General features: G+C 39.4%; 117 protein-coding genes (2 of these 117 cut by a window edge). 40 read left to right on the top strand and 77 right to left on the bottom strand.

Features of this window, described 5'->3' with window-relative positions:
• A protein-coding gene (locus tag FPL17_RS05450; RefSeq protein WP_159883811.1) for a TonB-dependent receptor crosses the window boundary here: on the top strand, positions 1 to 427 show its 3' end. It extends 2,264 nt beyond the left edge of the window; 427 of the gene's 2,691 nt are visible here — the last part of the coding sequence; its start codon lies beyond the left edge, outside the window; it ends in the stop codon at positions 425 to 427.
• A gap of 47 nt (positions 428 to 474) precedes the next feature.
• On the opposite strand, the gene FPL17_RS05445 is transcribed toward FPL17_RS05450, so the two are convergent.
• On the bottom strand, positions 475 to 1,173 hold the full coding sequence (locus tag FPL17_RS05445; protein ID WP_159883809.1) for an NAD(P)H-dependent oxidoreductase: 699 nt from the start codon (positions 1,171 to 1,173) through the stop codon (positions 475 to 477).
• Positions 1,174 to 1,302: 129 nt separating this feature from the next.
• Between FPL17_RS05445 and FPL17_RS05440 the strand changes: the two genes are divergently transcribed.
• Positions 1,303 to 2,328: a helix-turn-helix domain-containing protein gene (locus FPL17_RS05440; protein ID WP_004807183.1), complete on the top strand. Its 1,026-nt coding sequence runs from the start codon at positions 1,303 to 1,305 to the stop codon at positions 2,326 to 2,328.
• 3 nt (positions 2,329 to 2,331) lie between these two features.
• Here the strand turns inward: FPL17_RS05440 and FPL17_RS05435 are convergent, their stop codons facing one another.
• The 6 genes from FPL17_RS05435 to FPL17_RS05410 are packed head-to-tail and all read right to left on the bottom strand — an operon-like array spanning position 2,332 to position 8,125.
• The gene (locus FPL17_RS05435; RefSeq protein WP_159883807.1) at positions 2,332 to 3,276 is read right to left on the bottom strand and encodes a phosphatidate cytidylyltransferase; all 945 of its coding nucleotides are present in this window, start codon (positions 3,274 to 3,276) and stop codon (positions 2,332 to 2,334) included.
• Positions 3,273 to 3,923: a lysophospholipid acyltransferase family protein gene (locus tag FPL17_RS05430; RefSeq protein WP_004807180.1), complete on the bottom strand. Its 651-nt coding sequence runs from the start codon at positions 3,921 to 3,923 to the stop codon at positions 3,273 to 3,275. The genes FPL17_RS05435 and FPL17_RS05430 overlap by 4 nt, the downstream gene beginning before the upstream one ends.
• A 7-nt stretch (positions 3,924 to 3,930) precedes the next feature.
• Positions 3,931 to 4,353 carry a hypothetical protein gene (locus tag FPL17_RS05425; protein WP_159883805.1) on the bottom strand — a complete coding sequence of 141 codons (423 nt, stop codon included), beginning with the start codon at positions 4,351 to 4,353 and terminating at the stop codon, positions 3,931 to 3,933.
• Positions 4,350 to 5,717 carry a phosphatase PAP2/dual specificity phosphatase family protein gene (locus FPL17_RS05420; RefSeq protein WP_159883803.1) on the bottom strand — a complete coding sequence of 456 codons (1,368 nt, stop codon included), beginning with the start codon at positions 5,715 to 5,717 and terminating at the stop codon, positions 4,350 to 4,352. The genes FPL17_RS05425 and FPL17_RS05420 overlap by 4 nt, the downstream gene beginning before the upstream one ends.
• A 13-nt stretch (positions 5,718 to 5,730) precedes the next feature.
• Entirely contained in the window at positions 5,731 to 7,479 is a 1,749-nt protein-coding gene (locus tag FPL17_RS05415) for a bifunctional alpha/beta hydrolase/class I SAM-dependent methyltransferase (RefSeq protein ID WP_159883801.1), read from the bottom strand.
• Between the two features lie 10 nt (positions 7,480 to 7,489).
• Entirely contained in the window at positions 7,490 to 8,125 is a 636-nt protein-coding gene (locus tag FPL17_RS05410; RefSeq protein ID WP_159883799.1) for a CDP-alcohol phosphatidyltransferase family protein, read from the bottom strand.
• 451 nt (positions 8,126 to 8,576) lie between these two features.
• Here FPL17_RS05410 and FPL17_RS05405 point away from each other — a divergent pair, with 451 nt between their 5' ends.
• The gene (locus FPL17_RS05405) at positions 8,577 to 8,813 is read left to right on the top strand and encodes a VF530 family protein (RefSeq protein WP_003651786.1); all 237 of its coding nucleotides are present in this window, start codon (positions 8,577 to 8,579) and stop codon (positions 8,811 to 8,813) included.
• Between the two features lie 280 nt (positions 8,814 to 9,093).
• Here the strand turns inward: FPL17_RS05405 and FPL17_RS05400 are convergent, their stop codons facing one another.
• The 9 genes from FPL17_RS05400 to FPL17_RS05360 all read right to left on the bottom strand — a co-directional run bounded on the left by FPL17_RS05400 (position 9,094) and on the right by FPL17_RS05360 (position 17,947).
• Positions 9,094 to 9,708, bottom strand: coding sequence for a TetR/AcrR family transcriptional regulator (locus FPL17_RS05400; RefSeq protein ID WP_005314005.1), 615 nt, complete (start codon positions 9,706 to 9,708; stop codon positions 9,094 to 9,096).
• Between the two features lie 65 nt (positions 9,709 to 9,773).
• Positions 9,774 to 10,601 carry a lysophospholipid acyltransferase family protein gene (locus FPL17_RS05395; RefSeq protein ID WP_159883797.1) on the bottom strand — a complete coding sequence of 276 codons (828 nt, stop codon included), beginning with the start codon at positions 10,599 to 10,601 and terminating at the stop codon, positions 9,774 to 9,776.
• A gap of 52 nt (positions 10,602 to 10,653) precedes the next feature.
• Positions 10,654 to 11,502, bottom strand: a complete 849-nt coding sequence (locus FPL17_RS05390) for an SDR family oxidoreductase (RefSeq protein ID WP_159883795.1) — start codon at positions 11,500 to 11,502, stop codon at positions 10,654 to 10,656.
• A 4-nt stretch (positions 11,503 to 11,506) separates the two neighbouring features.
• Positions 11,507 to 12,535 (bottom strand): 4-hydroxy-2-oxovalerate aldolase, encoded by a 1,029-nt coding sequence (dmpG, locus tag FPL17_RS05385; protein ID WP_159883793.1) that lies wholly within the window; start codon positions 12,533 to 12,535, stop codon positions 11,507 to 11,509.
• A 3-nt stretch (positions 12,536 to 12,538) separates the two neighbouring features.
• Positions 12,539 to 13,507, bottom strand: coding sequence for an acetaldehyde dehydrogenase (acetylating) (locus FPL17_RS05380; RefSeq protein ID WP_005313986.1), 969 nt, complete (start codon positions 13,505 to 13,507; stop codon positions 12,539 to 12,541).
• A gap of 8 nt (positions 13,508 to 13,515) precedes the next feature.
• Complete coding sequence (locus FPL17_RS05375; RefSeq protein ID WP_159883791.1) at positions 13,516 to 14,307, bottom strand: 2-keto-4-pentenoate hydratase; 792 nt, start codon at positions 14,305 to 14,307, stop codon at positions 13,516 to 13,518.
• Complete coding sequence (gene mhpA, locus FPL17_RS05370; RefSeq protein WP_159883789.1) at positions 14,304 to 16,052, bottom strand: bifunctional 3-(3-hydroxy-phenyl)propionate/3-hydroxycinnamic acid hydroxylase MhpA; 1,749 nt, start codon at positions 16,050 to 16,052, stop codon at positions 14,304 to 14,306. The genes FPL17_RS05375 and mhpA overlap by 4 nt, the downstream gene beginning before the upstream one ends.
• 17 nt (positions 16,053 to 16,069) lie before the next feature.
• Positions 16,070 to 17,074 carry a VOC family protein gene (locus FPL17_RS05365; RefSeq protein WP_159883787.1) on the bottom strand — a complete coding sequence of 335 codons (1,005 nt, stop codon included), beginning with the start codon at positions 17,072 to 17,074 and terminating at the stop codon, positions 16,070 to 16,072.
• A 12-nt stretch (positions 17,075 to 17,086) separates the two neighbouring features.
• A complete protein-coding gene (locus FPL17_RS05360; RefSeq protein WP_151716390.1) occupies positions 17,087 to 17,947 on the bottom strand; it encodes an alpha/beta fold hydrolase in 861 nt (286 codons plus the stop codon).
• Between the two features lie 220 nt (positions 17,948 to 18,167).
• Here FPL17_RS05360 and FPL17_RS05355 point away from each other — a divergent pair, with 220 nt between their 5' ends.
• Positions 18,168 to 19,454 carry an OmpP1/FadL family transporter gene (locus tag FPL17_RS05355; RefSeq protein WP_159883785.1) on the top strand — a complete coding sequence of 429 codons (1,287 nt, stop codon included), beginning with the start codon at positions 18,168 to 18,170 and terminating at the stop codon, positions 19,452 to 19,454.
• 53 nt (positions 19,455 to 19,507) lie between these two features.
• On the opposite strand, the gene FPL17_RS05350 is transcribed toward FPL17_RS05355, so the two are convergent.
• Positions 19,508 to 19,972 carry a DUF2147 domain-containing protein gene (locus tag FPL17_RS05350; protein WP_159883783.1) on the bottom strand — a complete coding sequence of 155 codons (465 nt, stop codon included), beginning with the start codon at positions 19,970 to 19,972 and terminating at the stop codon, positions 19,508 to 19,510.
• Positions 19,973 to 20,160: 188 nt separating this feature from the next.
• Between FPL17_RS05350 and FPL17_RS05345 the strand changes: the two genes are divergently transcribed.
• The 3 genes from FPL17_RS05345 to FPL17_RS05335 are packed head-to-tail and all read left to right on the top strand — an operon-like array spanning position 20,161 to position 22,665.
• A complete protein-coding gene (locus tag FPL17_RS05345; RefSeq protein WP_159883781.1) occupies positions 20,161 to 21,240 on the top strand; it encodes an amidohydrolase family protein in 1,080 nt (359 codons plus the stop codon).
• A 16-nt stretch (positions 21,241 to 21,256) separates the two neighbouring features.
• Entirely contained in the window at positions 21,257 to 22,210 is a 954-nt protein-coding gene (locus tag FPL17_RS05340; RefSeq protein WP_159883779.1) for a fumarylacetoacetate hydrolase family protein, read from the top strand.
• 17 nt (positions 22,211 to 22,227) lie between these two features.
• A complete protein-coding gene (locus tag FPL17_RS05335) occupies positions 22,228 to 22,665 on the top strand; it encodes a DUF2147 domain-containing protein (RefSeq protein WP_159883777.1) in 438 nt (145 codons plus the stop codon).
• Between the two features lie 214 nt (positions 22,666 to 22,879).
• On the opposite strand, the gene FPL17_RS05330 is transcribed toward FPL17_RS05335, so the two are convergent.
• The 3 genes from FPL17_RS05330 to FPL17_RS05320 all read right to left on the bottom strand — a co-directional run bounded on the left by FPL17_RS05330 (position 22,880) and on the right by FPL17_RS05320 (position 25,608).
• Positions 22,880 to 24,757 (bottom strand): potassium transporter Kup, encoded by a 1,878-nt coding sequence (locus FPL17_RS05330; RefSeq protein ID WP_159883775.1) that lies wholly within the window; start codon positions 24,755 to 24,757, stop codon positions 22,880 to 22,882.
• Positions 24,758 to 24,804: 47 nt separating this feature from the next.
• Positions 24,805 to 25,005 carry a hypothetical protein gene (locus FPL17_RS19085; protein WP_005188562.1) on the bottom strand — a complete coding sequence of 67 codons (201 nt, stop codon included), beginning with the start codon at positions 25,003 to 25,005 and terminating at the stop codon, positions 24,805 to 24,807.
• Between the two features lie 264 nt (positions 25,006 to 25,269).
• Positions 25,270 to 25,608, bottom strand: a complete 339-nt coding sequence (locus FPL17_RS05320; protein WP_159883773.1) for a hypothetical protein — start codon at positions 25,606 to 25,608, stop codon at positions 25,270 to 25,272.
• A 273-nt stretch (positions 25,609 to 25,881) separates the two neighbouring features.
• Between FPL17_RS05320 and FPL17_RS05315 the strand changes: the two genes are divergently transcribed.
• Positions 25,882 to 26,583, top strand: coding sequence for an SDR family oxidoreductase (locus FPL17_RS05315; protein WP_159883771.1), 702 nt, complete (start codon positions 25,882 to 25,884; stop codon positions 26,581 to 26,583).
• An 84-nt stretch (positions 26,584 to 26,667) separates the two neighbouring features.
• Here the strand turns inward: FPL17_RS05315 and FPL17_RS05310 are convergent, their stop codons facing one another.
• The 3 genes from FPL17_RS05310 to FPL17_RS05300 form a co-directional block, all read right to left on the bottom strand.
• Positions 26,668 to 27,546 (bottom strand): LysR substrate-binding domain-containing protein, encoded by an 879-nt coding sequence (locus FPL17_RS05310; protein WP_159886799.1) that lies wholly within the window; start codon positions 27,544 to 27,546, stop codon positions 26,668 to 26,670.
• Between the two features lie 247 nt (positions 27,547 to 27,793).
• The gene (locus tag FPL17_RS05305) at positions 27,794 to 28,003 is read right to left on the bottom strand and encodes a hypothetical protein (RefSeq protein WP_005212344.1); all 210 of its coding nucleotides are present in this window, start codon (positions 28,001 to 28,003) and stop codon (positions 27,794 to 27,796) included.
• Positions 28,004 to 28,120: 117 nt separating this feature from the next.
• Entirely contained in the window at positions 28,121 to 28,342 is a 222-nt protein-coding gene (locus FPL17_RS05300) for a hypothetical protein (protein WP_159883769.1), read from the bottom strand.
• A gap of 513 nt (positions 28,343 to 28,855) precedes the next feature.
• On the opposite strand from FPL17_RS05300, the gene FPL17_RS18730 reads away from it, so the two are divergent.
• Entirely contained in the window at positions 28,856 to 29,017 is a 162-nt protein-coding gene (locus FPL17_RS18730) for a hypothetical protein (RefSeq protein WP_004807099.1), read from the top strand.
• A 215-nt stretch (positions 29,018 to 29,232) separates the two neighbouring features.
• Here FPL17_RS18730 and FPL17_RS05295 read toward each other — a convergent pair whose 3' ends face one another.
• The 4 genes from FPL17_RS05295 to FPL17_RS05280 all read right to left on the bottom strand — a co-directional run bounded on the left by FPL17_RS05295 (position 29,233) and on the right by FPL17_RS05280 (position 34,949).
• Positions 29,233 to 30,468, bottom strand: a complete 1,236-nt coding sequence (locus FPL17_RS05295; RefSeq protein WP_159883767.1) for a DcaP family trimeric outer membrane transporter — start codon at positions 30,466 to 30,468, stop codon at positions 29,233 to 29,235.
• A 122-nt stretch (positions 30,469 to 30,590) separates the two neighbouring features.
• Positions 30,591 to 31,781: an MFS transporter gene (locus tag FPL17_RS05290; protein ID WP_159883765.1), complete on the bottom strand. Its 1,191-nt coding sequence runs from the start codon at positions 31,779 to 31,781 to the stop codon at positions 30,591 to 30,593.
• 119 nt (positions 31,782 to 31,900) lie between these two features.
• Positions 31,901 to 33,349, bottom strand: a complete 1,449-nt coding sequence (locus tag FPL17_RS05285) for an aldehyde dehydrogenase family protein (RefSeq protein ID WP_159883763.1) — start codon at positions 33,347 to 33,349, stop codon at positions 31,901 to 31,903.
• Between the two features lie 46 nt (positions 33,350 to 33,395).
• Positions 33,396 to 34,949, bottom strand: coding sequence for a carboxylesterase/lipase family protein (locus FPL17_RS05280; protein WP_159883762.1), 1,554 nt, complete (start codon positions 34,947 to 34,949; stop codon positions 33,396 to 33,398).
• A 356-nt stretch (positions 34,950 to 35,305) separates the two neighbouring features.
• Between FPL17_RS05280 and FPL17_RS05275 the strand changes: the two genes are divergently transcribed.
• On the top strand, positions 35,306 to 35,749 hold the full coding sequence (locus FPL17_RS05275) for a MarR family winged helix-turn-helix transcriptional regulator (RefSeq protein ID WP_004807086.1): 444 nt from the start codon (positions 35,306 to 35,308) through the stop codon (positions 35,747 to 35,749).
• A gap of 63 nt (positions 35,750 to 35,812) precedes the next feature.
• Here the strand turns inward: FPL17_RS05275 and FPL17_RS05270 are convergent, their stop codons facing one another.
• Together FPL17_RS05270 and FPL17_RS05265 are read right to left on the bottom strand one after the other, a co-directional pair.
• Positions 35,813 to 36,184, bottom strand: coding sequence for a hypothetical protein (locus tag FPL17_RS05270; RefSeq protein WP_159883760.1), 372 nt, complete (start codon positions 36,182 to 36,184; stop codon positions 35,813 to 35,815).
• Between the two features lie 15 nt (positions 36,185 to 36,199).
• Positions 36,200 to 37,216, bottom strand: coding sequence for an MBL fold metallo-hydrolase (locus tag FPL17_RS05265; RefSeq protein WP_159883758.1), 1,017 nt, complete (start codon positions 37,214 to 37,216; stop codon positions 36,200 to 36,202).
• Between the two features lie 250 nt (positions 37,217 to 37,466).
• Here FPL17_RS05265 and FPL17_RS05260 point away from each other — a divergent pair, with 250 nt between their 5' ends.
• From FPL17_RS05260 to FPL17_RS05250, 3 genes are all read left to right on the top strand, one after another.
• Positions 37,467 to 38,099: a TetR/AcrR family transcriptional regulator gene (locus tag FPL17_RS05260; protein WP_159883756.1), complete on the top strand. Its 633-nt coding sequence runs from the start codon at positions 37,467 to 37,469 to the stop codon at positions 38,097 to 38,099.
• Between the two features lie 563 nt (positions 38,100 to 38,662).
• A complete protein-coding gene (locus FPL17_RS05255; RefSeq protein ID WP_159883754.1) occupies positions 38,663 to 39,952 on the top strand; it encodes a serine hydrolase domain-containing protein in 1,290 nt (429 codons plus the stop codon).
• Between the two features lie 196 nt (positions 39,953 to 40,148).
• On the top strand, positions 40,149 to 41,069 hold the full coding sequence (locus FPL17_RS05250; RefSeq protein WP_159883752.1) for a LysR family transcriptional regulator: 921 nt from the start codon (positions 40,149 to 40,151) through the stop codon (positions 41,067 to 41,069).
• Between the two features lie 46 nt (positions 41,070 to 41,115).
• Here the strand turns inward: FPL17_RS05250 and madM are convergent, their stop codons facing one another.
• The 10 genes from madM to ppk1 all read right to left on the bottom strand — a co-directional run bounded on the left by madM (position 41,116) and on the right by ppk1 (position 50,894).
• On the bottom strand, positions 41,116 to 41,883 hold the full coding sequence (madM, locus tag FPL17_RS05245) for a malonate transporter subunit MadM (RefSeq protein WP_159883750.1): 768 nt from the start codon (positions 41,881 to 41,883) through the stop codon (positions 41,116 to 41,118).
• The gene (gene madL, locus FPL17_RS05240; protein ID WP_159883748.1) at positions 41,876 to 42,292 is read right to left on the bottom strand and encodes a malonate transporter subunit MadL; all 417 of its coding nucleotides are present in this window, start codon (positions 42,290 to 42,292) and stop codon (positions 41,876 to 41,878) included. Before madL ends, madM begins: the two co-directional genes overlap by 8 nt.
• A gap of 49 nt (positions 42,293 to 42,341) precedes the next feature.
• Positions 42,342 to 43,271 carry a malonate decarboxylase subunit epsilon gene (gene mdcH / locus FPL17_RS05235; RefSeq protein ID WP_159883746.1) on the bottom strand — a complete coding sequence of 310 codons (930 nt, stop codon included), beginning with the start codon at positions 43,269 to 43,271 and terminating at the stop codon, positions 42,342 to 42,344.
• Between the two features lie 12 nt (positions 43,272 to 43,283).
• Positions 43,284 to 43,886, bottom strand: coding sequence for a malonate decarboxylase holo-ACP synthase (locus FPL17_RS05230; RefSeq protein ID WP_159883744.1), 603 nt, complete (start codon positions 43,884 to 43,886; stop codon positions 43,284 to 43,286).
• Entirely contained in the window at positions 43,883 to 44,704 is an 822-nt protein-coding gene (gene mdcE / locus FPL17_RS05225; RefSeq protein WP_159883742.1) for a biotin-independent malonate decarboxylase subunit gamma, read from the bottom strand. Before mdcE ends, FPL17_RS05230 begins: the two co-directional genes overlap by 4 nt.
• A 1-nt stretch (position 44,705) precedes the next feature.
• Entirely contained in the window at positions 44,706 to 45,557 is an 852-nt protein-coding gene (locus FPL17_RS05220) for a biotin-independent malonate decarboxylase subunit beta (RefSeq protein WP_159883740.1), read from the bottom strand.
• Positions 45,550 to 45,852, bottom strand: coding sequence for a malonate decarboxylase subunit delta (locus tag FPL17_RS05215; protein WP_159883738.1), 303 nt, complete (start codon positions 45,850 to 45,852; stop codon positions 45,550 to 45,552). Before FPL17_RS05215 ends, FPL17_RS05220 begins: the two co-directional genes overlap by 8 nt.
• A gap of 17 nt (positions 45,853 to 45,869) precedes the next feature.
• Positions 45,870 to 46,739 carry a triphosphoribosyl-dephospho-CoA synthase gene (locus tag FPL17_RS05210; RefSeq protein WP_159883736.1) on the bottom strand — a complete coding sequence of 290 codons (870 nt, stop codon included), beginning with the start codon at positions 46,737 to 46,739 and terminating at the stop codon, positions 45,870 to 45,872.
• Positions 46,739 to 48,418, bottom strand: a complete 1,680-nt coding sequence (gene mdcA, locus FPL17_RS05205) for a malonate decarboxylase subunit alpha (RefSeq protein WP_159883734.1) — start codon at positions 48,416 to 48,418, stop codon at positions 46,739 to 46,741. Before mdcA ends, FPL17_RS05210 begins: the two co-directional genes overlap by 1 nt.
• Before the next feature lie 397 nt (positions 48,419 to 48,815).
• Positions 48,816 to 50,894 carry a polyphosphate kinase 1 gene (ppk1, locus tag FPL17_RS05200; RefSeq protein ID WP_159883732.1) on the bottom strand — a complete coding sequence of 693 codons (2,079 nt, stop codon included), beginning with the start codon at positions 50,892 to 50,894 and terminating at the stop codon, positions 48,816 to 48,818.
• A gap of 287 nt (positions 50,895 to 51,181) precedes the next feature.
• On the opposite strand from ppk1, the gene FPL17_RS05195 reads away from it, so the two are divergent.
• Positions 51,182 to 51,880, top strand: coding sequence for a DUF1826 domain-containing protein (locus tag FPL17_RS05195; RefSeq protein ID WP_159883730.1), 699 nt, complete (start codon positions 51,182 to 51,184; stop codon positions 51,878 to 51,880).
• Here the strand turns inward: FPL17_RS05195 and FPL17_RS05190 are convergent.
• Positions 51,877 to 52,476 carry a TetR/AcrR family transcriptional regulator gene (locus FPL17_RS05190; RefSeq protein ID WP_159883728.1) on the bottom strand — a complete coding sequence of 200 codons (600 nt, stop codon included), beginning with the start codon at positions 52,474 to 52,476 and terminating at the stop codon, positions 51,877 to 51,879. The two genes, FPL17_RS05195 and FPL17_RS05190, sit on opposite strands and share 4 nt — an antisense overlap.
• Before the next feature lie 181 nt (positions 52,477 to 52,657).
• On the opposite strand from FPL17_RS05190, the gene FPL17_RS05185 reads away from it, so the two are divergent.
• Genes FPL17_RS05185 through FPL17_RS05175 form a run of 3 tightly spaced genes read left to right on the top strand, consistent with a single transcriptional unit; the run spans position 52,658 to position 55,520 of the window.
• A complete protein-coding gene (locus FPL17_RS05185) occupies positions 52,658 to 53,710 on the top strand; it encodes a sugar phosphate isomerase/epimerase family protein (protein ID WP_159883726.1) in 1,053 nt (350 codons plus the stop codon).
• A 17-nt stretch (positions 53,711 to 53,727) separates the two neighbouring features.
• On the top strand, positions 53,728 to 54,612 hold the full coding sequence (locus tag FPL17_RS05180; protein ID WP_159883724.1) for an alpha/beta fold hydrolase: 885 nt from the start codon (positions 53,728 to 53,730) through the stop codon (positions 54,610 to 54,612).
• Positions 54,609 to 55,520, top strand: a complete 912-nt coding sequence (locus FPL17_RS05175; RefSeq protein ID WP_159883722.1) for an alpha/beta hydrolase — start codon at positions 54,609 to 54,611, stop codon at positions 55,518 to 55,520. The genes FPL17_RS05180 and FPL17_RS05175 overlap by 4 nt, the downstream gene beginning before the upstream one ends.
• 105 nt (positions 55,521 to 55,625) lie before the next feature.
• Here the strand turns inward: FPL17_RS05175 and FPL17_RS05170 are convergent, their stop codons facing one another.
• Positions 55,626 to 56,111: a hypothetical protein gene (locus FPL17_RS05170; RefSeq protein ID WP_159883720.1), complete on the bottom strand. Its 486-nt coding sequence runs from the start codon at positions 56,109 to 56,111 to the stop codon at positions 55,626 to 55,628.
• 57 nt (positions 56,112 to 56,168) lie between these two features.
• A complete protein-coding gene (locus FPL17_RS05165) occupies positions 56,169 to 57,542 on the bottom strand; it encodes a flavin monoamine oxidase family protein (protein ID WP_159883718.1) in 1,374 nt (457 codons plus the stop codon).
• Positions 57,543 to 57,642: 100 nt separating this feature from the next.
• Between FPL17_RS05165 and FPL17_RS05160 the strand changes: the two genes are divergently transcribed.
• Positions 57,643 to 58,278 carry a TetR/AcrR family transcriptional regulator gene (locus tag FPL17_RS05160; protein WP_159883716.1) on the top strand — a complete coding sequence of 212 codons (636 nt, stop codon included), beginning with the start codon at positions 57,643 to 57,645 and terminating at the stop codon, positions 58,276 to 58,278.
• Positions 58,279 to 58,288: 10 nt separating this feature from the next.
• A complete protein-coding gene (locus tag FPL17_RS05155; protein ID WP_159883714.1) occupies positions 58,289 to 58,714 on the top strand; it encodes an SgcJ/EcaC family oxidoreductase in 426 nt (141 codons plus the stop codon).
• A gap of 48 nt (positions 58,715 to 58,762) precedes the next feature.
• On the opposite strand, the gene FPL17_RS05150 is transcribed toward FPL17_RS05155, so the two are convergent.
• From FPL17_RS05150 to FPL17_RS05120, 7 genes are all read right to left on the bottom strand, one after another.
• Positions 58,763 to 60,736, bottom strand: a complete 1,974-nt coding sequence (locus FPL17_RS05150) for an esterase/lipase family protein (protein ID WP_159883705.1) — start codon at positions 60,734 to 60,736, stop codon at positions 58,763 to 58,765.
• 53 nt (positions 60,737 to 60,789) lie between these two features.
• Positions 60,790 to 61,500 (bottom strand): YoaK family protein, encoded by a 711-nt coding sequence (locus FPL17_RS05145; protein ID WP_159883703.1) that lies wholly within the window; start codon positions 61,498 to 61,500, stop codon positions 60,790 to 60,792.
• 40 nt (positions 61,501 to 61,540) lie between these two features.
• On the bottom strand, positions 61,541 to 61,705 hold the full coding sequence (locus tag FPL17_RS05140; RefSeq protein ID WP_004653475.1) for a DUF1427 family protein: 165 nt from the start codon (positions 61,703 to 61,705) through the stop codon (positions 61,541 to 61,543).
• A gap of 56 nt (positions 61,706 to 61,761) precedes the next feature.
• Positions 61,762 to 63,636 carry an amidohydrolase gene (locus FPL17_RS05135; protein ID WP_159883701.1) on the bottom strand — a complete coding sequence of 625 codons (1,875 nt, stop codon included), beginning with the start codon at positions 63,634 to 63,636 and terminating at the stop codon, positions 61,762 to 61,764.
• A 78-nt stretch (positions 63,637 to 63,714) separates the two neighbouring features.
• Positions 63,715 to 64,401, bottom strand: coding sequence for a hydrolase (locus FPL17_RS05130; RefSeq protein ID WP_005188475.1), 687 nt, complete (start codon positions 64,399 to 64,401; stop codon positions 63,715 to 63,717).
• Between the two features lie 270 nt (positions 64,402 to 64,671).
• Positions 64,672 to 66,858, bottom strand: coding sequence for a TonB-dependent siderophore receptor (locus tag FPL17_RS05125; protein ID WP_159883699.1), 2,187 nt, complete (start codon positions 66,856 to 66,858; stop codon positions 64,672 to 64,674).
• A 353-nt stretch (positions 66,859 to 67,211) separates the two neighbouring features.
• A complete protein-coding gene (locus FPL17_RS05120; RefSeq protein ID WP_159883697.1) occupies positions 67,212 to 67,964 on the bottom strand; it encodes an SDR family oxidoreductase in 753 nt (250 codons plus the stop codon).
• 124 nt (positions 67,965 to 68,088) lie between these two features.
• Here FPL17_RS05120 and FPL17_RS05115 point away from each other — a divergent pair, with 124 nt between their 5' ends.
• From FPL17_RS05115 to FPL17_RS05105, 3 genes are all read left to right on the top strand, one after another.
• Positions 68,089 to 68,985 (top strand): LysR family transcriptional regulator, encoded by an 897-nt coding sequence (locus FPL17_RS05115; RefSeq protein ID WP_159883695.1) that lies wholly within the window; start codon positions 68,089 to 68,091, stop codon positions 68,983 to 68,985.
• 340 nt (positions 68,986 to 69,325) lie between these two features.
• Positions 69,326 to 70,837 (top strand): hypothetical protein, encoded by a 1,512-nt coding sequence (locus FPL17_RS05110; protein ID WP_159883693.1) that lies wholly within the window; start codon positions 69,326 to 69,328, stop codon positions 70,835 to 70,837.
• A gap of 138 nt (positions 70,838 to 70,975) precedes the next feature.
• Positions 70,976 to 71,836, top strand: coding sequence for a siderophore-interacting protein (locus FPL17_RS05105; RefSeq protein ID WP_159883691.1), 861 nt, complete (start codon positions 70,976 to 70,978; stop codon positions 71,834 to 71,836).
• A gap of 226 nt (positions 71,837 to 72,062) precedes the next feature.
• Here the strand turns inward: FPL17_RS05105 and FPL17_RS05100 are convergent, their stop codons facing one another.
• Positions 72,063 to 72,992: an LpxL/LpxP family acyltransferase gene (locus FPL17_RS05100; RefSeq protein WP_159883689.1), complete on the bottom strand. Its 930-nt coding sequence runs from the start codon at positions 72,990 to 72,992 to the stop codon at positions 72,063 to 72,065.
• Between the two features lie 265 nt (positions 72,993 to 73,257).
• Between FPL17_RS05100 and FPL17_RS05095 the strand changes: the two genes are divergently transcribed.
• The 4 genes from FPL17_RS05095 to FPL17_RS05080 all read left to right on the top strand — a co-directional run bounded on the left by FPL17_RS05095 (position 73,258) and on the right by FPL17_RS05080 (position 77,192).
• A complete protein-coding gene (locus FPL17_RS05095) occupies positions 73,258 to 73,728 on the top strand; it encodes a DUF2946 family protein (protein WP_159886797.1) in 471 nt (156 codons plus the stop codon).
• Positions 73,729 to 73,872: 144 nt separating this feature from the next.
• Positions 73,873 to 75,318 (top strand): cytochrome ubiquinol oxidase subunit I, encoded by a 1,446-nt coding sequence (locus FPL17_RS05090; RefSeq protein ID WP_159883687.1) that lies wholly within the window; start codon positions 73,873 to 73,875, stop codon positions 75,316 to 75,318.
• Entirely contained in the window at positions 75,311 to 76,315 is a 1,005-nt protein-coding gene (gene cydB, locus FPL17_RS05085) for a cytochrome d ubiquinol oxidase subunit II (RefSeq protein ID WP_159883685.1), read from the top strand. The genes FPL17_RS05090 and cydB overlap by 8 nt, the downstream gene beginning before the upstream one ends.
• Before the next feature lie 445 nt (positions 76,316 to 76,760).
• The gene (locus FPL17_RS05080) at positions 76,761 to 77,192 is read left to right on the top strand and encodes an SRPBCC family protein (protein ID WP_159883683.1); all 432 of its coding nucleotides are present in this window, start codon (positions 76,761 to 76,763) and stop codon (positions 77,190 to 77,192) included.
• 59 nt (positions 77,193 to 77,251) lie between these two features.
• Here the strand turns inward: FPL17_RS05080 and mhpT are convergent, their stop codons facing one another.
• Complete coding sequence (gene mhpT, locus FPL17_RS05075) at positions 77,252 to 78,514, bottom strand: 3-(3-hydroxy-phenyl)propionate transporter MhpT (RefSeq protein ID WP_159883681.1); 1,263 nt, start codon at positions 78,512 to 78,514, stop codon at positions 77,252 to 77,254.
• Positions 78,515 to 78,678: 164 nt separating this feature from the next.
• Between mhpT and FPL17_RS18980 the strand changes: the two genes are divergently transcribed.
• Complete coding sequence (locus tag FPL17_RS18980) at positions 78,679 to 79,110, top strand: hypothetical protein (RefSeq protein ID WP_159883679.1); 432 nt, start codon at positions 78,679 to 78,681, stop codon at positions 79,108 to 79,110.
• Here FPL17_RS18980 and FPL17_RS05065 read toward each other — a convergent pair.
• From FPL17_RS05065 to FPL17_RS05020, 10 genes are all read right to left on the bottom strand, one after another.
• On the bottom strand, positions 79,105 to 79,779 hold the full coding sequence (locus tag FPL17_RS05065; protein ID WP_159883677.1) for a YjjG family noncanonical pyrimidine nucleotidase: 675 nt from the start codon (positions 79,777 to 79,779) through the stop codon (positions 79,105 to 79,107). The two genes, FPL17_RS18980 and FPL17_RS05065, sit on opposite strands and share 6 nt — an antisense overlap.
• Positions 79,780 to 79,892: 113 nt before the next feature.
• A complete protein-coding gene (locus FPL17_RS05060) occupies positions 79,893 to 80,339 on the bottom strand; it encodes a YbaN family protein (RefSeq protein ID WP_159883675.1) in 447 nt (148 codons plus the stop codon).
• A 29-nt stretch (positions 80,340 to 80,368) separates the two neighbouring features.
• Positions 80,369 to 80,968, bottom strand: coding sequence for a biliverdin-producing heme oxygenase (locus tag FPL17_RS05055; protein WP_159886795.1), 600 nt, complete (start codon positions 80,966 to 80,968; stop codon positions 80,369 to 80,371).
• A 31-nt stretch (positions 80,969 to 80,999) separates the two neighbouring features.
• Complete coding sequence (locus tag FPL17_RS05050) at positions 81,000 to 81,917, bottom strand: energy transducer TonB (RefSeq protein ID WP_159883673.1); 918 nt, start codon at positions 81,915 to 81,917, stop codon at positions 81,000 to 81,002.
• Positions 81,918 to 81,927: 10 nt separating this feature from the next.
• Positions 81,928 to 83,418, bottom strand: coding sequence for a hemophilin secretion modulator (hsmA, locus tag FPL17_RS05045; protein WP_159883671.1), 1,491 nt, complete (start codon positions 83,416 to 83,418; stop codon positions 81,928 to 81,930).
• 82 nt (positions 83,419 to 83,500) lie between these two features.
• Positions 83,501 to 84,292 (bottom strand): Slam-dependent surface lipoprotein, encoded by a 792-nt coding sequence (locus tag FPL17_RS05040; RefSeq protein ID WP_005212409.1) that lies wholly within the window; start codon positions 84,290 to 84,292, stop codon positions 83,501 to 83,503.
• Between the two features lie 188 nt (positions 84,293 to 84,480).
• Complete coding sequence (gene hphR / locus FPL17_RS05035; protein ID WP_159883669.1) at positions 84,481 to 87,663, bottom strand: hemophilin receptor HphR; 3,183 nt, start codon at positions 87,661 to 87,663, stop codon at positions 84,481 to 84,483.
• 170 nt (positions 87,664 to 87,833) lie between these two features.
• Positions 87,834 to 88,841: a FecR family protein gene (locus FPL17_RS05030; protein ID WP_159883667.1), complete on the bottom strand. Its 1,008-nt coding sequence runs from the start codon at positions 88,839 to 88,841 to the stop codon at positions 87,834 to 87,836.
• Positions 88,842 to 89,363, bottom strand: coding sequence for a sigma-70 family RNA polymerase sigma factor (locus tag FPL17_RS05025; protein WP_167515356.1), 522 nt, complete (start codon positions 89,361 to 89,363; stop codon positions 88,842 to 88,844). It abuts the gene before it with no gap.
• A gap of 151 nt (positions 89,364 to 89,514) precedes the next feature.
• A complete protein-coding gene (locus FPL17_RS05020) occupies positions 89,515 to 90,372 on the bottom strand; it encodes a LysR family transcriptional regulator (RefSeq protein ID WP_159883663.1) in 858 nt (285 codons plus the stop codon).
• Positions 90,373 to 90,499: 127 nt separating this feature from the next.
• On the opposite strand from FPL17_RS05020, the gene FPL17_RS05015 reads away from it, so the two are divergent.
• Complete coding sequence (locus tag FPL17_RS05015) at positions 90,500 to 91,198, top strand: FMN-dependent NADH-azoreductase (RefSeq protein WP_159883661.1); 699 nt, start codon at positions 90,500 to 90,502, stop codon at positions 91,196 to 91,198.
• A 105-nt stretch (positions 91,199 to 91,303) separates the two neighbouring features.
• Here FPL17_RS05015 and FPL17_RS05010 read toward each other — a convergent pair whose 3' ends face one another.
• The gene (locus tag FPL17_RS05010; protein WP_159883659.1) at positions 91,304 to 91,999 is read right to left on the bottom strand and encodes a type 1 glutamine amidotransferase domain-containing protein; all 696 of its coding nucleotides are present in this window, start codon (positions 91,997 to 91,999) and stop codon (positions 91,304 to 91,306) included.
• 90 nt (positions 92,000 to 92,089) lie between these two features.
• On the opposite strand from FPL17_RS05010, the gene FPL17_RS05005 reads away from it, so the two are divergent.
• From FPL17_RS05005 to FPL17_RS04995, 3 genes are all read left to right on the top strand, one after another.
• Complete coding sequence (locus FPL17_RS05005) at positions 92,090 to 92,503, top strand: MerR family transcriptional regulator (protein WP_159883657.1); 414 nt, start codon at positions 92,090 to 92,092, stop codon at positions 92,501 to 92,503.
• Positions 92,504 to 92,631: 128 nt separating this feature from the next.
• A complete protein-coding gene (locus tag FPL17_RS05000; RefSeq protein ID WP_159883655.1) occupies positions 92,632 to 93,438 on the top strand; it encodes a type 1 glutamine amidotransferase domain-containing protein in 807 nt (268 codons plus the stop codon).
• Positions 93,439 to 93,637: 199 nt separating this feature from the next.
• The gene (locus FPL17_RS04995) at positions 93,638 to 94,684 is read left to right on the top strand and encodes an acetoacetate decarboxylase (RefSeq protein WP_159883653.1); all 1,047 of its coding nucleotides are present in this window, start codon (positions 93,638 to 93,640) and stop codon (positions 94,682 to 94,684) included.
• A 172-nt stretch (positions 94,685 to 94,856) separates the two neighbouring features.
• Here the strand turns inward: FPL17_RS04995 and FPL17_RS04990 are convergent, their stop codons facing one another.
• On the bottom strand, positions 94,857 to 96,095 hold the full coding sequence (locus FPL17_RS04990) for an NADH:flavin oxidoreductase/NADH oxidase family protein (protein ID WP_159883651.1): 1,239 nt from the start codon (positions 96,093 to 96,095) through the stop codon (positions 94,857 to 94,859).
• Positions 96,096 to 96,305: 210 nt separating this feature from the next.
• On the bottom strand, positions 96,306 to 97,136 hold the full coding sequence (locus tag FPL17_RS04985) for an alpha/beta fold hydrolase (protein WP_159883649.1): 831 nt from the start codon (positions 97,134 to 97,136) through the stop codon (positions 96,306 to 96,308).
• A 426-nt stretch (positions 97,137 to 97,562) separates the two neighbouring features.
• Here FPL17_RS04985 and FPL17_RS04980 point away from each other — a divergent pair, with 426 nt between their 5' ends.
• On the top strand, positions 97,563 to 98,459 hold the full coding sequence (locus FPL17_RS04980; protein ID WP_159883647.1) for an acetoacetate decarboxylase family protein: 897 nt from the start codon (positions 97,563 to 97,565) through the stop codon (positions 98,457 to 98,459).
• A 36-nt stretch (positions 98,460 to 98,495) separates the two neighbouring features.
• Positions 98,496 to 99,740 (top strand): saccharopine dehydrogenase family protein, encoded by a 1,245-nt coding sequence (locus FPL17_RS04975; protein ID WP_159883645.1) that lies wholly within the window; start codon positions 98,496 to 98,498, stop codon positions 99,738 to 99,740.
• 118 nt (positions 99,741 to 99,858) lie between these two features.
• On the opposite strand, the gene FPL17_RS04970 is transcribed toward FPL17_RS04975, so the two are convergent.
• Positions 99,859 to 100,833, bottom strand: coding sequence for an NAD(P)H-dependent flavin oxidoreductase (locus tag FPL17_RS04970; RefSeq protein ID WP_159883643.1), 975 nt, complete (start codon positions 100,831 to 100,833; stop codon positions 99,859 to 99,861).
• A 432-nt stretch (positions 100,834 to 101,265) separates the two neighbouring features.
• On the opposite strand from FPL17_RS04970, the gene FPL17_RS04965 reads away from it, so the two are divergent.
• The 5 genes from FPL17_RS04965 to FPL17_RS04945 all read left to right on the top strand — a co-directional run bounded on the left by FPL17_RS04965 (position 101,266) and on the right by FPL17_RS04945 (position 103,957).
• Positions 101,266 to 101,565, top strand: a complete 300-nt coding sequence (locus tag FPL17_RS04965) for a DUF3817 domain-containing protein (RefSeq protein ID WP_151716332.1) — start codon at positions 101,266 to 101,268, stop codon at positions 101,563 to 101,565.
• Between the two features lie 155 nt (positions 101,566 to 101,720).
• Complete coding sequence (locus FPL17_RS04960; RefSeq protein WP_159886793.1) at positions 101,721 to 102,287, top strand: nuclear transport factor 2 family protein; 567 nt, start codon at positions 101,721 to 101,723, stop codon at positions 102,285 to 102,287.
• 34 nt (positions 102,288 to 102,321) lie between these two features.
• Entirely contained in the window at positions 102,322 to 102,690 is a 369-nt protein-coding gene (locus FPL17_RS04955; RefSeq protein ID WP_005188375.1) for a hypothetical protein, read from the top strand.
• 61 nt (positions 102,691 to 102,751) lie between these two features.
• Complete coding sequence (locus FPL17_RS04950; protein ID WP_159883641.1) at positions 102,752 to 103,246, top strand: chalcone isomerase family protein; 495 nt, start codon at positions 102,752 to 102,754, stop codon at positions 103,244 to 103,246.
• A gap of 15 nt (positions 103,247 to 103,261) precedes the next feature.
• A complete protein-coding gene (locus FPL17_RS04945; protein ID WP_004806955.1) occupies positions 103,262 to 103,957 on the top strand; it encodes a response regulator transcription factor in 696 nt (231 codons plus the stop codon).
• Here FPL17_RS04945 and FPL17_RS04940 read toward each other — a convergent pair.
• The 12 genes from FPL17_RS04940 to FPL17_RS04885 all read right to left on the bottom strand — a co-directional run bounded on the left by FPL17_RS04940 (position 103,954) and on the right by FPL17_RS04885 (position 114,379).
• On the bottom strand, positions 103,954 to 105,282 hold the full coding sequence (locus FPL17_RS04940; protein WP_159883639.1) for a sensor histidine kinase: 1,329 nt from the start codon (positions 105,280 to 105,282) through the stop codon (positions 103,954 to 103,956). The genes FPL17_RS04945 and FPL17_RS04940 overlap by 4 nt on opposite strands.
• 33 nt (positions 105,283 to 105,315) lie before the next feature.
• Complete coding sequence (locus tag FPL17_RS04935; RefSeq protein WP_159883637.1) at positions 105,316 to 106,365, bottom strand: SAM-dependent methyltransferase; 1,050 nt, start codon at positions 106,363 to 106,365, stop codon at positions 105,316 to 105,318.
• Between the two features lie 8 nt (positions 106,366 to 106,373).
• Entirely contained in the window at positions 106,374 to 107,153 is a 780-nt protein-coding gene (locus FPL17_RS04930) for a DUF1295 domain-containing protein (protein WP_159883635.1), read from the bottom strand.
• A 34-nt stretch (positions 107,154 to 107,187) separates the two neighbouring features.
• Positions 107,188 to 108,387 (bottom strand): SAM-dependent methyltransferase, encoded by a 1,200-nt coding sequence (locus FPL17_RS04925; protein WP_159883633.1) that lies wholly within the window; start codon positions 108,385 to 108,387, stop codon positions 107,188 to 107,190.
• Positions 108,362 to 109,177, bottom strand: a complete 816-nt coding sequence (locus tag FPL17_RS04920) for a DUF1365 domain-containing protein (RefSeq protein ID WP_151716324.1) — start codon at positions 109,175 to 109,177, stop codon at positions 108,362 to 108,364. The genes FPL17_RS04925 and FPL17_RS04920 overlap by 26 nt, the downstream gene beginning before the upstream one ends.
• A complete protein-coding gene (locus FPL17_RS04915; RefSeq protein WP_151716323.1) occupies positions 109,143 to 110,456 on the bottom strand; it encodes an NAD(P)/FAD-dependent oxidoreductase in 1,314 nt (437 codons plus the stop codon). The genes FPL17_RS04920 and FPL17_RS04915 overlap by 35 nt, the downstream gene beginning before the upstream one ends.
• Positions 110,453 to 111,442: an acyl-CoA desaturase gene (locus tag FPL17_RS04910; RefSeq protein ID WP_159883631.1), complete on the bottom strand. Its 990-nt coding sequence runs from the start codon at positions 111,440 to 111,442 to the stop codon at positions 110,453 to 110,455. Before FPL17_RS04910 ends, FPL17_RS04915 begins: the two co-directional genes overlap by 4 nt.
• A 199-nt stretch (positions 111,443 to 111,641) precedes the next feature.
• On the bottom strand, positions 111,642 to 111,821 hold the full coding sequence (locus tag FPL17_RS04905) for a zf-HC2 domain-containing protein (protein ID WP_004653549.1): 180 nt from the start codon (positions 111,819 to 111,821) through the stop codon (positions 111,642 to 111,644).
• Complete coding sequence (locus tag FPL17_RS04900) at positions 111,815 to 112,435, bottom strand: RNA polymerase factor sigma-70 (RefSeq protein ID WP_005188352.1); 621 nt, start codon at positions 112,433 to 112,435, stop codon at positions 111,815 to 111,817. Before FPL17_RS04900 ends, FPL17_RS04905 begins: the two co-directional genes overlap by 7 nt.
• Entirely contained in the window at positions 112,432 to 113,190 is a 759-nt protein-coding gene (locus tag FPL17_RS04895; RefSeq protein WP_159883629.1) for an HvfC family RiPP maturation protein, read from the bottom strand. Before FPL17_RS04895 ends, FPL17_RS04900 begins: the two co-directional genes overlap by 4 nt.
• Positions 113,141 to 114,001 (bottom strand): HvfB family MNIO-type RiPP peptide maturase, encoded by an 861-nt coding sequence (locus FPL17_RS04890; protein WP_159883627.1) that lies wholly within the window; start codon positions 113,999 to 114,001, stop codon positions 113,141 to 113,143. Before FPL17_RS04890 ends, FPL17_RS04895 begins: the two co-directional genes overlap by 50 nt.
• Positions 114,002 to 114,070: 69 nt before the next feature.
• Positions 114,071 to 114,379 (bottom strand): HvfA family oxazolone/thioamide-modified RiPP metallophore, encoded by a 309-nt coding sequence (locus FPL17_RS04885; RefSeq protein ID WP_005188347.1) that lies wholly within the window; start codon positions 114,377 to 114,379, stop codon positions 114,071 to 114,073.
• A 163-nt stretch (positions 114,380 to 114,542) separates the two neighbouring features.
• Between FPL17_RS04885 and FPL17_RS04880 the strand changes: the two genes are divergently transcribed.
• Both FPL17_RS04880 and FPL17_RS04875 read left to right on the top strand, forming a co-directional pair.
• Positions 114,543 to 115,148 carry an HvfX family Cu-binding RiPP maturation protein gene (locus tag FPL17_RS04880; protein ID WP_159883625.1) on the top strand — a complete coding sequence of 202 codons (606 nt, stop codon included), beginning with the start codon at positions 114,543 to 114,545 and terminating at the stop codon, positions 115,146 to 115,148.
• 130 nt (positions 115,149 to 115,278) lie between these two features.
• Positions 115,279 to 115,343, top strand: the 5' end (the start) of a protein-coding gene (locus FPL17_RS04875; RefSeq protein WP_005203769.1) for a heavy metal response regulator transcription factor. The gene runs 619 nt beyond the window's last position; the window shows 65 of its 684 coding nt (coding positions 1-65); it begins with the start codon at positions 115,279 to 115,281; its stop codon lies off the right edge, out of view.

The raw sequence follows: 115,343 nt of genomic DNA, 5'->3' as shown, positions 1-115,343 counted from the left end.
CAGTTTGAATGGAACTTTATATCAAGCACCTAAAGTCTGTCCTGCAAGTAAAGCGGAATGTAATGAAGTGGGTGATTCTTGGAGTCTGATTTCTACCCGTCTGCCACCGCGTAAGATTTTAAATATTACGGTAGGCAAAAACCTATTTGAAAATAAACTTGTGGTAGGTGCTCGTGCTAAGTACCACTCGGAAAAGACCAACCCTAAAGGCTGGTTGGCAGGTACAGGTGTAAGTGGACGAGCTGTGACTGAAATTTCTTCTGAAACTTTAATTGATCTGTTTGCAAGTTATAAGTGGAATCCAAATGTCGCCCTGTCATTTAATGTCGATAATTTAACAAATCGCTATAACTTTGATCCTGGTACGGTAATTGGTATGCCGATTCCAGGACGTACCATCAAAGCAGGCATTGAAATGAAGTTCTAAGAGATAAAACGATAAGGTTCCTAGCCTAGAGCCTTATCGTTGTTTTATTACAGTGGATTCATTCTATCGTCAAAATTTTCCAGTAACGGGAATTCCAAGGCTTGTAAATCATCTATGTTTTGTAAATAGTGCTCGAAATCACTCACAATCTTTTGTCTATCTTGTTGGCTGATATAAGGCACATGATAGGCAATAAATGGAGGCAGTACCTCAAAGCCAACATAGGCAAGTGTGCCACGTTGCAACGGTGATAAATAATGCTCTATCGGTCCATGTACAGAACCTTCACCAAACATATGTTCACGACCGCCAAGTGTTAAACATAACATGGCTTTTTTCCCTGTCATGCCACCATGGTTATAAAAGCGTTTACCGCCGTAAAAGAGACCAGACACAAACACACGGTCAATCCAACCTTTTAAGATACCTGGTACAGAGGTCCAATATAAAGGAAAGCTAAAAATAACCAGATCAGCACGTTGAACTTTTTCAATTTCAGCTTGGATATCTACTGAAAATTGCTGTTGTTTAAATGCATGACGCTGTTCCAAAGCATAATTAAAATAATCAGGTTGGTTCAGGCTGCCAAAATCATCTTTAGAAGTAACAGGGTTAAAGTTCATTTCATAGAGATCGGAAACCTCGACCGTATGACCTTGCTGTTCAAAGGTTTGCTGTGCTGTATTCTTAAGTGCAGAGGTAAATGATTGCTGTTCAGGATGCGCATGTACGATCAAAATATGCATGATTTCACCAGTTTAAAAGCTGAGTTTTTAGATAGAGCTACTATGCTTAAACCAAGAAAGATGTCATAGTTCATTAACCGCCAATATTTACCATTTTACGCCAAATTTTTACTGTTTCATGGAGACTGCATGAATCCAGAATTACCCGGTACTTATGTCAATCTATTAGTAGATGTCATACAAAAATGGAATGTATCGCCAGAACAGCTTTTGTCTGGAACTGGGATTTCTGCACATACTTTAAATGCGCCGTTTTGGTATGTAGATTTCGATATTTTCAATCATTTATTGGATAAAGCAGCATTACTGACGCATGAACCTGCGATTAGTCTTTATCTTGCAGAGGAAATGCGAGTCTCTTGCTATGGTCATGTCGGCATTGCTGCAACTGCTTCTGACACATTAGGTGATGCAATCAAGATTCTAGAGCAATTTATCGGCTTACATTGTTCTGTGTTTAAACCTAAATTAAAGATAGAAGGTGACTTGGCTTATTTGTATTTCAACCAACCTTCACAAAAATTTAAGTTGAATCGACATGGAATGATGTTTTTGATCTTGGGTTTTTCACAAATTTTAGAAAACTTAGCCCAAAATAAACTTGGAATCCACTTTAAGTTTCAACAAGACAAACCAGATTTTTATAAGAATACTCAAAAATTCAATCACTCAAATATCAGTTTTGAGTGTGAAAAAGATTGTTTAAGCTTCAATAAGGCATTGCTATCACACCCTTTAAAGACTGCTGATGCCTTATTGGCTCGCCTTAGCAAACAACAATGTGAACAAGATGCCGATAAGCTTGCACTGAAAAGAGATCAAAAGAATCGCTTGGATTCACAAGTCAAAGCCTTGCTATATGATGAAGATGTTGGCTTCTTATCGCTGAAACAGGTTGCTGAAAAACTTCATCTCTCAGAACGAACCCTACAGCGACAGCTAAGCACTCAACAAACGTCTTTTCAAAGTCTTGTGGCCGAAGTACGCAGGAACCAAGCGGAGCAATTATTAAAACAGTCCAAGCTTTCGATTGAGCAAATTGCAGAACGGTTGGGCTATGCCGATATTTCCCATTTTTCACGGGCATTTAAAAAGTGGACCAATGTAACGCCTAAGTTTTTCCGTGAAGTCAGCATTGGTCGACTTTCTTCATAGAGATTAGCTCCACCAATATCGAAGGATATGGAAAAAAATTGGCGCAGAGAAACAGATCGAGTCGATACGATCTAACATACCGCCATGACCTTGAATAAGCTGTCCCCAGTCTTTCACACCACGATCGCGTTTGATCGCAGACATTACCAGTCCACCAAAGAAACCAAAAATACAAACAATTAAGCCGATCAGAGCCGCTTGCCAGTAATTGAATGGGGTGAGTGATGACATCAATACACCGAGTGCGGTTGCGAGAACAATGCCACCAATTAACCCTTCAACGGTTTTTGATGGGGAAAGTGTAGGGGCTACTTTATGTTTTCCAAAAAGTTTGCCACAAACATATTGCAGTACATCTGAGGCTTGCACCACCATAATCAGCCAAATCGCCAACCAAATTTTTTCCCCTTTAAATTGCGTTAAATCCAGATTTAACAGCGCTGGGACATGCGAGATACAGAATACGCTGACCATTAAACCCCATTGGATTTTGGCACTGCGTTCCAAGAAGTGTGTGGTATCTTCCAGCTTTAAACTGGCGATGGGGATGAGCAAGAACACATACAGCGGAATGAAAATCGAAAATAAGCCATACCAATTGGTATAGACCAAATAGTATTGATAGGGAATAACAAAGTAGAACGCAATCAGCAATGGCAGATAGTCGCCACGCCGTGTTGGCAATAAACTAATAAATTCCCGTAATGCAAAAAATGAAATAAGGCCAAACAGGACAATAAAAGCAGTTTTTCCTAATAGAATGGCGGCTGCCAAGACTATTAGCATGATCCACCACGCATTGATACGCGCATTCAGGTTATCAATAACAGGAGAAGGGGCTGCACCTGCCTTTTGTTTGAGGATAAAGCCAATACTTGAGGCAATAATCAAAATGACTGCAAAGATGCCAAACAATAGATAAGTTTGTTGTAGGTTGTCTAAACTCATTGGTTCTCGGCCTCTTTTAATTTCAATAATTGCTGCTGAGCATGCTGCAAGAATTGATCTTTGCCCGTGAGTTGATCAAGTGCTAAGGGTTCACCAAAGATGACAGTCGAGAGTAGAGGCAAGGGGATAAATGCGCCCTTAGGCATGACTCGTTTTAAATTAGAAATCCAAACTGGCACAACTTCAACGTCAGGGAATTGCTGACTGAGATGATAAAGACCGCTTTTAAACTGCAGCATCTCGACATCATCATTTAAATTACGTGTTCCCTCAGGGAAGAAAATAATGGAATAGCCTTCTGCCAAGACGTCTTTTACTGGCTGTAATGGATCTTGTTGATCACTACGGTTCCGTTGAATGGTAACACCTGAAAAAGTATCTTGAATCAAAAAGCGTCTAAGTCCATCTTTAAGCCAATAATCTGATGCTGCAATTGGTCGTGTTTTGCGACGGATGTGAGTGGGTAAAGAAGACCATAATAAAATGAAATCAATATGGCTATTATGGTTGGCATAATAGATCCGTTGCTTAAGTTCAGGTTCACAGCCGACCCATAAACTTCGTGCGCCAGTTAACAAGCGTGCACCACGACGGGTTAAGAATGCAATAAAACGGGCAACGGATTGCGTGATTATATTTTTTTTCATTCAACCTTCATCTATGCGCTAATTTATAAAAAAGTACAATAAATACAGAATACTGTATTAAGACAATGGCGATCTGTATTTTTAAGAGTCTTAAACAGCCTTGGAAGCGTATCGACCAATCACGACCCGTTTTACTAGATGGAATCAACTTTAAATTTAACAGCGATTGATCCAATTGCTGAGTAAGACTTTCTACGTCCTCAGGTTGGTCGACCATATGCTGTAACAGGCCACGATCAAATTCAATCCGAATAAATAGATAATGGTGAATCGCCAATAAAGCAGTTACCAGTGAAAGAGGGATCAAGATCGGGATACTTGAAAATAAAAATAAGCTTACAATTGATAAAACAAAGGCTAAATATCCTGACTTTAAAATACTCTGACTTTGCTTTAGCAATTGGTTCACTACGACAAAATTCATTTTCATAGCTGCTTCTCCTGAGTGAGCAGCTGTTGGAAATGTTTAATTTCAGCAATATGTGTCTCACTCAAAACGATCCAAGGTCGTGACTTTTGAATCAAGCCAACAGCTTCCTCTGAGGTATTCACATAGCCGTGTTGTAATAGCCATGCAATCAATACACTACAACTGCGTGAATAGCCAAGCGCACAAAAAATCAATACTTGTTGTGGTTCATTTGCCTGTATTAAAGGTTGAATAAAGTGATCAAGCTTTTTTGTTGTTTCTAATAATTGTGCGCTTTGGATCGGAATTAAATCAAGCGTACTGTATTTTTCATAATGATGAACGTTGTTTGCTGGCAATTCAGCGCAACAATCAAATACACCATGATATTGCTTACTATGTTCGGTTGTTGGGATACGGCCTAGATACAGATCAACGCCGTTTAATTGCAAAATCAATGAGTCTTCAGGATGTCGATAGGTCCAAACACGACTATTTATCCATGCAACTAGAAAATAAGGTGAGAACAATAACCATGCAGCGACAGTCATTTGACCATTTTCTTGCTTTTGGAAAAAATGAGGTCTAACTAAAAAGTATGCTAAAGCCACTAAGAAAAGACTGATTGCTGGATATAACATCCAAAGCCATACACCTTTAAATAAAAATGCAGGGGTTATACAAACTAAGGCTCCAATTAAATAAAAACACCCTAATTTTAAATGTTTGCTCGTCAATTGCTGCAAGCCATTTTTTTGATAAGGTGCTTTAACCGTGAGTGGAAATAGCCATAAACAGAATGCACCAACCAACAGCCCCAAAGGAATATCAATAAAGTGATGTTGCCAGGTGGTTAAGACAGAGAGTCCGATCAGAAAAGACCATAGATGTACCAGCCAACGGTAGTTTACTTTGATATGCCGACGGTAAAAATCCCAAAGAATGACTAATAAAACAATGTGTAATGAAGGTGCTTGATTAAAGGGTTTGTCAAAACCCATCAATACATCAAACCATAATCCAAAGAAACCATGTAATTCAGCACGTTCAAAACTGAATTTTAAGGGAAAGACTAAAAAACAACTGATTGAAATAATCTGGGCTGTAAATAGCCTAAGCGAATGTTGTTTTAATTCAAATCTATTCCAACATAACAATAGAGACAAACCATAAAAAAGGTCAATCGACCAATACGGCACAATAGTCCATGCCCAAAGTGGGATATGATGTTCCCAAGCAAACACAATACTCGGAACATTACTGAGGCTGGATGCATATTGATTTGCAAAACCATAGGTTAAGAAGAAAAAGGGTGCTAAAAGGACTAGGCAGAGTAGCCCCCATTTCCAAGTACCTGATTGACGATCTAGAATATTATTTTGCATACAAAGTCTTTATTTAAATTTTTTGAGCAACCGAAACTGTAAAAATTCCAAATTCATCAATACATTGATCTACTTTTTTAAAGCCTGCTTGTTCAACCAGTGCATCCATTTCGGCTTGCGAGCGTAAACGCATGACCCAAGCATCACCTTGACGATGTGAGGTGAGCGCACGTGCAATAAACTCTTGTTGTGGATGCCAAATTTGTCCCGTGTAAATCAGGAAGCCGCCTTGTAGCATCGCTTGATGAATACCAGAGAGTGATTGTCTTAATAAATCGTTATCGCTAAATAATTCATAAAGCCCAGAAACAATGACTAAATTGGGTTTTGGTTTAACTTTGGCTAGTGATGCTGTATCAAAGGCATCACCTAATTCAAACTGAGCAATGTTTTCAAGATTTCTTTGCTGAATCAATGCGGAACCAGAATCAACATTTAATTGACTATAATCTCTTAAGAGCACTGATTTAGGTGGTGTTGCAAGTTCATTCACGGCATCTAGAATATAACGGCCATGACCCGCTGCAATATCAAGGATGCGAACTTCTTTACGTTGCTTGGTCAGTGCTTTCGCATATTTTGCCAATAACTGCTCAATATGTTGTTTACGCACGCGGATGCCACGCCAACCAATGGCATTTAAATATTGCTGATCGATAATATTGCCAAGAATATTTTTACTTTCACCTTGATTTCGATAAACAAAATCTAAAGTACTGCCTGAGTCATAACCCGTATCTTCACCAATTTTTAAGCCATGCGAGAATTTACTACCGAGCTTTAAATTACGTTTGGTTAGATTCCAGAATAGATTTTTGATTGAAGAAGCGGGAAGTGGGCTACTCAGTTGTTCAGCCGTGGCACAACTTGTACCAATTTTATCGGCATTGAGTACATCTGGTGCCTGATAATCTTCAGCAAAGCTTTGTAAGATAAAACGACGAATTTTCTCTACTGCAATATGGCGGTCTTTTTCACCTAAAGTATCGTGATAAAAACCATCTAGTACATGGAACTCTTTTCGTGGATGAGGAAGCTTTGCATAAAACTGCTGTTGTGGTTTTCGGAATACCACAAAGTCCGACCCAGAACTTAAAACTTGAGTAGGAACAAAGATATTTTGTGCATCATTGACGATACGTTCAGATGCTGCATATAAGCCCAAAAGCATTCGTACAGAAATGGCTTTGGCAATTTGAGGATCTGTATCATAAGTTTTCGCACGTTCAGCATCATGTGTCAGCATATTGGCTTTTACATAACTGGTAATAAAGAAATTACCTTTGAGTTTGCTTAAAACAGTTAAACCTGCTTTTGCAAATGGTACATAGAGTTTGATATCAAACGCGGGTGAAGCTAAGCATAAGGCTCTGATTTTTGGTGCATAATCATGTACCCATGTGGCTGCTAAAACTGCGCCAACGCTTTGACCAATGACGGCGATATTGGTTGATACGATGTTATATGTAGATTCAATATGTTGTACAAAATATTGAATATCTTTCACACATGCAGAGAAACTTGGCGCATCACCACGTAAACCTGGTGAATCTCCATGTCCGCGAGCATCCCATGCAAAGAAATCAAATTCTGGTAGATTGAGCTCATTGACCAAATGTGCCATACGTCCAGAGTGTTCATGACCACGATGAAATAAGATAATTGCTTTTTTTGTCTCTTTTTCTGTAGCTGCTGGCCAATGTTGATAGGCTAATTGGGTATCATCATGACTGGTAAATACATGTTTTTGTGAGCTTTTCATCTAATTTTCCTTAAAGTTGAATACTATTTTTAATACGGTTGTAAATTGTAAAAACCAATAGCGTTGCAATAAGAACAAGCAGACCATTGCAGAAGTAAATTATTGAATTTGTGTAATTATTTTCTATTAAATAAGGGCTGAAACTGACACATAACGCAATTAAACTAAACCAAAATGCACGATCACTTTTACCCATAGGACCATCATAACGGCGTTCTTGACCAATTAATGGAGCCATAACCCCAGCATATTCACTCAGAATCGCTAGAAAGACAACTAGGACCAACAGGAATGGGTTGATGAAAGCTAAGCCTAAAAAACATAGATAAAGTGCTGAATCGGAGATGACATCACAGATTTCATTTAAATATGCGCCAAGTTTTGATTGTTGATTAAATTCACGTGCGAGCATGCCATCAATTGCATTAAAGCCCATACGAACCAACATCCATATAGGAAAGAATAAAAATAGGATTAAAGGCTGTTGGTAAAGATGCAGGCTGTAAAGTGCGATTGCTAACGCGACAGAGATTAACATTGCTAAAAGCGTAACTTGATTCGCTGTAATCTTTTTAGAGTAAAGCCATTGTACAAATGGACGAAGTAAATTCTGAAATGCTGGTTTTAACTGATAAATCGAAGGCATTGTTATTGATATATGCATATTTATATAGTGAATAGCATTGTGTGTAACTTTCTAATGTATGTCAACTGACATTGGGATAGCGGGAAAATGGTAATTACAGTAGTTGCTAAGCATCATATTATTGATAATTAGTTGTTTCGCATAATGTATATTATGTTAAATATAATATCTGAGATTGTAGCCTACACAACATGGTTGTTGCCACAGCTTGGTACCGTATCTCTACGATCATAATTCACGTTGCTGACTTCGAGTTCTATTCCATAAATGGCAGAAGATTTTTACAAGTCTGTTGCCTAGAACCTCCCAAGAATATCTCCTGTTATTTCAGCACACATCAATAGAAGATAAGCTGTAATTTTCTATGTTAATTACGCTTAAATGCTAACCCTCTCATTTTTCAACGAGCTCAGGTTATAATGATGGTCTCCCAAAATATGGTTGATCTATTATGAACGCCTCCAATGACCCTCTACACGGTAAAAAACTTGCTGATATTTTGGATGAATTATTGGATTACTATGGTGGCTTTGAAGGCTTAAGTCGTAAAATTGAAATTAGATGTTTTTGTATCGATCCAAGTGTTAAATCATCATTGCGATTCTTACGTACCACACCATGGGCACGTGAAAAAGTAGAAAGCTTATATTTGTATGTCTTACGCCAAAAAGCCAAACAGAAATCGTAGTTATCATTGATCATAGTACCCATGAGCTGTGTTATTTCTTATATTAGCTATTTTATTAAAAAAGCATTTTTGATAATCATATGGAGTGGCTAAAATGGATGCTAATATTTAAGTATTAAGTTATTGAATTTGTTATTTTAATTTTGGTTTGGTGGCGATTTTTCTCAGATGGTTTTCACCCAAAGTGTTTTTGCATTAAAGAAGCCCATGATTAAGTAACATGGGCTTTTTATATCTAAAATGTTATCTGATGATAGACTTTTGATTTTTAGCGCAATGGTTATAGTTCTAATAAAGGTGGTAATTCCCTTCTTGCAATCTCATAGGCTTCATCGCGATCTACGCCCATTGCGTATAGCAATAACTCAGCAATTTCAGTACCAGCATCTCTCCAAGTTTTATGTCCTTCTAATACGAGAAAAATAGATGTTAAAACTGAACCTGCGATCAAAGACATAATGGAAAGTAGTTGATCCTCACGGAATGTATATCGCTTACTGTCTAAACCAGCCATTACATCTGGCAATGGTGAATCACTACTTGACCATAAGGCCATTAGTGATTTTGAACTGAAAGCAAAACGGCATATAAATCGTCCCCAATCGGACTCTTCATGCGCTCTACGAACATACATACGAATGCCCGTAGCAAGACGGATAGCCGAATCTGATTCATTTCCTAGTGTTTTAATAACACGCGCATTCATTTCTTCAGCGAGTTGAGATGCAATGTCTTCAAACAATGTATCAGGATCTAGTTGATTATTATAAATAGTGCCACGAGCTACACCAGAAGCTGAAGCGAGCTCACTTATACTAATATTCGTAGAGCCTTTTTCAGCAAAAAGTTTTAATGCTGTTTTATGAATTCTTTGCTGTGATGAAGATAAACGCACAATTTAAACCTTTTGAACAAGAATGCAGTATTTGAACAATTTTGACTATTATTATACAGATAATACTATTCATCAAAGCTTTTTGTGAGTTTCTTACGTAACCAGCTCCAATTCTGCTTTTTATCAGTTGATCTATATTTTTTCAATTCTGAGATTTGATCTTCAATAGATTGTGCAACTTGCTCACGAATATGCCATATCCCTTGCTCATCATGTGGAATATCTAAAGTAGATATTCGCTCTCCAAAACTAAAGTAAAAACGTTGTGGCTTGGGAATCGGTAAATATCCTACTCCCGTAGGAATAGGTGGCAAAATATCTCCACCTCTTAACTTATCATTCAGTTTGAATGTTTTAAGAAATTTCTGCGCAGTTGTATTCTGTTGAATATCATTGGCATCTATTACAATATCAAAGCAGTCATCTGCCCCAACAGAAGCAAATGGAATAATATCGTAACCATGTTCTATTGCTAGACGGGCAAAGCCAGTACGTTTTTTCCAGATCAGCTGATACTTTTCCCCTTTCCTACGCATAACTTCACGTGCACCACCAGGAAATACAATGATTGACTGTCCACTCTCCATCAGGGCATGACAGTTTCCTGGCGATCCTAAGACCATACCACCTTTTGTGAGTATGTCTTTCCATACTGGAATATGAAAATGCATACGATCCCCTAAAGATCGTAAGTGAATACCATGTTGCTCCCGTATATGTTCAACAAACAATGGCACATCCAAAAGACCATACAAGGTATGATTTCCAACAAATAACGCAGGTTTTGCCATATTGAGTTGATCCGAGTTTAAAAAGACTGGATCAAAATACCAACGTTCTAAATCACGTCCCCATTTGCCATAGTTTTCTTTTGGGGGTACAAAGTTATCCATTTTATTCTCCTCATCAAATTAAGAAGACGTCCCTGTATTCTTAAAACTTGGTTTATTGTTTTGCCCAATTTAGGCTTTTTTCCCATAGCTCATTGGCTAAATTTATATTCTGAGCAGCATGTGAAGAAACTTTGACTTTACAATCTTCATAATAGAACCCCGTATCACCAGCAAGCTGCGGCTGGGTTGCACAATAAAGTGTTGTTTTAGCACCTTCCTCGGGGCTAATCATAAAGCGACTAATGAGCTTAACTAAAGGTTGTGGCAAACCTCGCCAGACATTAGTTGAAACCACACCAGGATGTATGGCATAGGCTGTGACGCCTGTACCATATAAGCGACGACCGAGTTCTTTCACAAAAAGAATATTTGCAAGTTTGGCCACTCCATACTCTTTCAAGCCACCAAAACTCTTGGTTGTTTTCAACACAGCATTGAAATCAATACCTTGAGCATGACGGTGCGCCTTACTTGAAACGACAACCACCCGTGCAGGTTTTGATTCGATTAATTTTTCAGTCAGTAATTGCGTTAAAAGAAAATGTCCAACATGACAAACACCAAATGTGAGTTCAAAGCCTGATTGGGTCATGCCTTTCTGACCAGCCAAACCTGCATTGGCAATGAGTAAATGCAAAGCTAAGTTTCTTGAAAGAAATTGTGCCGCACACTGACGTACAGAATCTAAATCGGCTAGATCTAATTCAATGAACTCCGCCTTTGCTCGTCCAAAACTGAGGCTTTGGATTTCCTGAAGTACAGCTTGCGCTTTCTGCTGCGAGCGACAGGCCAAAAACACATGATAACCTTGTAATGCCAACTCTCTTGCGGTAACTGCGCCTATACCTGAGTTTGCACCCGTTACTAAAGCCACTTTGCCATTTAATTTAAATTGAGACATGCTGTTATCCTGCCTGTTGCTGGTTTTTTAGAAGGTCTAAAGCGACATCGACAATCATATCTTCCTGCCCACCCACCATACGACGACGACCCAATTCCACTAAAATATCAACGGTATTTAGGCCATAACGTTTAGAAGCCATCTCGGCATGACGCAAGAAGCTTGAATATACCCCTGCATACCCTAATGCAAGTGTTTCACGATCTACACGTACTGGGCGATCTTGCAATGGTCTCACTAGTTCATCAGCAGCATTCATCAATGTAAATAAATCCGTTCCATGGTGCCAACCTAAACGTTCAGCAGCAGCAATGAAAACTTCTAATGGTGCATTACCTGCGCCTGCGCCCATACCTGCAAGACTGGCATCAATACGATCACAACCTTCTTCAACGGCCACGATAGAGTTTGCAACACCTAAACTTAAATTATGATGAGCATGTATTCCTGTCTGGGTTGATGGATCCAATACATCTTTCATCGCTCTGAAGCGTGCACGAATATCATTCATCGACATTGCACCACCCGAATCTACGACATAGATACATTGTGCACCGTAAGATTCCATCAGTTTACCCTGTTGTGCCAATGCCTCTGGTGTGGTCATGTGGCTCATCATCAGAAAACCCACGGTATCCATGCCCAATTCTCTGGCATATTCGATATGCTGTTTAGAAATATCAGCTTCGGTACAGTGAGTAGCAACACGGACAACTCGGGCACCAGCGTTATAAGCCGCTTTAAGATCGTGAATGGTGCCAATACCCGGTAACAGCAAAGTCGCAATTTTTGCATGGTTGAGTACATCAGCAGCGGCTTCAATCCATTCCAGATCTGTATGTGCACCAAAACCATAATTGAAGCTTGAACCTTGTAATCCATCACCATGCGCAATTTCAATACTGTCTACTCTTGCTTCATCTAACGCTTTGGCAATTTCTTGCACATTTTGAATGGAGTACTGATGGCGGACTGCATGACTGCCATCACGTAAAGTCACATCGGAAATATATAATTTTTTGATCTTATCCATCGCTTAGCCCTCATCCGATGCACGTTGTGATTGGAGTGATGCCGCCATTTTCTCGCCTGTTGCCAACGCTGCCGAAGTCATAATATCCAGATTGCCGGCATAGGCAGGTAAATAATGTGCTGCACCTTCAACTTCTAAAAACACACTGGTTTTTAGACCAGAAAATTTCCCTAATCCTGCAATATTGAGTGGGGCAGATTCAGGAATTACCTCAAACTGGACTTTTTGTTTTAAGCGATAGCCAGCAACATATTTTTGAACCTCAGCCACCATCTGCTCAACCGAGGCTTCAACCGTAGCCTGATCCGCAGCTTCAGACAGCACATACACCGTATCACGCATCAATAATGGCGGTTCGGCTGGATTGAGGACAATAATCGCCTTGCCTTTTGTTGCACCACCGACTGTTTCCAATGCCTTTGATGTGGTTTCGGTAAATTCATCAATATTTGCTCGTGTGCCTGGCCCTGCCGATTTACTGGAAATAGACGCCACAATTTCAGCATAATGAACTTTAGCAATTTTCGAGACTGCAGCAACCATTGGAATAGTCGCCTGTCCACCACAAGTCACCATGTTTACATTGGGCTGATCAATGTGTTGTTCCAGATTCACCACAGGAACGCAATAAGGACCAATTGCCGCAGGAGTTAAATCCACCATACGAATATTCGGCTTATGTTGTCTTAATAAGGCATCATTTTTGATATGTGCCCCAGCAGAGGTTGCATCAAATACAATATCAATGTCTTTAAATTCAGGTAAATCTATTAGTCCTTGTACACCCTGATGGGTAGTGGCAACATTCATGCGTTTGGCACGGGCTAAACCATCTGATTCAGGGTCGATACCGACCATTACGGCAATTTCAAGATGCTCACCATAACGTAACATTTTGATCATGAGGTCGCTGCCAATATTGCCGCTACCAATAATCGCAGCCTTGATTTTATTGTTTGCTTGACTATTCATGTTTTCCCCTACACCAATTTGCAACTGACTGAACCAAGACGGCCAATATAGGCGGTCACGCTATCACCAGCTTGTACATTGACCATTGGTCCTAGAGCACCAGATAAAATGACCTCACCAGCTTTTAAACCAATCCCTTTTTCACACATGGTACGGGCCAACCACCAAGCAGCTTTTAATGGATGACCTAAACACGCGGCTCCATTACCTTTTGATGCCACAACTTTATTGTGTTCAAGTTCCATTTTTACTTTTGCTAGATTTAAGCTGCCTATTTCGATTGGCTGATTTCCTAAAACAAACAAACCACAAGATGCATTATCAGCAACCGTATCTTCTAGCGTGATTTTCCAGTTATGAATCGCGCTATCGACGATTTCTAAAGCGGGTAAGGCATAAGCCAATGCAGATATGAACTCACCCCACGATGGCATTGGCCCAACAAGATCTCGCCCAACAATAAAAGCAATTTCAGCCTCAATTTTAGGCTGCATAAGTTGGTTGACAGGAACGGTGTCACCATCTAGGTATTCCATATCATCGAATAAAATCCCGAAATCAGGCTGATCCACACCAAGCTGTTGTTGCACAGCTTTTGAAGTCAAACCAACTTTCTTGCCGATAATTCTTGCACCTTGGCTGACCTTATAATCACTATTGATTTGTGCAACAGCATAAGCCTCATCTAAACCAGAAATACGATGTGATTCAGATATTTGCCCAACTGTTTGACTTGATTGTCTAGCATGGCGTAATGCCAAAGCCGCAGAATTTAAACGTTCTTGATCATTAGTCGTCATACATTCACCCCGCCAATTGTGTGAGAACCAGTTTTATCAGCAGTTAAATCCAATTGATGCTTTAACTGCTGTATGGTTGAATTAATTTCGACTTGATCAACAACAGCAAATGTAAATTTATCAGGACGTAATATTGCAATGGATTGCGATGTCTTACATGCCTTTTTAAACCAACACACCATATCCCCATCAATATCTTCCACTTCAAACACATCAGGATTTAAATCTCGATTGATATGGCCTTGAGGTCGATCAGAATATGGATATAGAGTGATAAATTTACAGCCAATTTGTTCTAAGACTAGTTTAGATGTGCCTGATAAACCTAATGTTGGATCCACTGATAACCCAATCAAAGAATAGTTCTCACCCAATAGAGAATCTAAAAGCACAGGACGACCATCAAAACCACGGACAATAGGCTGCGGAGATAAGCCACCTTCAGGGCTTAAACGATGTTTACGTGCTAAGCCAAAATACTGACCTTTCGTGTAAACAGGTTTTGGTTTAAAACCACCTTCCTGTCCCCACTCTTTGAGTTTAGGAGTTGCAAGAACCCCTTTAATTACACCATCACGGATTTTCCCAATCACTGGATTGGTCATTGAAACAAGGTCTTTTAATAAGACAGAACCCTGAATCATTGCTTTGGCATGATCATGACGCTCACTTTCATAGCTATCTAATAATTTGTCTCCAGCTTGGCCATTGAGTACCGCACTAAGTTTCCAGCCTAAATTACCTGCATCACGGATACCTGAACTTGCGCCTTGCCCCATAAATTGTGGAGTCATGTGAGCAGCATCACCTGCCAGAAGCACACGTTTATCTCGCCATTGATTGGCAACCAAGGCATTAAAGGTATAGACCAGTTTACGTTTTACTTCAAAGTCATCAGGATTTACGAATTTGGATAACAACATATGTACTGTTTCAGGTTGTTCCATATATTCTTTGGTTTGACCTTTTTTCAGCATAAACTCAAAGCGATGGAATCCATCTGGCTGTACACAGCTCACCACTGGCAGATCTGGATCAACTACAAAATTAAAATACGGTAGATGACGTAAGCCCTTATTTCGATCTTTCTGTTTTAGATCCACAACTAGCCATGGCTCTGGGAAGTTTTTCCCTGACATTTCAATACCAAGCTTGGCACGAACAGTACTACGCCCACCATCAGCGCCGACCAAATAACGTGCGATAACTTGTTGGACGTCATTATCCCCCTGCACTTCCGTTTTAACATCAGTCTCATCACTAAAACGATAGACTTGTGTTGCCTGATGGATCACAGTCACTCTGTCTGCATCTTGACTAAAATTAATCAGCTCTCGTCCACGCAAAATTTGAACATTTGGATATTTGGCTAAAGCATTGGTTAAAGAAGTTTCTAAATAAGGCTGATAATAGAAATTCACCACCGACCACCCGAATGGGCGTTTGAGCGGCTTGTATTGTGCAATCACGGTTCCATCTGGACGAACCAGTTGTACAGGCGTATCCAAGAGCATATCTTTTTGCAGTTCTTCCGCCATATCAATCGACTGAAAAATACGCATGCATTCATCATCGGTATACACAGCACGAGCATTGCCATAAAACACAGGTTCACGTTCCAACACCACGACCTGATGTCCACGTTTGCCTAAAATATGAGCCAACACCAATCCAGTTGGTCCTAGACCTGCAATAACCACATCTACATTTTGTGATGTCGTTTTTTTAATTTTCTGACCTGTCATGTTTAGAACCTCTAAAACTAGATGGGTGAATATTCAGGATGAATCACTGTTGAGATTCCCTGTTTCAAATTATTTAAATTGGTTGAAAGCATATAGAGCTTGCCTGGATTCTCGGGCTTGTGTCCCCAAGAACTGATTGCAAAATACTTGGTCGGTTTCCATGTGCTTTCATCTACCACCAATGGAGCCCATCCAAACTCAACTTCAAAACCTGATGGACTAATCACATAAAATGACAATTCCTTGTCATTTGGATGCTGCCCAATCTCATGCGCCATTTCATAACCAAGCTGCTTACATCGTTGAAAGGCATTGGATAAGTCATCTAAAGAAGCACCTTGTAGATTTATGTGTTGCACTTTAGTGCGAATTGGATCTAGAGCGACTTCTCTGGTCGTAGCGATCGCAACTGAATGATGACGTTCATTTAGACGTAAGAAAGTTACATCTAGTGTTACACCACTAATGACTTGCTCAATCTGGTCACTCAGTCTTGCATCAAAGATTTCCTGCCAAAACCGCTGCATCTTCAAAGGCTTTCGTGAGGTAATCGCCACATGTCCCATTCCTGCATCACCAGTCACAAAGCTTGAGGTCAACATATTTAAGGGTTCATCACTCAAGTTGGCCTCAACAAACAGCTCGATATTCTGTTTTTTAGGTCCTATGATGCGCCAGAATTGCTTTACTCCTCTTTGCTCAGCCTCAGCCTGCGTACTTTTCTCAACGGCAATATCACGTTCAGCCAAGCGACCAAGAATGATGTCCAGTGATTTTTGATCTTTAACCTGCCAACCTAGTGCGACAAAATCTTCTGACTTTCCTTTTTGCACTATCAGGCGTTTGGCATGATGATCCATACGAAAGTTAAGTTCATTCATGGACTGTTCTTCATCGTTAAAGTGCAGCCCTAAACCCTGTTGCAGGAACTCTTTCCACTGTTTTAGTTTGTTTGATTCAATCACTGCATAAGCCATACGGACTGAACCAAAAACATCCTGATCTATTGTGGTGCTATTCATATGCTCACCTTTTCAAACGATGGCTTGTCTAGCAAAGAAATCTAGACTGAGTTGATTAAATTCATCCGCTCTTTCCCACTGCACCCAATGCCCTGTGTTGGCAAATAAATAAACATCACAATTCGGCATGATTTTCTGCAAGGTCAGTGCACCACTCGGACGGTTCACTAAATCATTCGCACCCCAAACCACCAAGGTTGGAACTTTACATTTTTTGAGTCGTGAATCACGGGTGAAGTCCATGCGAATAGCACCTTTCAATCCTGTAGGTCGTCTTAATGGCGGTGCTGCAACCACGTCTGGATCAATACTGGCTTGGAAGCGTTCACGGATGACACTTTCAGGCACCTGACTGCCATCAAAGACCAAGTATTCACGGATAAAAGTTCTGAGCTTATCCATACTCGGTCCTTTGCCACCGTAATAATTTAATAAGCAATTCAAACCTTTAGTCGGTAGACCTTTGGTGGTATTAATTCCGCCTGGCCCCATAAGAATCAAGCTTGCAACTCGCTCTGGATGTTCTAGTGCCATGCGTAAGCCACATGCACCACCAAGAGAATTGCCAATAATATGGACTTGCTTGATTTTTAATTGATCCAATAAGCCCAACATTGCATCTGCTAAATCTCCAAACGGATCATCACGATTCACTCCCTTTGAAGACTGCCCATAACCCTGCATATCTGGGATGAGAACGCGATATTTTTCTGCCAATGCGTCAATATTCTTGGAGTAGTTAGATAGCCCTGAAGCACCTGGACCACCACCATGCAACATAAGAATCGGGAAACCTTCACCCTGTTCACTTAAGAAAATCTGTCTCTGACCAAATTTCACCACTTGGGATGTCAATGTATGAGTGTTCGTCATTTTTTCTTTCTCAAATACTTTATATATTTAATTTGAACATAACTGTTCAAATTAATCAATATTTGTTCATTTAATTAAAATCTATATATTTCAGTCAGATATAATTTTTATAAAAAATTATTCGTTAAAAACCCTAAAAAATATAATTTTTACATAGTAATTGCTTTTTGAACACTTTTGTTTAATATTTTATATTCATGTAAATTTCAAGGATACTGTTGTGATCGGACCACTTAAATCAAAATTCATATTTCTTATTGCTTTAAGCCCTGTTTCTTTAACTTACGCATCTGGTGTTTTTGTCGATACTCAGACTGCCGCTGGCGTTGGTTATGCTTTTGCTGGTTCATCAGCGCTTGCACAAAATGCAAGTGTGGTCGCCTATAACCCCGCAGCAATGATGGGCTTAAGTTCAGGCCATTACTTATCAGGTTCAGCATCATATGTTGATGCACAAACGGATTTTAAAGGGGAAAAAAACACATCAATTTCACCCATCGTTCCAACAGGGAGTGTAGAAGCCAGTATTGAACGAAAATTTACCGTGCCAAGTGCTCAATATGTGTATCGAAGTGAGCAGCCTTTTGCTGTGGGAATGAGTGTGTCTCCGTTATATGGAAATAAAGGAGAATGGAACGAGGATTTTGTTGGGCGATATCAAGGTCTTAAAACTGAGGTCACTGGAGTGAATATCAATACTTCATTGGCGTTTGAGATCAATCCTCAACTTATGATTGGTTTGGGGCTAAATTATCTTGATTTTGATGCTACGCTCACCAGAAAAGCGGCACCGCTGATCAATACGAATCCACCTCTTTACTTAGGTGATGCTCAAGGTGAATTGAAAGGAGATGGAGATGGCTGGGCTGGAAATATAGGGATATTCTTACGGCCAACAGATAAGTTAGATCTTGGTTTGACGTATCGTTCTGAAACAAGTTTAAAACTGGATGGTTCTCTGACCGTCACAACACCAGCTGCAAAATTGGTTAATCCAGCGACCGTCGAGATTAAAATGCCACAAAGTGCGAGCTTGGCAGGCGCCTATCATTTTACGCCACAATGGACTGCGCTTGCAGAACTCACTTGGTATGATTGGTCTGTTCTTCCTGCTTTTAGTGCAGTAAATCCTAACAATAATGCTGTCGTATACGAGGAGCAACTCAACTTTAAAGATGGTTTAAGATCAAGTATCGGTGCTCTCTATCAAATTACTCCGTCAACACAACTCCGATTCGGTATGGCTTATGATCAATCTGTGGTTGAGTCATCTTCTGATCGAACAGTACGTTTTCCTGATACCGATCGCATTTGGCTTTCATTGGGTGCAGGCTTTAAAGTAAGTAAAAACCTAAGTATGGATGTTGGCTACTCACATATTTTTGCAAATGAAGCAACAATTGAAAGTCCAACTGTTGTAGCAGGTAAACCAACGATGCAAACACTCACTGGTTCTTTTGACACTGACGCAGATATTTTTTCACTTCAGTTAAATTATAAATTTTAATCACATAGCCCAAGTCGACATCATAAGATCATGTTGGCTTGGGCCATCAAGTTTTAGTCCACTTTCATCCAAACCTGACTTCGTCCTAAGGCTGAAGTACCAATATATCCTCGTAAAATCATTCTTGTAGCATTGGCATTGATTTTAATTTTACCTTTATAAATATTACCACTCATCGGATCAATCACATGACCATCATGGTACTCATCTGGTCTATTCATATTTTTTTTGAATCCATACAGAATCTTCATTCCTTTCAGAGGCGTATCTTTTAGATCACCTTTACAGCGAAAACATTTATCCGTAAATGCTGTACTGTGACCAGGCAACGGATATATCTCCTCAATTCTTCCTTCGTATTGCCCTTCATTGCTTTTATAAATATTCACTTTTGCTCTTGCGTAACCACTTTTATCATCAATCGCCTTCCACATCCCCGTAATATCTTGAGCCCATGTATTTGCTATAAAAATATTGAATAGAAAAATTTGGATAAAAATAGTCCCTATTGACTTCATAAACGTTTTCCCCCGCTCGTTAAAATTATCTTTTCAAAAAACTAAACGTATTCGCAATTAAAACAATACAAAAATATTAAACAATATTGTTCAATTTTAATCACTATTGATCTAATATAAGCATATTGATATTTTGTTGTCTAGAAATACTAGCAACTAAAAACGAACAGCTCTGCTGAGGATCAGATATGACAAATACAATATTTCAGCAAGGAAGAATTGATGTGCATCATCACATTGTTCCTCCAGTTTTTAGAGAGGCAATGCTGAATAAAGGCATCGACAAAGTCGCGGGTGCTCCCTTACCTGTCTGGACACCATCACAATCGATTGACATTATGGATCAGATCGGCACTGAGACTGCAATCGTCTCTTTATCCGCTCCAGGTGTCTATTTTGGTGATGTACAAGAAGCATGTCGCTTGGCTCGTCAATGCAATGAATATACGGCTGAAATGCGTCAAAACTTTCCAAACAGGTTTGGATTCTTTGCTGTTCTCCCAATGCCATTGACTCAAGAAGCTTGTGCTGAAGCAATATATGCATTAGAAGTCCTGAAAGCGGATGGCATTGTCTTATTGGGAAGTACTAATGGTATTTTTCTTGGTGACAGTCGCTTTGAAGAACTCATGTTTGAACTCAACAAACGTAAAGCGATTGTTTTTATTCATCCCAATCTGCATGAGACCAGTGAAAATCTAGGATTGACTACGCCTGGATTTATTCTAGAATTTTTACCTGATACCACACGCGCAGCAGTTAATTTAATTACTTCTGGCGTGATGGAACGCTATCCAGATATCCAGTTTATTCTCGCGCATGCAGGCGGTTTTCTACCTTATATTGCATGGCGAGTCTCGTTAGGCAACCTAATGACTGAAATGAATAAAAATGCGCCTCAAGGGATCATGACCTACATCAAGCGTTTTTATTTTGATACTGCGTTATCACCATCTCCTTACGCCATGTCAGCATTAAAAGAACTCGTAGGGACTGAAAGAATTTTATTTGGTAGTGATTTTCCATTTGCACCTGCACCAGTGTCACATATGCAAGTACAGACCCTTGGCGAATTAAGCATTTTTAATGAAACCGATCACTATAAAATTCAAAGAGGCAATGCGTTAAGCCTATTTCCTCAATACCAAAAAGCCAATGAAGAAGTCAGTCCACGTCCAATTTATCAACAAGAATCTTTCGGCAATAAATTTAAACGTTGGATGACTCAGCCAATTATCGCTATCGCAGAAAAGAAACGCTCAAAATAAAATTGGGATATTTGTTATGGCTTTACATATTGTTCATTTTATTGATACTCAACAAAGAAGACGTTGGGGACTCATTCAGAATGATGAAATTATTTCCTTTCAGCATGACTTTAGAAGCACTCAAGAAATCATTCAATGTGGCATGCTGCAACTGGCAAAATTGGCAACGGAAAGTAAAGAAAAATACTTACTTGCTAACGTGAAATTACTGAGCCCAATTACCAATCCATCTCAGATATTATGTCAGGGTGCGAATTATCGCCAGCATATGCTTGATTCAGGTATCAATCCTGATACCCAGTCATTTAATATGTTTTTTACCAAATCATTGGCCTCGCTTCATGTACCAAATGGATGGATTGAAAAACCAAATCATGTTCATTTATTAGACTATGAAATTGAATTAACACTAGTCTTAGGGAAAAAAACGCAAGGCTGTGTAACAGTCACTACAGAAAATTTACATGAATATATTGCAGGTATCTGTATTGGTAATGATGTTTCAGCACGTGACATCCAGATTCCACAAATGCAATTTTACAAAGGCAAAAGCTATCGTACTTTCTGTCCGCTTGGTCCGGTGCTTTGTTTATTGAATAAGGCAGAAATGCATTATCTCAACAAGCTACAACTTAAATTGAAAGTAAATGGCGAAGTCCGTCAACAGGATTCGACCGTGAATCTAGTCTTTAAACCCGCTGAGACACTGACTGAATTCTCTCAGATTACTAATTTTGAAGTGGGTGATGTACTGATGACAGGTACACCATCTGGATGTGCACTTGGATTACCATCGACAACACTGATAAAAATGACAGGGCTTTTACCTGAAAAGCTCAGATGGCAATTGTTTAGCAAAAGCCAGTCCCGACGCTCCCAATATCTGAAAATTGGTGATCAGATTGAATCTCATATTTTTAGTAGTGATGGCAAAATCAATTTAGGCTATCAAAAACACACTGTTTGTTAAGTAGAGAATCCATTGTTATGAAAAAATATTTGTTTTTATGTTTACTTGCTGCCCATCCTGTTCAGTCATTCGCATCTGACCAGCTCAATGGTACGGTATGGAAAACAATCGATGATCAAACCAATCAACCAAGAGCTCTTGTAAGATTTACTGAAGATAAAAATGGTGCTTTATCAGCGACTATCGAAAAAATTCTGGTTCCTAGTGAAGCGAATAAATGTACCAAGTGTGAAGGAGCCTACCAAAACAAATCACTCGTTGGTCTGACGATCGTCAAAAATTTAAAAAGTTCAGGTGAAAGCAAATATACAAATGGATCAATCTTAGATCCTAAGACAGGTAAAACCTACAGCTTTAATGCTAGCCTATCTCCTGACGGCAAGAAGCTCAGCGGTCGTGGTTATATCGGTATTTCTGCACTTGGTCGAAGTCAAACTTGGTATAAAGTTAAATAAGTAGAATTTTTTTATTTTTGGATTGAACAATAGGTTTAGTCCAAAAATATATTTATTCAAAAATAATAAATCATTTAGTGGAAATGAGGATACCTTGCCCTAGACAATCTACTTCTTGTTGGCATAGCACTTGACGGCTCGTTAATAAACTAACTCACCGTAAAGTCTATTCTAAATAACATAATTTAAGAAAAAATCTTAGAATGCCGTTCTATTAAATTTCAATCTGGCTACCCAGTTCTACCACTCGGTTGGTCGGGATTTGATAAAAATCACTGACTGGACTGGTATTACGCTGCATTGAAATGAATAGATGTTCTCGCCAAGGTGCCATACCATCCCCAACACTATGCATGATACGCTCACGTGAGATAAAGAAACTAATCTGCATCAAATCATATTCGAACTCTAATTGTTCATAGGCCTGAGCCAGTGCACGTGGTACATTGGGCTCGTCTTTAAAACCATAGAAAATCTTAATACGATAAAAATGCTGATCTAAAGCTTCAACACTTATACGTTCTTCTTGTGGAACAAAAGGAACATCTTCAATCACAACCGTCACAAGAATATTGCGTTCATGCAAAACTTTATTGTGCTTGATATTATGTAGCATCGCATGTGGAACCACATTTGGCGTGCCTGTTAAAAATACCGCATCACCGGGAACTTGATGCACATTATTGCCAATACTTCTTAGAAATAAATCGAGTGATAAAGTGTCATGCTCAAGTTTTGCAAAAGTAAGCTCTCGTCCTCGCTTCCAGGTCATGAGAATAATCATTGCAGCAGCACCAATTAATAATGGTACCCAACCGCCTGAGAACATTTTCAGCGATGCAGCAGCAACTAAAACTGACTCGAGAATAAAGAATGGAATAATTAAAAGAAATACTTTTGGTAAGCTCCATTTCCAAGCAGAGTAAATAAAGACTGCAACTAAAATTGTATCGCACAGCATAGTTAATGTTACAGCTAGACCATAAGCACTGGCGAGATTTGAGCTGGTTTGAAAGATTAAAATCAAAATCAAAATTGCGATTAATAGCAACCAATTGAGAAAAGGTACGTAGATCTGCCCTTCCTCTGAATCAGAAGTATGCTTAATACTTAATCTTGGCAAATAACCAAGTTGAATCGCTTGGCGCGCTAAGGAGAAAACTCCAGAAATGACTGCTTGTGAGGCAATTACTGCTGCCATTGTCGCCAAGATAATCATTGGATATAGCGCCCAACTAGGAACTAAAAGATAGAATGGGTTTTCAATTGCTGCTGGATTACGTAGCAATAAGGCACCTTGTCCTGCATAGTTTAAAACCAAGCAAGGTAACACGACACTGAACCATCCAAAACGAATCGGACGAGGACCAAAATGCCCCATATCGGCATACAGTGCTTCACCACCTGTCACGGTTAATACTACTGCACCCATGATAAAGAAAGACTGAATAGGATGGGTAAAGATAAACTGAATAGCCCAATGAGGACTAATCATCCCAAGTACAATTGGGGTCTGTATCACACTGGTAATACCCAGAACACCTAGAGACAAGAACCAGAGTAAGGTAATCGGCCCAAAAAATTTACCTACAAACGCAGTACCATGTTTTTGCATCAGGAACAATGTGGTCACAATGACGATTGCAATTGGGAGAATAAAAGGATCAAGTACATTGGTGGCAATAGATAAACCTTCCACCGCAGAAAGTACTGATATTGCAGGGGTAATGATTCCATCACCAAAGAATAGAGATGCCCCGATAAAACCAATCGCGATGAGATAGATTTTTTTTGTGTCGGATATTTTGGCTTTACGCAGGTTTAAGGCCAGTAATGCCATGATCCCGCCTTCACCATTATTGTCTGCTCGCATGACGATAGCGATGTATTTAATACTGATGATCAGCATTAAACACCAGAAGATAATGGACAAAATACCTAATACATTTTCAGGCTGAATTCCTAAACCATGCGCTGCATGAAAGGATTCTTTTAATGCGTATAGAGGACTTGTTCCAATATCTCCAAACACCACCCCTAGTGCTGCCAACGCTGTGGCAGGTAATGCCGTTTTTTTCGTAGTACTTTGCATAATAGGTATTCTTTAAATGTTATAGGGCAGAACTTTGGTCATTTATTTTATTTAAGCATATGCTCTATTTCTCGTGGAGAATACCCTCTTTCTTTAAGAATCTGAACAATAATTTGCTGTATTTCTTTCGACGCGCCGCTATGCTTTTTAATCAGAACTTCTACCCGATCCCCCATGAATATGTCTTTTTTATTAAGAAGCAGGTTATGAAAACGATTGTTTTGATTAGACGTATTAAAGAAACCCATTAACCTATCCATAAGAACGATTGCAAAGTCTATTTTAATAAACTTAAAAAATTGACCGCGTAAAATTTGCGTAAATTTTTAGGCTATGTCATCTAAACTCAAAATGTTCTGGCTCTTATTAAAGTCATATACAAAGATACCAGTTTAAAGTGACCTATCATGCTTCATAAAAAACTAAACTAAAAAATCACAGCTGAATGAGAGCAGTCCTTTTATTCCCTCGGTCAATAAAGGTTTTTTAGATTGGTTATTTCTATCGCTACTTTACTGTACTTTCATATTTGCTTCAGTTAAATAAGCTTTCTTCGTGGTCTTATTCCATAAACAAAGCTCTTGCCCTGTTTTGTTTTTCATATGTGCTTGGGGATATTTCCCTTGAATTAGGAGTGCTGAATATCCAACACGATCATCAAACAACATCACATTGCCCACTGTTTTGGCATTTTTAAGTTGGCTGGCTTTTATACAGGCCGCTTTTATTCCTTGATCATGTTTGTTCCATGCCTGCTCGGAACTTCCAAAAGTTACGCTGCTTACTGCAGAACTTGCTACCAAACCTAAAGTAGCGAGATATTTTAAAAATATACGATGTCTCAATGCCATGATCGTTGTCCTGTAAATTCGAATGTCTAGATCTATACTGAAATAATCTTATGAGAGAATCTAGCAATTTATACATGTTGTAACAGCACCTATTCAGGATCACACATACTTCTAAAAAGTTGTTCATAATTTAAACTTATAACGGGTTGAGCCTGTAGATTTTCTACTGTATTCACTAAAATTTATCATTTGCCCAGCGCCCTATTGAACTTTAATATTATTTAAAAATGAGTTAAATATTTCGTATTCAGAATGACATTAAGGGTAAAAATCATGGTTGAAAAAGTCGCTATTGTTACAGCCGCAGGAAGTGGTATGGGTGCAGCTGTTGCAAAAAAACTAGCAGCGGATGGATACAAAGTTGCAATTCTATCTTCATCTGGAAAAGGTGAAATTCTTGCGAAGCAACTGAATGGCTTAGGTGTTACGGGTTCTAATCAATCAATCGAAGATATTCAGCGCCTTATTGATGAAACGCTTGCTCGTTGGGGACGTATAGATGTTTTGGTCAACAGTGCTGGACATGGCCCGCGCAAAGGAATTTTAGAATTAACAGATCAAGATTGGCATGATGGTATAGATACTTATTTTCTCAATGCTGTACGCCCTATTCGTTTAGTGATTCCGATTATGCAACAACAAAAGCACGGCGTGATTGTAAACATTTCCAGTGCTTGGACATTTGAACCTAGTTCACTATTTCCGACTTCAGCAGTTGCTCGTTCGGGACTGGCTGCTTTTACCAAGATTTGTGCCGATACATATGCTGTTGATAATATTCGGATCAATAATGTTTTACCTGGATGGATTGATAGTCTACCAAAGACAGACGAACGTGCTAACAGTGTTCCAATGAAACGGTATGGTTCAACAGAAGAGGTTGCGGCTACAGTTGCTTTCCTTGCATCTGATGGTGCAGCTTATATCACAGGACAAAATATCCGAATAGACGGTGGTTTAACTCGCTCTGTTTAATAAAATTCAATCAAAAATTTAAAGGGATAAATTATCTATATGATCCCTTTAATATTAAAACTGATCTCATCAGTATAATTTTTTTTATTTGTGCTCAGTACCTAAATATTCGATACACCACTGCCAAATTTTATCGACTGTGCTATTCGGATGCGAGGTTTTCTTTCTGACCAGATAATAACTTGGTCCAACAGTTTTTGTTTCTGAAATTACTTGTACGAGTTTTCCTGACCTAATATCAGTATCAACGAATGCTCGGCATGCTAAAGCCACTCCTTGCCCAGACAAAGCCGCATCTATTGCCAGCGCGGTTTGATTAAATACAGCTCCAGCTAATTTCGCGTTCGTGCCTAGAAAATTTGGCCAATGATCATGGGCATCGTGTAGCAGTGGCATACTAATCAACTGTTCAAGTTTCAAAGGAAGCATTAGATCCCTAACAAAATTAGGACTTGCTACTGCAATAAGTTCCTGACGAAACAATAATTGGGCTTCTAGATTTTCTGGAAATGATTTTTGGGTGAGCCTTATGGCGATATCAACTTGATCACGGTCAAAGTCTGATACCGATTCAGTCGCAAGTGTACATAGATCTATATCAGGCAGTACTGCATGTAAATCGCCTAATCGAGGAATCAATATTTTGGTCGCAATGGTTGGTGTCACACTTATAGTTACACGATCTGGCTGCTCTAATAGTGATTCTGTTGATTCAGCAAGAATATCAAAGGCACGAGTTATATCGACCAGATACTTTGTTCCTTCAGGCGTCAAAGAGAGTCCCCGAGGAAGTCGTTGAAATAGAGTCAGCTTAAGATGCTCTTCTAATGCTCGAACTTGCTGAGCGATCGCGCCCTGAGTCACTCCCAACTCATCAGCAGCCGCACGAAAACTTAACTTTCGGCCCGCTGTTTCAAATGCACGTAAGGCATTTAAAGATGGAAGTTTTCTACGAGATACCATAAACATATAAGAAAGTAGTTTTTCTACACTCTAATTTTTTTGTTAATCGTATACAAGCCATTTTCGACTAGTCAATCATTCAATAATTGTAGGAGCACGATTTAAAAAAATTGGTGATAGATTGTTATGACTTGGCTCATTCTTCAAGCGAAAGCTCATGATATCTATATCTTCCAGCAAGAATTTTGATATACCGATTTGGACAATGACACAATATTTAAAAAAACTCACCGAAGCGAGTCTTGTTTTACTCTATATAGTAGCTATTACCATCGGAACTATTAAAAACCAAATTCAATGTAGGGTAAATAATTTCACCTTTTATCAAAATATATTCAACTTTGGGACTCTGTACCCGGGTTGATTGAATAGTATTAGTTGTCTTTACTTCGGTGTAGCTTGCTTGTGCTCTTCTTTCTTTACCTTGGAAATCAATAATTGTAATGTCTTTTAGCATCAATCTGCTCCAATTTAATCAATCATAGTATGCCTAGCTGTGCATATATACAAACGTTAAATTATCAGCGGCAGCAATTTATAAGGGTCTGTAGCAATTTAAAGCGCTAATTCCCTTTTACTTTAATTTACCAAGAATATTTTCAACTCGGCTTGTTACTTCATCGACACTCAAATCCTGACAGATCCAAAAACTGTAAACTCTATCGTTTTTTACATAGATCTGTTTAAAGTACTCTGAAGATTTTTTACTGTCGATCTCTCCAGCTTTAAAGTTTTTTTTATTCAAATCTACCGTCATTCCATCTAAATCAGCACCAATACATAATTTCAATATCATCACCACTCAGATTGAATGTCCACCTTATCATATATGTATCTGCTTTATCGGGCTGTTTATGTAGAGCTTTGGCTAGGTCTTAGCTTAACTTCAATAGGTAATATTTGGTTGGTTTTTACCCCACTGTATTGTCCAGCTTGATCTGCAACATTCGCTCAGCTGAGTGAGCTACTCAACTGACTGCGGGCGAATTAGCACATATCAGACAAGATAGCTTTTTGTTTTCGCTAGAAATACTTTTCAATAAATATCACACCTGAGTAATTGGATTTATTTAAAAAATAAGATTTGTGATCTTTGTGTACTTGCCCTTGAAATTCTTGAGGTCTGGTAACGGTTTTTAAGCGATAGCAATCAATAAGTAATATTTATTTGATTTTATTTAAGAAATATTTCATAGATATATTCTTTGATTCATCTACATATCCCTACAAATCGCTCTTAAAGCTGCTGTAGTGTAAGTAAAATAACAGCGTAGTATGAGGTTTCCATAACGAAACAAAGAAGATAAAAATGTCTGATTTTAAAGAGTTTTCTAAAAAAGCGACCCATGATCAATCACCACTATTACAAGCAAATGAACATACTCAGGTAAACACCCCTCAACCTACTCCAAAACCAGAAGACTCTTCAAAACCAGAGGATTCACAAGAGCCAGACCCAAATAACAAATAATTTATTCTTATCAGAGTCTTAAAGCTTATCTTAAGGTGCTGTTCATATAGAGGATAAATCAGTGCACTGATTTATTTTACTATTCATTACTTTTATCACTTTGATTTATCTAGTTGCTTAATTGCATTCATTCATTGATTAAAGAAGATAGAAATAGCCTCTCAGATCTGAGGGGCTATTTTAATTTAAAGATAGCTAAGAAAAACCAATTAAAATTAAAACGTATACTTAGCCATAATTCCAATACGGTTATCGCGATATTTTTCACCTGCAAAGGTTTCGCGCTGAGCATTGATATATTCCAGGCCCAGATCAATTGGTGCTACGGGAGAATATATAAAATTGATCCATGTTTGCTGTACTTTTTCATTGGCTGATATATCTGAGCTGCTACTTTGAGCATAGCCATTTGTATTATCTGCAAAAATTGCACCATAAGCGAGAGTTGTTCGTAAATTGGGGCGAATATAGTAGGTTCCACCGATCTGTACGGCATTAAATTCATTCTGTTCTACATTCCCATTCGCAACAGTAAAAGCGGTATTGCTTCCATAAACATAATGGCTATTGCCTTTTAGATGGCTAATATCAGCAGATAGTTTTAGAGATTCAATTGGCTTATAGTTCACACCAACTGCAATCCCCCAACCTATTTTATCTGACTTTAGCGTTTCAGCTTGATATTGCTCAAGCATGGCCCGTAGCGATGTAGAACCTTTATTCTCAGAAAACTCATGCATCATTTTTGCTGTTAACACAGGCACTCGATATGTAATTGCAGTATTTGATGCCGAATTATTTCCTTTTTCAGCAGCTAAGAAGAGTTGGTTTGTCGGTGTAACCTTGTAATTGTAACGAACTTGTGGATATTGCTTGGTGCCACCACCAATATTGGTTGAAAAGTCCATCATTTCAGGTGCATGATTGGATAGGAAGTTTGAAGTTGTTTGACCAATTAACCAGTTGTTATACGTCAAATAAGCATGACGAATGCGAAGATTATCATTACTTCCTGCAAAATCTACCTCGACTTTAGCGCCAATTTTTGCCTCTTGGGCAAGCGTCGAAAAATCCAAGCCAATACGCGTGGTTTTAACGGTTGTTCTGAGCTTATCTTTGGCTTCAGCTGTACTTTTAGCTGCGGCATTAAAGTCGTTATCTGCGCCTTCAATAATATAATTGGCATCAGCCCGCAAAAAACCATATAGATTGACATGAGTCTCGGGTTGAGTTGGTGAAAAATTTAAAATAGGCGCTGATACAGTCGTTTGATCTGTGTCAGTAGTCTTATATTGTTGTTGAATTAAAGCTCTCAATTCTTTTACCTCTTCCATGAGTTTTTGAATCTCCTCTTGATCAGTCGCTGCATTGGCAGATGTCATCATGAGCAAGCTTATAGACAGTGCTAAACTATGCTGAATGAATGACGGACGATTAGGAAACACACACATGAAATACTCCTGTTATGGCTTGAGCAGTAAATTTAGATAAATTGAATTCAGCATCGAATTCGAATAAATCGAAAACGATGGTTTTTAAAATGATATTTTTTAACGAGATATATATTTACGATTTAAATATAACGATTCCGACCAGACAGGTAGCCAAGAATACCGATCAGTATTGAGAGTAGAACAGCCATCATTAATACAGAATTCCAATTCTGACTGACGCCTCGTAATGCACCGACTAAGGTTGGACACGCTGCCGCCATCAGATAGCCTCCACCTTGAGCCATACCAGAAAGTGCAGCTGCTTGATGTACCGAACGAGAACGTAGACTCAAAAACATCAGTGCCAGTAATATTCCGCCACCAGATCCAATACCAAAACTAAGTACCCAAAATATTGCCCAATGTGGGGCAAATAACAGTCCGAGCATCCCGATACACATTAATAAGCCCATACTAATGGCAACTAAACGTTGGTCTTTCAGACGATTCACCAATGGACCTAAAATTAAACCAGGTACAATCCCTGCTAATTGCATCAAGCCATGTAAAGAACCGGATGCTTTATTGCTATAACCCGCTTCGGTCAAAATTGCAGGCAACCAGCTCACCATTGCATAGAATAAAGCCGCATTACAGCCCATAAACAATGTGACCTGCCAAGCAAGTTTGGATTTCCAAATATTCTGTGAATGTGTTTCTGCCAATGGCATCTGTACTTGTTCTTGAGTTTTATTCTGGAGAATGAGTGGAATCCAAAACAGACAAGCAATGAAGGAAAAAATGCCTATAACCATTAAAGTTGGCTGCCATCCTAAAATTTGAGTAAGAGGTACAACACTGCTCGATGCAAAAGCCCCTGCTACAGCCATCGCAATAGAACATAATCCTGTGACAACGGGTACGCTGTTTGGAAAATCACGTTTGACCAGACTAGGTACCAATACATTTCCAATCGCGATACCAATACCAATAATACTTGTTCCAATAAAAAGCATCGTGGCTGAGCCAATGGAGCGGACTACAGCACCAGCAATAACTACGATTAAGGAGGCAAAAAGAATTCGCTCAAAACCAAATTTAATTGAAAAACGTGCGGTAAATGGAGAAATAACAGCAAAAGCAATCAGCGGTAAAGTTGTTAATAAGCCTGCTGCACTGGGTGAAAGGCCAAACACCAAACGTAATTGCTCAAGTATTGGCCCAACTCCTGTGATTGGTGCGCGTAAAGTCGATGCGACCAATAGCAAAGCGATTAGCAGAAAGATGGAACGCTCTTTATTGAGAATTGGAGGATTAGAGTTCATATTCATTTACCAAACCATATGCTATGCCAGCATGGTATGAGCGTTAAGAAATAGGATCATCAACATTCATACCGTGCAGTGGAGTTGACCGAGTTTCTTTATTAAGACTCGGTCAAAATCAAGTCTTAATTCAGATTAATGGTGACCCATTTCCACTCGGTTAGGGTCTCAACATCGATATCTGTGCCTTCACGACCAAAGCCACTGTCTTTTACGCCGCCAAATGGGACATGCGGTTCATCCAGAATCGTTGGTGCATTGACATGAACCATTCCAGATTCAACCTCTTGAACAAAGCGGAATGCTTTATTGATATCTTGTGTGAAAATCGCAGAAGAGAGACCATAATTACTGTCATTGGCCTGTGCGATCGCTTCGTCTAAGTCAGTAAATGAATAAACAGATGTCACAGGTCCAAAGGTTTCTTCGCGGTACACCACCATCGATTCATTAACTCCGGATAAGATGGTCGGCTTGCAACGATGACCAATCCACTCTCCGCCTGTTAATACCTTTGCACCTTTAGCTCGTGCATCTTCAATATGATGGCGGACACGTTCACGTTGACGTGCCGAGATAATTGGCCCAACAGAAGTACTTTCGTCATATAAATCACCTAAACCTAAGGTTTCAGCTTTTTTGACAAAACGGCGAAGAAACTCTTGCTCAACTTTCTTGTCAACATAGATACGGCTTGACGCCATACAGGCTTGACCCTGAAAGAAGAACTGACCCATTGCCGCAGCTTCTACAGCAGCATCAAGGTCTGCATCATCTAGAATAACCAGAGGACTTTTGCCGCCTAATTCTAAAAGTGCACGTTTCATTCTGGAACCACACAGCCCACCAATATGTTTCCCGACTCGACTTGATCCCGTAAACATGACTGCCTTGACCAAATCATGCGTTGTTAATGCATCGCCAATGACAGCACCATTCCCAGTAACAACATTGACGGTTCCTGGTGGGAATCCAGCTTCGTGGTAAATATCTGCAAGCAAGTTACTAATCATCGGTGCTTGTTCCGATGGCAGTAATACAACGGTATTCCCTGTCGCTAATGGAGACGAGCTCAGTTTCGCACTTTTTAATAGTGGTACATTAAATGGAGTAATTGCTGCCACCACGCCAATAGGTTGGCGAGTCGTCATTGCAAAACGACCTAAACTGTCAGATGGAAGTGTTTGGCCAGAGATACGACGTGCCACACCTGCCGCTGCACGTAAACAATTGGCAGCATAGGCGACTTCGTAACGTGCTTTGCCAATCGGAGAACCCACTTCTTTGACCAATAACTCTATGAATTTATCTTCATATTTTTCCACCAAAGATGCTGCTTTGATTAAATAAACTTCTCGTTCTTTAGCAAGGGTTTTACGATAGTTTTGAAATGCAACATGGGCACTTTGTACTGCACGATCTACATCACTTTCATCGCCATCCGCAACTTCTGCAAAGACAGAGTCATCTTCAGGGTTATGGTCAATAAAATACTGTTGAGATGCTGGAGCTACACGCTCACCATTGATCCATAAATCAATTTTCTTAACTTGGTTTTCAGTTGTTACAGACATTGATCTGTCTCCTGTATTGAGATTTTAGAATGATTAAAAAGAATGACTATTTCGGGCATGATCTATTTGAACTACGCTCTTGGATCAGCTTGGCTCCATCCGTCTTAAACAAGAGCGTATTCTTGGCGTTATTTTGATATTGAGTCCAATTCACCAATGCATCGCCATTTGGATTACCTGTTTTGATAAAGTTGGCCCAATAATTCACCATCGTTTTAGACAGCTCTGCTTGAGATGGATTCAGTTTGGTCAGGCTTCCATTGGCACCACGGAAGTCTTTAAACAGATAAGCCAACTCTCCTGTATGGTATGCACCATAAGCAATAGAAATAGGCTTGATATATTGAGGCGCAGATTTGTCAGCAAATTCATAGCTGTATAAAGCTACTTTTTTAGAGAACAAGTCATTAAACGTTATCGTAGGACATACGAACTTGTATTTGCCGAGATCCTCACTGAATGCTTGCGTATAATCTGTTGATGTATTCGGCTTTTTATTTTTGATGATATGTTTTTGGGTGTTCTTACCGTACAGTCCAGTTAATGAACCAACATAGTCGTCATAATTCATTTTTCGACCGAGTGAATTTTCAATCACGCCAGCAAAGAAACTACCCTCATCCGTATTAAAGCCATTGATCATGCTTGAAATATTGAATTCATTACTTTCTATCGATTGATAGAAAGATTTGTTCAAGGTTGTATTGTCGATGAAAAAACCATCATTGAATAATGAGCTAATATCTGGCGTTAAGAACTGTTCTGTTGGTTTGCTCTTTAAACATGCACTGACCGCAGCAGCATCACCTACACAATTTAGTTTTTGAGCGATGGTATGGGTCACTTGTTTTGCATCAGCGACATTCTTTAAATCCGCATGATAAGAACCACTGGCAGCGATGGCCTTTTGAAAAAGATTTTTAGACAATGGTGAGAAGATGTTGGCTAGGACACTTTGCCCACCTGCTGATTCGCCAAAGATCGTAATATTTTTTGCATCGCCACCAAAGGATTCAATATTCTTATTCACCCATTTTAGTGCGGCTTGTTGATCCATTAATCCTAAATTAATAAATGCTGCATCTTTGTTGGCAACATTGGGATTGTAGAAAAATCCAAATGGCCCTAAACGATAATTAATGGTGACAACAATAATGCCCTTATCAATAAAATACTGAGGATCATACTCATTGGCAGAACCCGTTTGTAATCCACCGCCAGGAATCCAAAATAATACAGGTGCTTTTTGATTTTTATCCAGACTTACATTTTTAGGGGCATAGACATTTAAGTATAAGCAATCTTCAGAATCACTTATTTTACTGAATCCACCCAAATTCGTTGTTGTTGCACAAGTATTTGCCAGATTCCCTGCATAATAAACAGCGTCTAATTTTCTTTTTTCGACAGGTGCTTCCCATCGTCTTGCGCCAATTGGGGCTTCAGCATAAGGAATACCTTGAAATCGTACTAAGTTGCTTTCTGCAACACCTTGAATCTGCCCATATGATGTATCAACGATATCTGATAATTCATAAGCATGGGTCGCTGTTATTGATAATGTAAACAGCGTGCAAAGAGATAATTTAGATAATTTCATATTTAACTCACGATAGAAATTTGAATGAGATATTCAATTAATACAAATTTTAACGACCAGAATTCTGAACAACGCCATTAAAATTTGTATTAATTGCCTTTAATTTCCTATTAATGATTAATGCCTTAGTGTGAATAATCCTGATTTTCAAGTGGGTAAACTGGATCACAATCGCATTAAAGATATTTTTATAATTCGTACTCCCAACTGCGGGAAAAGCCTCTGCCAAAGCACCTCGTCTCATCGTTTGAAACACCTCTATACAATAAGATATGATTGTTCTGCTCAGATGCAGCTCCAATCAGGATTATCAGTGCACTGATAATATTTCTTGTCGGCAAAGGATTCCTTTATCTATGAATGTAACTAAAAGTAACGAAATGTTTGGCTATGATGATGGCTATTTGGGATATCTATTGCGGAAAGCGGCTGGTGCGTATCGCTTAAAAATGGAACGTGTTTTATTAGAATTGAAAGTTACTTCAGCTCAATTCGCTATACTTTCAATTATTTATAATTGTCCTGGCTTATCAAATGCAGAAATTGCTCGTCTATCTTTACTTACGCCGCAGACGGTCAATCAAATTATTTCTAAGTTAGAGTCGCAAAATTTATTAATAAAGAAGAAACACCCGACGAATAAAAAAGTTCAGCAATTAGAACTGACTGAAAGTGGAGTCGAATGTTTTCATAAATGTAATGTCATTATTGAAGATCTAGAAGTAGAGATTAAAGACCAAATGCCACCAGACATTGAAAGTGGCGTTCGTGAATGGCTAAAGAATATTATTGAAAACTAAATGAGACATTTAGACCAAGAGAAGAATTTAGTTATCTTTCTTGGTCTTTTTCTAGAAATCATTTTAAAACGTTGAAGACAATAACTTCTGACTCAGCAGGATTGCTTCTTCTTTCGTTTGGACTTGGTAGAACGACATTTTCCAGATTTTTTGATCCCGATCTAAAAACATGGGATCAACTTTTTCTTCCGCAATCTCAATCCACCCTTTCACGATGGATAGTGCTTGCGTATTTGCTTTGATCCACTGAATGGTCTGTTTCCATTGCGCTTGTGATGGCGATGGTTCATTGAATTTGGATTTTAGATCGCGGATTAATACGAAAGGTTGATTGCGCTGCAGCAACTGATCTAACTGCTGTATAAATTCAGCTAAACTACCTTGATGAAGATGACTCACTTCCACTATCGGGAAGTTTTCTAAATTTAATTCCATGCCATACTCCCAAAATTATTTAGCAGGATCAGACTGAAGTTCGTTAACTAAGCTACGTAACACGATTGATTGTTTTGTAAGCTCGGCATAAAAATTTGCAATCTGGAATGGGAGAAACACCCTATTATTCCACTGAGGATATTCTCTATAAATCGTAGGTGATATCTTTTTAATAATCTGATTTTGGTTAAGCCCTAAATCAATTTGCTGATTGACCAAGCTCTTTACTCGAAGCATATGTTGCTTAAATTCTTGTAAATCTTTAACTGTTGAAAGCTTGCCGTGACCAGGTACGACAATCTTTGGCTTCATATCAATTGTTTGCTGAATCACCTTAATCCATTGACTCCCTTTCGAGTCCTCATCTGGCATGATCGGATAGAACTCTCTCTCGTATAGATCCCCCATAAAAATGACACCAGAACGCTGATCATAAATGATTTGATCACCAGGGGTGTGTGCAGGCATCTCTTGTAGTGTAACCAGTCGTCCTCCCAAATCTAGGACTTGCCGATTTGTGTAAGTTTGATCTGCATAACGGAGCTTTACATTTTCAAGTGCATTTTTTTCGATCTTCCCAAAAGCTCGAAACATTTTTAGGTAGTCTTCCCCTTTATCGATTAACTCATCATTTTGTTTCTTGTTAATGATATAAGTCGCGTCTTTGAATTCAGAAGCTCCAAACTGATGCTCTGGATGAAAATGGGTGGTTGTAAGATAAATCTTTCGGTTTTTAGCCATGTCTTTCGCCACTTGATAGACATTTTGACCATTGCTTTGGCCCATACCCGTATCAATAACGAGGATGGCATCCTTTCCCTCAATGATTCCTATGTTAGGCACATAATTAATATATGGGTCAGGGATAAGCCATACCCCAGAGGCAATTTGATGTTTCTTTTCTACTTCGACAATTGGTGCAGCCGTGAGCTGGTACTGAGTACGACTCTCTGTAATCTGATTGCTATTTGCATAAGCATTAAAACCGCTTAATGCAATGAGGGAAAAAGTGAGAAATTGTTTGATCTTCATTGTTTCAGTTTTCTCAATAATTTGAAGAAGTCATAGGATGAATTCATAATATGAGTAAAAGCTCACATTAGATACTCGCATTTAGCCATGGTCGAAGAGATGGATATAAATTAAATAAAATCAATTAAATAGAATTTATCTCTATTGTGTATTTGTAGGTAATTTCGATATTACTCATATTTTTAGATAACAATTATATTGATCGTTACTAATAAAAGTGAGTTAATGCTCACATTTAGGCTGTCTACTTATGATCATGAAATCAGCACTCAAACCGAGAAAAGCACCAAGCCAAGGTCGATCAAGAGTGACTGTCGATGCAATTTTACAAAGTGCGGCAGAAATTTTAAAAGAAATGGATTATGCAAAATTTAATACAAATTTAGTTGCAGAGCGCGCGGGCATTAGTATCGGTTCGTTATATCAATACTTTCCCAATAAAGACTCACTCATTGTAGCATTGCATAAAAAGCATACGCAGCACATTGGAGATATTCTGCGGACTGTGATTGATAGCCAAAATGCCCAAACTTTAAAACAGCGAATCGAGTCTTTGGTTGATGGTGTTATTGCTGCCCATTCATTTGAACCTGAGTTGCACAAATTGCTTGAAAAGAAACTCCCTTTCTTTGATATCAATAGAGTTGAAGATGAAACTGGGATTCGACAAGAAATCTTCCGTTTAGTTGAATTACATCAAGATGAGATCGTAGAAAAAAATAAACCGCTCATTGTTTGGATGATCTTACAATTATTAGAGTCACTCATTCATGCAGCAGTGCTTGCCCCCCCAGTCAATGTGAAGCCGCAAGAGCTAAGAAACGCCATTATCCAATCGATATATCGTTATCTGACTAAAATTTTAATTAATAAAGAATTATAAATTATTTAAATGGTTTTTATAAATATAATTTACATCTTTGTTTAATGCTCGATCTACCTGGTTTTAATGTTGTCAGATCCACTTAAAATAAATAAAAATTAATCATTTAATCATTTAATCATTTAATCATTTAATCATTTAATCATTTAATCATTTAATCATTTAATCATTTAATCATTTAATCATTCTCTGTTTTTATCATTAAAATGAGTTTTATATAGTCAATTATTCTAATCGATTTTATATATACAGTAATTTCAATAAGACAGGTGTTTTTACAAGAAAAAAATAATTTAAATTCATATAATATTAAATTTTAATTTTTGTGCATGTATTAGCCTTAGGTTAATAATTTCGAAAAACAGTTTATTGATTGGGTATGCGAATAATCATAATTTAAAACTATGAGAGCATCATGGGAGATAAATCTTCATTTTTTAACTCAGGTTTCTGAGTGGTATGAGAATCTGCATTAGGCTATTTAATTTTAATTATTTTTAACAAGTTAAATTGAAGCAGTAATTGGAATTGGAACAATACAAATATTTTCAAGGAATTTAAGTATGAAATCAATGAAGTTAGGAATGGTTTTTGGAACATTAATTTTTTCTCAAGCTGCTTTAGCTCAATATGATTGTAAAAGCTTAGGCATGAAGGATTGCCCCTCACCCGTAGATGCTAAGCTCCCCTCTGCTCATGATATGCTGACTTGGTCACCAAGTGACAGGGTTATTGGTTTCCGAAATACATATCGGCTGTATGATGGAAGTGTTTTTAGACCTGACCCAAAAAATATCCTTCCACTTCAAAAAAGTAGTATTCAAATAACAAATAAGGATATTACATACGCTGTTAATAACAAAAAATACCAGTTAAATGATTATTTAAAAAGCCAAAATACGACTGGGTTAATTGTTTTAAAAGATGGGAAAATCGTTCTTGAATATTATGGTCAAGGTAATACTCCAACCACACTCTGGACCTCTCGCTCGATTGGTAAATCAGTCGTTTCAACTTTAGTTGGTATTGCGATTAAGCAAGGTAAAATTCATTCAGTAGATGATCCAATCATCAGATACCTTCCAGATTTAAAAGGGTCTGCATGGCAAGATGTAACATTAAAACAAATCTTACAGCATGCTTCTGGTGTGGAATGGAATGAAGACTATGCTGATCCTAATTCTGACTTTGCACATATGACCTATTGTGAAGCGCAAGCGAATCCTAATGATTGTGTTTATAAACTTGTGAAGAATGTTAAAGCCAAATATAAGCCTGGCGAAGTATGGTCTTATAACACAGGCGGTGCGTGGCTCGTTGGAAAAGTACTTGAAGCCGCAACGGGACAAAATATTGCACATTATTTGCAAGAAAACATCTGGAAAAAGGTGGGAATGGAACGTGAAGGCGTCTGGCATTCTTATCAGCGTAATGTGACTGATATGGGAGGTCATGGTTTTAATGCGACACTCAGAGATTATGCACGCTTTGCCCTGTTTGTATCAAAAGAAGGGAGACTTGCAAATGGTGAGAAATTATTACCAGACCATTGGTTAAAAGATTTAAGTCATTGGACGACAGCAAAAAACTCGGTCACTTCTGAATATCCTAAAGGACAGTATGGTTACCAATGGTGGAATTATCATCCAACCTCTGGTGCACCACTCCATTCTAAAAACATGGATGCGACCTTTTGGGGCCGTGGAATTTTTGGCCAGCGTATGGCGATTAATCCAAAAAATAATATTATTATGATGCAGTGGAGCACATGGGATTCCGCTCGCCCTTCAGCAGAAATTGAAAACGAAAATGCATTATTCTTTAATGCTGTCAGTAACTATTTAACCCAGTAAGTTTTAATCGCAAGACAATAATTACAATGAGAGTAAATATTGTCTTGTACTATCTTGAGTTTAACTCGTACATATCATCTCTATAACCTGATTTTTCACTTGGTTTAATAAATCTCTATAAAAAATACAATCCCAATACCTAACCTTTTAATATTATCTATATAATTGTTTTTATTATTTTAATTTAGCTCGTGCAATGAAAATAGAAGAAGAACTGACCCTCAAAAAAATCCAAATTTTTTTGGCTTTTATGCGTCATGGAAACTTATCCAAAGCTGCGGATGAGATGCAAATCAGTAATGTCAGTGTACATAAAGCATTGCACTCCTTAGAAAGCGCCCTACGCTGCCCTTTGTTTAAAAATGAAGGAAGAAACCTGATTCCACTGAAAAGTGCTTATGTCTTGCAAGAACATTCACATAAGCTTATTCAGGATATGATTATTACCGTAAATAAAACCCGTGAAGCCGCAGGTTTTGCTGCAAAGATATTGCACCTAGGTTCACTCTATTCACTCACTGTGAATACGATTCCGAATGTCATTAGTGGATTAAAGCTGCGTCGAGGTGAGCTAGATATTCAACTTCTTCTAAGTTCAAATTTAGACTTGGTCACAAAACTAAAATCGACTGAATTAGATGCCATTATTGTTGCACTCAATGACACGACCGATGACTCTGATTTTGAAACACTTCCAATGTTTCAAGATAATATTTATCTAGCCGTCAATAAAAACTCTCCGTTAGCTTTAATGAATGAAGTAGATCTCACAACATTAAAGGACGAAAAGTTTTTAACGCTTTCTAAGGGTTTCGCAACACGTAATGATTCAGATATCTTGTTTGAAAAAGCAGGAATTGATCCAAAAGTATTTTTACAAGTGAGTGATATTTTTACTTTGGTCAGCATGGTGAGTACAGGTGTTGGCTTGGCATTGTTACCAGGCCGTATTTCAACGATCTATGAAAGTTCAGTTAAGCTCATTCCTTTGAAAAAGCCCTTTCAAATTAAACAAGAGATTGGTCTGGTTTTCCTAAAAAGTAAAGAGCGTGACCCAAATCTACTGGCATTAATTGCAGAATGCCGTATGTTTTCCAAAAGATTCTTAGAGATGTAAAAAAGCCCTGCATGTATTGATGAAGGGCTTTTAAAAAGATCAATAATTAGTTACCAAGCAATGCTTTTACTGCAAAAAACAAGATTGTTGGTCCCATCAGGCAACCTAGGCCTGTATGGAATGTTGCGGTTAATGCACCATAAGGAACTAAACGGCGATCAGTAGCCGCCAAGCCAGCAGACACACCACTTACTGTTCCTGCCAATCCACCAAAAATCATTGCTGAACGTGGATTATCGAGGCCCATAAATTTTGCCGTCATTGGTGTTGATACCATGACACAAATTGCTTTCACTAGACCAGTTGCAATAGAAAGCGCTATAACTTCTGAACTGGCTCCAATCGCAGCACCAGTAACAGGGCCAACAATATATGTAACAGCCCCTGCACCAATTGTCGTAATACTTACAGCATCTCGATAACCGAAAATCCACGCAAAGAGACAGCCAACAATGAAGGGTAATATTGTGCCTAAAAGTAGTGAAAAAGCACCAATAAAACCCGCCTTTTTAGCTTCAGTTGCCTGCACTTCAAATGCGGTTGCGACAATTGTAAAGTCCCGCAACATTGCACCGCCCATTAACCCAATACCAGAGAACAAAGCAATATCCGTAATCCCTTTTTCGCCACCTGTAATGGTTCCACCCACCCACGCTAATATCAAACCAATAATGATGGCAATTGCTGAAGCATGTACTCGACCATTAGTTAAATATTTTGACAGTTTGGTGGATAACCACATAATTAAGGCAATCAGTGCAAAGGCAGTGACCAAGCCTAAATGTGTTAAATCTTTTAATAGCATCTCAACCATGAGCTTTGCCTCCAACCCTTGTTAATGTGTTTATTTCTTCTTCTGGTAACGGCGTTCCTTTTTTATAGCGACTTAAGGCTGCAATGGTGATAGTACATACTGCAACAGAAAAAATTGCAGCTAAAACGGCCATATGTCCACTTGTAATCGCAGAGACAACATTCTGTTGTGCCGCCATTGCAACCACGACAGGGATATACATCATGCCCCAAAAGACGACCCCTTTTTCTGTCTCTACATTCATCAGCCCACGCTTGTCCATCCATAAGCGAATACAAATGAGCAAGATCATTGCAATACCGACACCGCCAACATTCGAGGGTACGCCTAGTAGAACACCTAAAGCATCGCCAATAATGACGCCTACCAGCGTACATAAGGCAAGTAAACCAACGCCATAAATAATCATTTTCAATTTCCTCTATCCATTGAGTGACTTCATTTATTTTTGATTTTGTTTATGCAAAATTACCGTGTTTATGCATTTCCATAATCAAATTTTCCAATTTTGTATTTTGAAAAGACAAAACCGTTCCTTCTTTAAATACTTTCCGTGCTAAACCTGTCAGTGTTATGCCTGGCAAAGCTTCGATTTGCAATCGCACACCTCGTTCCCATGCGGCCTGAACAGTGTTTTCCCAATCTATCGTTCGGCTCATATTAAAAATGAGATCATCAAGAATCTGTTCACCTGTTCTAAGCAAACGAGCAGAAGTCCCGCTTAAGTATTTAATGTTTGGTTGATTTAATTGAACTCCCTCCGCCAAATAGGCCAATTGCTCGGCTTGCTTTTCCAATAAACAACAGTGTGATGGCACACTGACGTCTAATCTTTTTGTTACTGCTCCAGATTGAACGGCAAGCGCTTCGACCTGTTGCATTGCGCTATCTGAACCTGAAATCACGATCTGGTTTGGGGCATTAAAATTTGCAATATAAACATCAGATTGATGCTTATGGATTGTTGAAACCCACTCCTGAACTTTAGATGAGTCCGAACTGAGGATTGCTGTCATGCCATAGCCTTTCGGATAGGCTCGTTGCATCAACTCTCCCCGCTTTGCCACCAACGCAAGACCATCTTCAAAAGTAATGACATCTGCGACGGTAGCCGCAGCCCATGCACCAATCGATAAACCCGCAACATAGTCTGGTTCGAGCCCTTGTTCTTTCAGTAGAGATGAACAAATCACGCCTGCAATGTACAAACAAAGCTGAACGGAATACGTCGATTTCAATGCTTCTTTTTGATCAAGCAGCAGTACATCTTGATGCAAAATATCTGATGCTTGCTCTAGATATTCCTTTACCAGTGAATGTTGAGGTAAATCATGTAACATATTTACTTTCTGAGAACCTTGTCCTGGATATACCCAGATTGAACTCATACCTTTTTCCTTTTAATGCCAAGGATTTTTGACTAAAACCGCTTTATCATTTTGTTTTAGCAAAACCTCTCCTGCTGTCCTTGCCCATTCTTTGAGTGCGACGCCGCCTAAAGGTGTTTGTAACTGCACATCAATGTTGATACCCAAATCTTCTAACGCCCTTAACATAATTTTCGCTTCAGATTTTGAGATGCATTGTTCTGTGCGAATTAATAAATCAACATCACTATTTTCGTTGACTGTTTTAAGTCCTGTTGCCAATTCATAACCGACACTTCCTGTGTATCCCCATGGCAAAGAAAAAGTTTGCATGGTTTTATAAACCCGCTGCAGTTTGTATTGTAAATGAGGGAATAAAGCCAAATTTTTTGCAAGCAGACTTTCTGGACTCACCTTTTTGATAATCGCCTGAATAGGCATTTCGGTTGCAAAGCGTTGGCTTCTTTGTTCTCCACGAATACCTACAGTGACCATATGCGTCTTCGTTACTGCCCGCCTAACCACAACAGGCTTTTGCTCAGATAGTACTTGAATGGCCCAATCTGGCGCATTTTCAGGTAACATATGTGGATTCATTCCCCACAATAAATCATGCGCCTGAAAATGATGACTCATGACCATTGCTCACGTAACAGTTCTCGAACCTGTTTCGACGCTTTACGGTTTTTCCCATTTAAGCGATGTTTTAAATCAACATTGCCTTGTTTTTTAATATCTTGAATGGCTTCATTCACTGCGGCTTTAACAGCGATAACATCTGCTACAGTAGGTTGCTCGGCAGCTTCTACCTCAAGAACATCAGATAACAGCCCTAAGGTGCTATAGCTTTCGATATCATAAGCCATGGGTGGAATTGTCGCAGCCAAAGCTTCAAGCTCTTCCACAGTCCTTAAAGTGACACGTGCAGCAGATTCTTTACCCATCGCATGCACCATAACGCCTTGATCTTTAAGTGCCAGAATGCGATTAGCCTGATAGCCATGCGCCAAGAATGCCCCAGACATCGATTTACCAACTAACAGGCTAACGATCGGATGACCAGCTAAGCGGGCCGTTGCATAAGCATCTACAGCGCCAGCAAGGGCTTGATGAATTCCGAGTACTTCTTCTCGTCGTCCATAAGCTTGGCTCGGTACATCGACAATACACAAAATTGCGCGTTTCTTGGTTTTTCCCCAATCAGCTTGAATCAGTTCATCAATTGCTTGTGCCAACGCCCAACCTTCCAATAAACCAACCTCACCACTTCTTGCCCGTGGGTACTTATTCAGTTCATCTGCGACAATGGCAAAAACACGAACCTCCTGAGCATTCCATTGGCCATCAGCAATGAGCAATGAATCAATTGGGGTTTCGACTAAATTTAAATTCTGGGTTAAAGCATTAAACCAGTTTCGTCCACGTAACGAGGCTTGAGTAACATGTGTATTCATTTTAGACCTCTTTTCCTTGATATAAGGCTTGAACTTCAGTTGGTAATATCTGTGCTGTCGTATCCACCTGTTGAATTTTTGACAGGTAAAAAGCAGTATTACGACTCCGATGGATCAAAGGCTGACCTTGCACAATACATTGAACAATCTGTTGTTGGATCTTTTGACGGTCGTCTTCCACATACACATCGACGAGACCACTGTTAAAACGTTGTTCCCCGCCAGTAATACTCCAGATAAAAGGACGATCTTTTGCATCGTATTCCTGCATGCCAGCTTCTTGTTCAATGACTTGAGGCCCATTCAGGCCCAAACGACCTTCTTGCGTCATAATCAAATAACTACACAGTCCGGCTGCAATCGACATCCCGCCAAAACACCCTACACTGCCTGCGATGACACCAATAACGGGTTGATATTGTCTTAATTCGACAATGGCAGATTGAATTTCGGCAATTGCAGCTAATCCCAGATTTGCTTCTTGTAAACGAACACCTCCGGTTTCGAGCAATAAAATTGCTGTTGTAGGGATATCGTTCAGGTTGTCTTCTACTGCTAGTTCTAAAGCCCCAGCAATTTTAGCTCCACCCACCTCACCTAGACTGCCACCTTGGAATATGCCTTCAATTGAAATCACCACAACAGGATGTTGCTCAATACGTCCTTTTATCACAACGACACCATCATCAGCTTGGGGAACGATGTTTTGTTTCGCTAACCAAGGTGACATGATTCTTGCAAACGGATCTAATAATTCCCGAAAGCTTCCCACATCGAGTAAAGATTTAGCCCGATCACGTGCTCCAAGCTCAATAAAACTTTGTTTATTCAATAAGTGATTTAGATCAGCCACCGTTCACCTCCTCGAAAGCTTGTTCAAGTCTCAAACGAACCACACCTGGGGTCGCGCCAAAATCATGGATATCAATGTTGACAGCGGGAGGACGATGAAGTGAAAAAATTCGTTCAAATAAATTTTTCCAGTGTTGTTGACGACCATCGACAGAAGTGACCACTTTTATCGTCGTGGTTTGACCTGAACTGTTCGGTTCCATCAGAATCTCAAGATCACCAGATCCTACACAGCCAACGAGAGCTGATTTTTTGGGAATCTCTGCTGCTGCAAATTCAAAAGTTAATGTTTCCATCGCTATCTTCCCTGAGGTTATTTCCAGTGATATTTTTCTAGGCTATCGAGGAGCAAGAGCGTTGCCAGTAAATCGGCTGCACCGCCTGCAGAGGCTCGAATCGCCAATAAATCATGTTCTAGTTGTGCCAAGCGCTGCTGTCCTTGCGTTGTTGAACAGCCACCAAGCGCCAATACTTGTTGGGCACCTACCTGCATTTTATGTAACCCCTCTAAGCCAGACCGATGAATAACACAGGTGTCTGTCAGTTGCCCCATCATTGCCAATAGCGCATCTAAGCGAGCGGAAGACTCCGACATTCCTTTCACCCGACTACGGTGTAACTGAGCTAAACCATACTCCGTAATAACAGGGAAGCCTTGTTGAGCTTGCTGTTTTGCTCCATTGATGCCAAATTTCTGTCTTGCCTTTTGACCATGTGTCATTGGCTGGATAGGTGCAAATTGATCCTCAATTTTTGCCAGTTCACTGGCTGTTTTGCATAACAGTTCAGCCGTGCATTTTTTCTGATTTATTAAGATCAATGCAGCAGATGTCACGACTAGTCCAATTGACCAAATCGCACCACGATGTGTATTCACTCCATGAGTGACTTGCAACATACGGTGCTCACCATAGCGACCAAGCTGTCCAATATCCTCTCGTAAAGCTGTACAAACTTCGCCATAGAGTTCGGCCGCTTCTGCCATCGCCTTGAACATTGGGAATAAGCACTGAGCAGAACGCTCCATCAACTCAAGCGTTAAATCATCATGAGCACCACTTCCACGCTGATCCACTAGAGCGGGTTTTGGAGTTAAATTAACTTCATCAATTAATGCCTGCACTGCCATATCAGCTATAAGTTCTGCAGTGCTAAAACCTGTCTTTTTTAAAATTACATTCATTACCAACTCCTAAATTTTGCAGGAGGTTGATATAGGCCATCTGACCAAGTCACAAGATCAGCAATATTTTTGGCCGCTAATAATTCACGAGTCGCATCAGTACGGCGGATGCCTAAATCCTCAGGGAAAACCACCAATCCTTCTTGTCGTAATTTCTCAGTTTTTTTAGGATCATGCTTCAGGCCAATATCAGTGACGCCTGCTACAGCTGCAATCATCTCCTGACGCTCCTCCAAGCTTCGTGCTTTATAGAGATACGCAATTCCTTCTTCGGTTAAAAGATGGGTTACATCATCACCATAGATCATGATTGGTGCTAAAGGCATGCCTGATTTCTTCGCGACATCTACAGCATCAAGGGTGTCCACAAATGTTGGTTTTCCACCTTCCTGAAAGGTTTCGACCATTTGTACAACTAATTTTTTACCCCGGGCTAAATATGTATCGGTTTCATTTGAGCCTTGAATACGCATATCGAGCCATGCAGGTGTCGAATGGCGTCTACCACGTGGGTCATGTCCCATATTCGGTGCGCCACCAAATCCAGCCAGACGTCCTTTGGTTACCGTTGAAGAATGACCATTTCCATCCACTTGTAAGGTTGCGCCAATGAAAAGGTCCACTGCATATTGTCCAGCCAACTGACACATCATGCGATTAGAGCGTAAAGAACCATCGCGGCCAGTGAAGAAAATATCGGGGCGTGCTGCAATGTATTTTTCCATTCCCAGTTCTGTACCAAAGCAATGCACACTTTCAACCCAACCTGTTTCAATCGCAGGAATCAGCGTTGGGTGTGGATTTAAAGTCCAGTTACGACAAATTTTCCCTTTTAGACCTAATGCTTCACCATAAGTTGGCAAAATTAATTCAATGGCCGCCGTATTAAAACCAATTCCATGATTAAGTGATTGCACTTGATGACGTTCATAAATTCCACGTATTGCCATCATGGCCATTAATATATGCACGGGTTTAATGTGCTTTGGATCGCGTGTAAATAAGGGTTCGATATAGAAAGGTTTATCTGCAACCACGACAAAATCAACCCAAGAAGCAGGAATATCAACACGTGGAAGATCTTGTACATCATCGACAAGTTCATTCACTTGTACAATGACAATGCCATCACTGAATGCAGCAGGTTCAATTAATGCAGGTGAATCTTCGGTACTTGGACCTGTGTAGATATTGCCATGGCGGTCTGCCATGAATCCTGCCGATAGAACTACATTGGGGATTAAATCAACCAGCAACCTTGAATATAGTTCAATGTATGTATGAATAGCTCCTATCTCAAGCAGTCCATCTTCAAGTAATTGACTAATGCGTAAACTTTGTGTTCCAGCAAAAGAAAAATCGAGTTTACGTGCAACCCCTTTTTCAAAAATATCGAGATGTTCAGGACGACCCACACTTGGCATAATCATATGTAAATCATGAAGTGTCTTTGGGTTGACTTGAGCAAGAGCACGCGATAAGAAGTCCGCTTGTTTTTGGTTATTTCCTTCTAGCACAACCTTGTCGCCTGAACTGATTAATGTTTCCAAGACTTGAATAATATTTTGTCTAGGGATCACAACACCATCTGTATATTTGCGTACTTGTTCTAGTTTCAATTGTTTCGCATGTCGACGTTTTGTCCATAGATTTGCTTTATTTTGAACAGAACATTCCATGTGCTTTCCTTGGTAACGATGACTTATCCTATAAAAAGCTTTTTCTCCTCTGTGATCAATCAACCTGAATTCAACACCATTAACTTAAAGTTAATGAGTTTTGGTTTTTTGAATCTAAGAAAACAGATCGATCTTGCTTAGCAGAAGGATCAAAAATAGAGTTGCTAGAAAAGTATCTTTTGTAATTTAGATATAAGCTTCTGTTTTAATTGTGAATCCTGATACCATCGTTTTTTTGTTTTGTAATAAAAAACCCACCGAAGTGGGTTTGAAAAATGAACGGTATGTTGTGTGAGAATAGATAAAATTATTATTTTTTATATTCTGCTGAGCTCTTTCTTGTTTTTCTAAAATTAGATTAATAAGACTTCATGACAATACAGTGACCAAATCAGGCTCAGCCAACCTCTCTATCCATCAAATATCTTTGCGCGATATGCACTGATTGATCTTGTTTAGGCTGGCATTGTAACCACGTTCCATCTGCTTGAAGCTCCCATGCTCGGCAATTGTCTTTCAAATAATTTTTCAAGCCATCTTCAATAATGAGTTTTTTTAGCTTTTTATCTTCAATTGGGAAACAACATTCAATTCGAGAAAACAGATTACGCCCCATCCAGTCGGCACTGGCACAGTACAACTTAACTTCACCATCATTGTAAAAATAATAAACACGGGTATGTTCTAAATAACGTCCCACGATTGAGCGGACTCTAATATTTTCTGAAAGCCCTTTCACTTGTGGTCTTAAACAACAAATTGAACGGATAATCAAATCAATCTGCACACCTGCCTGCGATGCTTTATAAAGTGCATTAATCAGTTGGGGTTCAGTCAATGCATTTACCTTGATTATGATCTGCGCTTTTTTACCTGCTTTACTATTTTCAATTTCCTGTTGTATTAATTCAATAAGTTGGGAATGTAAGGTGAATGGAGCATGAAAAAGTTTTTTTAATTTTGCCATTTTCCCCATTCCTGTTAACTCCTGAAAGACTTTATGTACATCCTCACAAATTTCATCATCACTGGTTAATAGGCCATAATCGGTATAAATTTTTGCATTGGTCGCGTGATAGTTTCCTGTGCCTAAATGCACATATCGTTTGATTCTATCTTGTTCTCTGCGTACTACTAGAATCATTTTGGCATGGGTTTTATAACCAACAATTCCATATACAACAACCGCCCCAGCTTCTTGAAGTACATTGGCTACTTCAATATTTGACTCCTCATCAAAACGCGCCCTTAATTCAATAACGGCTGTTACTTCTTTGCCATTTCTTGCTGCTTCTGCAAGAATTTTGACAATCTCAGAGTCTGCACCACTCCGATACAACGTTTGTTTAATCGCAAGTACTTTGGGATCATAGGCTGCGTCTCTGAGCAGCTTGATCACAGGAGCAAAGCTATCAAATGGATGGTGTAACAACACATCGCCTGCTTGCAGCACATCAAAAATTGGCTTTTTGGTATAGAGCGCTTTTGGGATTTTTTGTTGGTAAGGTTGGAATCGTAATTCTGGTAAATCGAAATTGGAAATGAAACGAGCCAGATTGACAGGACCATCAACAAAATATAAATGTTCTTTTTCTAACTCAAATTGTTCCAATAGATAATCGGCAATATGCTCAGGACAGTTTTTATTGACTTCTAATCGAACGGCGCGTCCAAAACGTCTTGCTGATAATTCTCCTTTGAGCGCAATCGCCAAGTCTTCAACATCTTCTGATACGGTTAAATCGGCATTACGTGTGACACGAAATTGATAGCATCCCGTTGCTTTCATCCCCGGGAACAAATCCGCTATATGTTCCTGAATAATTGCAGAGAGTAAAATGTAATGTTCTGAATTACCTGAAATTTGATGTGGTAATTTGACCAGTCGAGGTAATGATCTTGGTGCTGGTACGATAGCTAAATCAATTTCTCGTCCAAATGCATCTTTTCCTTCTAAAGTCACAATAAAATTCAAACTTTTATTGACCAATCGAGGAAATGGATGTGCAGGATCTAAACTAATCGGTGTGACAACGGGTTGTACTTCATTAAAAAAATAATCTTTAATCCATGCCTTATGCTTTTCTAGTATGTCAGCATACTGGATGTAATGAACTCCATGACCTTGCAATTGAGGGAGAATGGAATGGTTTAATATTTTGTATTGTTGTTCAACTGCCTCATGAACGACTTTAGAAATTTGTTGTAATACGTCCGTGAGAGCGGTTCCTTCGGGCCCTACCGTCTGAGTCGACAAATTCATTTGTTGTATTAGGCTTGCAACACGGATTTCAAAAAACTCATCCAGATTGCGAGAAAAAATAATTAAGAAATTAAGGCGTTCTAGTAGTGGATGCCCATCATCTTTTGCCTGTGCAAGCACTCGTTTATGAAACTCTAATAATGATAACTCTCGATTTATATAAGTTTCCAAACAGTGTTCCTGACCATTTGTTAGTGCATGCATAGAAGTCATGAGTTACTCTATATTTTATAAAAAGTGATTTTTCTAATACGCGATTAGACGTAAATTTTTCCATTGTTTATTTTGTGCCGATTACATTGCAGATTAATGAAAATCCCATTTGTTTATTCAATTATCTAGAATATATATAAAATCACTTACCAAAATAAATTATTAAAAAATCAATAGCATAAATCAAAACCATTAAATAAGAGTTAAGCTTACTGAATATAAATGTACATACGACATTTCTCTAAAGTTACTTGTATAATGAGCTATGATCTATTTTTAATTCTGATATGAAAAATCCCTTTTCTGACAATACCCAAATTAAAACGGTTTCTAGTTTTTCTGAGCTTATCAATAGCCATTTTCAAGGTGATATGAATGCCCTTTGCTGGTATAGAAATTTGGTTGGTGATTTTGAAGAAGTTGTGAATAAACTTGAATTAAAAGAGAATATTACAGAGGTTTCTGTTGAGAATATTTTGGCATTACAACTTTCAGAAAAAGGCGATTTTGCAAGAGAAAGGATATTAACTGATATACAGCTACTGACTGATTTAGGCGCATCGCCGTGCCTAAATTTACTTAAAAGTTATGAGCGTGACGAAGACCTCGATTTCATTTCAACCGATGTATATTCATATCATGTGGATCGATCACCTATCGAAACAGATACTTTTTTATGTACGTATTATGGTCCTGCAAGTGATATTCTGGCTCATGATCAAGTTGAGCAAAAGATTTTGATCCCAGAAATAAGAGACAAACTCAAGAAATTATATAATGGTCCAGATGCTGAGTTTGAAACGTTCCTCTCAGAGTATTTCTTTGATTTGCATTATCAACCTAAGCCAGATGTAAACCCAGTGAATTTAGGCGTAGGACATCTTTGGCGTTTAGCAGTTGATCATCCAACGCAACAAGTCCCACCATGTGTGCACCGAGCACCTGCTGAGAAAGACGGCGAGTATAGACTGCTATTAATTTGCTAAGGTTTTACCAAATATTGATCTAGATTTTTAAGTGCCAAGCTGATGTTTGATAATAGCACTTGTTCTGAATAACCATCTCTTGCCTGTACAGATAAGCCATGTAAAACCAGCCCATAATATTGCCCTAATTGTTCAGGATCGGCATCATCCCGCAGTTGACCATCCAGTTTAGCTTGCTCAAAACGTTGAATTAGACCTTCAACACGCTGAATACGCTGCTGTTTCATCCAGACGAGAAGTCCTTGATTTTCTTCACTTAATACACTTGCCGAAGAAACAACCATACAACCATACGCATGATTTGTTTGAGTGTATAACTTGATCGCTTCTTGAAATAATTGGGTCATTACCGCTTTGATATTTTGCTGCTGCAATGCTTTGACTGCAAAGCCACCTTCATGTTCTTCGTAATGTTTAACCGCCTCTCTGAAAAGCGCTTCTTTTGAACCAAATGCTTTGTATATACGCGCTGAAGCAATACCCAAAACCTCAACTAAATCTGACATGGATGTTCCTTCATAGCCATGCTGCCAGAAAAAATCCCGTGCTTTGACCAACGCTTTTTCTCTATCAAACTCTCTTGGTCGACCCGCCATAGTGCTTCTTTTTTCAAATTTAGTGTTTTTTATTATTAATCGGAATAATATTTTTCGCAAATAAATCAATATGATTTGTTGTATCCAAACCCAATTATCGACATTCATTTGAAAAAATAAGTTGTTTTTAAATAATATTCAGCCTATTGTTTGTCGATCGACAACCAATTGAGTTTCAAAGATGCAAACAATCAAAGGGCCAAGTATTCATCTCGCGCAGTTCAGTGATAATATTTTTCCATTCAACAATTTAGCAAGTATTGCAGCATGGGTTGCGGACAATGGCTTCAAGGCTGTTCAACTGCCTGCTTGGGATAAACGATTATTTGATGTCAATTTAGCAGCGGAAAGTCAGAGTTATTGTGATGAGATCAAAGGTATTTTAGATCAAAACGGTTTACAAATTAGTGAGTTAAGCACGCATATTTTTGGTCAGTTAATGGCGGTTCATCCTGCTTATGACGCTTTATGTGATGGTTTTGCACCCTCATATTTGCATGGTAAACCAACAGAAAGAACCCGATGGGCTGAACAACAGATGTTCGCTTCGGTTCAAGCGTCTGCGCGTCTAGGGTTACATGAGATGGGAACTTTCTCTGGTTCTTTAGCATGGCCTTATATCTTTCCCTTCCCGCAACGTCCTGAAGGGCTAATCGAAACAGCTTTTGATGAACTTGCTCGCCGTTGGACTCCGATCTTAAATGCCTGTGATGAATACGGTGTCAATCTTTGCTATGAAATTCATCCTGGTGAAGATCTTCATGATGGGATTAGCTTTGAAATGTTTTTAGAACGCACCAATCATCACCCACGTTGTCAGATCTTGTTTGATCCTAGCCATTTTATTCTTCAACAACTGAACTACTTAGAATACCTAGATATCTACAAGGACTTCATTCGTATGTTCCATGTAAAAGACGCCGAGTTCACACCGACAGGTCGTCAAGGCATGTACGGTGGCTATCAAAATTGGGGAGATCGAGCTGGCCGCTTCCGCTCTACAGGTGATGGTCAAGTTGATTTTAAATCGATTTTTTCAAAATTAGCACATAACAACTATCAGGGTTGGGCAACGTTGGAATGGGAATGTTGTCTAAAAAATAAAGATGATGGCGCACGAGAAGGTGCTGAATTTATTAAACAAAATATTATCCATGTGACCGATAAAATATTTGATGACTTTGCTGCTGCGCCCGTAAATCAATCACAAATCAACCAATTATTGGGCATTTAAGCGTAGAACGAGAAATAATGATGACGACGCACACTGAAAAATTATCAAATCAATTTAATCATCACTACATCCATATTGAAGCTAAAAAATTACATTACGTATCCGCAGGCAATGGCCCCGCTGTTTTACTGATTCCGGGGTGGCCTCAAACATGGTATGCATGGCGACACGTCATGGCTGAGTTGGCTCAGCATGGTTATCAAGCGATTGCGGTTGATCCACCTGGAACTGGATATTCAGCTCCATTGGATGGTCATTATGATACTGGACATATTGCAGCCATTCTATCGAGTCTGATGTCTGAACTTGGACATCATCGCTATGCCGTTATTGGGCATGATATCGGGATGTGGGTTGGCTATGCACTCGCCTGCGATTTCCCTGAATCCGTCACTCGTCTTGCGGTCACAGAAGCTGTAATTCCGGGTTTAGCACCACCGCCCCCAATTTTTGTTCCACCTGAACAGAATATTTTTCTCTGGCATTTTATGTTTAATCAGATTAGCGATTTGCCTGAAGCTTTAGTGATGGGTCGGGAAGAAACTTATCTCAATTATATTTTTGATAAATGGTCATGGCATCAAGATAAAGTTGCCACTGAAACCTATATAGAGGCTTATAAGGTTTCAGGACGTTTAACAGCAGGTTTTAATTACTATCGCGCCATCCCTGAAACTATTCGTCAGAATAAACTAAGGGAAGCTAAGACTTTAGATATGCCCGTATTCGCGATTGGTGCAGAGCATGCAACAAATGATGCACCTTATGAAACCATGAAAAAAGTGAGTACTCAGTTATCCAGTGCGATTGTCAAAGATTGTGGTCATTTCATTATGGAAGAACAACCAGAAATATTTTGTTCATTGATTCTTAATTTTTTACAACAGGAAAAAGCAAGATGACGTTACGTATTGAAATCGAAAATTGGCTTAAGTCTCAGTCTGCATTACCCGCTGCAAACACATTGGATGAACTAAGAGCACAGGTAAATCAATCGATTATCCAACAACAAGGCGTTGAACAAGACTCATCTTATCAACACAGCTTTAGGGTGATGACTGAGGATCAAGCAGAAATTGAAGTTCGTGTTTATGTTCCTTATGTTTTAGAACATGTGCAACAACGTCCAGCGATGGTGTTTGCTCACGGTGGTGGATGGTGTCTTGGCAGCCTAGATGCATGGGACCGTGCTTGTCGTTTATTGGCTGAATCAATGGTGCAAGTGATATTCTCCGTCGACTATCGTTTAGCGCCAGAAGTTAAATTCCCAATACCATTAACCGATTTTTTTACTGCATTGTCTTATATTCAGGAAAATGCTTCGGTATTTGGTCTTGATAAAAATCGTATTGCAGTGGGTGGAGACAGTGCTGGAGCAAATATCGCAGCAGTGGCCTGCCTACTGGCAAAACAACATCCTGATATTAAAATCAGTCATCAACTGCTGTTCTACCCAGCATTAGATGCCACCATGAGTAACGCTTCTTATCAAACATATGCACAGGGCTTTGGTTTAACGACGGCGACCATGGCGTATTGTTGGGATCAATATGTTAATGCTAAGGCAGACAAAGTAAATGAGCTTGTCAGCCCTTTGCTTGCGCATTCATTACAAGGCTTACCTGATGCCACAATTTTTGTATGTGAATACGATCCACTTCGACATGATGGTGAAAAGTATGCAGAGAAATTGAGAGAAGCTGGTGTTAATGTGAACTTCCATTTGTTAGAAGGCATGATTCATGGCGCTATTCATATGTTAGCAATCACTTCAGCTGCGAAAGAAATATATGACAAAGTCCGAATCTAAATAATGGTGTGCGTTTAATGATTTAGCCATTTTATTTGTTTAATCGTCCTATATCGATGCAGCTATAGGACGATTTACTTTCAACTCATAAGAATAAAACATGCTCTAAACCAGTTTCTTATCTCGATAGTGCTGGATAAACTGCTCAATTTTAGGCGGAATTTCACGATATTGTTTTTTGATTGCCAGTTCCATCAATTCTATTTGAACTTGCTCTTGTGCAAGCATATAGTCTAGAAACTCACGATCTGCTTCCGTTCCTTGAGCATGGACTTGTTTTAAATCCTCCATATAAACTTTGGTTTTTGCATAAACCAGTTTAAGTAATTCACCCAATAAGAAAGATGGCGTTGAACTAATCAGTGATGCTTTTGCCTTAGTCAAAAAAGATGGTGTTGCATCGAGGCCTAACTTCTCTGCATATGCAAAATAATGTGGCGTATTGAATCGTTCTAAACTTTCATAGGCACTCCAGAAAATATATTCTTGTGTTCCCTGTACGCGATTGGCGATACGTGCAATTGCGATAAGCGCAAAGGCACGATTTTGCAATTCATAGTTAATTCTATTTAGAAACTGTTGAGACCGCATATTTATTCCTTACTCATCAGAATGAAGGTCATGTAATTCAAGGTGTCTACTGAACAATCACAGACCTAAGGTCTGTTTGTAAATAATTTCTTTGGCAGCGCGTATACCTGACTGTAAAGCACCATCTAGATAGCCACTCCATTCAGTCGCCGTTTCTGTACCCGCCCAATGAATTCGATCGACAGGCTGTCTGATACAATCACCATAAGTGGTCATCACCCCTGGTGGCATATGTGCAACATATCCCCCTTGAGACCACGCTTCAGTGAGCCAGTCTTGTTCCACATACTCCAAAGGATGTGCTGCTTGTTGGCCAAAGTAATAAACAAAATCTGCAATGACCCGTTGATGACGTGCTTCAACATCCAGCGAACTTAATTCAATTGCATAATCACCTTCGATCAAGCCCAGTAAGACACCATGATTTGCTCCTTCTGGAGATTGATCAAACACAACGCTCACAGCTCGATCTGTCGCAACCACAGCACCATTTAAGTTTTGTTGCTTCCAAAAAGCGTTGCTATAGGCCAAATGGACTTTGATCACAGCACCCATGGTCATACTTTGTAATAAGCGTTCACGCTTTGTAGGTAGCGGTGGTGTGTAATGAATTTTGGATGCAAGTACAGGCGGTGTGGCAATGATGATATTTTTTGCCTTATAGCTTTGGGTTCTACACACAACTTTGACATGATCTGCATGCTGCTCAACAGCTAAAACAGGTGAATTTAAGATTAAATGGTCTTGTAATTGATCTGCAATCAGTTTGGAAATTTGCCATGCACCACCGATGAATTTATCTTGCTGCGCTCCACCTTCAGTTGAGATGAGAACTTCAAGTCCATGCCCTTGTCTAAAATATTCGAGGAAAAACAGATAGGACAATTGAGAGGTATTACAACAGAAGAGTGCCCCTACGATGGTTCGCATAAAGTCTCGCGCACCGTCTGTACGTACATGCTTTAACAGCCAACTTTCAACCGACTCCGCATCCCATTGCTTTGCATGTGCTGCTAACCAAGGTTCACCATTCGGCAATGTTTGAGCTTCTTTATTCCAACGACGTTCAAGCAGCGCAATTTCAAGCAGTGAAGCAATTGGCAGCTTTGGGATATTGGAGCGATATGATTTGACTAAACCATTACGACTAACCAAGCTCGCGCCTTTGATAAATTGAGGATAGGTTTTGACACCCAGTTCTTGTGCCTGTGCCAATAACAGTTTTTGTTGCGGACCAACCCACTGCCCACCCAGATCAATGGTTTCTCCATAGATCTCTCCAGCCTTTGAACGCCCACCGACACGATCACGCGCTTCTAAAAGCAATACATCTTTACCCGCTTTCTTTAATTCCAGTGCTGCTTTTAAACCTGCTAAACCAGCACCGATCACGATTACATCCCACATTTTTTCAGTTGTTTGAGTATCCATCATTATTTCCTGCTATTAAAATTATCATCCATATTTTAATGAACGCGTTCATTAAAATTAAATTTGATTTTATGGAACGTGTTCACTAAAATCAATAGCTATGGAAAATAATCAAACAAAAGCCCCCCGCCGTGGACGTCCTCCGCGCAGTCAGGAACAAATCGAAGCCAATCGAAATGTAATTATTCAGGCGGCCAGAGACCTATTTGCAGCACATGGATACGAAGGTGTATCTATGCGTAAAATTGCAGCCCAAGCAGACTGTTTACCCGCAACGCTCTATACCTTATTTCCAAGTAAAAGACAGTTACTGCACCATATTTGGGAAGTGATTTTTTTAGATTTAATGCTTGAACTGGAAGAATGTTACAACTGCAGTCCTGAATCAAAACGACTAGAAAAGCTGTGTACTGCTCAGGTTGATTTTTGGTTGAATCGACCGAATGATTGCAGAGCAATTTTTTTGATTGAAGATCATCCACAGAATGCTGAGGAACATTATTTTGTCGATGCTTCACAAGCAGTTCCCCAATTAGAAATTTACACGCGTGCAATTAAGGAAGCACAAGTCCGTGGTGAAATACGTGCAGGTGATGCAAACGAAATCAAGAACGTTCTACTCTGTAGTATGTTAGGGATTACTTTAAGTCTGATTGGTATTCCAGAATATCCTTGGGGGAATCCGAATACCTTAAAAGAAATGACGATCAGTGCGTTGATCAAGGGATTGAGCTAAGGAAAAGATCATGGCTAAAGCAACTGCCCCAAAACAAATCCCATATTTATTTCAAATGGCTTGGAATGAGCACGATATGGCTGCGTTTGCCTCGCTATTTTGTGAGGATGCAAGTTTTGTAAATCGCTTTGGGCACTATGTAAAAGGTATAGAAGAAATTGTTGCCTTACATCGTCCTATTCATGAAACCATCTATCGCGATTCGACGCTTCAGAATGAAATCATAGAGCTGAGTCCAATTACCGATGATGTGGTGATTATCCATTTTTGGAGCAGATTAACCGCCGGCACTACCCATCCAGCAGGTCCGCATCAGGTAGATACTTTGATTCTTGCGGTATTGACCAAGCAGCAAGAGTCTTGGCTGATTCGTGCCTTAGAAAATGTGACCCTCACCAATCCGCGTACAGGGGAAGCAATCTTAAGAGATGACTAAAATTTAGAGACTACTGTTCCCATTATCAAATTGTTGGACTCTAAATCATCATTGTGGCAAGGGATGCTGTTTCGCATGTAATTTTAAAATTCGTCTTAACTCCAAAATCGCTTCTGGTTTTTCCTGAATCGAATGCCCACCTTGAATTATTTTTTCAGATAATGCCCCCTCTAAATGTGAGCTGGTATAGGGCACGATACCATCTGTCATTTTATTAGGGTCTTGGCTTTGCGTGAGATTACCAATGATTGAATGGTACGCTAAACCCTTTATTAGTTGAACATCCTGACTCATTTTCATAAATTTGGACTGATAGCTTAAATCACTTGGTCCATTTTCAATGATGCCTGAGGAAAGATTATTTTTCATCTGATGTAAATCAATCTTCTTTTCTTTGACCGCAACCTCGGCTGCAGTTAAAAACTTGCTGGGTAAATGAATAACTTTGCGTAACGCGAGTGTAAACCAGCGATCTGCATAGGCAGTACCTTTATGGGGTGTTGCAATAAAAATCACACGGTTAATTTGATCAATTGGGCGGAAGATAAAGCGCTTACTGACAGCGGGTGAGAAAATAAAATCATGTGCTTTTTCATTATTGATGGCTTCAACAGCCTGCTGACGGATATCACCCTGCCCCATGATCAGACGACTAATAATACCACCCATACTATGTCCAATCAGAACAGCGTCCGACATTGCAGCATCTTTAGGATCATGCATTGAAAATGCCTGTTTCAACAAGGCATAAATCTGGGCGCGGCTTTCTAAAATCGGCATGTTGGTAGAGTAGAAAACCTGCCAAACCTGATATTGCTTACGTAAGTTATCATCCCCTAAAATATCATTCGTCAGAGTAATCCATGCTTCGGGACTACTTGCTAAGCCATGGACAAAGATAATAATTTTTTTATTCGCTTGATACGGCTCCAACATGAATAAATGTGGCATGCTCAACTGTTCTTTACGATCGATCAAGCTCTTGTAGCCTGTACCACCTAAGTTATTTTCTGCTAACCAAAGACCATATGGTGCTGAATAATTCGCTGTCAATAAATAATTCCCACCCGCGACCTGAACCTCATCATGGTGAAAAGGATCAATCAGCTTGATTTCTAATGCAGCATCTTGAAGTAAATCTTCAACTTGGGTCTGTTTCAATGGTTGTGCTACAGCAGTAACAGATAAATATCTTGCTGTGTGAATATATGGATTTTCCTGAGCGGCATAAAAGGTTTCTGGATCATAAACATAATCTGAGTTGAATGGCTGCTTATTCTTTGCAACCAACACAAATTCAGAACCAAAGCCATCTCGACGATTGACACTGTAAAATCCAGAAAAACGCATATTGTAGCTCGACTGCAGTAATTGAATATCTGTCGTTGCTAATTCTGGATAATCATCGAAATTAAAAGAATAACGATGCTGATTAATGAGTAATTGTTTTGGAAACTGAGTGAATTGATAGCGTAAATAAGCCGTCGTGATCAGTCGTGAAAGTGCCACGTTATAAAAAAGCCGAACCTGCGTTTGCCTCTGATCAAAAATACGCTGTTGAGGTGTGTGTTGCGTTTCGAATAAATAGGCATAGCTAAAACGGATACTTCGATCAAGTAAAGTCAGTACTTGATCTAAACACTGATTTTGTTTCGTTGAATGCTGTCTTTCCAACAACGATACATGACATCTTTTTTCTTCACTTAACCGTAAAGCCTGAGCCAAATACACTTCACTGGCTGCAGCATAACGCTGTTCATTATTATCAGTTAGTTTTTTTTCTAAAGTCTGTATACATCTATCGGGCTGATTGATACATTCATTGGCTGGAATACCAGCCAGAAGCAAGGTATTTTGTGAGGAATCACTTAATTGAGGTCTCGTTAAGATGCTTTGAGTTTTATCGGTTAAGGATGCACTTAAGCTTCGTTGTTGAAGTTTGACGAGCTGACAGGCAGATAAGCTGTAAAAGAGACAAAGCAAAACAATGCCCTTTATTAGCGTTTTTCTATTGATTACCATGCGATACCACCTCATACATCACGATTCAACAACAAAGCACTAACTCTGTCCGTTTATGTTTCAGGTTGAACAAAACGATGATGAGCTGCAAGATAAGCCAAATAAAGCACAGGAATGATAAAGAAAGCGACACTCCAAAAATCGAGGTAAACATAAAGAATCGCGCCCAAAAATGCACCCACAATAAAACCAACAACAATGCTTAAACTTTGCAACAATTTCCGTTTATTTTCAGGACTGGTCTGTCTCATATAATTTGAAATATCGATCCCTAACTGGGTGGTATTTCCTGTCATCATTGTACTTGGACTAATGTGTTTAATTAGCGTTTTACTTGATGTGTTTCGAATTGCCAAGGCAATTAAACCCAGACCACCTGTAAGTGCGACTGTGAGACTATTTGCATTGTTGAACGGCTCGAAATAAAGCCCAGAGAGCATAAAGCCCGTTAAAAAAATGGCTTCACCAAGAAATAGATAACTTAGCGTCTTACTCTTTTGAGCACTACGATCGATACAATATTTGGTGATCGCCACTGTCACAATGAACAATGGGATCGCAGCAAGTTTAATCCAGATACCCGACCCACCACTCACCCATGCTGCCCCAGCCAGTACCAAGTTTCCTGTTACATGTGCAGTGAAAAAGCCGAATAGTGCAATAAAACCTATGGTATCGATTGCACCGCCTACGACAGTGAGTAATACAGGATCTCGACAACTATCCCATAAGCTCAAGGGCTGTTTTTTTATAATCTCATCCATCTTCTAATTCCTAAAAAACAAGCCTATATTCGGCTAAATTTCAACTGATTAAATTTCTTAGCGCAGGAAGTAATTGTTCACCGATCACCATTCCTAACAGGCCACACAATGCCACTAACGGTGGTGCTGGTGACTTAACATTCAACAAGTAATATATGACACCGACCAAAAGCCCAGCAGCTAAAGAGATCAAATACATTTTCATCGTGCTTTTCCCTAGATTTCACTTAAAATAAAGTGAAATCTATCTGCGGATCCAAGTTAAAAAGCAAAACAAGAACAGCCCAATGCACCCCAAAAAGACTTTTTGTCTTTGTCATTAATGGGCACATCCAGCATCCATGCATGGCTATGCCCATGCATACCACAGCTACTAGAACACGCACACGCTGCCGAGCTACTTTGTAACGGTGATAACGAAGGTGCATTGCGATTTTCTGACCGTCGCCATTGCCCACCAAAACGTTTGACTGGTGACCAATCTGGTGATGCTGGTGGAATCGATGGATCTTGATTCTTAAATTCTGCCCCTGCATAGACAATTTTGCCATTCATCACTGTCAGAACAGACTCAATCCACTGAATTTCATTATCGTCCACAGCAAAGTAGTCATCTGAAAGCACTATCAGGTCGGCAAGCTCACCTGAACTTAACGCACCTTTATGCTGATGTTCTCCAGAGAACCATGCAGAGCCTTTGGTCCAGAGCTTTAACGCTGTTGTTCTGTCTAATAGATTTTGTTCATCATAAAGTGGTAAACCACCCACTGTTTTGCCTGTACTTAACCAACTTAAACAGACCCACGGATTATATGAAGCAACACGTGTAGCATCGGTACCTGCACCAACAGGCACGCCTAACTCCAGCATTCTTTTCACAGGTGGAGTCGATTTTGCAGCGTCCAAACCATAACGCTGAACAAAGATCTCTCCTTGATAGGCCATACGATGTTGAATCGCAATACCCCCACCCAAAGCACCAATCCGCTCAATATTTCGATCTGAAACAGTTTCAGCATGGTCGATAATGAAACGCGTCGCAAAAGGCTGTCTACCATTGACGCGTTCGAAGACATTCAATAAGCGATTAATACTTTCATCATAGGTGGCGTGAATGCGGAATGGCCATTTCTTTTCAGCCAACAACTCAACAATGCTTTCTAGCTCAGCTTCCATATTTTCTGGTAAATCTGGTCGTGGTTCATAGAAATTTTCAAAGTCTCCAGCTGACCATGTCAGATTTTCCCCTGCGCCATTTACCTTCAGTAATTCATCGCCATCACCAGGGAATATCATCTCCGTCCATTTTTTATAATCATCAAGTTCTTCTCCTGCTTTTTGCGCAAATAGGTTATAAGCAATCCGAACTGTCATTTGATCATGATTATGCAGAGACTGAATCACCTCATAATCATCAGGATAATTTTGACCACCACCTCCCGCATCAATTGCGGAGGTAATGCCTAAACGATTGAGTTCACGCATAAAATGACGTGTAGAATTGACCTGATCTTCAAGCGGCAGTTTTGGTGCCTTTCCTAAAGTAGAATAGAGAATCATTGCGGATGGTGTCGCGAGAAGTAGTCCTGTCGGCTCACCCCTCTCATTTCTCTCAATCTTTCCACCTGGTGGGTCTGGTGTATCTTTATTAAAGCCCAGCACATCAAGTGCTGCGCGATTCAACATCGCGCTGGCATAAAGATGTAAGACAAATACGGGGGTATCTGGCGCTGCTCGATTCAACTCTTCCAGTGTTGGCATTCTTTTTTCCACAAACTGAAATTCAGTCCAACCGCCCACGACTCTAACCCATTGTGGTGCTGGTGTATTCTCTGCTTGCTCTTTTAACAGTCTTAATGCATCTGAAAGTGAAGGAACACCTTCCCAACGCAACTCCATGTTGTAGTTCAAACCACCTCTAATAATATGCAAGTGGCTATCATTTAAACCTGGAATTACTCGACGGCCATTTAAATCAATCACTTTGGTTGTACTGTTTGATAAGCGCATGATGTCATCATCACTGCCCGTTTTTACAACTTTTCCATCAGCAATTGCAATCGCTTGCGCTTCTGAACTCTGTTCATCAAGGGTGGTTATTTTGGCATTTCTTAAAATCAATTGAACGTCTGACATCCGTCATTCCCTCCGAGCCTAGCCTTATTATTTTCAGTTTTAGGTCGTGGAGGCATATCATTCCTCCACAATTTTTAATTATTTCGCTGCAATCGGTGCCAATACTTCGTGTGGTGAAGTGGTCCGTTCTGCTGCTTTATGTACCATGGTATATGCATAGTCGACACCCATGCCATAAGCACCTGAATGTTCCCGAACAATATCCATTACTGCATTGTAAGTATCACGTTTTGCCCAATCACGTTGCCATTCAAGTAAAACTTGTTGCCATGTCACTGGAATGACACCCGCTTGGATCATTCGTTGCATTGCATAGTCATGTGCTTCTTTGCTGGTTCCGCCCGAAGCATCTGCAACCATGTAAATTTCATAACCGCCTTCGAGCATCGCACTTAAAGCAAATGAGTTATTACATACCTCTGTCCATAAGCCTGAAACAATTACTTTTTTGCGTTTATTATTTGCTAAGGCATCACGCACTTTCTGATCATCCCAAGAGTTCATTGAAGTACGTTCTAATAATGGTGCTTGAGGAAATACATCTAAGAGTTCGGGATAGGTATGGCCTGAAAAGCTTTCTGTTTCAACAGTCGTAATGATGCTTGGAATATTAAAAACTTTAGCGGCCTTTGCTAAACCGACTGTATTGTTTTTTAGTACTTGGCGATCAATCGACTGTACGCCGAATGCCATTTGCGGCTGATGGTCGATAAAAATAATTTGGCAGTTTTGTGCAGTCAATAGTTCTAAATTTGAATGGCTCATATTAAATTTCCTTGTTTATCGATGTTTTCTGAACACAGGATTAATATTGCAAATTAAGAAAAGGAACACAGCAGTATTATTAAGACGAATTGTTCTATTTATAAAACAAAAATATTGAATTTACGTGATATTTCATACTTATTGAAACACTGATAAAGATTATTTTTGTATAGCATTAAAGAAAAAGACCAGCTAATAGCTTAACTGGTCTTTTCAAAATATTCGGTTTATCTTTAATAGATAAAGAGAATGTCTATATTTTATAGTAAGTTAGAAATTAACGCTCCATGAAAACTGTGCTGTGCGAGGTGCACCAAGAAATAAGTAATCATCCCCAGCAAAATTACCAACATCTCGCCAGTATTTTTTATTAAATAAGTTATCTACGTTCAGTCTGAGTGTATTATCATAACCATTAGCACGGAAATTATACGCCGTACCTACATTAAATACAGTATAACCAGACACTTTCACGGTGCCTGTTTTCTCTGCATATTTACTACTGCTGTATTGCATCCCCCCCAATAAACGTAAGCCATCAACTTGTGGAAGTTGGTAAGACAGATAACTCGCAAAACGCACAGCAGGTGTATTTTGAGTTTGATGACCTTGATATTCGTTAACCTGTATATCTTTTAAACGTGAACGTATGAGGGCTAAAGTCGATGTAATATCTAAACTTTGTCCTAAACGACCCTGTGCCCCAAGCTCTAAGCCAAGATTATGTCGCTTGCCATCTGTAAGATAGTAATTATCTGAATTGGTATATTGGTTGTCTTGTTTTAAATCAAATACGGCTGCCGTGAAAAGTAAATTTTTCCACTGCTGTTTAATCCCTATTTCATACTGAGTTGAATGCAACGGAGCCAGAGTTGCATAAGCATTGCCTTCAATCCCTTTATCAGGATTGCCTGTAGCATAAGCAGGTGCTTGAGTTCCATCGCTCAAACCTTTGGCGTAAGACGCATACACATGCGTAAGTTCCCAAGGTTGATACATCAATGCAAACTGTGGCAAGAAGCGATTAAAATTAGTATCTCTAATTTTATGCCCTTCAGCATCATAAGCATCTTCATTTAAATGCAGTAATTTCCCACCAGCAATAACTGACCATTCGTGATTAAAATCAATTTGGTCGAGTAAATTTAAGGCCGTTTGTTGGCTCTTTAATGATGTGTAATGATTGCCTAAAGCTTTTTCACTTGGTGTATATGCTTTAGGATCATTATAAATATTTCCTGTTAATTCAGGGTCTCGGAATATAGCATCATATTGCGCATGACGTTTGTAGCTATGTGATAATTCTAAACTGAGCTTATGCTGCCAAGCTCCTGTATTAAATGTGCCATTTAGTCCAGCTTTAAATTGGTTGGTTAAATAGCTATCGTCAGGATTTATATAGTCATAAATATCGTAGTTACCATTTTCGTCAAAAGTACTCCCTTTGGTTTGACATGCATCTGTATAACAGCCCCATGCGAATGAAGAATAATCATCGACCACGACCCGACTTTGAGAAGCGCTGAGATTGGTCGCCCAGTTATTATTGATTTGATAGGTATATTTTAAGCCTGCATTTAGGCTTTCATTGGTGACGGGTTTGCTCCAGCTTTGATAACCAAGCAAACGATTCCAGTCAACACCTGTAGGCACAGTTTTACCATCTAGTAACTGGTAACCCGGTACTGATCGTTGGCGTTGACGTTGAGACTCGAGATCAAACTCTAGTTTTGAGCGGTCTGAAATTTTCCAATCTAAAGCCAAAGAACCAAACAAACGTTTTCCATCTGCATGTTCAACATAGGGATGGATTTCTTCATTGGCCAGATTGATACGATAGCCATACTGCTGATCTTCACCAAATAAACCGCCAAGGTCGGTTGCTACGCGATTACCACCATGACTGTCTACTTCAAGCGTCAGTGAACGAATATCTTTTGGTCGCTTGCTTACATAGTTGACGACACCACCCGGAGTAGACATACCACTTTGAATTGCGCTGATACCTTTTAAAATTTCAACTTGTTCTTTGTTTTCAAGCGCAACATTTTGCTCACCGCGCAGCAAGTTACCATTCAGTAAATAACTAGAGCCCAAATTTAAGGCAAAACCACGCATGACAATATTTGGGTAATAACCAATTGGCGCATAGCCATCGCCTGCCGCTGCATCATTCTTGATAATGTCTGTTAATGTTTTAGCATGTTGATCTGCAATCCGTGCCGCAGTTACTGTGCTGATTGATGCTGGAATTTCAGCAAGCTGTTGTTGTGTAAAACCCGATAAGTTTACTTTTGGTTGATAATAGATCGTTGGTATGGTTTCAGCGGTTACAGTGATTGTTTCAAGCCTTTGAGGTTCCTCAGCATGTAAAAAGGCAGGACTTAGTCCTAGATATGAAAATGAACCAACCGCCAGTAATGCTTTTTGTAAACGAGAAAATGGATACGTTTTCACAATAGTTGCCTAACCCCAAAAGATAATTTTACAGCCCGAATTTTACGGGCTTGAGTATTCCCAATTTTCACAGATTGAACAAGCATTTCTGCAACATATCTGCGATATTTTTAGTTAAACCCATCATTGTGGAAAGGCATTGTATCATTTCATTATTTTATATTTTGAGAAGTGCTCTTTAACTCGAGCCTTGTCTTGTTCTTTTTCCTATAAATATTGCAGCTAGCTCTGCTATTGTTGCTTCTAAAATAATGGATTAGCCGCCATTCTTCCGTCTATTGATGGATTTATACATCTAATAAATAATTTAGCCGAAGCATAAGAGCATTAAGTTTCGGCTAAATGAATTCAATTTATATAATCCCACCATTTACTCGAAGCACTTGGGCATTCACCCAGTTACTTCCTTCGTTGACCGCAAAATCCAAAACTGCAGCAATATCTTCTACGCGACCTAGACGTTCTAACGGCGCGGCTTTACTCAGTTGAGCAAGCAACTTATCACTTTTACCTTCAAGAAAAAGTTCTGTTACCGTCGGTCCAGGTGCAATTGCATTCACGGTAATATTTTTACCCCTTAACTCTTTGGCTAGAATAGCCGTTAATGATTCAATTGCTGCTTTTGAAGCGGTATACATACCGTAGCCTTCAAGTTTCATTCCAACAACACTACTGGATAAATTAATAATTTTACCGCCATGAGTCAGTCGCTTAGCAGCTTCTCGCATGGCATATACAGGACCTTTAAGATTGATTGCCAAAATTTGGTCAATGCTTTCATCATCAATCTGCTCAATTCTATTTAATTGCATAATTCCTGCATTATTAATCAATACATCTACTCGTCCATAAGTTTGAACTGCATAATCAAATAGTCTTGTCACTTCATTTGATTGACTGATATTTGCTTTAAAGCAAGATGCTGTTCCATCAAATGCTAGGATCTTTGTGACTACAGCATTGGCCTCTTGATCATTATTGGCATAATTAACGATGATGGTATGACCCTGCTGCGCTAATAGGTTTGCAGTAAACGCACCAATCCCTCGAGAAGCACCGGTAATTAAAATCACTTTTTTCTGATTTGCATGAACTGTTGTACTCATTTATGGCCTCATTGAATGAAATTTAGCATCTAGTGAGTTGTATGGTACTGTTCAGATATGTCTGGATAATCTAGCTAATTCTGACATCTTTATCCGAATAAACCGAACAAAGGATGCAAGCGTGATGGATAAATTAAATGCGATGTCTGCTTTTATACAGGTTGTAGAACAGAAGAGTTTTACCAAGGCAGCTCAAATTCTGAATTTACCTCGCTCTACCTTAACTGATGCCATTAAACAATTAGAAATTCAGTTGAATACCCGTTTGTTATTTCGAACCACGCGTCAGGTTAGACTCACGGATGAAGGGGAAATTTACTATGAGCGGTGTAAATACATCCTCGCTTATATCAATGAATCGGATCATGATTTTCTACATGCAAAACCCCATGGAACGTTAAAAATAGAAGTACATGGTATTTTTGCCAGCTATTTTATTATCCCCAAACTGCATGAATTCCTCAGTGAGTTTCCTCAAATACAGTTGCAACTGACTGAAAGCGACCGTTATGTCGATGTGATAAAAGAAGGAATTGATTGCGTGATTCGTATTGGACATCTCAACAACAGTGATTTAATTGTCAGGCATCTTGGAGATATTCAACAAATTACCTTGGCAAGCCCAGAATATTTAGAAAAATATGGCACACCACAATTTTTATCAGAGCTCAAAGATCATTTCATGATTGGCTTCTACTCAACAGCTCGACAGAAACCATTACCACTTGAGTTCATCGTTCAACAGCAAACCGAATTATATGATTTGCCTTATATGATTCAAGTTAATGGAGCACATACGTATACCTCAGCAGCTAAACAGCATTTTGGTATTATTCAAGTCCCGCAATACGCTCAAGCGCCAGAGTTAAAGCAAGGAACGTTATGTCAAATTCTTGAAAATTATGCTGTGCCATCACTGCCTGTTTCTCTGCTCTACCCTTCAAAGACACTGGTTTCACCACGACAAAAAGTCTTTATTGAATGGATTGTCCAACTATTTAAGGATCATCCTTTAAACTGATTTTAAGCTTTTAGCTGCTAAATAATTAAAATTATATGGACATTATTACGCGAGTGATAACGCTTGTTTAACACAACTTAAGTGTGCATGAAGTAATATTTTACCTATCTAAGGAATTGGAAGAAAAGCTAAAAACAGAATATAGTTAATTGTATTTATTAGTTTTTTATAATTTATCTCATTTTTTGATATCCTACTCCGAATATTAAAAACATTAAAAATTGCAGTTTTTTCGCTATTTTGTATTTCATTGTTTCGCTTTATCCTGAAATTTAAACTAAATAAAGCATAGAGCCACGCTAGTTTTTGAATTTTTGATTCAGAAAATGGGAGCAATGAATTGAGCAATAAATCACAGTCTAAAATTGATGGAATACAATTCCCCATTAAATCTGGCAAAAATAAGCCTAGTACCACGGACACAGCAAAGAAAATTTTATATGCCGCACTTAAAAGTGTGGATTCTCCGTATGCATCTCAACTTAGGGCTGAAAAAAATTGGAGAAAGAAATATCCAATTTACTTTGAAGAGCTGGTTAAATCTGGAATTACATCGGTACATCACCCTTTATTGATTGCCCAAAACGGATTAGCTAGCGCGAAAGAGCTTTTTAGATTCAATCGAGAGACACAACAGTCTTCTTTAGAACAGGCGATGCTAAATATTACTGATCAGCCTTTTGAAAACTATGTGTTAAAAGGTTCTGGTCCTTCAACTGTTGAGCCATGGTTCATTCCTTTTGATGGCAAAAAATTACAGGGACAAGCATTATTGGATCAAATCGATCGTTGGGAAACACAACGAATTATTGAGCCTAGCCACGCAAAAGCATTGCGGTTGCTACAAGCTCATCCAGAATGGTTTGATCTATCTACACGGACTATGGTGCTATTCGGTGCTGCATCTGAAGCAGGCCCACTTAGCTGGCTGGCAAAATGGCGTGCCAATATTATTGCCATTGATCTACCTCAACCTAAAATCTGGGACAAAATTACTGAAACCATTCAGCAAGGAAATGCCACATTAATCGCGCCACAAATCACTTTGGCAAATGGTGAAAAGCAGCTCGGTGCGAATTTATTGACTCAAACACCCGAGATTGCAAATTGGCTAAATACTTTTGCTGAAACTTTAGATTTAGCGGGTATTGCATATTTAGACGGTGAAAAACATGTGCGTGTTTCGATCGCCATGATTAGCATCATGGAGCAAGTAAGTCGCCAAAAATCAGACAGCAGCATTATGTTCATGCTCACGCCTACAGATATCTATGCGATTCCTAAAGCTGTGGTGCAATCGATACAACAAAAAATTGAACAACGTCCTATTTTAGAAAAGTTACTGACCCGATCTATTCACAATATTTCCTTATCCAATTTTTTCAAATCCAATATTAAGCAGCTGATTGAATCAGATAATGGTCAACAGTACGGTATTTCTGATTGTATGGTGATTGAACAAGGGCCAAATTATGCATTGGCTAAGCGACTACAACAGTGGTTTGCTATCAGTACACGTGCACGAGGTCAAAAGACGGTGATTAATATCGCCCCTTCAACCACGACCCATTCTGTTGTGAAAAATCCAATCCTTAAAGCAGCATTCTCAGGAGCTGATTTGTTTAAGGTCGAAACCTTTAGCCCTGAAACTACCAATGCCATTATGGCGGCCCTTTGGGTACATGACTTAAACAATCCTGATAGCGCAACCAATCCAGAAAAGTCATTGGATCACCCTCTGGAGCTCATTATGGAAAATGCTAATCATGGTGGGCTTTGGCATGTTCCTTATTTAGCCAGAACAGCTTTACCCTTCGCTGCGGCATATGGGTGGATACGGGAAAAGTTTTAGTCTTAACGGATTGCATACTTGAACTAGAGAACAAACATGTTCTCTAGTTCAAGTCGCTTTTATTATTTAATTGCAAATAATTATCATTATCATGCATAATGGGTGAAATTTCACTTAATAATGTTGAGTAAATTGATAATGACGACGCAAAATCAAATTTCGAATGATAAAAATATACTGAAACAAAATGACCATATGAGAAATCTGGAACAGATTGAAATGACTATTACAGCCATATCAAGACCGTTCCCAAGCATCCTCCGTGTATATGGAAAAATTGATACTGATCAACCTGATTTATGGGATAAGCCGAATTTAGCTGTTCGCTTAGGGGTTTCCCAAACCGCTGACAGTACCCTATTAACCCGTGTTTATACGATTCGTTCATTTGATCGAGACAAATATGAAGTTGAAATAGATCTGATTGAACATGAAGATGAAAGTCCTGCTATGCAGTGGGTACATACGGCAAAAATAGGCACAAAAACTCAATTAATTGGGCCAAGACCACACTTTGTCCCAAATTTTAATGAGAAAAAACATGTTGTCATGTTTGCAGATGAAACGGCCCTTCCAGCACTTTATTCAATTCTAAAATTTTGGCCAGATGAGAGCAGTGCTGATATTTTTATCGAGAGTTCTGAGCCGCAGATCCTGACATACCTTCCTAAGTGCTTAAAGGTACAGATGCATTTATTACTTCGCGAACGCCAAGACCAAGCTGGGAAAATGGGTCTGCTGCTTAAAGCGGCCTATCAATTTAAACAGGTGAATAACATTACCGTTTGGGCTGCATGCGAACGCAATGAAGCCAGAGCAATTCGTCAGTTTTTTATAGAAGAAAAATTGCTGCCTAAAAAAGATGTACAGGTCACTGGTTATTGGAATGTCGGTCTTTCCAGTACAGTATTGGATGAAGTGCGACTTGAATATTATCAAAAACATCTTGATGCAGGAAAAACCTTAGAAAGTTTTGATGATTTAGATATGCCCGTTTAGTTTGATCTTGCTTTACAGTTTTTAGCTTTTTAAAGTTTGAATCTGAACAGAATAGAAAAATAGTCACAATTAAGACGATCTTTGTGTCTTCAAAACAGACACAAAGATCGGATTAAACTTAACTTGTGAACCCTATTACTGCTTAGATCTACCAATACGTTATTTGCTAATGCATTCAGATAATTATAGATTTTTAAAATAGGGCTGTTATTTATCAAAGACGGATTTAATAGATTTTTTCATACCCAGCAGGTCTCGTTTTAAAACGACGATGGAACCACATATATTGTGTCGGGTACATTTTTATCTGATTTTCAATCACTAAATTGACTCGCGTAGCATCTTCAACTTCATCAAGACTTGGAAAGTTTTCTAAAGCCGGTTCGAGTAAAACATGATATTGAGGGTTTCTTATATCGCCATCACGATAGAAAAACAAAGGAATTGCCGAAGCTTTTGTTATTTTAATCAATCTTCTGTGGGCCGTGACTGTTGCAGCCTCTATTCCAAAAAATGGTGCCATCACCCCTTGCTTTAACCCAAAATCTTGATCTGGGCTATACCAAATTGCATGTCCATTTTTTAGATTTGAAATTAATCCTTTCATATCATCTTTAGCAATCTGATTTTGATAAATTGTAGCTCTACATCGATAAATCAGCATATCAAGCAGCGGGTTGTTTTGAGGGCGATAAACAACATCTAAGTTGAAAAAACGACCACATACAAAACCGCCAGCATCTAATAGCGTGGTGTGTGTTCCTAAAAGTATTATCCCTTTGTCTTCCGAAGTCTTAAGGTGTTCCAAACCTTTGATGTGTATTCTATTTTTAAACCAATGTGGCTTGTACCAAGCGTTTAATGCTTCAAATAACCCTAACATCATATTAAAGAATACCTGCTTCGCTTCTTTTTGTATTTGGGCTTCACTTTTTTCTGGAAAGCAGATTTCTAGGTTTCTAATTGTAGTCTTACGTCTAGATTTGAGAGATTTCCAAGCCAATTTAGACAGAATGTCCGCAATTCTCCATTGTATTGCCCATGGAAGGATTGAAAATATCATTAAAATAATTAAAGCGACCCATATTGCCCAATATTTCGGTCGTAGAAATGACCATTGAAACTTCCCTGCCTTAGATTTCCGTTCATACGTCATAGCAGCTGTTTCTTAAGAAAAACTCATCAGCCTAACATACCTAGATTATTTGTGTTATTTATTCTCGAGTATTTAACTCTGGTTCTGATTTCAATTTTAAAGTATGAGTAAAACACAAAAATTTAAGATCATATTCTCGATAAGTATTTAAAATGTACACAAGTACAGGTATTTTCATTAAAACGTTAATTATATCTTTAAAAAAGAGATTTCTTTGTTATAGTATTTCTCCAATGATTTCCAGAAAGAGATCAATCGGGTGTTGATGATTGGAAGATTGCTAGCCTTCTATGCAATCTTTTTACAAATCGCTGTGTTCTTACAGCCATTACTGCCAGAGAAATATCAAGTTTCTCCAGTATGTGAAACTATTGCCCAAGTTTTGTTGCAAGCTCCTCACAACTCTTCTTCATTCCATGATCATCATGTGACTACTTCGCACCATAATGTGCCTAGTCCACAACATGATGTGATAGAGCATAAACATCCAACTCTTTCAACTGAAGCGAAGACGACATCCAGCCACCATCATCATGATGCAAACCATCAGTGTCAATACTGTGTGGTGTATAGCCATGTACTACCTTTACCAGATGTTGATCTAAAACACATTCTGGTCAGGATTCAGGTTCGTTTTCTGGCTTTTATTGAAAACTATTTTCATGTTTTTTTTCAGCTTCAGCAACTCTTTCTCACCCCTCAAGGTCGAGCACCACCACTATTACTATCATTCTGACTTGAAGCTCAAAACTTTTTAGTTTTGAAAAACTTATATTCAAGAGATTATAGTCATGTTTTCTATTTCTAATCATACTCTTCGTTGGGTAGAGGCTTTATCAGCCCTCTGTTTATCTCATCAAAAACAAGATGAGGTGCGGTCATGACTTTAGGTTTTACTGCACTCGAATTGGCAAGAATACAATTCGCTTTTACCGTCTCCTTCCATATTATTTTCCCTGCGATTTCTATCGGTTTGGCCAGCTTCTTGGCTGTTTTAGAGTGGCGTTGGTTACGGACTAAAGATCCAATTTATAAGGACCTGTTTAAGTATTGGGTCAAAATCTTTGCTGTGGCCTTTGGTATGGGGGTGGTTTCAGGCGTCGTCATGAGCTATCAGTTTGGAACCAACTGGAGTGAGTTTTCCCGAATCGCGGGGAGCGTCACAGGTCCTCTACTCACCTATGAAGTATTGAGTGCATTCTTCTTGGAAGCGGGTTTCTTAGGCATCATGCTGTTTGGTTGGGGCCGTGTTAGTCCCAAAGCCCATTTCTTTGCCACCTTGATGGTCGCGATTGGTACCTGTATTTCCATGTTCTGGATTCTGTCTTCTAATAGTTGGATGCAAACGCCACAAGGTTTTAGCATTGAAAATGGCATTATTGTACCGACAGACTGGTGGGCAATCGTCTTTAACCCATCTTTCCCTTATCGACTGGTACATATGGCGATTGCAGCCTTTATGGTTGCAGCTTTATTGGTTGCGGCAACTGCTGCTTGGCACTTGCTCAAAGGTCGTCGTGATGCCTTGGTCAAGACCTCATTCTCTATGGCGATGTGGCTTATTCTTGTCTTGGCACCTTTACAAGTATTTGTTGGGGATGCACATGGTTTAAATACTTTAGAGCATCAACCAGCAAAACTTGCTGCGATGGAGGGGCATTGGGAAACCAATTATGATGAAGGTATGCCTCTCTACCTATTCGGTGTTCCTGATATGCAAGAAGAACGCACCAAATACGCGATCGCGATTCCAAATCTAGGCAGCCTAATCTTAACTCATTCTATGGATGGTACAGTTAAAGGCTTAAAAGACTTCGCACCTGAAGATCGACCAAACTCTACCATTGTATTCTGGAGTTTCCGTGTCATGGTTGGCTTAGGTATGCTCATGCTTTTACTTGCCTTCACAGGTGCTTGGCTCAGGAAAACGGGTAAACTTTTTGAAAATAAATGGTTTCACCGCTTTGCTTTAGTCATGGGGCCATCAGGATTTATCGCGGTACTGGCAGGTTGGTTTACGACAGAAGTTGGTCGTCAACCTTGGGTGGTCTATGGCGTGATGCGGACCAAAGATGCACTTTCTCCTGTTTCCGCCGAACAAGTCGGTCTTACCTTGATTATCTTTGTAGTGGTGTACTGTGTAGTGTTTGGAATCGGGATCTATTACATGCTGAAACTGATGCATAAAGGCCCGCAATTTGTTGAAGCTGTGGATATTGAGCCTGCAGGTCATGGGCATTTCAAAACACCAATGCGTCCTTTAAGTGCTGTTGATGAAAGCATTGACCAACAAGACCAGACCAAAGAGGAGAAGCACCATGATTGATTTATCTCTGATTTGGGTCGGTATTATCGGTCTGGGTGTCCTGATCTATGTCATTCTGGATGGTTTCGACCTAGGTATTGGAATTCTGTTTCCTTTCATCAAAAGCCGCGAAGAACGTGATGTGATGATGAATACCGTGGCGCCTGTCTGGGATGGCAATGAAACATGGATGGTACTCGGTGGTGCAGGTTTATTTGCAGCCTTCCCACTGGTGTATTCAACTGTACTGTCTGCGTTGTATATGCCGATTACCCTGATGGTAATTGCACTGATTTTTCGTGGTGTTGCCTTTGAGTTTCGTTTTAAGGCGAATCGCACCAAGCATTTATGGGATCAAGCTTTTATCTGGGGCTCAATTCTATCTAGTTTCCTGCAAGGCGTGATTTTAGGTGCTTATATTCAAGGGATTCAAACCACCAATGGTATTTTCTCTGGTTCAGGTCTGGATTGGTTGACTCCTTTCGCCTTATTTACCGGACTGGGCGTGGTTGCCATGTATGCAGCTCTCGGCTGTGGTTGGCTGATTATGAAAACCGACCATGAATTACAAGACAAGATGTATGGTCTAATGCCTAAACTGATCATTGTTTTGTTTGTGGTCTTTGCGGGTGTCAGTCTCTATACCCCATTGACCCATCCTGAAATTGCAGCACGTTGGTTTGCCTTGCCAAATCTCCTGTACTTTAGCCCTGTACCCATTTTGGTCTTGCTATTTACCTTCCTGATTTTAAAAGCTTGTAAACAACGTCAGGAATTAAAGCCCTTTATCTTTACCTTAGCCTTAGTGTTCTTGGCCTTTACTGGATTTGTGATCAGCCTTTGGCCGAATATCATTCCACCATCGGTCACCATTTGGCAAGCTGCTGCACCATATTCTAGTCAGAAATTCGCACTGGTCGGGGCTGTAATTCTCATCCCGATCATTATCGGCTACACCATCCTATCGTACTGGGTGTTTAGAGATAAAGTACGGGTTGGAGATACAGGTTATCACTAGGAGACGATGTAATGAAACTGTCTAAAACACAATGGTTTATCGTACTTTGGCTCGCTGGTTTTTTAGGTTTATTGGTGATCGCGATGTTCTTTAGAGTATTGTTAAAACTTGCTTATTAAGCTGAACTTTTTTCTTCCAATAAAAAACTATACCTCGGTATAGTTTTTTATTGGCATCAGGAAATTTAGTCTCACACAGTTCAAAGAACAATTTGGTTTCTCTGATTTATCTACGTTTTCCCAAGTTTATAAACGTTGGACAGCTATCGTGCCAAGTCAATTCCAATAAAATCTTGCTACTATGCTCAATCTGAAAATCGACATGACTGAGCTGTATAAAAAAGCATGTGAATTTCCGATAAAGACAAATTCAGAATGGACAAAAAGCATGCTAACATCCAAATACTGACAATTCATTATGTCAATTTGTTTGGAAGGGTTCCAATATGTTAAAAACACAACAGGTCAAGATAATACAAGAATTCAATGCACCGATAGATAAGGTGTTTGCAGTTCTCAGTGAACATGAAAATCTCAACAAAATATTTGCACCTGCAAAAATCACACGCATTAAAAATGGTAAAGATGCTCGAAATGGCGTTGGCTCTGCGCGTAAACTTTCTATTCCTTTAGCTCCGTCATTTGTTGAAACCAACTTGGTTTACCAAGAAAATGAATTGATTGAATATGCGATTACCAGTGGCATTAGTCCAATTAAAGCGCATCGTGGTGTTATGAAATTTACAGATTTAGGCGGTGATCGCACTCGCTTAGATTACACCATTAGCTTTAAAGGCCGTGTTCCTTTGATTGGTCCAATTATTAAGGCTGCACTACAAAACGGTATCAACCGTGGTCTGAAAAAACTAAAATTTTAATGTTGTTTAGGCATTGCTCCTTGACGGTTTCGTTCTTACCGTCAAGGTTTACGCTATGCTTAAAGTGAAGATGTCACTGTGCCTAAAGGTTCTTTCCGAGTAATTGAATGCTCTGGCTTACGCAGTAAAATTAATGCAGAGATTGCAGCCAATAAGATCATAGGAATACTAGAGGCAATTACAACAATCTCACTTTGCCCAGTTCCGAGTAGATAACCTGCAACTAAAGGCCCTGCAAAAGCACCTAAGCGTCCTACAGCAACCGCAGCCCCCACTCCTGTGCCTCGCATTTCAGTAGGATAATACTTGGCTGCCAAGGTGTATAAAATTGACTGGCAACCAATCACGAACATACCACAACATGTAGCAAACAAGATAAAACTCGACGCGCTATTGGAATAAGCTAGACCAATCAATGAAACCAGAATGCCCGCATAAACACTGGCAACGATAAAGAATTTATTCAGTCGATCCAACATTAAACCTAAAATCAATACACCGATAGAACCACCCAAATTAAAGCCAATCTGAATATAACTGGCTTGTTGCTTATTGAGTCCCAGTCCTGAGATTAACGTCGGTAACCAGTTCTGAAACAATGCTAAAACCAGCAAAGTACCAAAAAAGCTGAGCCACAGCGTAGATGTCACCACAACACGTGGTTTCGCAAATAAAACGTCTATCACGCTTTGTTTCTGTGTGGTGGCCTGAGGGATTTTATTTAAATAAGCTTTTGATTCAGGTAAAAATAAAATAAGAATAGGAACTAAAATTAAAGGTGCAATCCCACCAATATAAAAGATATGTCGCCATTCATGATCTGCTGTCAGAGACAAAGCAACCACAGAGGTTAAAACGCCTCCAATCGGCATACCGCAATACATCGCACTGACAGCCGTCGCTTTATACTTTTCAGGTACCGCTTCAGAAACCATGGTAATCACGATGGGCAAAGCCCCACCCATGCCGAGTCCAGTCAGAAAGCGAACTAAAAGTAAAGAGTTCAAATCTTTGGTAAATGGTGTCAGTAAGGACATCAGCCCAAAAATTGCAATCGAAGTGATAAATACTTTTTTGCGACCAATCGAATCAGCAATTCGTCCAGCGATCAACGCACCTGGTAATGTGCCTAGAACCGCGGCACTGAACACCCAGCCCATCTCGGTACTGTTTAACAGCATTTCTGCTTTCATCCGTGGTGCAGCAACACCCATAGATTGCAGATCAAATCCTTCAATAATGGCAAAAATGAAACATAGGATGAGTGTAATCACGATTGCTTGTTTTGAAGTGCCTGCCTCTATATTGGTATCTTTTAACATTCTTATCTTCCCTTTTTTGATTCTTCCAGTTTATCGATCTAAAATTCCAAATATAGATTTAAATATCCATTAAAGTCGTTAAAAAGACTAGCAGAGCGAATATAGTTACGCAATATGTATTAAAATTATGCAATTCATAATTTTCGTGGTTTGAGAGATTTGATTTGAAATATCAGAAAAAGATCATTTTAAAATCGCTGCTATTGGCTCCAATTCCCTTACTCTGTTTTATGGCTGTACTGTTTATTCTCATGAACAATGAGTTTAAACTCGGTTCAATATTTGCAGTTATTGTCGGGCATCTTCTAGTTTATTTGGCTTATTGCCTTTTAACCGTTCCATTTTCATTCATGTTCTCGCTTGTCTTAAACCGCTATCAGTATCTGAATTTTCTGACAATCTGCTTAAGCTCATTCGTCGTTGCGGCACCTTTTTTTACTCTTTTAGCTTGGGCTCATACAGGCCAACTCCCAAAGCAATGGTGGCTGGTTTATGCGGATATTTTTTCCTTGTTTATCGCCCTCATTCCAGCGCTCTGTTACTGGCTGATTTTGATCCATCTAAAATCCCATCAGCCAGATCGCATCGATTTATAAAATCTTTACTAAATCAGATAAATGCTGAATAGAGTGCGTTAGATTTAAATCATAGTGATTGGGTAAATTTTTAGGATTGTACCAACATGTCGAAATTTCACAGGAAGTAGCCCCTTTCATATCAGCCTCTAAGCTATCGCCAATGAATAAGACTTCTTCTTTCGCAATATTACTTCTACGCAGGCAGGTTTCGAAAAAACGTTGATCAGGCTTCTCGTAGCCGATGTCATCTGAAATATATAAATCAGAAAAATGTGATAACAAACCAGCCAAGTCCAAACGTGATTTTTGTTGATTCAGAAAACTATTGGATGCAGCAAATAACTTATATTTTTGGCTCAGGTATTGAATTGCTTCAGTTGCTCCATCCTCAAGGGTATGCTCTTTGGCTAAATTGCCTTGGAAGGTATCCCGAAAATGATCATGATCTAATTCGATATTCAAAGCCAAAAATAATTCTTTAAATCGATAATCAATCACATTCTGTACTGTAATTTGACCTAACTTCTGTTTTTCCCATAGCTGATGATTAATATTTTTATAGGTAGAATAAGTCAAATCATCATGCTGTAAGTTAAACTGCCCAAACGATTTAACAAATGCAGAGCGGTTGGCTACGCTAAAATCAAGCAAAGTATCGTCAATATCAAAGAATATAGCCTTATACATCTGAGTAATCTTACAACCGAAGCAAATAGTGAAATAATTTTATTATACCGATAGATAAAAGAGCAAGCCGTTTAGGCCTGCTCAATAATCGTTATCTTGGTGTTAAATCACTTTCAGTCTTTATCTCTCATCCACATCCAGATCAATACGGCTGCCATACACGCCACAAGAGGATAAACGACCCAAGGATGTGGAATGGTCCAGATCATAATCCCCGCAGCGACACTCATACTGAGCGTCGACATGTATTTTGCTTTTTTGGGAATACGTCTATTTTCTTGCCATTCTTTGATGATTGGGCCGATAAAACGATGATTCAGAAACCATTGATGGAGCTTTTCTGATCCTCTTGCCGCAAAGAAAACAGCCAATAAAATAAAGTCAACGGTTGGTAAACCTGGAATAAAAATTCCAAGTATGCCGAGTCCAATGCATAACCAGGCGAGGCAGATAAATAAGAATCGCCACCAAACTGAGCGTGCTAATTTGCTTGCTGGCTGTGGCGGTTGTGACAAAATATCTGTTTTCATCTCATTATCCATGCGATTAATGACCTCCATACCGAGTTATGCCTTTAGTGCTTAATTAATTATTTCAACTCATCGAGTTGAGTTAATGCTTTACCAAAATAGCCAAATGCATCTAAAGCACCTTGTACAACGCGATCTTGTAAGACTTGATCAAAAGCAGCATCATCGAGTGCTTCAACGAAACGTTTCCACACCTTGGCACGTCCTTCTGGATAAGCTGCCAGATTGCGAGCCGCAAATGTTTCAGAGAAGCCTAAGCTTTTTTGAGCTTGTTTAAATAAAAAAGCAGCCCCCAAGGTTGAGCCTTCTGAAACGTAGATCCAACCCAATGCTTCAGGTAATTTGACATCTCCACTTTGTAAGGATTGTCCTGCTGGCTGAATGCCCAAATCTTGCAAATCTGCAAAAGCTTGCTGAGAACGACCACGGATACCGAGATCAGGAATTAATCCAGCGACACTGTCTTGTTCAAAAAGATGCTCAATTTCCTGTTGAAAATAGTATTGAGACAAAGTGAATTGCGCATATTTTTCTTTGCTTGCAAATACATCTGCCTGTGCCATTAAGCGATGCATTCTTTCATGCTCCGCCGCCGTTTCTTGCTTTAAGCGTTGAGAAAGGCTATTGGCAACCATTTGTTCTGTTGCTGCGGTCATCATCATTCTCCTAAAAAAGAATATTACTCATCGGCTAGTGACTCCGACTGAGTTTAAGTTGCACTGGGAAATCAACGACAATAGCCACTGCTTGGCCATTGACTTTGTATGGTTTAAATTTGGATTGTCGCGCTGCGTTTAGAACACGTTCATCTAAGCTGGAAATACCTGAACTTTGTTTTAATTGGATATCGATTGGCTGTCCGTTTTCATTGATACGTAAACGCAACTCCACCATGCGATTTTGTTGTCTCAGTTCCCGATCATCGTAGTTAAATTTTCCAAAACTGAGCACATCAACACTACTGACTTGAACAGGTTCATCACGCTCAACCTGACTTTCAGGGGCTCGGCTTAGTTCCTGTTGTGCTGTGGGTACTTTTACGCCACCAGAGAACGATTGGTTTTCTCCAAAATGCTCTTTCTGTATTTTCTGGTTTTCATTGACAGCAGTAGATTGTTGATCAGCCTGTATCTGTTTTTGGGGTTCTTTTTTTTCTACAGATTGAGCTGCAACAGTTTGTTTTGGTTGTGATGTGACGGAGTGATCTTTTTGACTCGGTTGTTTTTGTTGTACGGTATTCGTTGCATTTTGACTGATGAATATTTTTTGCTCTATGGTCTCAGCACTTTGTTGTGAAGCAGGAAGTTCAGATTCTTTTTGTAAGTGTTGTTGTTTAGAGGGCTGAGTAATAGCACTCTGGGCGGTAGTTTGGGGAGATACCTGTTCTGATGGTGCTAATGATACAAAGCGTACTTTAAGGGCATTTACTTTCGGCGAAGTGGCCAAAGTATAAGGCTCAATAATATGACTCAGAAACCATAATCCAACTAGATGCAGCACAATGACCAGCAATGCTATGAGTGACTTATGATGGGAATGTGCCAAAACCACAATAGATGGTGGTTTTGCTGTCAATTCATAAAGTGGATACTGAAGCTTTGATTTCATCGTCATCTCCCTAAAAACGATGTTCAAGCTTTAAGCTGACATTGTGTTTATCATAGGAATACAGCCAGTCAACATTGCTACTGTTGTGGTTATAACGATAAGTCAGATTTGGCGTCACACCATAAAATTTAAATCGAGGTATTTGCACCACGAATGTATAATTTTGTTCAAAATCATGACGACGGGCTTGTAGACTTTCGGCATATCGATCAAACTGGCGCCAGCGATATGAACTGAATAACGTTGTATTCAATCCGACATTCCAAGACTTGCTCAATCCTAAACGGACACCTTGTTGTTGATAGGCCGCCATGTACTTTTCTTGCGTGTCATGATCAAGTACATCTAGTCCACTAAATAATGTCCATTGTTTGGGTAGAATCTTCCAAAAGGTGAACATCGCTGAGCTTTCTTTACCATCTAGCGTTTTATATTTTTGATAGTCCAGATCTTTGATTTCAGCTTCCAGCTTGAATGCTTTGTCTGCAGCAATAAATCGCATCCATTCAGCACGTGCCCCCCATGCATTGTATAAACCATCATTGGCATAACGTTTATGTTCAAACAGTGGTGCAATACTGATCTGATTTTTTAAATCAAAAAAACTATAGCCTGCATTAATATTCAAGGTCGATTCGTTATAGTCAGCCTGATCATCATAGGATTGCCCATAGGCTAAACCACGTAAGGAAACGCCATGGTTGCCATAGAGAGAAAAGCGTTTGATTAAACTGGCTTCATAATCCATACCCGTTGCTGATGCTGCTTTGGGGCTGCCACGTCTAATTTCTTGAATGGGGGTCGCATTGCCCTTGTCATCAATGCCATACAAGGTCCATGTTTTGCTTTGTTCAGAAGAACTATTCAGATTTGTGGCATAGGATGGACCTATCGCGACACTGCCTTGCCATGAATCCCGCTGCTCCAGGGCTTTGACGAACAGATTAACCGTTTGTTCTACTTCTGGTGGTATCACCGCACGATCGCTTTGTCCTAACTTGCTCTGAATTGATGTAAAAAGGCGTGCTGCTTGTTTGTTCTTCTGCTGTTCAAACAGCACGCGCGCTAACTCTAGTTCACAAATCAGATTATTCGGTTGTTTATTGAGACTGCTTTGAAATTTTTGCTCTGCTAATTTGAGCTGTCCCTGAGCACGTGCTAACGCACCTTCGGCAAAATCCGTTAAAGCCTGATCGTAGCCTTGATATTGCTGATAATGTTTTAAATAAACCGCAGCATTGCCCCATTGTTTTTGCATAACCGCCAAATATAAGGCTTTCGCGAGGTCATCTTGATTTTTTTCAACTTCAAATACTTGACCATTAATCACAATATTGGGCAGTTCATCCGTGCTCCGAATCGCACCTTGTTGTTGTAGTTGATGCTGTTGTTGTAATAAATTTTGATCTAAGCTTTGATTCAGGCGAAGTTGTGTCTCATCATCTGCATAAAGTGATGAACTCGCCAATAAAATCAAACAGCACAGCAATGTTCTTTTCATAAAAACCGTAAAACACAAAATAAAATCATCAAGTCTTAAACAAGAAAAAGGAATCTACAGTTGTAGATTCCTTTTGCCATAATTAGTTCTTCGCACCGCCAAATGCAGTGTTATAAGAAACATTGTCAAATTTCGCGATACCCGCTAAAGCAGCCGCATTTGCACCAAAGAAATGCCCCTGAACAATACCTGAGTCATTTAAGCCAGCTGTACCATTTGCAATTGCAAATCCACTAAATGCAGCTGAACCTGGATTAAACGTCACACCATCAAGTGTTACGTTTGAAACGGTTGTACCTGTTCCAGCTAATGAGCCTTCCAAAGTACCTGCACCAAAGTTCGCTGTGAAATTACCACTTAGCAGATTAGTTGCTGAGCCATTAATCCCTGCAACGGTATATGTTGCAGTACCTGCAGTTGGTACTGTGGTATTGGTATTGTCACCCGCGTAATAAACCGTATGGCTTGCGCTTGCAGGTGTATCGCCTGCTTTCCACCATTCACCGAAATAAACTTCCTGTGTGCCGACTTGACCAAAATTAAAATTACCTAAAGCACTGTGTGAAGGCGGCATTGCAGATACAGGAATATGGGAGATATTAAATGTCTTGGTACCTACAGTGACATTAGTATTACTTGTGCCTTGCGCAGAAAATGCTTGCGCTAAACCTTTTAGTGAACTAAAGCCTGTAAAAGCGTTATATGGCGCACCTGCAGCCTGCACAGAAACTGCAGCTGCACCACCCGGATGACTGGTACTTGCTGCCGCACCGACTTTGATATTTGCTTCATTGCTAGAAGCACCTTCAATACCTGCATGAGCAAATACAGCAGAACATGCAACGAGACCGATGAACAGTTGAGAGATTTTCATTTATTGTTACTCCATTTTTCTAAAGCTAAGTTGTTGTTTCAATGAAGATAACGATATAGTTATCTTTTTAGTTGTATGAGCAGCTGGGATCTATAACTGCTCTTTGGTTTTGTAAATAATAATCATTCAAATTAATTATTTACGCCCATCTAATTCCCGCTTTTTAAAAGAGGAAATTAAATTCTGTGTTAAAACTTAGTGGTCCAGCTGACTTTCAGCGTGCGGCCTGGTGCAGCCATTGCACTCCGAGTGAGTGGATCGATATAGAATTGGTTTGAAAGGTTATTTCCGACAAATTCTACTGTGTTATAGGTATCAACTTGATAACGTGCATAGGCATCAAAAATCCAGGTGTCATCCCAAGCTAACGGTACATTGAGGTAATAGCCTTTATTGATACCCGCATCGTTATTTTTACGTAGCGGACTTTCATAGCCTTTGTAGAAGGTTGCTCGTGCGCCTAGTTCCAATCTTTCATCTAGAAAACGTGCGCCCAATAATGCATGTGCGCTGAGTTCAGGTGTCGACATGGTGACAAGATAACCATTAGGAAAACCATCGTCGACACACCGTTGATAAGCATCACGGAATTGGATGCCTTGATCCGTTTGTACCGTTCCACTGTTAATCATTTTATCGATGGCACTATTGGTATCACAGACTTCATTTTTGAGGTTATAAGCCAAGCTCAAATCGCTAAAGAAAGCACCATTATCAAAACGGCTTTGCAGTTCTAAACCAGAAAGCTTCTGCTCATCCATATTGGTGAAAATCAGATTTTGATTTCGCTCAATCACGTTTTTGGTTTTGTTGTAGTAATACGCCAGTTTAATATCGGCATTTCGTGCTGAGCTTAACCAATCACGCATGTCATAGACATAACCCACTTCATAATTAAACGCATGTTCGGGTTTAATCGCTTGATATGGCATCATCGCAGAGAAACCGACCGTACTTTCAAATAAGCTGGGTAAACGATACTCTTCTGCATAACGGACATAGAGCCGATTATTATCAGTTAAGTGAATGGATGCACCGAGTTGAGGAGCCCAACCACTGTCTCTTACTTTCTGCGCTGACTCAATTGGAACCTGTTCAATCACCGCAGGGCTAAGATTGCCATTTCCAGTAATTACATATTTTTGACCTAAGGCATTCAGTCGATCTAATACATTATCAGCCAAAGCCAAATGACCATTTTCATCTGCTTTCCAGGTGAGCGTATTCTTCTGTGTCCAAATGAGGTTATACAACTGTGTTTCCGATGCAGGAACACTTTCTAACTTTCCATCCCAATCTGGATTTTTGGTGGCATAACGCTGTGAGAACCGATCTAACATACGCTGCTGCTGAGCATTGTAACTTTCAGGCATTGTTACATATTCAAAGCTATATTCTTTGAGTTTACTTTTCTTGGTAAATAGTGGGTTTAATGCAGGATCAACCCCATCTCTTAGAGATTTATTTAAGAAATCATCAAAAGCCCAGTATGAGCGATAGCGCATACCTGCATCAAAGCTTAGCCAAGAGGCTGGTTGATAGTTAAAATTAAAATCAAAGGTTTTTTCTTCACGGCGGCCCGCACGCGGTAAAGCCTGAAATAGGCTATACATTGGGCCATATTCACCATAGACATCATCAGAGGTCAGTTTTTCTTTTAAGAAGCTTCCGCCCAAAGTTAAATTGAGTTGATCTGTTAATAGAGCTTTATTGCTGATATTAATGCCCTGACGTCGGTTGTCAGAATGGCTAATGGCCGTATTGATAATGCGATTGTCTCGAAAATCGATGGTTGTTGGCCAACCACCGCGTGTATAGGTCTGGCTTTCTGTATCGGTCTGCCAAATATTGGCGTAGAAATCGACCCACTGATTAGTTTCAGGTTTGAACTTATACTCCAAGCTATAGGCCTTGGAACGAATATCACTAAGAGGCCACTGAGGTACACCAATTTCAGGTGTCAAACCCCACTCAATCCGTGAAGGCATGATCTCACCAAATCTATTTTTGGTATCTCGATAAGTAAGTTTTAGGGCTTGCTCATCAGTTGGTCGATAGTTTGCTTTAAATAACCAAGACTCCATTTGACTAGAGGTATTCGGAACTTCATCACCAGGTTTATAGGAATGTGCAAAATAAGGAATAAAATCGAGGTTATTGCTCGGTTCTGCCCGTTTATAATAGCCCGAACCGTGTGTACCCGAAAAATAGTTGCCACGTTCACGAACAGCATAAACCGCCAGTAAATCAAATTTATCCTGCTTCATTGCCAACGCCAGTCGACCTGCTAGATCATCCCCCGAGAAGTTAGAATTATCATTTTTAGTTCGGTTCTTCTTGTATATGTCGGGATCATACTTTTTACCCTCCACATCATTCCAAGGCGTCGTATCATTATAATTCTTGCCGACCTTGCTCATGTCTGGTAACGATGGGTCAATAGAGTTGGTTGAGCCTTCTACTTTTAATTCTGCACCAAAGGTTTGACCTGGACGAACAATATCATCTGCTTCTAAGGTCTTGACCACCACGCCACCACCGACTGAGGTTGTGGTATTTCGCTCTAATGATGGCCCTTTAATGACTTCAATACCCGCAATTAGATTCGGATCGATATAATTTCGGTTATTTACGCCATTATAGCCACGCCATACTGCAATCGACTGTTCAGTTCCATCGATGGTTAAAGGTACTCGACCTACACCCTGCACACCACGAACACTTGGATCTAAAGCACCACTATTACGGGCATCACCACTATAAACCCCAACCATCCCTTGTAAAACATCGGCTGGATTGGTGCCTTTAAAGCGCTCAATATAGTCTTTTCCTGCATAGACAGAAGACCGATTGGCATCGTAAACTCTATTGCTGCCCTGAGTATCGCGATCTTGTTGACCATAGACCACAAGTGGGGTCAAACGAACCGAAACTTCATCATCCTGAGTCTGCGCAGATGCTGTGCTCACCACTGCATTCGCAGCAACAGAAGCGGTATTGGCACTTTGAGAGGTCTTTTTCGCCAGTGTATAACCCTGTCCGGCTTTGACTGCATAAAATGCTGAAGATGCTAAAATATGTTGAAAGCCTTGCTCTAATGCATAATTGCCTTTTAATCCTGAACTGTATTGACCTTTTAATTGTTGTGCATCAATCGCAATTGAAGTCCCAGATTGTTCAGCAAATTGATTCAATACATTGGCTAAGGTTCCCGCTGGGATATTGTAGGCTTTTGTTCCAACTGTTTCTGCATAAGCCGATTGTAAAGGTAAAGTCAGACTACCAATACAAACTGTATGTATTGCAAATGCGAGTGTTGAAAATCGAAATAAGTTCCGATTACGCATTTGACCCTTTCCAACGTTCTTCATTTTGCCGCCCCAGTAAATGTAAATAAGAATCATTAAACTTGTTAAAATAAAATGATCCCAAATTTATTGCTTCTACTTACTATGACGAACAGCTTTAAAAAAAGTGGAACCTAAATTTTAAAAAAATAAAAACTTTTTAAAATGCGTTCATTTGACAATGAATATACCAACTATTTTTTTAATGAAATAACAATGAGATAAGGTGTAATTTGATATACCTTTAAGTTGGGAAATACTGTTGCTAATAATTTAAGTGCATCCTGTGTTTGGTCTAATGGCAACACCGCATTTACTTGGATATCTTGTAATGCTTCGGCATTAAACAAGATTTTGCCTTTATAGTTTTGATCTAATTCTTTTAACACCTGATCGAGCGGTAAATCTTCTACCATCAATTGATGTTTATTCCATTTTTGTTGTTCATTATAAATATTCAGTGCGGGCAGTGACTGCACGCCATTTTGATTCATACTGACAGCTTGTCCCGCGCTTACAATCACTTGCTGGTTGGCATATTCATTCGCTGCAGCTTGTACACGAACTCGCGAATGCAACATTTTTAACTCTGTTGCCGAAGGTCTAAAAGCCACACTAAATGCCGTTCCAAGCGCTTGTATCTGTCCATGTTTGGTTTTGACTAAAAATGGGCGATTTGGATCTTTGGCAACATCAACATAAATCTGCCCTTGCACCAATTCGACCACTCTTTGCTTTGCTTGGAAATCAATATTGACTGCACTCTTGCCCCGCAGAATTAAGCGCGAACCATCTTGTAAGGTTTGTGTTGTCCACTGCGCCGAATCGCTTTGAATATCAGCGCTGATATAAGCAATAGAAGTATCAGACACATAAAGGAAACTACCACTGATGATAACGAATGCAATCGCAAATGCACTCCCCGCACGAACATGCTTATATGCTTTTGCAGACCCCAAACCTGCTTTAAGTGCTGATTGAACCACTTTTTTATGCTGTGCCGTTTGAGATACTTTTTGGATTGAGCGAATACACTGCTCGATATCAGCTGCAATTTTTTGATGTTGCTGGCTGTTCTGTTTCCATTGATTAAAGTTTAATTGTGCATTTTTTCGGGTCGACTCATCATCTGAACTTAACTGCACAATCCATAATGCAGCCTCTTCAACCAATTGATGATGCACTTGTTTATCGATTGCCATTTAAATGCTGACATCCATTTCTAAACGAATCAGATAGCAGCGCGCCAGACAGTTTGCTAGATATTTCTGAATCATTTTGGTTGAAACACCCAATCGTTCTGCCGTTTCCTTATGAGTATAACCTTCAAGGTAATGCAAAATGAATGCTTGTTGTGCTTTAGCAGAGACATCTTCCAATGCTTTACAAAGCTGGTCCAACGCCTGAATAATCTGCATTTGATCTTCTGGCGAAGCAACCACATCCAGCATGTATTCCATCTGGCTCAAGCCATCTAAATAAGCCTGTTCAATGCGTTTGCGACGGACTTGGTCGATGAGCAAGTTTTTTGCTATTGAAGTAAGATAAGCGCGAGGTTCTTTAATGCCCAGCAGTTCATCGCGTGTTTGCAGTAATTTGATAAAGGTGTCTTGCACCAGATCAGCAGCTTGCTCAGTGTTGCCTATTTTTTGTCTCAACCATTGATGAAGCCAGCCTCTATGGTTTCTGTATAACTGATCTACAAGCATAGGGGTTTTGTTCACAATCATTTGACTCAAAACAAAGTGTGATTAAATGATAATTATTATCATTTATAAAATCAAGAAAGAATCGCACAAACTTTAGTTGACTGTTATTTTTATAAGCACAAGTTCAATATTCCACTGCTCTTAGAATACAGTAACAAGCAATAATTTATTGATTTAACAGTGCTTCTATCCACAAAATCAGTTCATTCATATGCCGATTTCTACGCTTAAATTGTTCTTTGTCTGGAATGTAATAACATAGTTCGGATTGCACACTTTCAGTTACTAATGATTGCATCAATTTTGCCTGTATTAGTCGACTGACCAATGTGTTTGAGCAAAATACCAATCCATTGGCCATCATTGCTTCTTGAATACCAAAAATTTCTTGGTCAAAGTGCTGTACAGTTATATTTTTTTCCTCAAAAGTATTTTTCTCAAGCCATGTTTGCAATGGCGGTTTAGGCAAATTCTTATTTTTCCATTCTGTGTTAAACAGCGTAATCGACTGTTCAGCCCAATTCTCTGTATATAGCCCTATGGCTGCAAATACATTAAATGACTCATGTTTAATAATGTCTGTAGTGGAAACCGATGCAACAGCCCCATAGCGAATTGGCAGTGCATACAGATGATTTTCCAAACTTTCACCTGTAGAGATCTCAAGCTCGATTTCTGGATGGAGTTGTGAAAAGGTCTGCATGGCTGGAATCAAAATCATTGCTGCCAAGGATGACGTTGTGGTGATCTTAATCACTCGGCTGGCGGTACTCACCTCTTCTAAAGCATCTTCAATAGTCCGAAATCCTTTAGATATTGCGATCGCTAATTTTTCGCCAGTCTCTGTTAAGCTGATTTTTCGAACCTGTCGATAAAACAAATCCACATTTAAGCGGCTTTCCAAATTGCTGACGTGATGAGAAATGGCAGTTGGTGTCAAAGACAATTCTTCCGCAGCCAATTTAAAACTGCCTAAACGAGCAGCAGATTCAAATGCTTTCAATGCTTGTAAAGAAACCTGCATTTTCAACACTCCATAAATAAGTTTTATAGATGAATTTAACTCATTCATAGCTGCAATTTACTGGTTTGTCCAGCCAGTTATGATCTCTTAAGATGAATTTATCTTTTAATTTCTAGAGTGACTCATCATGACAACCCTATTACATATTGATGCCAGTGTTCGAGCAGCTTTCAATCCGAATCCAAGTCATAATTCCATTTCCAAAAATATCGCAAAACGCTTTATTGAGACTTTACAACAGCAACAAGTGATAGATGAGTATATTTATCGTGATGTAGGCATGAATCCACCCGCTTTTATTAATCAAGACTGGATTGGTGCTGTGTTTAGCCCTGAAGAAAAAAGAACAACCGCGCAAAAGCAAATCTTAGCCTTATCTGATCAATTGATTGCCGAAGTTGCAGCAGCCGATCTTATCGTGATTTCATCACCGATGTATAACTATGGTATGCCTGCACAATTAAAAGCGTGGTTTGATCAAATTATCCGTATTAATAAAACCTTTGACTTTGACCTTGCGCGCGGAGACTTTCCACTCCAACCTTTACTGTCAGGTAAACGCTTGGTGATTATCACGTCAAGTGGAGAATTTGGTTTTGATGCCGATGGTATTCGCACCAATCAAAGCCATCTTGTGCCGCATTTACGTACTTTAAGCAAATATTTAGGGGTTGAGCATATTGATGAAATTGCATCTGAATATCAAGAATTTGCAGATATTCGCCATCAAAAATCTTTAGACAATGCATTGAATCAAGCAGAAACACTCGCAACAGAATTAGCACTTTTTTCAGCAACGAAAAAGCGCGTTGCATGTGGAATATGAATAATCTCGCTATCTAAAATTACTACAAGATCAATGGATTGAGTTTATGGATAAGGTGATTCTTATCGCTCACTTTATCCATTTTCTGTTTTAATGATGAAAAATTCATGATTTAGCTTCTAAAGCATGAATTATCGAAAATGCGGTAACACGTGCAGAAAATGGATTCTGTCCTGTAATCAGGTTCTCATCACGCACCACATTGGGTAGAAATGGAATGAATTTTCTTTGATAAAGTGCGCCACGTTGTTTTGCCAGTTCTTCAGCATTATAAGGTACTTTCTTTGCCACACCAGCCAATACCTCTTCACACCATGCAAAGCCTGTCAGCTTTTTCCCTTGAATTAAATATTGTCCATTTGATAACTGAACATTGAGCAATCCACAATAACCATGGCAGACACTAGCAACAATGCCACCATGTTCATAAATATTTTTGGTGATGCTCTGCAATTCAGCATTGTCTAGGAAGTCCCACATGACCCCATGCCCACCGGTGTAATAGATTGCGTCATAATCTTGCCAGTTAATCTCAGAGGGCTGTTTGGTGGTTTCCAAGAGTTGCATAAAAACGGGGTCATTTTTACGTTTAAGCACAGAAGCATCGGCAACAAAACGTTCTAATGATTTAGGTTCTATCGGCGAATGTCCTCCGTTTGGGCTAACAATATCTTGAATATAGTGTTGCTTTTCAAACTCATCATAGGCATGCGTCAGTTCCCCTAACCATAATCCAGTTGGACGATCAATACCCTCATATTTAGAGATGTTAGTTACCACATGGAGAATACGTTTTGACATCTTTCACCTCTGCTTTTTGATTTATTTTTAATCTTGCTTTTGCATCACTATAAGCTTAAAGTTTGCTTTAATGTCAAGAGAAAATCAGTAATGAATATCAGTGAATTATCTAAACAAAGTGGTTTAAGCACCCCAACCATTCGTTATTATGAGCAAATCAAGCTATTACCGAAGGCTAAACGCAAATCAAATGGCTATCGGGAATATAGTGAAAATGATCTCAAACAGCTATTCCTGATCCAACAAGCACAGCAAGTTGGCTTTTCTCTGACAGAAATTAAAGCGTTTTTACCATCGAATGTCTCTTCATGGAATCATGACATTCTCATTAGCTTGCTCGAAAGCAAGATCAAAGATATTGAAGAACTAGAGCAAAAACTGGCAGTGAGTAAGCAAAATCTGCAAATGATGATTGTGGCGATCAATAGCAAACCAGATGAAATTACCTGCGAAGAAAATGCACAGCGTTTGCTCAATCTGTACTATACCAATGACAAAGCTTAATACGTCAATTATCAGTTTTTAAGCTGCAATCACAAAGACTAACTCATAAAGAAATCTGCAAAAGTACTTGACCTTAAACCTCACTTTAAACATAGCATTAACCTCAGGTATCAAATGAGGAACCTGTCATGTTTAAAGTTTGGAACTTTGCAAAGTGGTTGATTGGCATTTTTATGCTCATATTCATCAGTAATATGACCTATGCAACCGAAACTGCTCAACAACACGTACAAGCTAAGCCAAAAGGCAAAATTTTGGTGGTGATGACCAACCACTCAGCTTATCCAACTCGATCAGATACGACAGGATTGTGGCTAACTGAACTCACCCATTTTTATGACATTGCACAAGCAGCTGGCTATGACATGGATTTTGTCAGTCCACAAGGTGGTGCTGTACCGCTAGATGAACGTAGTCTTAAGCCAATTTATGTTGATCAATCAGCAAAAAAGCACTTGGCTGATCCCCAATTTATGCAACGCTTAAGCAATACACTAGCACCCAATGCCATTGATACTTCCCACTATAAAGCGATTTATTACACGGGTGGACATGGCACCATGTGGGATTTTCCCAACAACCAAGACCTAAAGCAGATCAGCGAAAAGATTTATCAGCAAGGTGGTGTTGTATCGGCAGTATGTCATGGTGTAGGTGGATTATTGCCGCTTAAAACCCAAACTGGTCAGCCACTCATTGCAGGTCGTACGGTTACAGGCTTTGCTAATGTTGAAGAAACCTTGTCTGGGATAAAATCTCAAGTTCCTTTCTCCTTACAAGATGGATTGGTCACACGCGGCGCAAAGTATAAGCGTGGCTTTTTACCCTTTACATCTTATGTGATTACCGATGATCGAATAATCACTGGGCAAAATCCACAATCCAGTAAAGAAATTGCTGAAGCTGTTGTCAAACGGTTAAAAACTTTGAATTAAAATCGTTAATAAAAAGCCAGCTCAAAACAGCTGGTTTTTTTATCAAATTAAATTGACCTAAAACCCTCTTTTGCCCTCAATTGAATATCTGATCCATTCAGCTTCCTCTGTTGATTGATTTTCTTCCTCTGAAAACGCTTGACCTTAAAGTGGGCTTTAATCTTAGCATTTCATGTAGGTTAATAGGAGGAACATCAACATGTTCAACAATTTTGCTTTAACTCGTAACATCGTTACGATATCCATCGGCTTATTACTCGGCACAGCAAGCTATGCAGCTGAGGCCCCAATCAATGCCACCACGAGTAATATTACTGCTCCAAATGCAAAGCAAACGACTGTCGTTGAATTTGGACCTTATAAAGTCGCTGTACCTAAAGGTGGCTATTATGATCGCTTCCGCATGAATCCAAACTTAGATGAAGTTGCAAAAGATCCTGCAGCAGGCAATATTGATTACTTCCGTACGATTCCTAAAAAGCTGGTTGATACCCGAGTAGGTAAAGTCTGGTCACCTAATTTTTATTATCGGACCAGTAATGTTCAAGTATTGATGTTAGCGCCTATTGCAAAATTAAAAGCTAAGCTCCCCGCTCCACTTCAACCTTTACAGCCACTTCCTGGTTATGGCTTGGTTTCACTGACTTTCTTCTCTTATGCCGTGGGGGATGTCGATCCCTACGATGAGGTTTCTGTTGCCATTGTGGTTCGTCAGCCTGGTGCACATCACTTTAATAGCACTGAATTGTTAAGCTCTATGCGAAATCATACTTATTATGGACATGTACTGGCCTTGCCTGTTGATACAGAAATCGCCCGTGTTCGTGGCGTTTATGGTTATCAACTACCTAAGTGGTTAACCCCAATTGATATGAAAATTGGTAGCCATGAGCTGCAAGCCCATATTTTTAATACCGATGGCAAACCTGATTTAAGTCTAATTGCGCCTCTACCTAAAATAAAAACGGTAAAGCCGCAATCACGGATTGAAACCAAAACTATGTATCAGTTGGTTGATGGTAAATGGCACAGCACTTCTGTGGAATCGAATACCCTTGCATTTGGACAGAAGCTATTTCCTAAAAATGTGCAACTTGTTCGCAGCGGCGGCCCGCTGAGCAAATTACTTGATGACTTAGGTGCAAACAAGATATTACGTTTAGATGTAGTAAAAGATGCTCAATTAGCACTTAATATGCCCGTTCCTTTTCCAGCATTAGATCAAGCTAAAGAAAATACAAAATAGATATATGAGAAAAAAATCCGCTTTCTGAATAAAGCGGATTTTTTATGATCAGAAACCACTTTTTCCTTTCCAATGTTTTTAATTGCTTGCCCATAAAAAGCCAATTACAGATTGTTCTGCAATTGGCTGTTGTTCAATCTATTAGCTAAGTATTGGCAACTTGTTGCTCAGCTTAAGATGCAAATGAATATGTACGCATCCGATTTTTATATTGGCGCGTACGACATGTCATCGCTGATTGTTGCAAAATCAACGCCCAAAGTGGAGAAACTTTTGGATTGGTTGATTTACCAAGACTGAGTTTACGTAACTGGAATTTCACTGTGGCCATATTGGCGAGTGAAGCTAAGGTTTTATTTTCCCATGTAATTGCTTTCAACTCTGGTGCCGTATTTTGCCCCTGCTTCCACTCATTTGGGAGATTTGGATCGATTGCCAAAGCTGTAGCAATCCCAACCATATCGACACCACTTTCAATGACTTGTTCAGCGACTTGTTTACGACGGATTCCTCCCGTCACCATCACAGGCATCTTGGCTACTTTACCAATCTCTTGGGCAAACTCTAAGAAGTAAGCTTCTCGCGCTAAGGTACGACCATCGCGTGCCTGACCTTGCATTGCCGGTGCTTCATAGCTACCGCCAGATAACTCGACCAAATCAACAGCCAGTTCGTTGAGCATCATAACCACTTGCTGTGCATCTTCAGCACTAAAACCACCGCGTTGGAAGTCAGCCGAATTCAGTTTAACCGCCACTGTAAATCTGTCTGAAACCACAGCACGCACCGCTTTAACAATCTCAATCAAAATACGTGCACGATTTTCCAAAGAGCCACCCCATTGATCTTGGCGCTTATTACTGAGTGGCGAAAGAAACTGACTGAGTAAATAACCATGTGCCGCATGGATTTCAACACCAGTAAAGCCTGCTTTTTCTCCTAAACGTGCGGTGTTGGCAAAACGTTGAATGACTTCATTAATCATGTCTTGGTTCATTTCAATCGGGGTATTAAAACGATCTGACATTTTGCCTAGATCTAAAGCGATCGCTGATGGTGCCCAAGTCTCTTGTCCTAAATTAGATTGCATTTGACGACCAGGGTGATTGATTTGCAACCACACTTGCGCGCCCTTCGAACGACCGATTTGCGCCCAGCGTTTGAAGGTATCCAAATATTTTACATCTTCCAGTACAACCCCACCTGGTCCAGTCATGGCACGACGATCCACCATGACATTACCTGTGATAATTAAGCCAACACCACCATCCGCCCAGGCTTGGTATAAACGCATCAGCTCTTCAGATGGCGCATGATTTAAGTCTGCCATATTTTCTTCCATTGCTGCTTTTGCAATGCGATTGGGGATGTGCGAACCATTTGGGAAAACTAATTGTTCAAAGACTTTCATTTTGATTACCTCATTGAGTATGACTTTACTTTAAGATTAAAGTAAACTTTAATGTCAATAGGTTTGATTACACTTTATTAATATTTTCAAATCATCGAAATAAAATCATAAACTTAACAAGTAATACCAATATCAAAAAATCCTTAAATAAAAAATAGAGGCAAATATGCCTCTATTCTTGAATGGGATTTTGAATCAAATCAATACAGCTTATGAGCGAATAAATGCCAATAGGTCTGGATTAATGACATCTGCATTTACGGTTAACATGCCATGAGAAAAACCTTTATAGGTTTTTAAAGTCCCGTTTTGTACTAATTTGGCCGATAGTGCCCCAGAATTTTCATACGGTACCACCTGATCATCGTCACCATGCATTACCAGTACAGGGACTGAAATTTTTTTCAGGTCTTCCGTAAAATCAGTCTGGGAAAAGGCCACAATGCCATCATAATGTGCTTTTGCCCCACCCATCATGCCCTGACGCCACCAATTCCAGATCACAGGTTCAGATGGATTTGCATCTGGACGGTTAAAACCGTAGAAAGGCCCCGCTGGTAAATCATAGTAAAATTGCGAGCGGTTTTTAAATAACTGATTTTGCAAGTCATCAAAGACTTCTTTAGGTAGACCGTCAGGATTATTCGCTGTTTTAACCATAATGGGTGGGACCGCACTCACCAAAACGGCCTTGGCAACATTCGCTTCGCCATGACGCGCAATATAGTGAGCCACCTCACCACCGCCTGTTGAATGGCCGATATGAATCGCGTTTTTAATCCCAAGATGCTGTACTACAGCTGCAACATCATCTGCATAATGGTCCATATCGTGCCCATCCCAGACTTGACTGGAACGGCCATGTCCGCGACGATCGTGAGCAACTACGCGGAAACCTTCATTTAAAAAGAATACCAGTTGGGCATCCCAATCATCTGAGCTGAGTGGCCAACCATGATGAAAAAATAAGATCTGTGCATCGCGAGGTCCCCAATCTTTATAAAAAATATCTACACCATCTTTTGTCGTAACGAATGCCATCGTTGTTTCTCCTGTGTAAGATTTACACTGTCGATTCATGATCTATGTTCTAATTAATTTGCTTATAACTACATTTTTTAAGTACCATCCGTGTGGATAGTGCTTCTATACTAAGATTAAAGTTCGCTTTAAGGTCAATGCTTTTAGTCCTATTCTGATAATAAAAATGTAATTTAATGATTAAAAATAAACGAATGATCAATAGACTTACTCATTGAGATCAATGATTTTTTTCACAAAGTTAAATGTTTTCAGCACTTGTTTTCTTTACATTGTTTCAACGAACCAGCTTTGTACTTATCAAATATCAAATTTTGCTGCTTGACATTAAAGTTCACTTTAATCTTATAGTGAACTCAGATATAAGAAATGTTCTTGTCATTGGCAGGCATTTTGAATGACTTGGTCAATCAAAGGTTTACGAATATGCAAAGCAATAAACAGTTTACTGAAGTTGAGTTTGGACAACATAAAGTCAATGTTCCCAAAGATGGATATTATGATCGGTTTAGAATGAATCCCGATTTAGATCAAGTTGTACAGGATCCTGCCGCTGGCAATATTGATTTTTTCCGTAAAACGCCTAAACAATGGGTTGAATCGAGAGTTGGTCCTGTTTGGGCACCCAATTTTTATTATCGTAGTGGCAATGTACAAGTGCTGATGTTAGCCCCACTTAAACAACTCAAGAAAAAATTACCCGCGCCTTTACAACCTTTACAGGCCTTTCCTGGCTATGGGCTGGTCGCCCTTACCTTCTTTACGTACTCTGTTTGTGATAACGATCCATATAATGAAGTCTCTGTTGCAATTGTGGTGCGTAAGCCCAATGCACATGGTCCTCATGCTTTAGAGCTCATCAACTCTATTCGTCAACGCCATTTTTACGCACATGTTTTAGCGCTACCTGTAGATACAGAAATTGCCCGGGTCCGTGGTGTTTATGCTTACCAACTTCCTAAATGGCTCACTGAAATTAAGGTCGATATCAGCTCCAAAGACGTGAATGTGAGCCTAACGGATACATCTGGCAAAATCGATTTAAGCCTGATTGCACCGACACCTCACTTAAAGCAGGTAAAATCTGAATCACATATGAGTCAAGCGACGATGTTACATCTGGTGGATGGCAAATGGCAGCAAACCTTGGTTCAATCTAATGTCTTATCTTTTGGACAAAAACTTCTGCCTAGAAAAGTCAAATTAGTCCGTCATGGTGGTCCTTTAAGTCAATTATTAGATGAACTTGGTGCTTCGAAGATTCTTCGTTTAGACGTGGTTCAAGACGCACAAGTTATTCTCCATTTGCCCAAAGCACTTTAATATTCAACTCATCAAATCGTTAAGGAAAAACAAGTAATGACAAAATTAAATTATGATCTTGTGGTCTTTGGTGCGACTAGCTTCGTCGGCCAGATTCTAACCCAGTATTTGGCCGAATATTTTGCCACTCAAAAAGAACAGATCCGTTGGGCAATTGCTGGACGTTCCCAGCAGAAATTACAACAAGTCAAAGATGCGCTTGGCCCTATTGGTCAAGCTGTTCCGATCTTGGTCGCCGATGCCAATAATCAAACCGAACTCGATGCACTTTGTGCACAAACACGTGTGGTCGTCTCAACGGTTGGCCCATATGCTTTGTATGGTGAACCGTTAATTCAAGCCTGTGTGAATAACGGAACAGATTATTGTGATCTGACTGGAGAAACCCAGTGGATTAAACACATGATCACGAAGTATGAAGCGCAAGCACAGCAATCAGGTGCGCGTATTGTGCAATGCTGTGGATTTGATTCAGTTCCATCCGATATGGGTGTTTATTACCTGCAGCAACAAGCACAACAGCAGTTTAATGCGCCTGCCACTCAAGTTTCCATGCGGGTTAAAACCTTAAAAGGTGGTGCATCTGGCGGTACAGTCGCGAGTTTGATCAATGTGATTCAAGAAGCTGCGGCTGATCCTGCATTGCGTAAAGATCTACTTAATCCATATATTCTCTGCCCCGCAGGTCATGGCAATACCCAAAGACAGATTTATATCAAAAGCGCCAAATTCGACCCTGATTTTAATGCATGGATTGCGCCTTTTGTCATGGCTGCTGTAAATGAACGTGTGGTACAGCGTTCTAATGCTTTATCGGGTAATGCCTATGGCAACAACTTTCGCTATAACGAAGCGATTTTGACAGGTGAAGGGTTCAAAGGACGTTTAAAAGCCTTAGCTGTGGTCTCTGGTCTGGGGGCATTTATGCTCGCTGCGGTCAGTAAACCGATTAGCCAAGTGATGGAACGTTACCTATTACCAAAGCCGGGAGAAGGCCCTACGCCAGAGCAACAATTGGCAGGACGATTTGACTTACGTTTTGTGGGTAAAACCGATGCAGGACAAAGTCTAAAAGTCAAAGTAACTGGTGACCGTGATCCTGGTTATGGTTCTACAGGAAAGATGTTGGGACAAGCAGCGCTGAGTCTTGCCATTGACCATGCCAAAGATGGCAAAAAATCGACAGCTCAAGGTGGCTTTTGGACACCTGCGACCATGTTTGATGATCGATTTATTCAACGTTTAACAAAACATGCTGGGCTTACTTTTGAGCAGGTTTAAAATCTTCTGTTTTTAACTCGACTTTCTGAGGGAAACGTTTCAATAAGTGAATACTCATTGTTAAAAACAGCATCATAAAACTTATCAGGCCTTAGAAATTAAGGCCTGATTTTAAACCTTAAAGCATGAGACGTTTTCTTGCTGCGAGATACTCTTTTTCAAGTCGGCTCACGAGTTCTTCGACTGAAGTAGTGGCTTTGATTGCATTTAAACCTTGACCACATCCCCAGATGTCACGCCATGGTTTGACCTTATGCTGTGTACCATCTTCATTCGGTGTACTGAAATCCATATCTTTCAGATTACCTTCGGGTAAATTGGATGGATCAAGCCCCGCTGCACGAATACTTGGTGCCAGATAGTTACCATGTACACCTGTAAATAGATTGGAATAGACAATTTCATCTGAATTATGATCGACAATCGCCTGCTTATAAGCATCCTCGGCATTGGCTTCATGTGTGGCAATAAATGCAGAACCAATATAAGCAAAGTCTGCTCCCATCGCCTGTGCCGCAAGAACTGCACCACCAGTAGAAATCGCACCCGACAAAGCCAAAGGTCCATCAAACCATTCACGAATTTCCTGAATTAATGGAAATGGACTCTTGACGCCCGCATGCCCACCAGCACCTGCAGCCACTGCAATCAAACCATCCGCACCTTTTTCTATTGCTTTTTTGGCAAAGGTATTGTTAATAACATCATGTAAAACGACACCACCATAACTATGTGTCGCATCATTGATTTCTGTTCTTGCACCAAGTGATGTAATCACAATCGGTACTTTGTATTTGACAATCAATTCCATGTCATGTTCCAAACGATTATTGCTTTTATGCACGATCTGGTTGATTGCAAAAGGTGCTGCTGGTCGGTCTGGATGTAAGGCATTATGTTCAGCAATTCCTTCGGTAATCTCTTTCAGCCATTCCTCTAGCTTTTCGGCAGGTCGTGCATTTAATGCTGGCATCGAACCAATCACACCAGCTTTACATTGCGCCAGCACCAGCTTGGGCGTGCTAATAATAAATAACGGTGAACCAATTACAGGGAGTCTCAGGTTTTTCATTAATTCTGGAATTTTTGACATTACTTTTATCCTTTAGATACTCATTATTTCAAATAGATAAAGCTTTTTTAGAAATAAGAAGCATTTCACTTTTTTAAAATTCACTTCATCATATCTAGATAAAAGTTTTTATGCAACAAGTTGCATAAACTTTACATTCACGACTGCTTAGTAAGTAAAATGACTAAGCAGTTGAATGGGAAAAACATATTATTTAATTAAATATCAATATATTACATATTTACCGAACTTGATTTTAATCAGCAATGATTCTTGCCTCTCATGGTCATGCCTCAAGTCAGTAGAAAATTCTTTTACTTCGCTGCCATACGATTCCCCTTTTTATCAGCATGATTAAATAAGAATCGTTACCAACAATATTAATGCGCTCGCTCTCAAAGATGGTATGCTTCGTTAATTTTTATTCTTTTATCAATCTCCTGGAGCTATTTTATGAGCGCAATGACAAAGAAGTTGCAACAGATGCGGTTTGCTTCTGTGCTTGAAGCCGTCACTTTATTGTTGCTATTCCTCGTGGCGATTCCACTCAAGTACGCATTTGATTTACCGATAGCGACAAAGATCATGGGGCCGATTCATGGTCTGGCATTTTTATTCTATCTTTGGAACTTAGTCCGTACGGCTTCACTTTGGTCTGGCGTAGAATTGTTTCGATTATTTGTGCTTGCCTTTATTCCATTTGGTGGCTTCTTTAACGAAAAATACATCGCACAACGTCAAGCCAAACTATAAGGCTCTTAAATTGATACTGAAGAAAGGAAATCTAATGATTTCCTTTTTTATTGTTGGAAAAATAAAAAACTATTCATACCAGATCAATGCGTGATTTCACATCGGGTTCACATTCCAAATTTTATTATAATTTTAAAAGGAGTGAGATCATGAATATGAATGTTATAAAAACACTGGCTATCTCAACACTGAGCTTACTCTCCTTAGTTGCTTGTAAAAGCATATCGAGTTATACCGCTGATTATGAGAAAGCAAATCAACAAATCAGTGGAATCCCCTTAAGTGATGCACAAGCTCAAATGATTGGTCAGGATTTTGTTTCCGCATTTAATAGTATGGGCACAGTAAATTTTGTAAAAAATGCAAGCCAACTCTATGCTGATAATTTGTACATTAATGACACGCTCTCTCAATTCTCAACTAAAAAAGAGCTGATGAAGCATTTTGAGGGAATGAATAAACATGTCAGTAAGGTATCGGTAAAATTAATTAGTGCAACCCATAAAAATGACTCGGCTTATATTCACTGGCAAATGACCTATGATTTTAAAATGTTTGGCCGAACAAAAAAAATGTCTTCCTATGGCATTAGCCAAATCAAAGTGAATGCTGAACATCTCATCATATTTCAACAAGACTATTGGGACCCAGCGAATGGTTTATATCGCTCTGTTCCATATATCGGAACAGGCTATTCTTTGCTTCTCCCCTTTAAGAAATAGTCTAAGATTTACGAAAATAAGTGCAGAATAAACTATGAACAATATTTCGTTATTAGAACAATTAAATAAGATTGAAGGTTTAATTATCTTGGCCTTAGTCGATGCTTTTGATGGTTCTATTTTAGAAACTATAGGTGAAGAGTTTTTTAATTTTGATTTCGCGGTGACTGAAGGTGTGAATCTATTTAACTACCAGAAAAAATTAATGGATGAAATTAGTCCTCATGATTTTCTAGAAAGTGTGCTCATGAGTACGGATCATCAATATCACATTATTACGCCACTAGAAACCAACCATAGTGTTTTCCTCTATGCAATTTTAGACCGTACTCAAACCAATTTAGGCTATGCAAGCTATGAAATTCAAAGGATTGAACGTGGTCTGAACTTCTACACTTATTAAATATGACTCTGTATATAGAAATAAAACAGACTGACTAAACATTAGCATCTAGGTGAAAAAAATGAATAATTATTTTATGCAATTGGGATGTATTTTTTTATTTCTTATATTAAATTCTAATTCAGCCTATGCAAATATGCAGAAATGTAAAACAGCACCTTTAGTCGTTACAACAAAAACAGTAGGCACTGTCAGCTACTATGCGGACAATTGCCATCAGAATTGGGAAAGTCAAAATATTCAATTAGATTTTTCTTACGACCAAAATATTCCAGAATGGGCATTCAAAAAAGCAGCCAACTATTATCTTAAAAAAAATATTAGCAATTTTGCTAACGACTCTGTATTAAACCAAATTACTGAACTGTACAAACCTGTAAAAAAAGGTGATTTATATTCTTTAGCCTATAGTCAAATGAACAAACAATTAAAGCTCTCTCTTAATCAGAAATTGTTAGGTTCGATCACAGACCCGCAAGCGAATCAATATTTCAAAATATGGTTTGGAAGCTCACCTTTTAATGCTAAATTAAAGCAACTATTACTAAATCAATAACTTGATCTAATTATTATGAACAATCAATTTATTCTTATGGTGGAAGATCATTATGAACTTGCTGCCACGGTTTGTGAATTTCTAGAACAACATGGCTTTGTGGTGGATCATGCACGTAACCTCGATGCCGCCCGTAACTTTTTAAAAACACATCCTTATCATTTACTTTTGCTTGATATCAATTTACCTGACGGTTCAGGATATGACTTATGTGAATGGCTCAGAACAGATCAAGGCAAAGATATTCCTATTTTGATGTTAACAGCCAGAGATACTCTCGATGACAAATTAAAAGGCTTTAGTGCTGGAACAGATGACTATCTTGTCAAACCTTTTGATTTTAATGAACTGGTCATGCGTGTGCGTGCCCTGATTAAGCGATCTCTTGGTGAAGTATCAAGCAGTAAAATTCAAATTCACGATCTGATTCTAGACAGTGCGACTCAAACCATAACACGCGCAGGTCAATCAATTGAACTCCCTCGTATTCAATTCAAATTATTAAAAATTTTGATGCGAAACTCTCCCAAAGTGATTACCAAACAAGAAATTATTATCGAGCTGTGGGGCGATGAAGAACCTGAAAGCGATGCATTACGTAGCCATATCTACAATTTAAGAAAGATGATCGATAAACCTTTTCAGGAAAAATTGATCCATACCATATCTGGTGTAGGTCTAAAAGTTGCTTTGGATATGACAGCGCATTAATTTATATATACGACGACGATTAAGCCTGTTGTATTTTCCAATTGCAGATGAGGATGTGTATTTAAATAATATTGTCGGTCAAACAGCTCAACTCGCCAGCCCAACTGGGTACATAATTTCTTAACCAACTGTAAACCAATGCCGTGACCTTTGGCGTTAAGTTGAAGTTGTGAACTATTTAACTCCTGAACCTTACAATCGTTTGGCATTGCAATACCAATCCCATTATCGGCAATTAGAATACTATTTTTGCGTTGAATGATATGAATATTAGAACCTTGAGAATAATTCAGTGCATTGCGTAAAATATTGCTCAACACCATTTTGGTCATGGATGGATAAATCCATCGTGCTGATTCCTCAGCATCATCTTGTACAAAAATCTGCACGCCCTTGCCTTGACTGACAGGTTCCAGATCTCTGACTAAATCGTTGATGATATTGGACAACTTCACATGCTCTGCAATCAATGTATTGGTTGTATTACGTGCAATTGCCAGCAAAGTTTCAACCAGTAATTGCATATCATCAATGGTATTCGAAATACGATGTAGTGATTTATCTTCACCGTATTTGACCTGACACAGCTGCACATTGCCTTTTAAAATCGTCAATGGTGTCCGTAACTCATGACTGACATCGCCTGTAAATTCGCGCTCTCGGTTAATAAACTCACTCAATACTTGATGGTATTTTTCTAATGCTTGTTTTAAATATTCAGCTTCCATATTGCCATTGGTACTGATTCCTTGGAATGGAGATACCTCCTTATACTGATGTGCCCAATCAATATGTTCTAAGGCATTTGCTAAACGGGTAATTGGCGAAAAATAACGTTTGGCCCGCCGATTTGACCACCATAAGATGCTATACAGCACAATCAGACTGAACATTAACGGTGCTAAACCAAACATCCAAACGATTTTATTGACATTGCTTTCACCAAAAACCAGTAGCACATGCTGCCCATTTTTTTCACCATATACAGTCATACGATCTTTTCCGTCGACAAAGATTCGGTGAACACCTGGTTTTAGCGATTGATTTTGAAATGCTAAAGGTGGTTTTTCACTTGTCCAACGGTAGCCATATAAGTTTTTAGTATCGGGCAAATCAGCATTTGGATTACGATCAACACGCATCCAGTAATGCTCCATTTCTTGTTCAAGTGCGGTTTTAAGCAATGAGCCTTTGATCACCCAGGCACTGCATGCAATCCCAATAATAATCGAAAGCGCGATCAGTCCAATTTGCAACCAATAATAACGATTAAACATCCGACTCAGTGGACGGTTATTGGCATCGCTTTTATTGGTTTTAAACATAATCTTGCCTATTTACACAACTGCTTGTTTTAATTATACGGCTTTCTTTTTGAACAGGAAGTGACCAACGATCCATTCTTGCCCCTGCTCAAATCCAAACAATTCAGCACAAGCCATAAAAAAGATACGCCAACGTTGCCACCATGCCGCCGCATCTTGCCCGTACACCTTTTCAAAAAGTGGTTTTAATTGTTCAGCATTATGATCCATGTTTTCCAGCCATGCATTTGCTGTTTTTTCATAATGAGTTCCAGACCATTGCCAATGTTGCGACAATTCCAGATGCTGTTGAAAGTGTAAAAATGTCGAACTTGCAGGCATCAATCCACCTGTAAAAAAGTATCGCGACATCCAGTCATATTCACTTTTGATTTCGAAAGGATAGTGTAAGAAACGATGACAGAAAATATGACACCATAACAGTCCATCCGCTTTGAGCCACGATTGAATTTTTTCAAAAAGCTTTTGGTAATTTCTTACATGTTCAAACATCTCAACCGAAACAACACGATCAAATGCGTTTTGCTGCAATTCAAGTACATTGACATCACAGGTAATAACATCAATATTCATCAAGCCATATTTCTCAGCTTTGGACAAAATATGCTGACGTTGCGTCGCTGAATTGGAAACAGCCGTAATTTTTGCATTTGGATAACGCTCTGCCATCCACAGCGTAAACGAACCCCAACCACACCCTAATTCCAAGATATGTTGCCCATCGTTTAACTGGGCACGATCGCTATAAATCTGCAATGCAAACTCTTCAGCTTCATCTAATCCAGTTCGATCATGTGGAAAGAAACAGGCACTATATTTAAGTCGTTTTCCTAAAACCGCCTCAAAAAAAGCCGTGGGCAATTCATAGTGTTGCTCATTGGCTTTATCGGTTTCAATTGCGATCTGGCTATGCTTCAACATATTCAGCACATCCATATAACGTTGAGCACCTTGTTCGGGGTCATAGCGACCTTCTTGAATCAAACGCTTCTTACTGAGAGCACGAATTGCTGCACGAATCGCCTGATCAGGTACTAAACCACTTTCAACAAGTTTTAATGATTGATTAATAATAAAGTCCATGTGCGTACCTACTCTTTTGGTTTCCACGGAATAAACATTGAAGTTCGTTTTTGGTAATCGAGATAATTTTGACCTCGATTTTTTAATGCTTGTTGTTCACTAAATGGAATACCGGTGATGTAATACAAAAATAGCCACATCAAGACTGGATATATCCATAGACTGTATAACCCTGCTGCCAGTCCTATTAGTGGATATGCAAACCAGTGTATCCATTCAAAAAAATAGTTTGGATGACGCGAATAGCGCCACAGACCTTGATCCATGGTTTTGCCATCGTTGTGCTTTTGTTGTTTGAAATGAAACAATTGCTGATCTGCGACCACTTCACCTAGAAATGCAATCAGCATAACAATTCCCGCAATGATCAAAAAAACATGGGTGTGTGGACTCCAGACATAACTCGGCACATGAAGCAAAGTCCACATCGGTATGCTAAATAAGATTGCCAAACCCGCCTGAAACATAAAAAAGGAATAAAAACCAATATGTTGATATTTCCCCATCGCACGACGCATATTGGCATATCGGCGATCTTCTACTGATTCCGCTTGATACCGATGCCATAAATGCCAACTTAAACGTATAAACCAGATTGAACTGAATATGCCAATAAACAATCTAACATTCATCAAAGCATCATCCACTAACCATGCAGTCAGCAGAATATTCAGCGCAATGCAAAAACTCCAAGCAACATCAACGATGCCAGCACGGTGATTGTATGTTGCCCATAACCAACAACCTGTCATTAACACAGCATCAAGTAAAAACAATTGCCACAACATCACTGTCTCCTTGATACGTTAAATCAGTGGATAATTAATAAGGGCTTGCTTCAAATAAAAGCTGTGCATCGCTAATGACCCCTTCTTTAAAGCCGCCCTCGCAATAACACAAATAAAAGTCCCACATTCGAATAAAATTTTCATCAAAACCTAAAGCAAGAACTTGTGCTTCGGCATTTAAAAAACGTTCCCGCCATTGATGAATGGTTTCAGCATAACTTTGGCCAATATCCTCCAGATGTTTCAAGCGTAACTTCTGCTCTGAAGCCGCTTGTGTTAACACACTGATAGATGGGATAAAACTCCCAGGAAAAATATAGCGCTTAATATAATCTACGCTATGCAGTGCTTTTTTATATCGTGCATCTTCAATCGTAATGGCTTGAATCAGACCTAGGCCATTTGGTTTTAATAAAGACCTACATTGATTAAAGTAACCAGATAAATATTGCTCACCAACAGCTTCTATCATTTCGATCGAAACTAACTTATCAAATTTCCCCTCTAGTAGCCGATAATCCTTAAGTTGGACATTAACTCGATGGCTTAGACCAGCATCGGCAACTCTTTGGATTGCTTCATCATATTGCGCTTGTGAGATGGTAATCGTGGTTACTTTACAGCCGTAATGCTGAGCGGCATAGATAGCAAAACCTCCCCAGCCACTACCGATTTCAACCAGATGATCCATGGGTTTAAGTTGTAACTTCTGACAGATCAACTCTTTTTTATAATCAGAAGCTTGCTCTAGCGTCATCTCCTTGTGCTTGTACACTGCACTAGAGTACATCATGGAAGAATCAAGAAATAATTTGAAAAATTCATTACTTAAATCATAGTGCTCCGCAATATTTTTACGGCTGCCTGCCAACGAATTTTTGCGGGATCTATACCATGCTTTTAATAACAATTGGCTGGCTTGTGATATAAGGTTTTGATTGATCTTATCCAAAACGTCGCGATTTCTTGCCAATATTTGAATCAATTCAACCAGATTTTCACTACTCCAATAGCCACGAATATAGCCCTCCGCGGCACCAAGCACACCATTCTTAAAAATTAGATCAATTAGATCTTTGTGATGAATATCTACAGTTACTTCCAGATCAGAAACTTCACCGACAGTTCCATTCCATTCACCACGAAAGTGAATTTGTCCATGTCGAAGTTTCAGCAAGCCGCGTAAAACCAATGGAAGTGTGTCTTGTTCACCAAAAATTAGCGTTTTTATCATCTCGTTCTAAATCCTTATTCTTTTTGGGATGTCGATAAAATGGAACTTTTTTAAGCCATAGTTGAAATGCTTGTACATAAATTGAAGCTAACATTTTGAAAGGTTCAAATATATGTTGAATAGCATAACGACTAAGCTGTGAAGGAAGTGTGATGTGCGCTAATCCAAACCGCATCGTTGCATCAAAAATGAATTGCTGGTTTTGATAAAGCTGCATATGAATCACATTTTGAGTATTAGAGAAGTTAAATTTCCATTTGTATTGAATATCCATTGGCATAAATGGCGAGACATGAAAACTTTTCTCGAAATCAAACTCATAACTGTCATAAGGACTATGATTTTTCAACTTCTGCTGGCAATCATGTACGTAAACCTTGTGTTCATTCCAAGGTGTATTGGTTATCTCGCTCAGTATGAAGACAGGCTGTTTTTGACGATTTAAAATGAAATAGAACACAACCGAATTAAAACTAAAACCCAAGCTTCGTGGTAAAGCCAACACACGGATTTCTGATTGTGGGGTCAAAATCGTGTCTGCTTGCTGCAATAAAATTTTTGTTATTTTCTCTCGCAAATTACCGCTATAGCCTTTAAGGAAATCCTGATCGGATATATTGAGAATATTCCAATGGTTTGTAGAGCATAACCTTGATTGTTTGAGGTTTTCCGCTATTCGATCTGGATCAAAATATAAATAGCTCAATGTCGCCTCAAACTGATGAGGTTTGGGACTAAAACGGCGATGCCTGATTTTAGCTTTCGCAATTGCAAGTTGAGCTTCTAACATCGAGTCCCCCCATATCTTCATCAGCAATTGACATCAGATGGTTCACGACGCGGTCAGCGCTTCTCGCACCATCTTCATGAAATCCCCATCCCCAGTAAGCACCGCAAAATGAACTGCGCTTGTAGCCGTTTATCTCATGCCAACGAGATTGTGCTGCAATCGCAGTTTGATTGAACACAGGATGCCGATAATGTCGTTCAACAAAAATATGATCTTTGGCGATTGGCATATTTGGATTGAGCGTAGAAAAAACCTGCGTCTTACAGTCCAGATTCTGCAAACTGTTCATCCAGTAGCTAAACCCGTAATGAACGCTATCCGCCGAAGCTTCTTTTTGAGCTGTAACATGTACGTGCCAACTGGCCCACTGCGATTGGGATTTTGGCATGATTGATCTATCAGCATGGACGACCATCACGTTATCTTGATAAGCAAAGCACCCTAATATGTCATGCTCTTTCTCGGAAGGCTCTTTAAGCAACTTTAAAGTATCATCGGCATGACTGGCAAAAATCACCCAATCAAATTGCTCTTGCCCATGAGCCGTTATAATTGAAATATGATTTTTACTTCTTATTACATGTTGTACTTCAGTTTTCTTCCAAATCAGCGTTGGGCATTCACGCTGAATCGCGTAGATATAAGATGCTGATCCGCCTTTGACCGTTTGCCATTGTGGGCGATCTTTTAATTGCAACATCCGGTGATGCTGAAAAAAACTAACGACAAACTTATACGGAATCTTGCCAATCTGCTCCACAGGGCTTGACCAGAGTGCTCCGCACATTGGATATAAGTGCTCATCTCTAAAGACTTGTGAATAACCATGTTTATTGAGATATTCTTCAATGCTTAAATTTGTATCAAGTTCATCAACAGCAATCTCTTTATTTTCTCGATAAAAGCGAACTAAATCCGATAACATTAAGCGAAAGTTTTTATTTAGAAAATTTTGTGGTCTCGTTAATAACGACCATTTTTTTGAAGGATTATATTGTAGCCCCGTCACCTGATTATTGACTGAAAAACTCATGTCGCTGTTCTGTGCTTTGACTCCAAGCTCGGCAAGCATCGCACTAAATAATGGATAGTTATGTGCGTTAAAAACAATAAAACCACTGTCTATGGCAACTTTTTTTTGATCAATCCGAAACTCATGTGTATCGGTATGTCCACCAAAATAGTTTTCTTTTTCAAAGATGGTAACTTGATGCTGTTTTGATAACTTCCAAGCCGCATATAATCCAGATATCCCAGAGCCGACGATTGCAATTTTCATAAAACACCCCCGTCACTGTTCTTTTCTATCTTATTTTTCAAACTGTCTAGATGGATTTTATGCGCATCATATATCCGTTGAGGCACAGGCTTGATTGCCCATATGAGTCCACAAAAAGACATCGCTTTCAGAACATAATAAGTGACATCAATTTGCCACCAGAAAAAACCTTGCCGTGTACTCCCTGCATAATAATGATGGTTGTTATGCCAACCTTCACCTAAAGTGATGATCGACAAAAACAGATTATTACGACTATTGTCCTTGGTATCAAAATCCCTACGTCCATAAAGATGAGCGAGCGAATTAATACATAAAGTCGCATGGATCAATAACACCGTTGAAACCACAAAACCCCAAACCAGCAATTGCGGTCCCGATGTACCTAAATTGGGATAAGCAACTGCGAGCCAGTCGCCCAACAAATAAATCGCAGAAGCGGTTATTAAAACAATGACAAAACTAAAACGGTCTAACCAAACAATCTCAGGGAATTTTAGCCAATCTTTAATAATTTCTTTGCGAGTGGAAAAGTTCTGCTGATTCAAGAACCATCCAACATGGCTATACCAAAACCCATGTGTCGATGAATGTGGGTCATGTTCAGTGTCGGTGAAACGATGGTGATAACGATGATGTGCCGCCCACCAGAGTGGACCACGTTGTGCGCTCATGGTCCCAATCAGAAGAAAAATAAACTGTACTGAGCGTGATGTTTGAAATGTTTTATGTGATAAATAACGATGAAAGAATGCTGTAATTGCAAACATTCGAATCATATAGAAGAGAATCATAAACCAGACAGCGAACCATGAAACGCCCACCCAAAACACAGCTAAGCAAGCAATATGCAATAAAATAAACGGAATAATTCGCAACCATTGGATCTGAGTATCTTTGCTGGTTTTAGACGCTTCGAATTCTGTTAATTCAGAAGAATGTGTAATTGACCAACTGTCTATCCATCCCAGAAAAAACTTTAACATTGATTGTTCCTAACCCATCTCTTCTTATGCTTATAATCTTAGTCAATTCGATATGAAATTTATGTGAAGCCCATAGCATTCAGGCCTAGCGCTTATTCTTTATCTTTGTGCAAAAAACTTAAAAAATATTATTTTAGAAATTAATCTCTTATATCCCCTAGAGCATATTAATATAGCCTAAACTGAGTAGTTTAAAAGCTTAATGATCAACATTTTTAAATTGTTTTGATAACACACTTAAAGTTTTCATGTGTTTGCCATAACGACGGCAAGAACGACAAGCAAATAAGTGCAATTGCAGATTACTCTGCTCTCGTAACAGCAATGCTCTATCCTGTTTCTCGGATAATAATTGGGTGGCTTGGCGGCATGTCAACATGAGCAATCCTCCTGCAATAACCATTTATTTTCTAAGCATTCACGTAGTCGGGTGCGGCTGCGATACATTAGTACATTAAAATGTGAAACCGTCAGTTCCAGCTTCTCACAAATTTCATTGGAACTCAGTTCGATCACCTCACGTAGCATAAATACCTGTGCATATTTGGCAGGTAAATGATTAAGACAAGCATCAAAAATAATCCAGAAATCTTGCTGCTCCATCATTTCTTCAGGGCTTTGCCATGCTTGTGGTGCTTCATATTTATGCCAATGTCCAGAAGCATCAAATAGCTCATCTATACTCAGCTCACTTTCTTCATCCTTAAACAATTCACTCATGCTGACTAAACGAGATTTCTGCCGAATCAAATCAATAATCTTATTTTTTAAAATTGCAAACACCCAGGTTTTAAAAGCCGCCCGTCCGCTAAATGAGTCCAGATGTTGAAACGCGCTGGTCAGTGCTTCCTGAACCACATCTTCAGCTTGCTGTATTGAAGACAGTTGTAAAATTGCAAATTTCAGCATCTGTTGTCTTAAATCTTGCAAAAAAGCAGGATTGTGCAATTGATTGAATAGATCATCGTGATTTTTTGCTGAAGCTGAACTCATCCCTGTATCTCATCATTATTATGAGGAATATGAATTAATCTTAACCGAGTTAATAACGCTTTTAACGCATAGATTTGTTGTTGAATTTCCTGTTCATAAAACTCAGGAAGCACAGTCTTGATCAGTTGATAAAGATCTGACTCGGTTAACTTCGCTTGGTTCAGTTGTTCAAGCAACATGGCGAATAAAGGTGACAAAGGTTCAACACAGACCTGATCTAGATCATCTCGCCATGCCATAATAGCACTTGGCGCAGGTTCTACCTGTTCAAGCCTCATTGTCGTTGTCCAGTTATAAACGGGATATTGATAGGCCAATATCCAAACTTGGGTGATCAATTGCCAATTTTTATCTTCTGTCGGAGTAGGACTTTCTATTTCGACTGTGTCCAAATAAAGTTCTAACCATTCATACTGCAATAGCTCTGCCAACCAAGGATATTGCTGCAATAGTGGATGTTGTTGTTCCGTGAGATGTTCCCGAAATTGCAGCGAGATATCGTTATATAACGGCGACTGACACTGTGATTTTTGAAAAAATTCTGCCAATAATTGCTGCCACTGCTGTTCAGGTAAGATGCTACGCGCTACAGGAAAGACCAAGTTGATAAATGAACAGACATTATTAAACAACAAATCACGATAGACCTGCATACGGTGCGCTGCAAAGTTTTGTGGTAGCTCTAATTCAGGATCACGAATCCAGTCACAGAACTGTCGCTGCGTGGTATGAAAGGATATTTGTTTTGCTTTCATCACGACCCTCCTGTTGCATTTTTTTAATACTGGTCAATTCATTTTGTAACTGTTGCCAAGATGGAATATTAAAGTCACGTTCCAGTAAAGTCGGCTTAACCCCACAAACTTGATAGGTATATTGAAGGAGTTGCCAAACAGGATCACTGATTGCTGCGCCATGTGTATCGATCAATAGATTTTTTTCAACTTGCTCATGACCTGCCACATGTAAGTAACGAATCCGATCTTTGGGCATCGCATCAATAAAAGCATAAGCATCACTGCCATGATTAATGCTATTTACATAGACATTATTTACATCAAGCAGCAATTCACAGTCTGCTTTGAGCAGCACTTCACGTACAAATTCCGCTTCACGCATTTCTGCATTGGGCATTAAATAGGTAGAGACATTTTCAATCACCAACCTCTGCCCTAAAATATCCTGTACCCGCAAAATACGCTCCGCCACATAATCAACAGCAGCTTCTGTCATCGGGATTGGTAATAAATCATATAAATAGCCTCCATCATGGGTATAACTTAAATGTTCTGAGTAAATCGGCACCTGATAGCGTTGTAGAAAATTTTTAACCTGATGTATAAATTCAATATTGAGTGGATGAGGTCCACCAATGGATAAAGATAATCCATGACAAATTAAAGGTGCTTTCTCAACACAATGTCCAAGTAGCTTGGCATGCCGACCACCAAAGCCCATCCAGTTTTCAGGAGCAACTTCAATAAAATCTGGATGAGTATCTGCATTTAAAAATGCATCAATAAACTCACGTCTTAAACCCAGACCTACACCAGCCAATTCAGCCATGGTGAAACTCCTATGATTAGAATGATGCCGACCTAAGCTTTAGACCGACATCATCCATGATTGAAGGGATTATTTGGCCCCGCACTTGCCGTCAGCCACTTTTTTATCTGCACCACATTTTGCATCAGCAGCTTTCTTGGCTGCGCCACACTTCGCGTCTGCTGCTTTTTTTGCTGCACCGCATTTAGCTTCAGCAGATTTTTGCTGTTGTTTGGCTTTATTGGCGCCACATTTCGCTTCACCACATTTTCCATCAGCAGCTTTGCTTGCATGGGCCTCTGTCGTCGTTGTCGTTGCTGCAACAGTCACTTGGGTTACGCCAGCAACAGAGAGTGCTAATAACGCTGCAACTGAAGTCATCGAATTAAGTTTGCTCATTTTTCTATTCCTTTTAAGGTAAATGCTCGGTTTGTACAAAGGTACATAAAGTTAGACGGCGTAAATCTCGATTTATTACAGTGCAAATAAAAAAAAATTTATGTAAGAAATTGAATACTCACCCGACTAATGATCATTCAATCCTATTCGGTGTGAAATTATCATGAAGAACTTTTTGTATCCTCTTACTCAGCACTATCAAAACATCTGCTCAGCACTCAAACATGGGGATGGCATCGCGGCACTTGCCTTACGTTGTTATCTCGTTCCGATCTTTTGGATGGCTGGCACAAATAAACTGATGCATTTTCAAGATACGGTGGAATGGTTTGGCAATAGCGATTGGGGCTTGGGTTTACCCTTTCCGCATATCATGGCAGCACTGGCAACCTCGACGGAACTTGCTGGGGCTTTGCTTTTAACGCTTGGTCTTTTGACACGGTGGATTAGTATTCCATTGATCATTACCATGCTCGTCGCCATTTTCACTGTACATCTGCCAAATGGCTGGCAAGCGATAGCCGATCCCAATGCACCCTTTGCCAATGCACAAGTACTCGCCTCTGCTGAAAAACTGGAAGCAGCTCGGGGAATTCTAGAAAACTACGGTAATTATGACTGGCTAACATCCAGTGGCTCATTTGTGATTTTAAATAATGGAATTGAGTTTGCTGTTACTTATCTGATCATGTTATTGGCTTTAATCGTATTGGGTGGTGGTCGTTATTTCAGTTTAGATTATTGGATAAAGCGAAAATTTTCGAAGTAGTTTTGTCAAAATGGCTTCAAGGTGAATAAAGTCAGGAAGCTGACTGCAATATTACAATTTTGTCATTTATAAATATCTGATTATCTTTGACGCTAAAATGACACGATAAAACTTTGGGCTCGATGAAAGCATGCGAATACTTCTTGTTGAAGATGAACAAAAAACAGGTGATTATCTCCAAAAAGGCTTAACTGA

It is taken from the genome of Acinetobacter dispersus (assembly GCF_009884975.1).
GTDB classification, from domain to species: Bacteria; Pseudomonadota; Gammaproteobacteria; order Pseudomonadales; family Moraxellaceae; genus Acinetobacter; species Acinetobacter dispersus.
Note: the sequence above shows the minus strand (reverse complement) of the source record. Positions and strands in the feature narration are given on the sequence as shown.

Excerpts from the sequence above, each read along its gene's own strand:
- FPL17_RS05290 (WP_159883765.1), bottom strand. The coding sequence starts at position 31,781 with ATGAATATGAACTCTAATCCTCCAATTCTCAATAAAGAGCGTTCCATC.
- FPL17_RS05320 (WP_159883773.1), bottom strand. The coding sequence starts at position 25,608 with ATGGCATTGAGACATCGTATATTTTTAAAATATCTCGCTACTTTAGGT.
- hphR (WP_159883669.1), bottom strand. The coding sequence starts at position 87,663 with ATGAAGAACGTTGGAAAGGGTCAAATGCGTAATCGGAACTTATTTCGA.
- FPL17_RS05080 (WP_159883683.1), top strand. The coding sequence starts at position 76,761 with ATGTTAAAAACACAACAGGTCAAGATAATACAAGAATTCAATGCACCG.
- FPL17_RS05210 (WP_159883736.1), bottom strand. The coding sequence starts at position 46,739 with ATGAATGTAATTTTAAAAAAGACAGGTTTTAGCACTGCAGAACTTATA.
- FPL17_RS05180 (WP_159883724.1), top strand. The coding sequence starts at position 53,728 with ATGATGACGACGCACACTGAAAAATTATCAAATCAATTTAATCATCAC.
- FPL17_RS04965 (WP_151716332.1), top strand. The coding sequence starts at position 101,266 with ATGAGCGCAATGACAAAGAAGTTGCAACAGATGCGGTTTGCTTCTGTG.
- FPL17_RS05420 (WP_159883803.1), bottom strand. The coding sequence starts at position 5,717 with ATGCAAAATAATATTCTAGATCGTCAATCAGGTACTTGGAAATGGGGG.
- mdcE (WP_159883742.1), bottom strand. The coding sequence starts at position 44,704 with ATGAATACACATGTTACTCAAGCCTCGTTACGTGGACGAAACTGGTTT.
- FPL17_RS04890 (WP_159883627.1), bottom strand. The coding sequence starts at position 114,001 with ATGGCTGAATTGGCTGGTGTAGGTCTGGGTTTAAGACGTGAGTTTATT.
- ppk1 (WP_159883732.1), bottom strand. The coding sequence starts at position 50,894 with ATGACTTCTATGCATGCACTAACAAATGGTCAGGAACACTGTTTGGAA.
- dmpG (WP_159883793.1), bottom strand. The coding sequence starts at position 12,535 with ATGGATAAGATCAAAAAATTATATATTTCCGATGTGACTTTACGTGAT.
- FPL17_RS05060 (WP_159883675.1), bottom strand. The coding sequence starts at position 80,339 with ATGGAGGTCATTAATCGCATGGATAATGAGATGAAAACAGATATTTTG.
- FPL17_RS05310 (WP_159886799.1), bottom strand. The coding sequence starts at position 27,546 with ATGGTATCTCGTAGAAAACTTCCATCTTTAAATGCCTTACGTGCATTT.
- FPL17_RS05270 (WP_159883760.1), bottom strand. The coding sequence starts at position 36,184 with ATGGAATTAAATTTAGAAAACTTCCCGATAGTGGAAGTGAGTCATCTT.
- FPL17_RS05115 (WP_159883695.1), top strand. The coding sequence starts at position 68,089 with ATGGATAAATTAAATGCGATGTCTGCTTTTATACAGGTTGTAGAACAG.
- FPL17_RS05425 (WP_159883805.1), bottom strand. The coding sequence starts at position 4,353 with ATGAAAATGAATTTTGTCGTAGTGAACCAATTGCTAAAGCAAAGTCAG.
- FPL17_RS04950 (WP_159883641.1), top strand. The coding sequence starts at position 102,752 with ATGAATAATTATTTTATGCAATTGGGATGTATTTTTTTATTTCTTATA.
- FPL17_RS05175 (WP_159883722.1), top strand. The coding sequence starts at position 54,609 with ATGACGTTACGTATTGAAATCGAAAATTGGCTTAAGTCTCAGTCTGCA.
- FPL17_RS05330 (WP_159883775.1), bottom strand. The coding sequence starts at position 24,757 with ATGCAAAGTACTACGAAAAAAACGGCATTACCTGCCACAGCGTTGGCA.
- FPL17_RS05445 (WP_159883809.1), bottom strand. The coding sequence starts at position 1,173 with ATGCATATTTTGATCGTACATGCGCATCCTGAACAGCAATCATTTACC.
- madL (WP_159883748.1), bottom strand. The coding sequence starts at position 42,292 with ATGATTATTTATGGCGTTGGTTTACTTGCCTTATGTACGCTGGTAGGC.
- FPL17_RS05340 (WP_159883779.1), top strand. The coding sequence starts at position 21,257 with ATGGCTTTACATATTGTTCATTTTATTGATACTCAACAAAGAAGACGT.
- FPL17_RS04895 (WP_159883629.1), bottom strand. The coding sequence starts at position 113,190 with ATGAAAGCAAAACAAATATCCTTTCATACCACGCAGCGACAGTTCTGT.
- madM (WP_159883750.1), bottom strand. The coding sequence starts at position 41,883 with ATGGTTGAGATGCTATTAAAAGATTTAACACATTTAGGCTTGGTCACT.
- FPL17_RS05230 (WP_159883744.1), bottom strand. The coding sequence starts at position 43,886 with ATGAGTCATCATTTTCAGGCGCATGATTTATTGTGGGGAATGAATCCA.
- FPL17_RS05250 (WP_159883752.1), top strand. The coding sequence starts at position 40,149 with ATGAAAATAGAAGAAGAACTGACCCTCAAAAAAATCCAAATTTTTTTG.
- FPL17_RS05335 (WP_159883777.1), top strand. The coding sequence starts at position 22,228 with ATGAAAAAATATTTGTTTTTATGTTTACTTGCTGCCCATCCTGTTCAG.
- FPL17_RS05315 (WP_159883771.1), top strand. The coding sequence starts at position 25,882 with ATGGTTGAAAAAGTCGCTATTGTTACAGCCGCAGGAAGTGGTATGGGT.
- FPL17_RS05140 (WP_004653475.1), bottom strand. The coding sequence starts at position 61,705 with ATGAAAATGTATTTGATCTCTTTAGCTGCTGGGCTTTTGGTCGGTGTC.
- FPL17_RS05280 (WP_159883762.1), bottom strand. The coding sequence starts at position 34,949 with ATGAAATTATCTAAATTATCTCTTTGCACGCTGTTTACATTATCAATA.
- FPL17_RS05010 (WP_159883659.1), bottom strand. The coding sequence starts at position 91,999 with ATGTCAAAACGTATTCTCCATGTGGTAACTAACATCTCTAAATATGAG.
- FPL17_RS05150 (WP_159883705.1), bottom strand. The coding sequence starts at position 60,736 with ATGGTAATCAATAGAAAAACGCTAATAAAGGGCATTGTTTTGCTTTGT.
- FPL17_RS04990 (WP_159883651.1), bottom strand. The coding sequence starts at position 96,095 with ATGAAAGTCTTTGAACAATTAGTTTTCCCAAATGGTTCGCACATCCCC.
- FPL17_RS05120 (WP_159883697.1), bottom strand. The coding sequence starts at position 67,964 with ATGAGTACAACAGTTCATGCAAATCAGAAAAAAGTGATTTTAATTACC.
- FPL17_RS05300 (WP_159883769.1), bottom strand. The coding sequence starts at position 28,342 with ATGATATTGAAATTATGTATTGGTGCTGATTTAGATGGAATGACGGTA.
- mhpA (WP_159883789.1), bottom strand. The coding sequence starts at position 16,052 with ATGACAGGTCAGAAAATTAAAAAAACGACATCACAAAATGTAGATGTG.
- FPL17_RS04900 (WP_005188352.1), bottom strand. The coding sequence starts at position 112,435 with ATGAGTTCAGCTTCAGCAAAAAATCACGATGATCTATTCAATCAATTG.
- FPL17_RS05390 (WP_159883795.1), bottom strand. The coding sequence starts at position 11,502 with ATGTCTCAATTTAAATTAAATGGCAAAGTGGCTTTAGTAACGGGTGCA.
- hsmA (WP_159883671.1), bottom strand. The coding sequence starts at position 83,418 with ATGAAAAGAACATTGCTGTGCTGTTTGATTTTATTGGCGAGTTCATCA.
- FPL17_RS04985 (WP_159883649.1), bottom strand. The coding sequence starts at position 97,136 with ATGGCATTCGTTACGACAAAAGATGGTGTAGATATTTTTTATAAAGAT.
- FPL17_RS04905 (WP_004653549.1), bottom strand. The coding sequence starts at position 111,821 with ATGTTGACATGCCGCCAAGCCACCCAATTATTATCCGAGAAACAGGAT.
- FPL17_RS04885 (WP_005188347.1), bottom strand. The coding sequence starts at position 114,379 with ATGAGCAAACTTAATTCGATGACTTCAGTTGCAGCGTTATTAGCACTC.
- FPL17_RS04940 (WP_159883639.1), bottom strand. The coding sequence starts at position 105,282 with ATGTTTAAAACCAATAAAAGCGATGCCAATAACCGTCCACTGAGTCGG.
- FPL17_RS19085 (WP_005188562.1), bottom strand. The coding sequence starts at position 25,005 with ATGGGTTTCTTTAATACGTCTAATCAAAACAATCGTTTTCATAACCTG.
- FPL17_RS05105 (WP_159883691.1), top strand. The coding sequence starts at position 70,976 with ATGACGACGCAAAATCAAATTTCGAATGATAAAAATATACTGAAACAA.
- FPL17_RS05350 (WP_159883783.1), bottom strand. The coding sequence starts at position 19,972 with ATGAAGTCAATAGGGACTATTTTTATCCAAATTTTTCTATTCAATATT.
- FPL17_RS05145 (WP_159883703.1), bottom strand. The coding sequence starts at position 61,500 with ATGGATGAGATTATAAAAAAACAGCCCTTGAGCTTATGGGATAGTTGT.
- FPL17_RS04930 (WP_159883635.1), bottom strand. The coding sequence starts at position 107,153 with ATGTTGTGGCAATTGTTTTTACTTGATGCTGTGTTAATGACAGGTTGT.
- FPL17_RS05285 (WP_159883763.1), bottom strand. The coding sequence starts at position 33,349 with ATGTCTGTAACAACTGAAAACCAAGTTAAGAAAATTGATTTATGGATC.
- FPL17_RS04920 (WP_151716324.1), bottom strand. The coding sequence starts at position 109,177 with ATGTTAGAAGCTCAACTTGCAATTGCGAAAGCTAAAATCAGGCATCGC.
- mdcA (WP_159883734.1), bottom strand. The coding sequence starts at position 48,418 with ATGGAATGTTCTGTTCAAAATAAAGCAAATCTATGGACAAAACGTCGA.
- FPL17_RS05015 (WP_159883661.1), top strand. The coding sequence starts at position 90,500 with ATGACAACCCTATTACATATTGATGCCAGTGTTCGAGCAGCTTTCAAT.
- FPL17_RS05415 (WP_159883801.1), bottom strand. The coding sequence starts at position 7,479 with ATGAAAAGCTCACAAAAACATGTATTTACCAGTCATGATGATACCCAA.
- FPL17_RS05275 (WP_004807086.1), top strand. The coding sequence starts at position 35,306 with ATGAATGTAACTAAAAGTAACGAAATGTTTGGCTATGATGATGGCTAT.
- FPL17_RS04880 (WP_159883625.1), top strand. The coding sequence starts at position 114,543 with ATGAAGAACTTTTTGTATCCTCTTACTCAGCACTATCAAAACATCTGC.
- FPL17_RS04925 (WP_159883633.1), bottom strand. The coding sequence starts at position 108,387 with ATGATAAAAACGCTAATTTTTGGTGAACAAGACACACTTCCATTGGTT.
- FPL17_RS05130 (WP_005188475.1), bottom strand. The coding sequence starts at position 64,401 with ATGAGCCATTCAAATTTAGAACTATTGACTGCACAAAACTGCCAAATT.
- FPL17_RS05260 (WP_159883756.1), top strand. The coding sequence starts at position 37,467 with ATGATCATGAAATCAGCACTCAAACCGAGAAAAGCACCAAGCCAAGGT.
- FPL17_RS05305 (WP_005212344.1), bottom strand. The coding sequence starts at position 28,003 with ATGCTAAAAGACATTACAATTATTGATTTCCAAGGTAAAGAAAGAAGA.
- FPL17_RS05360 (WP_151716390.1), bottom strand. The coding sequence starts at position 17,947 with ATGACGAACACTCATACATTGACATCCCAAGTGGTGAAATTTGGTCAG.
- FPL17_RS04970 (WP_159883643.1), bottom strand. The coding sequence starts at position 100,833 with ATGTCAAAAATTCCAGAATTAATGAAAAACCTGAGACTCCCTGTAATT.
- FPL17_RS04955 (WP_005188375.1), top strand. The coding sequence starts at position 102,322 with ATGAACAATATTTCGTTATTAGAACAATTAAATAAGATTGAAGGTTTA.
- FPL17_RS05020 (WP_159883663.1), bottom strand. The coding sequence starts at position 90,372 with ATGCAGGTTTCTTTACAAGCATTGAAAGCATTTGAATCTGCTGCTCGT.
- FPL17_RS05040 (WP_005212409.1), bottom strand. The coding sequence starts at position 84,292 with ATGAAAATCTCTCAACTGTTCATCGGTCTCGTTGCATGTTCTGCTGTA.
- FPL17_RS05255 (WP_159883754.1), top strand. The coding sequence starts at position 38,663 with ATGAAATCAATGAAGTTAGGAATGGTTTTTGGAACATTAATTTTTTCT.
- FPL17_RS05295 (WP_159883767.1), bottom strand. The coding sequence starts at position 30,468 with ATGTGTGTGTTTCCTAATCGTCCGTCATTCATTCAGCATAGTTTAGCA.
- FPL17_RS05000 (WP_159883655.1), top strand. The coding sequence starts at position 92,632 with ATGTTTAAAGTTTGGAACTTTGCAAAGTGGTTGATTGGCATTTTTATG.
- mdcH (WP_159883746.1), bottom strand. The coding sequence starts at position 43,271 with ATGAGTTCAATCTGGGTATATCCAGGACAAGGTTCTCAGAAAGTAAAT.
- FPL17_RS04995 (WP_159883653.1), top strand. The coding sequence starts at position 93,638 with ATGTTCAACAATTTTGCTTTAACTCGTAACATCGTTACGATATCCATC.
- mhpT (WP_159883681.1), bottom strand. The coding sequence starts at position 78,514 with ATGTTAAAAGATACCAATATAGAGGCAGGCACTTCAAAACAAGCAATC.
- FPL17_RS05005 (WP_159883657.1), top strand. The coding sequence starts at position 92,090 with ATGAATATCAGTGAATTATCTAAACAAAGTGGTTTAAGCACCCCAACC.
- FPL17_RS05055 (WP_159886795.1), bottom strand. The coding sequence starts at position 80,968 with ATGATGACCGCAGCAACAGAACAAATGGTTGCCAATAGCCTTTCTCAA.
- cydB (WP_159883685.1), top strand. The coding sequence starts at position 75,311 with ATGATTGATTTATCTCTGATTTGGGTCGGTATTATCGGTCTGGGTGTC.
- FPL17_RS04975 (WP_159883645.1), top strand. The coding sequence starts at position 98,496 with ATGACAAAATTAAATTATGATCTTGTGGTCTTTGGTGCGACTAGCTTC.
- FPL17_RS05030 (WP_159883667.1), bottom strand. The coding sequence starts at position 88,841 with ATGGCAATCGATAAACAAGTGCATCATCAATTGGTTGAAGAGGCTGCA.
- FPL17_RS05170 (WP_159883720.1), bottom strand. The coding sequence starts at position 56,111 with ATGCGGTCTCAACAGTTTCTAAATAGAATTAACTATGAATTGCAAAAT.
- FPL17_RS04910 (WP_159883631.1), bottom strand. The coding sequence starts at position 111,442 with ATGTTAAAGTTTTTTCTGGGATGGATAGACAGTTGGTCAATTACACAT.
- FPL17_RS05410 (WP_159883799.1), bottom strand. The coding sequence starts at position 8,125 with ATGCCTTCGATTTATCAGTTAAAACCAGCATTTCAGAATTTACTTCGT.
- FPL17_RS05095 (WP_159886797.1), top strand. The coding sequence starts at position 73,258 with ATGATTGGAAGATTGCTAGCCTTCTATGCAATCTTTTTACAAATCGCT.
- FPL17_RS05195 (WP_159883730.1), top strand. The coding sequence starts at position 51,182 with ATGAAAAATCCCTTTTCTGACAATACCCAAATTAAAACGGTTTCTAGT.
- FPL17_RS05440 (WP_004807183.1), top strand. The coding sequence starts at position 1,303 with ATGAATCCAGAATTACCCGGTACTTATGTCAATCTATTAGTAGATGTC.
- FPL17_RS05405 (WP_003651786.1), top strand. The coding sequence starts at position 8,577 with ATGAACGCCTCCAATGACCCTCTACACGGTAAAAAACTTGCTGATATT.
- FPL17_RS04935 (WP_159883637.1), bottom strand. The coding sequence starts at position 106,365 with ATGGACTTTATTATTAATCAATCATTAAAACTTGTTGAAAGTGGTTTA.
- FPL17_RS05090 (WP_159883687.1), top strand. The coding sequence starts at position 73,873 with ATGACTTTAGGTTTTACTGCACTCGAATTGGCAAGAATACAATTCGCT.
- FPL17_RS05165 (WP_159883718.1), bottom strand. The coding sequence starts at position 57,542 with ATGGATACTCAAACAACTGAAAAAATGTGGGATGTAATCGTGATCGGT.
- FPL17_RS04980 (WP_159883647.1), top strand. The coding sequence starts at position 97,563 with ATGCAAAGCAATAAACAGTTTACTGAAGTTGAGTTTGGACAACATAAA.
- FPL17_RS05065 (WP_159883677.1), bottom strand. The coding sequence starts at position 79,779 with ATGTATAAGGCTATATTCTTTGATATTGACGATACTTTGCTTGATTTT.
- FPL17_RS05185 (WP_159883726.1), top strand. The coding sequence starts at position 52,658 with ATGCAAACAATCAAAGGGCCAAGTATTCATCTCGCGCAGTTCAGTGAT.
- FPL17_RS04945 (WP_004806955.1), top strand. The coding sequence starts at position 103,262 with ATGAACAATCAATTTATTCTTATGGTGGAAGATCATTATGAACTTGCT.
- FPL17_RS05345 (WP_159883781.1), top strand. The coding sequence starts at position 20,161 with ATGACAAATACAATATTTCAGCAAGGAAGAATTGATGTGCATCATCAC.
- FPL17_RS05050 (WP_159883673.1), bottom strand. The coding sequence starts at position 81,917 with ATGAAATCAAAGCTTCAGTATCCACTTTATGAATTGACAGCAAAACCA.
- FPL17_RS05380 (WP_005313986.1), bottom strand. The coding sequence starts at position 13,507 with ATGAATAGTCAAGCAAACAATAAAATCAAGGCTGCGATTATTGGTAGC.
- FPL17_RS05375 (WP_159883791.1), bottom strand. The coding sequence starts at position 14,307 with ATGACGACTAATGATCAAGAACGTTTAAATTCTGCGGCTTTGGCATTA.
- FPL17_RS05435 (WP_159883807.1), bottom strand. The coding sequence starts at position 3,276 with ATGAGTTTAGACAACCTACAACAAACTTATCTATTGTTTGGCATCTTT.
- FPL17_RS05135 (WP_159883701.1), bottom strand. The coding sequence starts at position 63,636 with ATGTCAGACGTTCAATTGATTTTAAGAAATGCCAAAATAACCACCCTT.
- FPL17_RS05365 (WP_159883787.1), bottom strand. The coding sequence starts at position 17,074 with ATGAATAGCACCACAATAGATCAGGATGTTTTTGGTTCAGTCCGTATG.
- FPL17_RS05155 (WP_159883714.1), top strand. The coding sequence starts at position 58,289 with ATGGCTAAAGCAACTGCCCCAAAACAAATCCCATATTTATTTCAAATG.
- FPL17_RS05215 (WP_159883738.1), bottom strand. The coding sequence starts at position 45,852 with ATGGAAACATTAACTTTTGAATTTGCAGCAGCAGAGATTCCCAAAAAA.
- FPL17_RS04915 (WP_151716323.1), bottom strand. The coding sequence starts at position 110,456 with ATGAAAATTGCAATCGTCGGCTCTGGGATATCTGGATTATATGCGGCT.
- FPL17_RS05190 (WP_159883728.1), bottom strand. The coding sequence starts at position 52,476 with ATGGCGGGTCGACCAAGAGAGTTTGATAGAGAAAAAGCGTTGGTCAAA.
- FPL17_RS05100 (WP_159883689.1), bottom strand. The coding sequence starts at position 72,992 with ATGACGTATGAACGGAAATCTAAGGCAGGGAAGTTTCAATGGTCATTT.
- FPL17_RS18730 (WP_004807099.1), top strand. The coding sequence starts at position 28,856 with ATGTCTGATTTTAAAGAGTTTTCTAAAAAAGCGACCCATGATCAATCA.
- FPL17_RS05395 (WP_159883797.1), bottom strand. The coding sequence starts at position 10,601 with ATGGATAACTTTGTACCCCCAAAAGAAAACTATGGCAAATGGGGACGT.
- FPL17_RS05430 (WP_004807180.1), bottom strand. The coding sequence starts at position 3,923 with ATGAAAAAAAATATAATCACGCAATCCGTTGCCCGTTTTATTGCATTC.
- FPL17_RS05160 (WP_159883716.1), top strand. The coding sequence starts at position 57,643 with ATGGAAAATAATCAAACAAAAGCCCCCCGCCGTGGACGTCCTCCGCGC.
- FPL17_RS04960 (WP_159886793.1), top strand. The coding sequence starts at position 101,721 with ATGAATGTTATAAAAACACTGGCTATCTCAACACTGAGCTTACTCTCC.
- FPL17_RS05265 (WP_159883758.1), bottom strand. The coding sequence starts at position 37,216 with ATGAAGATCAAACAATTTCTCACTTTTTCCCTCATTGCATTAAGCGGT.